The sequence below is a fragment of the Streptomyces sp. NPDC002623 genome (assembly GCF_053592635.1).
In genome coordinates this window covers 1-92,798 of record NZ_JBSFWB010000033.1, presented here as the reverse complement: position 1 = coordinate 92,798, position 92,798 = coordinate 1, and the positions used below count along the sequence as shown (strand labels likewise).

At 68.7% G+C, this 92,798-nt stretch carries 126 protein-coding genes and 1 pseudogene; 35 read left to right on the top strand and 92 right to left on the bottom strand.

What is annotated here, in order from left to right:
• Window positions 1-164: 164 nt before the first annotated feature.
• The 7 genes from ACWD4O_RS39170 to ACWD4O_RS39140 form a co-directional block, all read right to left on the bottom strand.
• Window positions 165-467 carry a hypothetical protein gene (locus tag ACWD4O_RS39170; protein ID WP_451287659.1) on the bottom strand — a complete coding sequence of 101 codons (303 nt, stop codon included), beginning with the start codon at window positions 465-467 and terminating at the stop codon, window positions 165-167.
• Between the two features lie 6 nt (window positions 468-473).
• Window positions 474-1,526, bottom strand: coding sequence for a major capsid protein (locus ACWD4O_RS39165; protein WP_451287657.1), 1,053 nt, complete (start codon window positions 1,524-1,526; stop codon window positions 474-476).
• 21 nt (window positions 1,527-1,547) lie between these two features.
• Window positions 1,548-2,294 (bottom strand): hypothetical protein, encoded by a 747-nt coding sequence (locus ACWD4O_RS39160; protein ID WP_451287655.1) that lies wholly within the window; start codon window positions 2,292-2,294, stop codon window positions 1,548-1,550.
• 115 nt (window positions 2,295-2,409) lie between these two features.
• Window positions 2,410-3,135, bottom strand: coding sequence for a hypothetical protein (locus tag ACWD4O_RS39155; protein ID WP_451287653.1), 726 nt, complete (start codon window positions 3,133-3,135; stop codon window positions 2,410-2,412).
• 65 nt (window positions 3,136-3,200) lie between these two features.
• Window positions 3,201-5,096 (bottom strand): hypothetical protein, encoded by a 1,896-nt coding sequence (locus tag ACWD4O_RS39150; RefSeq protein WP_451287651.1) that lies wholly within the window; start codon window positions 5,094-5,096, stop codon window positions 3,201-3,203.
• 75 nt (window positions 5,097-5,171) lie between these two features.
• On the bottom strand, window positions 5,172-6,737 hold the full coding sequence (locus ACWD4O_RS39145; RefSeq protein WP_451287649.1) for a terminase large subunit domain-containing protein: 1,566 nt from the start codon (window positions 6,735-6,737) through the stop codon (window positions 5,172-5,174).
• Window positions 6,715-7,266, bottom strand: coding sequence for a hypothetical protein (locus tag ACWD4O_RS39140; protein ID WP_451287647.1), 552 nt, complete (start codon window positions 7,264-7,266; stop codon window positions 6,715-6,717). Before ACWD4O_RS39140 ends, ACWD4O_RS39145 begins: the two co-directional genes overlap by 23 nt.
• 145 nt (window positions 7,267-7,411) lie before the next feature.
• Here ACWD4O_RS39140 and ACWD4O_RS39135 point away from each other — a divergent pair, with 145 nt between their 5' ends.
• Window positions 7,412-7,639 (top strand): hypothetical protein, encoded by a 228-nt coding sequence (locus tag ACWD4O_RS39135; RefSeq protein ID WP_451287645.1) that lies wholly within the window; start codon window positions 7,412-7,414, stop codon window positions 7,637-7,639.
• Between the two features lie 292 nt (window positions 7,640-7,931).
• Here the strand turns inward: ACWD4O_RS39135 and ACWD4O_RS39130 are convergent, their stop codons facing one another.
• The 15 genes from ACWD4O_RS39130 to ACWD4O_RS39060 all read right to left on the bottom strand — a co-directional run bounded on the left by ACWD4O_RS39130 (window position 7,932) and on the right by ACWD4O_RS39060 (window position 17,765).
• Window positions 7,932-8,480, bottom strand: a complete 549-nt coding sequence (locus ACWD4O_RS39130; protein ID WP_451287643.1) for a hypothetical protein — start codon at window positions 8,478-8,480, stop codon at window positions 7,932-7,934.
• 205 nt (window positions 8,481-8,685) lie between these two features.
• On the bottom strand, window positions 8,686-10,869 hold the full coding sequence (locus tag ACWD4O_RS39125) for a hypothetical protein (protein WP_451287642.1): 2,184 nt from the start codon (window positions 10,867-10,869) through the stop codon (window positions 8,686-8,688).
• A 19-nt stretch (window positions 10,870-10,888) separates the two neighbouring features.
• Complete coding sequence (locus ACWD4O_RS39120) at window positions 10,889-12,820, bottom strand: hypothetical protein (RefSeq protein ID WP_451287640.1); 1,932 nt, start codon at window positions 12,818-12,820, stop codon at window positions 10,889-10,891.
• A gap of 236 nt (window positions 12,821-13,056) precedes the next feature.
• On the bottom strand, window positions 13,057-13,233 hold the full coding sequence (locus ACWD4O_RS39115) for a hypothetical protein (RefSeq protein WP_451287638.1): 177 nt from the start codon (window positions 13,231-13,233) through the stop codon (window positions 13,057-13,059).
• A gap of 34 nt (window positions 13,234-13,267) precedes the next feature.
• Entirely contained in the window at window positions 13,268-13,444 is a 177-nt protein-coding gene (locus ACWD4O_RS39110; protein WP_451287636.1) for a hypothetical protein, read from the bottom strand.
• Between the two features lie 16 nt (window positions 13,445-13,460).
• Window positions 13,461-14,957, bottom strand: coding sequence for a DUF2637 domain-containing protein (locus tag ACWD4O_RS39105; RefSeq protein ID WP_451287634.1), 1,497 nt, complete (start codon window positions 14,955-14,957; stop codon window positions 13,461-13,463).
• Between the two features lie 41 nt (window positions 14,958-14,998).
• Window positions 14,999-15,481 (bottom strand): hypothetical protein, encoded by a 483-nt coding sequence (locus ACWD4O_RS39100; protein ID WP_451287632.1) that lies wholly within the window; start codon window positions 15,479-15,481, stop codon window positions 14,999-15,001.
• A 37-nt stretch (window positions 15,482-15,518) separates the two neighbouring features.
• Window positions 15,519-15,731, bottom strand: coding sequence for a hypothetical protein (locus tag ACWD4O_RS39095; protein ID WP_451287630.1), 213 nt, complete (start codon window positions 15,729-15,731; stop codon window positions 15,519-15,521).
• A 22-nt stretch (window positions 15,732-15,753) separates the two neighbouring features.
• A complete protein-coding gene (locus ACWD4O_RS39090) occupies window positions 15,754-15,957 on the bottom strand; it encodes a hypothetical protein (protein ID WP_451287628.1) in 204 nt (67 codons plus the stop codon).
• The gene (locus ACWD4O_RS39085) at window positions 15,954-16,193 is read right to left on the bottom strand and encodes a hypothetical protein (protein ID WP_451287626.1); all 240 of its coding nucleotides are present in this window, start codon (window positions 16,191-16,193) and stop codon (window positions 15,954-15,956) included. The genes ACWD4O_RS39090 and ACWD4O_RS39085 overlap by 4 nt, the downstream gene beginning before the upstream one ends.
• A 140-nt stretch (window positions 16,194-16,333) precedes the next feature.
• A complete protein-coding gene (locus ACWD4O_RS39080) occupies window positions 16,334-16,513 on the bottom strand; it encodes a hypothetical protein (RefSeq protein ID WP_451287624.1) in 180 nt (59 codons plus the stop codon).
• 16 nt (window positions 16,514-16,529) lie between these two features.
• Window positions 16,530-16,688, bottom strand: coding sequence for a hypothetical protein (locus ACWD4O_RS39075; RefSeq protein ID WP_451287623.1), 159 nt, complete (start codon window positions 16,686-16,688; stop codon window positions 16,530-16,532).
• Window positions 16,689-16,708: 20 nt separating this feature from the next.
• The gene (locus ACWD4O_RS39070; protein WP_451287621.1) at window positions 16,709-17,071 is read right to left on the bottom strand and encodes a hypothetical protein; all 363 of its coding nucleotides are present in this window, start codon (window positions 17,069-17,071) and stop codon (window positions 16,709-16,711) included.
• Window positions 17,068-17,577 (bottom strand): hypothetical protein, encoded by a 510-nt coding sequence (locus ACWD4O_RS39065; protein WP_451287619.1) that lies wholly within the window; start codon window positions 17,575-17,577, stop codon window positions 17,068-17,070. Before ACWD4O_RS39065 ends, ACWD4O_RS39070 begins: the two co-directional genes overlap by 4 nt.
• Window positions 17,577-17,765 carry a hypothetical protein gene (locus ACWD4O_RS39060; RefSeq protein ID WP_451287617.1) on the bottom strand — a complete coding sequence of 63 codons (189 nt, stop codon included), beginning with the start codon at window positions 17,763-17,765 and terminating at the stop codon, window positions 17,577-17,579. The genes ACWD4O_RS39065 and ACWD4O_RS39060 overlap by 1 nt, the downstream gene beginning before the upstream one ends.
• A gap of 285 nt (window positions 17,766-18,050) precedes the next feature.
• On the opposite strand from ACWD4O_RS39060, the gene ACWD4O_RS39055 reads away from it, so the two are divergent.
• The 8 genes from ACWD4O_RS39055 (at window position 18,051) to ACWD4O_RS39020 (ending at window position 24,700) form a co-directional block, all read left to right on the top strand.
• On the top strand, window positions 18,051-18,326 hold the full coding sequence (locus ACWD4O_RS39055; RefSeq protein WP_451287615.1) for a hypothetical protein: 276 nt from the start codon (window positions 18,051-18,053) through the stop codon (window positions 18,324-18,326).
• 181 nt (window positions 18,327-18,507) lie between these two features.
• Window positions 18,508-19,713 carry a helix-turn-helix domain-containing protein gene (locus tag ACWD4O_RS39050; RefSeq protein WP_451287613.1) on the top strand — a complete coding sequence of 402 codons (1,206 nt, stop codon included), beginning with the start codon at window positions 18,508-18,510 and terminating at the stop codon, window positions 19,711-19,713.
• Window positions 19,714-19,917: 204 nt separating this feature from the next.
• Window positions 19,918-20,175 (top strand): hypothetical protein, encoded by a 258-nt coding sequence (locus ACWD4O_RS39045; protein ID WP_451287611.1) that lies wholly within the window; start codon window positions 19,918-19,920, stop codon window positions 20,173-20,175.
• 228 nt (window positions 20,176-20,403) lie between these two features.
• Complete coding sequence (locus tag ACWD4O_RS39040; protein ID WP_451287609.1) at window positions 20,404-21,432, top strand: helix-turn-helix domain-containing protein; 1,029 nt, start codon at window positions 20,404-20,406, stop codon at window positions 21,430-21,432.
• A complete protein-coding gene (locus ACWD4O_RS39035; RefSeq protein ID WP_451287607.1) occupies window positions 21,429-21,929 on the top strand; it encodes a hypothetical protein in 501 nt (166 codons plus the stop codon). The genes ACWD4O_RS39040 and ACWD4O_RS39035 overlap by 4 nt, the downstream gene beginning before the upstream one ends.
• A 182-nt stretch (window positions 21,930-22,111) precedes the next feature.
• The gene (locus ACWD4O_RS39030; RefSeq protein ID WP_451287605.1) at window positions 22,112-22,273 is read left to right on the top strand and encodes a hypothetical protein; all 162 of its coding nucleotides are present in this window, start codon (window positions 22,112-22,114) and stop codon (window positions 22,271-22,273) included.
• A 133-nt stretch (window positions 22,274-22,406) separates the two neighbouring features.
• The gene (locus tag ACWD4O_RS39025; RefSeq protein WP_451287603.1) at window positions 22,407-23,126 is read left to right on the top strand and encodes a hypothetical protein; all 720 of its coding nucleotides are present in this window, start codon (window positions 22,407-22,409) and stop codon (window positions 23,124-23,126) included.
• A gap of 305 nt (window positions 23,127-23,431) precedes the next feature.
• Window positions 23,432-24,700, top strand: a complete 1,269-nt coding sequence (locus tag ACWD4O_RS39020) for an exonuclease domain-containing protein (RefSeq protein ID WP_451287601.1) — start codon at window positions 23,432-23,434, stop codon at window positions 24,698-24,700.
• Between the two features lie 147 nt (window positions 24,701-24,847).
• Here the strand turns inward: ACWD4O_RS39020 and ACWD4O_RS39015 are convergent, their stop codons facing one another.
• A complete protein-coding gene (locus ACWD4O_RS39015) occupies window positions 24,848-25,408 on the bottom strand; it encodes a hypothetical protein (RefSeq protein WP_451287599.1) in 561 nt (186 codons plus the stop codon).
• A gap of 97 nt (window positions 25,409-25,505) precedes the next feature.
• Here ACWD4O_RS39015 and ACWD4O_RS39010 point away from each other — a divergent pair, with 97 nt between their 5' ends.
• The 13 genes from ACWD4O_RS39010 to ACWD4O_RS38950 all read left to right on the top strand — a co-directional run bounded on the left by ACWD4O_RS39010 (window position 25,506) and on the right by ACWD4O_RS38950 (window position 32,388).
• Entirely contained in the window at window positions 25,506-26,123 is a 618-nt protein-coding gene (locus tag ACWD4O_RS39010) for a hypothetical protein (protein ID WP_451287597.1), read from the top strand.
• 150 nt (window positions 26,124-26,273) lie between these two features.
• Window positions 26,274-26,810: a hypothetical protein gene (locus ACWD4O_RS39005; protein WP_451287595.1), complete on the top strand. Its 537-nt coding sequence runs from the start codon at window positions 26,274-26,276 to the stop codon at window positions 26,808-26,810.
• 87 nt (window positions 26,811-26,897) lie between these two features.
• A complete protein-coding gene (locus ACWD4O_RS39000) occupies window positions 26,898-28,019 on the top strand; it encodes a hypothetical protein (protein WP_451287593.1) in 1,122 nt (373 codons plus the stop codon).
• The gene (locus ACWD4O_RS38995) at window positions 28,016-28,150 is read left to right on the top strand and encodes a hypothetical protein (RefSeq protein WP_451287592.1); all 135 of its coding nucleotides are present in this window, start codon (window positions 28,016-28,018) and stop codon (window positions 28,148-28,150) included. The genes ACWD4O_RS39000 and ACWD4O_RS38995 overlap by 4 nt, the downstream gene beginning before the upstream one ends.
• A 1-nt stretch (window position 28,151) precedes the next feature.
• The gene (locus ACWD4O_RS38990) at window positions 28,152-28,316 is read left to right on the top strand and encodes a hypothetical protein (protein WP_451287590.1); all 165 of its coding nucleotides are present in this window, start codon (window positions 28,152-28,154) and stop codon (window positions 28,314-28,316) included.
• A gap of 1 nt (window position 28,317) precedes the next feature.
• Window positions 28,318-28,707 carry a DUF4326 domain-containing protein gene (locus tag ACWD4O_RS38985; RefSeq protein ID WP_451287588.1) on the top strand — a complete coding sequence of 130 codons (390 nt, stop codon included), beginning with the start codon at window positions 28,318-28,320 and terminating at the stop codon, window positions 28,705-28,707.
• Window positions 28,708-28,927: 220 nt separating this feature from the next.
• Window positions 28,928-29,356, top strand: a complete 429-nt coding sequence (locus ACWD4O_RS38980) for a hypothetical protein (RefSeq protein WP_451287587.1) — start codon at window positions 28,928-28,930, stop codon at window positions 29,354-29,356.
• Window positions 29,353-29,934: a hypothetical protein gene (locus tag ACWD4O_RS38975; RefSeq protein ID WP_451287585.1), complete on the top strand. Its 582-nt coding sequence runs from the start codon at window positions 29,353-29,355 to the stop codon at window positions 29,932-29,934. The genes ACWD4O_RS38980 and ACWD4O_RS38975 overlap by 4 nt, the downstream gene beginning before the upstream one ends.
• Window positions 29,931-30,194, top strand: a complete 264-nt coding sequence (locus ACWD4O_RS38970) for a hypothetical protein (RefSeq protein ID WP_451287583.1) — start codon at window positions 29,931-29,933, stop codon at window positions 30,192-30,194. Before ACWD4O_RS38975 ends, ACWD4O_RS38970 begins: the two co-directional genes overlap by 4 nt.
• Window positions 30,194-30,625, top strand: coding sequence for a hypothetical protein (locus ACWD4O_RS38965; RefSeq protein ID WP_451287581.1), 432 nt, complete (start codon window positions 30,194-30,196; stop codon window positions 30,623-30,625). Before ACWD4O_RS38970 ends, ACWD4O_RS38965 begins: the two co-directional genes overlap by 1 nt.
• Window positions 30,622-31,107, top strand: a complete 486-nt coding sequence (locus tag ACWD4O_RS38960; RefSeq protein ID WP_451287579.1) for an HIT family protein — start codon at window positions 30,622-30,624, stop codon at window positions 31,105-31,107. Before ACWD4O_RS38965 ends, ACWD4O_RS38960 begins: the two co-directional genes overlap by 4 nt.
• Before the next feature lies 1 nt (window position 31,108).
• A complete protein-coding gene (locus tag ACWD4O_RS38955) occupies window positions 31,109-31,933 on the top strand; it encodes a hypothetical protein (protein ID WP_451287577.1) in 825 nt (274 codons plus the stop codon).
• Window positions 31,930-32,388: a hypothetical protein gene (locus ACWD4O_RS38950; RefSeq protein WP_451287575.1), complete on the top strand. Its 459-nt coding sequence runs from the start codon at window positions 31,930-31,932 to the stop codon at window positions 32,386-32,388. The genes ACWD4O_RS38955 and ACWD4O_RS38950 overlap by 4 nt, the downstream gene beginning before the upstream one ends.
• 237 nt (window positions 32,389-32,625) lie before the next feature.
• Here the strand turns inward: ACWD4O_RS38950 and ACWD4O_RS38945 are convergent, their stop codons facing one another.
• On the bottom strand, window positions 32,626-33,654 hold the full coding sequence (locus tag ACWD4O_RS38945; RefSeq protein ID WP_451287573.1) for a helix-turn-helix transcriptional regulator: 1,029 nt from the start codon (window positions 33,652-33,654) through the stop codon (window positions 32,626-32,628).
• A 316-nt stretch (window positions 33,655-33,970) separates the two neighbouring features.
• On the opposite strand from ACWD4O_RS38945, the gene ACWD4O_RS38940 reads away from it, so the two are divergent.
• The 10 genes from ACWD4O_RS38940 (at window position 33,971) to ACWD4O_RS38895 (ending at window position 39,679) form a co-directional block, all read left to right on the top strand.
• Window positions 33,971-34,162 carry a hypothetical protein gene (locus tag ACWD4O_RS38940; RefSeq protein WP_451287571.1) on the top strand — a complete coding sequence of 64 codons (192 nt, stop codon included), beginning with the start codon at window positions 33,971-33,973 and terminating at the stop codon, window positions 34,160-34,162.
• A gap of 102 nt (window positions 34,163-34,264) precedes the next feature.
• Window positions 34,265-34,645 carry a hypothetical protein gene (locus ACWD4O_RS38935; protein ID WP_451287569.1) on the top strand — a complete coding sequence of 127 codons (381 nt, stop codon included), beginning with the start codon at window positions 34,265-34,267 and terminating at the stop codon, window positions 34,643-34,645.
• Window positions 34,645-35,070, top strand: a complete 426-nt coding sequence (locus ACWD4O_RS38930; RefSeq protein WP_451287568.1) for a hypothetical protein — start codon at window positions 34,645-34,647, stop codon at window positions 35,068-35,070. Before ACWD4O_RS38935 ends, ACWD4O_RS38930 begins: the two co-directional genes overlap by 1 nt.
• Window positions 35,070-35,552 (top strand): hypothetical protein, encoded by a 483-nt coding sequence (locus ACWD4O_RS38925; protein ID WP_451287567.1) that lies wholly within the window; start codon window positions 35,070-35,072, stop codon window positions 35,550-35,552. Before ACWD4O_RS38930 ends, ACWD4O_RS38925 begins: the two co-directional genes overlap by 1 nt.
• Window positions 35,549-35,839 carry a hypothetical protein gene (locus tag ACWD4O_RS38920; protein ID WP_451287565.1) on the top strand — a complete coding sequence of 97 codons (291 nt, stop codon included), beginning with the start codon at window positions 35,549-35,551 and terminating at the stop codon, window positions 35,837-35,839. The genes ACWD4O_RS38925 and ACWD4O_RS38920 overlap by 4 nt, the downstream gene beginning before the upstream one ends.
• Window positions 35,840-36,277: 438 nt before the next feature.
• Complete coding sequence (locus ACWD4O_RS38915; protein ID WP_451287563.1) at window positions 36,278-36,562, top strand: hypothetical protein; 285 nt, start codon at window positions 36,278-36,280, stop codon at window positions 36,560-36,562.
• A 116-nt stretch (window positions 36,563-36,678) separates the two neighbouring features.
• Window positions 36,679-37,443 carry a M12 family metallo-peptidase gene (locus tag ACWD4O_RS38910; protein ID WP_451287561.1) on the top strand — a complete coding sequence of 255 codons (765 nt, stop codon included), beginning with the start codon at window positions 36,679-36,681 and terminating at the stop codon, window positions 37,441-37,443.
• A 234-nt stretch (window positions 37,444-37,677) separates the two neighbouring features.
• Window positions 37,678-38,226: a hypothetical protein gene (locus ACWD4O_RS38905; protein WP_451287559.1), complete on the top strand. Its 549-nt coding sequence runs from the start codon at window positions 37,678-37,680 to the stop codon at window positions 38,224-38,226.
• 23 nt (window positions 38,227-38,249) lie between these two features.
• Complete coding sequence (locus ACWD4O_RS38900; protein WP_451287558.1) at window positions 38,250-38,942, top strand: hypothetical protein; 693 nt, start codon at window positions 38,250-38,252, stop codon at window positions 38,940-38,942.
• A 74-nt stretch (window positions 38,943-39,016) separates the two neighbouring features.
• Window positions 39,017-39,679 (top strand): hypothetical protein, encoded by a 663-nt coding sequence (locus tag ACWD4O_RS38895; RefSeq protein ID WP_451287556.1) that lies wholly within the window; start codon window positions 39,017-39,019, stop codon window positions 39,677-39,679.
• Between the two features lie 157 nt (window positions 39,680-39,836).
• Here ACWD4O_RS38895 and ACWD4O_RS38890 read toward each other — a convergent pair whose 3' ends face one another.
• The 41 genes from ACWD4O_RS38890 to ACWD4O_RS38690 form a co-directional block, all read right to left on the bottom strand.
• Complete coding sequence (locus ACWD4O_RS38890) at window positions 39,837-40,490, bottom strand: nuclease-related domain-containing protein (protein WP_451287554.1); 654 nt, start codon at window positions 40,488-40,490, stop codon at window positions 39,837-39,839.
• A complete protein-coding gene (locus tag ACWD4O_RS38885) occupies window positions 40,487-40,978 on the bottom strand; it encodes a helix-turn-helix transcriptional regulator (protein WP_451287552.1) in 492 nt (163 codons plus the stop codon). The genes ACWD4O_RS38890 and ACWD4O_RS38885 overlap by 4 nt, the downstream gene beginning before the upstream one ends.
• Window positions 40,975-41,838: a hypothetical protein gene (locus tag ACWD4O_RS38880; RefSeq protein ID WP_451287550.1), complete on the bottom strand. Its 864-nt coding sequence runs from the start codon at window positions 41,836-41,838 to the stop codon at window positions 40,975-40,977. Before ACWD4O_RS38880 ends, ACWD4O_RS38885 begins: the two co-directional genes overlap by 4 nt.
• A 199-nt stretch (window positions 41,839-42,037) precedes the next feature.
• Window positions 42,038-42,340 carry a hypothetical protein gene (locus ACWD4O_RS38875; protein WP_451287548.1) on the bottom strand — a complete coding sequence of 101 codons (303 nt, stop codon included), beginning with the start codon at window positions 42,338-42,340 and terminating at the stop codon, window positions 42,038-42,040.
• A complete protein-coding gene (locus ACWD4O_RS38870; protein ID WP_451287546.1) occupies window positions 42,340-42,549 on the bottom strand; it encodes a hypothetical protein in 210 nt (69 codons plus the stop codon). Before ACWD4O_RS38870 ends, ACWD4O_RS38875 begins: the two co-directional genes overlap by 1 nt.
• Window positions 42,550-42,616: 67 nt before the next feature.
• On the bottom strand, window positions 42,617-43,123 hold the full coding sequence (locus tag ACWD4O_RS38865) for a helix-turn-helix domain-containing protein (protein WP_451287544.1): 507 nt from the start codon (window positions 43,121-43,123) through the stop codon (window positions 42,617-42,619).
• Complete coding sequence (locus ACWD4O_RS38860; RefSeq protein WP_451287542.1) at window positions 43,120-44,283, bottom strand: hypothetical protein; 1,164 nt, start codon at window positions 44,281-44,283, stop codon at window positions 43,120-43,122. The genes ACWD4O_RS38865 and ACWD4O_RS38860 overlap by 4 nt, the downstream gene beginning before the upstream one ends.
• A 175-nt stretch (window positions 44,284-44,458) precedes the next feature.
• Entirely contained in the window at window positions 44,459-44,731 is a 273-nt protein-coding gene (locus ACWD4O_RS38855) for a hypothetical protein (protein ID WP_451287540.1), read from the bottom strand.
• 126 nt (window positions 44,732-44,857) lie between these two features.
• Window positions 44,858-45,271 (bottom strand): hypothetical protein, encoded by a 414-nt coding sequence (locus ACWD4O_RS38850; RefSeq protein ID WP_451287538.1) that lies wholly within the window; start codon window positions 45,269-45,271, stop codon window positions 44,858-44,860.
• A 133-nt stretch (window positions 45,272-45,404) separates the two neighbouring features.
• A complete protein-coding gene (locus ACWD4O_RS38845) occupies window positions 45,405-45,911 on the bottom strand; it encodes a single-stranded DNA-binding protein (RefSeq protein WP_451287536.1) in 507 nt (168 codons plus the stop codon).
• Between the two features lie 14 nt (window positions 45,912-45,925).
• On the bottom strand, window positions 45,926-46,849 hold the full coding sequence (locus ACWD4O_RS38840; RefSeq protein WP_451287534.1) for a hypothetical protein: 924 nt from the start codon (window positions 46,847-46,849) through the stop codon (window positions 45,926-45,928).
• Complete coding sequence (locus ACWD4O_RS38835; RefSeq protein WP_451287533.1) at window positions 46,846-47,346, bottom strand: WhiB family transcriptional regulator; 501 nt, start codon at window positions 47,344-47,346, stop codon at window positions 46,846-46,848. Before ACWD4O_RS38835 ends, ACWD4O_RS38840 begins: the two co-directional genes overlap by 4 nt.
• Window positions 47,343-47,912 (bottom strand): hypothetical protein, encoded by a 570-nt coding sequence (locus tag ACWD4O_RS38830; protein WP_451287531.1) that lies wholly within the window; start codon window positions 47,910-47,912, stop codon window positions 47,343-47,345. The genes ACWD4O_RS38835 and ACWD4O_RS38830 overlap by 4 nt, the downstream gene beginning before the upstream one ends.
• Window positions 47,909-48,133 carry a hypothetical protein gene (locus tag ACWD4O_RS38825; RefSeq protein ID WP_451287529.1) on the bottom strand — a complete coding sequence of 75 codons (225 nt, stop codon included), beginning with the start codon at window positions 48,131-48,133 and terminating at the stop codon, window positions 47,909-47,911. The genes ACWD4O_RS38830 and ACWD4O_RS38825 overlap by 4 nt, the downstream gene beginning before the upstream one ends.
• Complete coding sequence (locus ACWD4O_RS38820; protein ID WP_451287527.1) at window positions 48,126-48,713, bottom strand: hypothetical protein; 588 nt, start codon at window positions 48,711-48,713, stop codon at window positions 48,126-48,128. The genes ACWD4O_RS38825 and ACWD4O_RS38820 overlap by 8 nt, the downstream gene beginning before the upstream one ends.
• Window positions 48,710-49,366: a hypothetical protein gene (locus ACWD4O_RS38815; protein ID WP_451287525.1), complete on the bottom strand. Its 657-nt coding sequence runs from the start codon at window positions 49,364-49,366 to the stop codon at window positions 48,710-48,712. The genes ACWD4O_RS38820 and ACWD4O_RS38815 overlap by 4 nt, the downstream gene beginning before the upstream one ends.
• Before the next feature lie 77 nt (window positions 49,367-49,443).
• The gene (locus ACWD4O_RS38810) at window positions 49,444-50,154 is read right to left on the bottom strand and encodes a phosphoadenosine phosphosulfate reductase (RefSeq protein WP_451287523.1); all 711 of its coding nucleotides are present in this window, start codon (window positions 50,152-50,154) and stop codon (window positions 49,444-49,446) included.
• Window positions 50,155-50,262: 108 nt separating this feature from the next.
• Window positions 50,263-50,499, bottom strand: coding sequence for a hypothetical protein (locus tag ACWD4O_RS38805; protein WP_451287521.1), 237 nt, complete (start codon window positions 50,497-50,499; stop codon window positions 50,263-50,265).
• Window positions 50,499-50,735 carry a hypothetical protein gene (locus ACWD4O_RS38800; RefSeq protein WP_451287519.1) on the bottom strand — a complete coding sequence of 79 codons (237 nt, stop codon included), beginning with the start codon at window positions 50,733-50,735 and terminating at the stop codon, window positions 50,499-50,501. Before ACWD4O_RS38800 ends, ACWD4O_RS38805 begins: the two co-directional genes overlap by 1 nt.
• Before the next feature lie 15 nt (window positions 50,736-50,750).
• Window positions 50,751-51,077 (bottom strand): hypothetical protein, encoded by a 327-nt coding sequence (locus tag ACWD4O_RS38795; protein ID WP_451287518.1) that lies wholly within the window; start codon window positions 51,075-51,077, stop codon window positions 50,751-50,753.
• A gap of 88 nt (window positions 51,078-51,165) precedes the next feature.
• On the bottom strand, window positions 51,166-51,498 hold the full coding sequence (locus ACWD4O_RS38790; protein WP_451287517.1) for a hypothetical protein: 333 nt from the start codon (window positions 51,496-51,498) through the stop codon (window positions 51,166-51,168).
• A gap of 176 nt (window positions 51,499-51,674) precedes the next feature.
• Window positions 51,675-51,923: a hypothetical protein gene (locus ACWD4O_RS38785; protein WP_451287515.1), complete on the bottom strand. Its 249-nt coding sequence runs from the start codon at window positions 51,921-51,923 to the stop codon at window positions 51,675-51,677.
• 132 nt (window positions 51,924-52,055) lie between these two features.
• Window positions 52,056-52,595, bottom strand: a complete 540-nt coding sequence (locus tag ACWD4O_RS38780; RefSeq protein ID WP_451287514.1) for a hypothetical protein — start codon at window positions 52,593-52,595, stop codon at window positions 52,056-52,058.
• A gap of 232 nt (window positions 52,596-52,827) precedes the next feature.
• Complete coding sequence (locus ACWD4O_RS38775) at window positions 52,828-53,091, bottom strand: hypothetical protein (protein ID WP_451287512.1); 264 nt, start codon at window positions 53,089-53,091, stop codon at window positions 52,828-52,830.
• A gap of 840 nt (window positions 53,092-53,931) precedes the next feature.
• Window positions 53,932-55,050, bottom strand: a complete 1,119-nt coding sequence (locus ACWD4O_RS38770; RefSeq protein WP_451287510.1) for a ParB/RepB/Spo0J family partition protein — start codon at window positions 55,048-55,050, stop codon at window positions 53,932-53,934.
• Window positions 55,050-55,709 carry a ParA family protein gene (locus ACWD4O_RS38765; RefSeq protein WP_451287508.1) on the bottom strand — a complete coding sequence of 220 codons (660 nt, stop codon included), beginning with the start codon at window positions 55,707-55,709 and terminating at the stop codon, window positions 55,050-55,052. Before ACWD4O_RS38765 ends, ACWD4O_RS38770 begins: the two co-directional genes overlap by 1 nt.
• Window positions 55,710-55,921: 212 nt before the next feature.
• A complete protein-coding gene (locus ACWD4O_RS38760; RefSeq protein ID WP_451287506.1) occupies window positions 55,922-56,062 on the bottom strand; it encodes a hypothetical protein in 141 nt (46 codons plus the stop codon).
• A 10-nt stretch (window positions 56,063-56,072) separates the two neighbouring features.
• A complete protein-coding gene (locus ACWD4O_RS38755) occupies window positions 56,073-56,309 on the bottom strand; it encodes a hypothetical protein (RefSeq protein ID WP_451287504.1) in 237 nt (78 codons plus the stop codon).
• Window positions 56,310-56,321: 12 nt separating this feature from the next.
• Window positions 56,322-57,359: a hypothetical protein gene (locus tag ACWD4O_RS38750; protein ID WP_451287502.1), complete on the bottom strand. Its 1,038-nt coding sequence runs from the start codon at window positions 57,357-57,359 to the stop codon at window positions 56,322-56,324.
• Window positions 57,360-57,431: 72 nt separating this feature from the next.
• Complete coding sequence (locus tag ACWD4O_RS38745; protein ID WP_451287500.1) at window positions 57,432-57,866, bottom strand: SLOG family protein; 435 nt, start codon at window positions 57,864-57,866, stop codon at window positions 57,432-57,434.
• Window positions 57,867-57,876: 10 nt separating this feature from the next.
• Entirely contained in the window at window positions 57,877-58,677 is an 801-nt protein-coding gene (locus ACWD4O_RS38740; protein ID WP_451287498.1) for a DciA family protein, read from the bottom strand.
• Complete coding sequence (locus ACWD4O_RS38735; RefSeq protein WP_451287497.1) at window positions 58,674-59,807, bottom strand: cell wall protein; 1,134 nt, start codon at window positions 59,805-59,807, stop codon at window positions 58,674-58,676. The genes ACWD4O_RS38740 and ACWD4O_RS38735 overlap by 4 nt, the downstream gene beginning before the upstream one ends.
• Window positions 59,808-60,218: 411 nt before the next feature.
• Window positions 60,219-60,737, bottom strand: coding sequence for a hypothetical protein (locus ACWD4O_RS38730; RefSeq protein ID WP_451287495.1), 519 nt, complete (start codon window positions 60,735-60,737; stop codon window positions 60,219-60,221).
• A 990-nt stretch (window positions 60,738-61,727) separates the two neighbouring features.
• Complete coding sequence (locus ACWD4O_RS38725) at window positions 61,728-62,165, bottom strand: hypothetical protein (protein ID WP_451287494.1); 438 nt, start codon at window positions 62,163-62,165, stop codon at window positions 61,728-61,730.
• On the bottom strand, window positions 62,162-62,599 hold the full coding sequence (locus ACWD4O_RS38720; protein ID WP_451287492.1) for a hypothetical protein: 438 nt from the start codon (window positions 62,597-62,599) through the stop codon (window positions 62,162-62,164). Before ACWD4O_RS38720 ends, ACWD4O_RS38725 begins: the two co-directional genes overlap by 4 nt.
• Window positions 62,596-63,480, bottom strand: a complete 885-nt coding sequence (locus tag ACWD4O_RS38715) for a hypothetical protein (protein ID WP_451287490.1) — start codon at window positions 63,478-63,480, stop codon at window positions 62,596-62,598. The genes ACWD4O_RS38720 and ACWD4O_RS38715 overlap by 4 nt, the downstream gene beginning before the upstream one ends.
• Window positions 63,477-63,749, bottom strand: coding sequence for a hypothetical protein (locus ACWD4O_RS38710; RefSeq protein WP_451287488.1), 273 nt, complete (start codon window positions 63,747-63,749; stop codon window positions 63,477-63,479). Before ACWD4O_RS38710 ends, ACWD4O_RS38715 begins: the two co-directional genes overlap by 4 nt.
• A 53-nt stretch (window positions 63,750-63,802) precedes the next feature.
• Window positions 63,803-64,132: a hypothetical protein gene (locus tag ACWD4O_RS38705; RefSeq protein WP_451287486.1), complete on the bottom strand. Its 330-nt coding sequence runs from the start codon at window positions 64,130-64,132 to the stop codon at window positions 63,803-63,805.
• 100 nt (window positions 64,133-64,232) lie between these two features.
• Window positions 64,233-65,654: a DNA cytosine methyltransferase gene (locus ACWD4O_RS38700; protein WP_451287484.1), complete on the bottom strand. Its 1,422-nt coding sequence runs from the start codon at window positions 65,652-65,654 to the stop codon at window positions 64,233-64,235.
• Entirely contained in the window at window positions 65,651-66,547 is an 897-nt protein-coding gene (locus ACWD4O_RS38695) for a hypothetical protein (protein WP_451287482.1), read from the bottom strand. Before ACWD4O_RS38695 ends, ACWD4O_RS38700 begins: the two co-directional genes overlap by 4 nt.
• Before the next feature lie 81 nt (window positions 66,548-66,628).
• Complete coding sequence (locus ACWD4O_RS38690) at window positions 66,629-67,168, bottom strand: hypothetical protein (protein ID WP_451287480.1); 540 nt, start codon at window positions 67,166-67,168, stop codon at window positions 66,629-66,631.
• 209 nt (window positions 67,169-67,377) lie between these two features.
• Here ACWD4O_RS38690 and ACWD4O_RS38685 point away from each other — a divergent pair, with 209 nt between their 5' ends.
• Both ACWD4O_RS38685 and ACWD4O_RS38680 read left to right on the top strand, forming a co-directional pair.
• Window positions 67,378-67,776 carry a WYL domain-containing protein gene (locus ACWD4O_RS38685; protein ID WP_451287478.1) on the top strand — a complete coding sequence of 133 codons (399 nt, stop codon included), beginning with the start codon at window positions 67,378-67,380 and terminating at the stop codon, window positions 67,774-67,776.
• 333 nt (window positions 67,777-68,109) lie between these two features.
• A complete protein-coding gene (locus tag ACWD4O_RS38680; RefSeq protein WP_451287477.1) occupies window positions 68,110-68,424 on the top strand; it encodes a hypothetical protein in 315 nt (104 codons plus the stop codon).
• Between the two features lie 104 nt (window positions 68,425-68,528).
• Here ACWD4O_RS38680 and ACWD4O_RS38675 read toward each other — a convergent pair whose 3' ends face one another.
• The 6 genes from ACWD4O_RS38675 to ACWD4O_RS38650 form a co-directional block, all read right to left on the bottom strand.
• Entirely contained in the window at window positions 68,529-69,674 is a 1,146-nt protein-coding gene (locus ACWD4O_RS38675) for a hypothetical protein (protein ID WP_451287475.1), read from the bottom strand.
• 2 nt (window positions 69,675-69,676) lie between these two features.
• The gene (locus ACWD4O_RS38670) at window positions 69,677-70,762 is read right to left on the bottom strand and encodes a tyrosine-type recombinase/integrase (RefSeq protein ID WP_451287473.1); all 1,086 of its coding nucleotides are present in this window, start codon (window positions 70,760-70,762) and stop codon (window positions 69,677-69,679) included.
• Window positions 70,759-70,887, bottom strand: a complete 129-nt coding sequence (locus tag ACWD4O_RS38665; protein ID WP_451287471.1) for a hypothetical protein — start codon at window positions 70,885-70,887, stop codon at window positions 70,759-70,761. The genes ACWD4O_RS38670 and ACWD4O_RS38665 overlap by 4 nt, the downstream gene beginning before the upstream one ends.
• The gene (locus ACWD4O_RS38660) at window positions 70,884-71,204 is read right to left on the bottom strand and encodes a hypothetical protein (RefSeq protein WP_451287469.1); all 321 of its coding nucleotides are present in this window, start codon (window positions 71,202-71,204) and stop codon (window positions 70,884-70,886) included. The genes ACWD4O_RS38665 and ACWD4O_RS38660 overlap by 4 nt, the downstream gene beginning before the upstream one ends.
• Before the next feature lie 121 nt (window positions 71,205-71,325).
• Window positions 71,326-71,496, bottom strand: a complete 171-nt coding sequence (locus ACWD4O_RS38655; RefSeq protein WP_451287467.1) for a hypothetical protein — start codon at window positions 71,494-71,496, stop codon at window positions 71,326-71,328.
• Between the two features lie 352 nt (window positions 71,497-71,848).
• A complete protein-coding gene (locus ACWD4O_RS38650; protein WP_451287465.1) occupies window positions 71,849-72,109 on the bottom strand; it encodes a hypothetical protein in 261 nt (86 codons plus the stop codon).
• Between the two features lie 207 nt (window positions 72,110-72,316).
• Between ACWD4O_RS38650 and thyX the strand changes: the two genes are divergently transcribed.
• Entirely contained in the window at window positions 72,317-73,042 is a 726-nt protein-coding gene (thyX, locus tag ACWD4O_RS38645) for an FAD-dependent thymidylate synthase (RefSeq protein WP_451287463.1), read from the top strand.
• Between the two features lie 370 nt (window positions 73,043-73,412).
• Here the strand turns inward: thyX and ACWD4O_RS38640 are convergent, their stop codons facing one another.
• From ACWD4O_RS38640 to ACWD4O_RS38540, 21 genes and pseudogenes are all read right to left on the bottom strand, one after another.
• On the bottom strand, window positions 73,413-74,993 hold the full coding sequence (locus ACWD4O_RS38640; RefSeq protein WP_451287461.1) for a hypothetical protein: 1,581 nt from the start codon (window positions 74,991-74,993) through the stop codon (window positions 73,413-73,415).
• A 14-nt stretch (window positions 74,994-75,007) separates the two neighbouring features.
• Window positions 75,008-75,358 carry a putative phage holin gene (locus tag ACWD4O_RS38635; RefSeq protein ID WP_451287459.1) on the bottom strand — a complete coding sequence of 117 codons (351 nt, stop codon included), beginning with the start codon at window positions 75,356-75,358 and terminating at the stop codon, window positions 75,008-75,010.
• A complete protein-coding gene (locus ACWD4O_RS38630) occupies window positions 75,358-75,591 on the bottom strand; it encodes a DUF7620 family protein (RefSeq protein WP_451287458.1) in 234 nt (77 codons plus the stop codon). The genes ACWD4O_RS38635 and ACWD4O_RS38630 overlap by 1 nt, the downstream gene beginning before the upstream one ends.
• The gene (locus ACWD4O_RS38625) at window positions 75,554-75,889 is read right to left on the bottom strand and encodes a hypothetical protein (RefSeq protein WP_451287456.1); all 336 of its coding nucleotides are present in this window, start codon (window positions 75,887-75,889) and stop codon (window positions 75,554-75,556) included. The genes ACWD4O_RS38630 and ACWD4O_RS38625 overlap by 38 nt, the downstream gene beginning before the upstream one ends.
• 77 nt (window positions 75,890-75,966) lie before the next feature.
• Window positions 75,967-76,284 (bottom strand): hypothetical protein, encoded by a 318-nt coding sequence (locus tag ACWD4O_RS38620; RefSeq protein ID WP_451287454.1) that lies wholly within the window; start codon window positions 76,282-76,284, stop codon window positions 75,967-75,969.
• Between the two features lie 36 nt (window positions 76,285-76,320).
• Window positions 76,321-76,575 (bottom strand): annotated as a pseudogene (locus ACWD4O_RS38615) (peptidoglycan-binding protein); the annotation flags it as partial.
• Between the two features lie 1,145 nt (window positions 76,576-77,720).
• On the bottom strand, window positions 77,721-78,545 hold the full coding sequence (locus ACWD4O_RS38610) for a hypothetical protein (RefSeq protein WP_451287452.1): 825 nt from the start codon (window positions 78,543-78,545) through the stop codon (window positions 77,721-77,723).
• A 159-nt stretch (window positions 78,546-78,704) separates the two neighbouring features.
• Window positions 78,705-80,516, bottom strand: a complete 1,812-nt coding sequence (locus ACWD4O_RS38605; protein ID WP_451287450.1) for a hypothetical protein — start codon at window positions 80,514-80,516, stop codon at window positions 78,705-78,707.
• A complete protein-coding gene (locus ACWD4O_RS38600) occupies window positions 80,516-81,625 on the bottom strand; it encodes a hypothetical protein (RefSeq protein WP_451287448.1) in 1,110 nt (369 codons plus the stop codon). The genes ACWD4O_RS38605 and ACWD4O_RS38600 overlap by 1 nt, the downstream gene beginning before the upstream one ends.
• Window positions 81,622-82,560, bottom strand: coding sequence for a hypothetical protein (locus tag ACWD4O_RS38595; RefSeq protein WP_451287446.1), 939 nt, complete (start codon window positions 82,558-82,560; stop codon window positions 81,622-81,624). Before ACWD4O_RS38595 ends, ACWD4O_RS38600 begins: the two co-directional genes overlap by 4 nt.
• Before the next feature lie 7 nt (window positions 82,561-82,567).
• On the bottom strand, window positions 82,568-83,470 hold the full coding sequence (locus ACWD4O_RS38590; protein ID WP_451287445.1) for a phage distal tail protein: 903 nt from the start codon (window positions 83,468-83,470) through the stop codon (window positions 82,568-82,570).
• The gene (locus ACWD4O_RS38585; RefSeq protein WP_451287443.1) at window positions 83,457-87,974 is read right to left on the bottom strand and encodes a hypothetical protein; all 4,518 of its coding nucleotides are present in this window, start codon (window positions 87,972-87,974) and stop codon (window positions 83,457-83,459) included. The genes ACWD4O_RS38590 and ACWD4O_RS38585 overlap by 14 nt, the downstream gene beginning before the upstream one ends.
• 19 nt (window positions 87,975-87,993) lie before the next feature.
• Window positions 87,994-88,332 carry a hypothetical protein gene (locus ACWD4O_RS38580; protein ID WP_451287441.1) on the bottom strand — a complete coding sequence of 113 codons (339 nt, stop codon included), beginning with the start codon at window positions 88,330-88,332 and terminating at the stop codon, window positions 87,994-87,996.
• A 26-nt stretch (window positions 88,333-88,358) separates the two neighbouring features.
• Window positions 88,359-88,886 (bottom strand): hypothetical protein, encoded by a 528-nt coding sequence (locus ACWD4O_RS38575; protein WP_451287439.1) that lies wholly within the window; start codon window positions 88,884-88,886, stop codon window positions 88,359-88,361.
• 97 nt (window positions 88,887-88,983) lie between these two features.
• Entirely contained in the window at window positions 88,984-89,772 is a 789-nt protein-coding gene (locus ACWD4O_RS38570) for a phage tail tube protein (RefSeq protein ID WP_451287437.1), read from the bottom strand.
• 128 nt (window positions 89,773-89,900) lie between these two features.
• Window positions 89,901-90,371: a hypothetical protein gene (locus ACWD4O_RS38565; RefSeq protein ID WP_451287435.1), complete on the bottom strand. Its 471-nt coding sequence runs from the start codon at window positions 90,369-90,371 to the stop codon at window positions 89,901-89,903.
• On the bottom strand, window positions 90,371-90,784 hold the full coding sequence (locus ACWD4O_RS38560; protein WP_451287434.1) for a hypothetical protein: 414 nt from the start codon (window positions 90,782-90,784) through the stop codon (window positions 90,371-90,373). Before ACWD4O_RS38560 ends, ACWD4O_RS38565 begins: the two co-directional genes overlap by 1 nt.
• Complete coding sequence (locus tag ACWD4O_RS38555; RefSeq protein WP_451287432.1) at window positions 90,781-91,224, bottom strand: DUF6093 family protein; 444 nt, start codon at window positions 91,222-91,224, stop codon at window positions 90,781-90,783. The genes ACWD4O_RS38560 and ACWD4O_RS38555 overlap by 4 nt, the downstream gene beginning before the upstream one ends.
• A gap of 1 nt (window position 91,225) precedes the next feature.
• Entirely contained in the window at window positions 91,226-91,612 is a 387-nt protein-coding gene (locus tag ACWD4O_RS38550) for a hypothetical protein (RefSeq protein ID WP_451287430.1), read from the bottom strand.
• Entirely contained in the window at window positions 91,609-92,448 is an 840-nt protein-coding gene (locus ACWD4O_RS38545; protein WP_451287428.1) for a hypothetical protein, read from the bottom strand. The genes ACWD4O_RS38550 and ACWD4O_RS38545 overlap by 4 nt, the downstream gene beginning before the upstream one ends.
• The coding region (locus ACWD4O_RS38540) for a hypothetical protein (protein ID WP_451287426.1) at window positions 92,445-92,798 on the bottom strand (354 nt) is incomplete at its 5' end. The genes ACWD4O_RS38540 and ACWD4O_RS38545, both read right to left, overlap by 4 nt.

Here is a 92,798-nt window from a genome sequence, read left to right as displayed (position 1 = left end):
GCGTAGCGGGTGGCGAGGTCGGTCAGGTCGGTGGCGGTGCCGAGCTGGGAAATGAGCCAGGCTTGGGTGGCTGTGTCCACGGGGCCCTCCTGGGGGCGGTAGAGGGGGTGCGGGTGCGGGCCCGCCGGTTGGCGCCCCCACCACAGGGGCGGGCCCGCACGCCGCTAGTCGCCGCTGGTGCCCTCCGCAGCGGCGTCCCGGCCCCGGGCCGGCTTGGCGGCCGCACTGGTCTTGCGTGCGGCGGTCTTCTTGGCCGGAGGGTCGGCCTTGGTGGTGGCGTCGCCGGGTTCGCCGTGGCCGTCCTTGGCTTCCGGGGCGTTTGCGTCGGGCGCGTGGCCGTCTTCCCATGCGCTGGGCATGGTGATGAGGGCGGCCAGGTGCTCGGCGGGTTCCTCGCCCGGCTGGAGGACCAGGTGGTGTCCGCTGTGCGGGTCGGTCACGTGGACCGCGCGTGCCAGCTTGGCCATGGCCGATCAGTCCTCCAGGACGGTCGCGGTGATGTGGATGTCCGGCACGTACAGAACTGGCATGCCGACCGCCGCGCCGCGGGTGTAGACCTGCACCGGGTTGTCTTCGACCTTGGTGACGATGACGATTCCGGGGGCCTGCTCGGCGGTCAGCGCCGGGTTCGATCCGGAGGACAGCTGGATGCCTTCGGCGGTCAGCCCGTACTGGGTTTCGGCCCACTGGCTGGCGGCGATCCCCGGCGTCATGATCCACAGGTTGTCGGGGATGACGCGGACGTAGTTGCCCTCGTCGTCGTAGACCTGGACGTCGTACTCGACGATCGGCGGCAGGCTGTAGCGGGCCCGGACGACGTTGACCTGGTCGGGGGCCAGCATTGCCGTCGGGGTCGTGGCGCCGATCGGCGTGTTGTAGTACGCGGCCCGGTACTCCTGGTTCCCGGCCAGGAAGGAGCGTGCCCGGCGGGAGGTGATGACCTGCCCCGGGGTCGGTGCGCCGATGCTGCGCAGGTAGTCCAGCCAGGCCAGCTCGTCGGTGAGCGGGGTGGCGTTGGCGTCGTTCCACGGCACGGTCGCGGTCGGCATGTTCGCCGTGGGCACGTTCCAGTCGACGTCCAGGCCGTTGCCGGGGAGGTCGACGACGCCGGTAGCGAGGAGCTTTCCGGCGGCGATCTCCTGGGCGGTCTTGATGGACTCGAAGTGCCGCTCCACGTCGTCGTAGAGCTTCTCGATGAACTGGGCCGCGTCCTGGCCGTGCGAGATGTTGAAGAGGATGGTCTCCATCTCGCTGATGGGCAGGGTCTGTCCGAGCGGGGGCAGCAGGCCCTCGTTGACGACCCGCTCGGCGTGCCGGGTGGCCAGCGCGGTCGGGGCGTCGTAGACGCGGAACTTGGCGGCGTTGACGCGCCGCTTGCTGCTGCTGGTGCGGAACTTGATGTTGTTGATGTTCCGTTCGGGCAGCACGCTGCGGGTCAGGAGGTAGTCCGCGGGGGTGGGCAGTTCGCGGACGAACGCGTTGATCTCTGCGGCGTCGAGCTCCCGCAGGAGCAGGTCGAGGTCCATGGTGACGGTCTCCTGGGGTGCTTAGTCGCGCCAGTGGATGAACGCGGTGGTGGAGGCCACGTCGTCGGCGTCGAAGGGGATGGGGAGCTTCTCGGCGTACACCTCGGCCTGCCACAGCAGGACGCCGCCGCACTTGGTGGATCCGGGGCTGAAGAAGGTCTCTTCGAGCAGGAATCCGGCCAGGACCTGGGTGCCGTCGGATGCGCCTGCCGCGCCGCCGGCGGTGCCGGTGGCGACCGTGACGGCGGGGCTGCTGCCGCCCGTCAGGGACGCGGCGGAGGCGGTCATTTGGGCGACGTCCTCGCCCAGGTAGGCGCCCGCGAAGGTGACGGATACGACGGTGCCGGGGTGCGGGCCGCCGGACACGGTGACGTCGCCGGGCGCGATGTTGGACAGCGCCTCGAGAGCGGCCTTCACCTGCGCGGCGGTGGCGTTGTACGGGATGCCAGCGGTGGTCTGGCCGGAGAACGTGAGCGTGTACGTTCCGCCGGTCGGGCTGCCGGTGATGGTGACCGTCTGGACCTCGGCGGTCGGGCCGGAGTACGGGCCGTACAGCCCGGACGCGGTGATCTTGCCGAGGGGGAGACCGGACTTCAGGACGTTGCGTCCCTGAAGAAGGGTCCCCTTGTCGTAGTGGACCCCTTCGACGAACTTCGTCAGATCCAGGACAATTCCGTTCCCGTCGTTGACTCCGACCAGCGAGGCGAGCCAGGGTCGGCCTGCGTTCGCGGTCTCGTTCAGGACGGTCACAGGCTGGAAGTCGTTCACGACCTGTGCTCCTTGTGGTGGCAAAGCGTGTAGGTGCCTGCAACACCACCGGGGTGGTGCGTCCACGAGGAGCGGGCGTGGTCCCAGCCGTCCACCCCTTTGGGTGGCCGGACGTCTATGCGGTGGCGGTCTTGTGGCCGCGCGATGCGGCCATGGCGCGGCCTCGGTCGCCGGGTTTGCCGGCGGGGGCCTGCCGGGCGGGCGGCCCGCCGGCCGGGGCTCCGCCGGGGGCCGGAGGGATCTGGGCGGGGGAAGGGTCGGCGGGCTTGACGCCGAACAGTTCGGGCCGGCGTTCCTTCAGCTTGGCGGCTGCCTGAGCCACCGTCTGGTCGTCGGCTTCGTCGTCCACCCGGAGCAGGGCGGCTGCGTCCTCCAGGTCGTCGCCGGTAGCGCCCAAACCGACGAGAACGGACCGCCGGTTTGCGTTCCGCTCGCGGGCCACGGAGGCCTTCTCCCGGGCTTCGACCTGGGATTCGCGGGCTGCGATGGCCTTCTCCCGCTTCTCCTGCTCGGAGAGGGCGTCTTCCTGGGACTGGCGGGCGGTGGCGATGAACTGCTCGGCGTCCTCGATGCTGGAGAAGCCGTGCTTCTCGGCGAACTCCTTGGCCGCGGACCTCTTGCCCTGGGCCTTCTCCTTGGCGGCGAGGGCTTCGACTTCGGCCTGGGTGAAGGTGCGCTGGGCGGGCGGGCCGGGCTTGGGAGGATCGGCGGCCGGGTCGGCGGCCGGCGGCGTGGGGTTGCCGCCGTCGTTGTAGAAGACGGCGAGTCCGCGGATGCCGCGGTAGGGGTGGGCCCAGCCGTTGCGGGCGAGCGGGCCGTACTGCTGCGCGGGGCGACGCATGAGTGCAAGTCCTCCCAAGACTTGTCCAGGCCCCGCGCCTAGATCCAAGTTGAGCACAGATCTCGTCACGTGTTGCCCCCGCTCCCCTGTCGCCCCTCGTCGTCCTCTTCGCCGTCGAGGTCGTCGCCGGCCGGCGGAAGCTGAACGGCCGGTGTTTCGGGCTGGTCGGGGGCCTTGCGCCCGAGGAATCCGGCCACCTCGTCGGGGTTGTTGAGGGCGTCGGCCAGGTCGCGGGCCTCGGCGAAGGAGCGGGACTGGATGCGTTCGATCTCTTCCTGCGCGTCCTCGATGGGGAACCCGGCTTCCATCAGCATCTGGATGCAGGTCTCCAGCGACAGGACGCCCTTCTCCTTGCCGAGGGTAACCTGCTCGAGGACGGCCTGCTTGTCGGTCGGCGTGTAGGGGCCGAACGTCAGGTGCGCGGGCTGGACCGTGACTCCCGTCCAGTCGGGGTGCTGGCCGGCGATGTACAGGCGCTGGACCATCTTCAGTAGCAGCATGTACTTGTGGTGCCGGGCCAGGCGCATGGAGGACACGAGGGCGTCCAGCGGACCCAGGGAGATCTGGAGGGCGTATCCGGAGGGGACCTTGGAGGGGTCGATGGTGCCGAGGGTGACGGCGGGCAGGCGGGCGTTGTTGGCGGCCCGGTCTTGCAGGTCGTGGACGTGGTTGCGGAGCTCTGCCAGGTTGGCGCTGGTGTCGACGGCGTCGATGCGGCCGCCTTCTCCCAGGGTCATGGCCAGGCCGGGGACGACTTCGTAGCGCTGCTGGGCGTTGACGGCCTTGCCGGAGATGCCCAGGATCGGGGCGCCGGTGGTGGCGGAGGCTTTGCTGGAGTCGGTGTCGCTTCCTGCCAGCTCGTCGAAGATCTGCAACACCTTGCCGAGGCTGGACTGTCCCCAGTGCTCTTCGGCCGGCGGGACGGTGTTGGGGAGATGGACGACCGGAACGAAGTCCAGGAGGAGGTCGAGGTGGTCGAGGACTTCGCCGTCGCCGCGCGTGGCGAAGGTGGCCTTCGACAGGGGAAGGGAGTCGACGTCGACGGGTCCCTTGATGTCCTCCAGGAGCCAGGTCGCGTCGGTCAGGTAGCAGGTGACGTACGAGGGTTCGTCGTTCCACGCGTACTGGCGGGCGATGGCGCCGGTGGCCGGGTTGTACAGGTCGCCCGGGGTGAGCGGGGGCGGCGGCGTGTCGGCTTCGGCGGCCCCCGCGGGATCGTCGGGGACGGGGGCGGGGGCGGGGAGCGGGGCGCGGACCGCGCGGCCGTTCTCGTCGACTCCTGATCCGGTGGCGGGACGGATCCAGTCCAGTTCGTAGGTGATCCGGCGGATGCGGCTCTTCAGTCCGCGCTGGGGGTTGTCGGGGAGTTCCCACGCGAAGTGGACCCGGGTGGGGTACTCGCCGCCGTCGTCGTCCTCGCCGATGACGGGGAAGTAGAAGCCGGGGTCGTGGACGCGGACGGTGGGCCGCAGCCGGCCGGGGTCCCAGGCCATGCGGTAGACGCCGTCACCAAGGGAGACGGCCTTGCGTTCGCACTGCTGGAGGCGCATGCCGAACTGTTCGGAGTCGGCCCAGTCGCGCAGCATCTCCTGGACGCGCGCGGCAATCTGTTCCTCGCCGGTGGGCTGCTCGCCGTCGTGTTCGGCACCGGGCACGGTGATGGTCTGTTCGCGTCCCAGGACGTGCGCCATGGCGGTGTCGACGAAGACGGACGGGTCGCCGAACTCGCGGCGCTCGCGGGCTCCGATGTCGCCGGAGATTTCAGCGAGTTCGGCGGCCTGGTTGTTGTCGTAGGCGGCAAGGACCTTGTACGCGGCGAGCCGGTTGCGGTCCTCGTCGGGTACCCACATGGCAGCGGCTTCGGGGAAGGCGCGCCGGTTGGGCATGCCGAGGTCGTCGGCGTAGACCGGCTTGTATCGCAGCCAGCCCCAGGCGTGGATCGCCACTTCGCGCAGGCCCACAGCTTTCCTTCCGCTGTTCGAGGCCCCGCGCCTGATCATCAGGGTACGGGCGTGGGGCCGGGGTGTTGCCCTGGCTTATCGGCGGCCGCGCAGCCGCTGGTCGCTGTAGTGCTGGGTGCCGATGCCTTCCTGCGCCGGGTCGGCGAGCTCGGTCAGGGCGTGCACGGCGGCGTCCATGCGGTCGGGGCTGTCCATCCCGGGCAGCCAGGTGACCATCTGGCCTTCCAGCTCGGTGAACTCGCCTACGTGGTGCACCAGGCCCTGCGCATACAGCTGCGCGATCGGCTCCGCGCGCAGCCGTTTTCCCTGCTTGGCGTGCACCTCGATGATCGCGGGCATCAGCATGTTCTTGGTCGCGCCTTCACGGCGCAGCTCGTTCCATGCCTGGATGACGATCTGCTTGGCCATGTCGCCGCCAAAGTTCTTCTCCAGCACGATCGCGTCGGCCTGCCGCTCGATGGCCAGGAGGCAGGCTTCGGCTCCCCAGGCGTCGGCGCCCATGGAGCGGGACCGGTCGTCGGTGACGTACAGGTGGCTGTCGGCGTCGCGTGATGCGCAGACGAGGCCGACTTCGTCGTTGCGCAGGGTGTCGCCGCCGGCGTGGTCGACGGCGACGACGACGCGGGTGGGGGTGATGCCGGGCCACGCCTCGGTCTTGATGCGGTTGCCTGTGATCCACGCCCACTTCCACACGCCGCCTTCCAGGGGTCGGGGCTTTTGCTGGTAGAGGGCGTACCAGACGCGTTCCCCGACGCTCTCGCGGATGTCGGCGAGCTCGGCGGCGTCGTACTGGTCTGGCCAGAGGGGTTCGCCGATGGCGCGGTGGAGGGGGTCGTCTTCGCGGTCTGCGAGGGCGGGAAGGTCGATCTGTAGCCAGCGGTGCGGTTCGTGCTGGAGGAGACGTCCGGAGAGGTCGTCTTCGTGCCAGCGTGTGTTGATCAGGATGAGCGATGCGCGCGGGGCCCGGCGGGTGAAGAACACCGACCGGTACCACTCCCACACGCGTTCGCGTTGTGCGGGGCTGGCGGCGTCGTCGTGTCCTTTGAAGGGGTCGTCGATGATGCCCAGGTTGAAGCCTTTGCCGGTGAGGCCGCCGCCGACGCCGGCGGTCACCATGCCGCCGCGTACGGATGACCCGCGGGCCTGCTCGAGGTCGAATCGGTTGGCGGCGTGGGAGGCGGGGTGCAGGCGGACTCCGAGGACGCTGGAGTACTCGCGGAGTTGGTCTCGTACCCAGCGGCCGTGGTCGTCGGCCAGGTCTGCCCCGTATGAGGCGATCATGACGCGGTGTTCGGGGTGACGGCGTAGATACCAGAGCGGTCCCCAGCGGGAAGCACGCTGCGATTTCCCGTGCCGAGGAGGGCAGGTCAGCATCACCTGCAACCGCTCCCCCGCAGCGATCCGCCGGAACGCGCTGTCGATCATGTCCAGGTGGGGGGCCTGCTTCTCCCGACCCTCGGTGAGGACCGCGGCCAGGGAACCCGGGGAGCGGTCCATGGCGATGGACCGCTCGATCCGGGCCAGCTTGATGCGTGTCTCCGGCCGGGCGCGCTGGGCGACGCGACGACGCTGGTCGGCGGGAAGGGAGCGGTAGCGGTTCAGCAGCTCCGCTTCGCGGTCACGCGTCTTCGTCGTCGTCAACGTCGTCCTCTTCGACGTCCCCGTCCCCGTCCTCGTCGTCCTCGTGCGCGTCCGGGTCGATGGCCGGTGCTTCGGCTTCTTCCTGGCCGGAGATGTCGATGAGGGCCTCCAGCTCTGACAGTTCGCCGTTGCTGAAGGGGATGGCGCCGCCGTCGGGTCCGGAGATCTCGGTGCGGACGGGCATGTCGAGGCCGTTCAGCTTGGCGCGGCGGTCCATGAGGCGCAGCACGGTGTCGACGGCCCGCATGTCGATGGCTTTGCCGACGACGATGCCTTCCTTGTCGAAGATGGGCTGCGGTTCGGTGGCGCGCGGCCAGGCTGCCTCGAGGAGTTCGTCGAGGCGTTCGTTCTCCTGTTGCCGGTAGGTGGCAACCTCGAGGGCTTCCGCTTCGCGGTTTCGGGTGAGGGCCCGGTTCATGTCGCGGCGGGCGGCGTTGGCGCTGGCGTATCCCAGGTCAAGGATGCGGTCGTCGTCGAAGCGGACTCCCTGCCGGCGCAGGCGGGCCAGCTTCCGCCGGCGTTCGGACACTTCGGTTCGTTGGGCTCTTGAGGCGCTCATGGCGGTGGGGCTCCCGCTCGTGTGTGTTTGTCAGGCCCCGCGCCTTGTCACAGATGATCGCCGATTTGGGCCGAAGCGTTCCCCCTGCCTGGGGTGTGGGGGGATGCTGCGCGGCATGAGCGAGTCGGAGAAGCGGGGTTGGCGTCCTACCCGTACGCAGAAGATCGTGGCCGTGCTGGTGCTGCTGGTGGCGTGGACGGCGATGGCGGGGCAGTGGGCGGACAAGGGATGCAACTTGCCGCAGGGGTACGGGCTGGTGGTTCAGCATGGGACGCCGGATCGGTATGAGGGGTGTGAGGACGAGCCGTCAGGTCCGGCGTATACGGACGACTACGGGGGCTGACAGGGGTGGGCCCCCGCAGCGCCTGCCCAAGGGGGGTGGGGGCGTTGCGGGGGCCGGATCGCTCGGAGGCCGGGGGGAGGGTCCCCGAGCGTCGGGGGTCTGCTGCCCGCGGGGAGTGCATATATGCAGGGTGTGCACGGCCCGGTACGAAACCTTTATGGCGGGCGCGGGGACGCTTACCTGAAGGAACAGGCCGGGCCGTGCAGTTCTGATGCTGCCGCACATTCCGGGCTGTGTCTGAGGGGGTATCCCCCGCGCACGCGAAGGCCCCGCTTGACGAATCCTGCGGTGCTCAGCGCGGCAGCCGGTTGTTGGTCTTGGCCCAGACGCCGCGGGTCTCGGTGTGAGTGCTGCGGTGGTCTTGGTGGACGTGGGCGCCGTTGTAGTGGTGGTGGTGGTGTTCCGCGGGAGCTGATTGGACGACCTGTTTGGCGCGCTTGAGGACGCTGGCGATGGCCACGATGGGAATCGCGCAGACAGGAGGGATGGCGACGATGAGGCCGACCACGGTGGGGTCGGCGTGCCCGGAGGCCCACAGGACCAGACTGACGCCTCCGCTGACGAGGACGGAGGTGACGCCGGCGGACAGCATGGTGGTGTTGATGTCGACGGCGCGCTGGCTCATCGGGGGTCGTCCGGGCTGCGGTACGGGCGGCGCGGTGCCGATTGCGGGCACGGGGGTTGGGTCCTTGTAGGCGGTGGGGGCGGACGTGGCCTGATCGATGGCCTGATTGAAGGCGTCGGCGATGCGGTCGATCTGACTCTGGTCGGCAGGGTTGAGGAGGGGCTGCCCGGCCTGGGTGGCGGTGGGCGGCGGGAGGTGGCCGGGCTGGATGGTCACGGTGCGGAGGCCTCTTTCGGTGTCGGGTTGCTGGTGGGTGGATACAGAAAGCCCCCGGGTACGACCCGGGGGCTTTCTGGTCGCGTGGTGTTCTCAGTCGGTGTTCGTGTCGTCGATGGAGCTCGACTGTTCGTTGAAGTAGATGGCTGCGAAGCGCACTGCGGAGTTTTCGCTGAGACCGGCCTTCTTCAGGGCGGCGATCAGCTCACTCATGTGGAGCATCGCTTCTTCCATCGGGGTCATCTTCAGGTCCTGGAACTCGTCCGACATGGGGAACCTCACCGCTCTCGACTGCCGCGTAGGTTCCATCATGGCCCCTGGCCAGCTTGTCCTGTAGGCCGAGTTTTGCGCACAGGTCGCGGAAGGTGCGCTCGGACTTGTCGTATCCGGCCTTGACCATGAGCGGGTACACCTCGGACGGCTTCACGGGCCTGCCCTGTGCACGGAACAGTTCGGTGGCCAGGGCGTCGTTCGACTTCGGCTTCGGCGAGGTCTTCGCGAGTTCGATGGCCGCCTCCTGTGCGGCGAGACGGTCGAGCTCGGCATCGTCGAGCATGTCCTCGGTGAGGCGCGGGATGTCGGCTGCGGAGCCGGATGACGGCGGGGCGATGGGGTCGCCGTCGTCGTCGGTGAGCCTGCCAAGGAGCAGGTCGTACGACGCCGGCGTGTCCCAGGACTGGTAGAGCTCCCACACCGACTCGTGCATGCGGGTGGAGTCGACGTTGCCGTAGGAGTCGCCGCGGAGGTTGGGGATGATGCGGGCCCATCGCTGGGACCAGGCAAGTCCCATGGCCTTGGCGGTGATCGGGTCCATGGCGGGGCGGATGTCGGAGAGTTGCCGGGCGGCGTCCAGGAACAGGGTGGACATGCGGTTGAAGTCGTCGCTGCCCTCGGTGAAGGCTTCGGCCATGGTGGCGTAGGCCTTGGCGGGCACGGGCTGGAAGGGCCCCTTGGTGGCGGACATGTACACCACGGTTCCGGGGTCGGTGAAGATGGCCATGTCGGGTGCGCCGTGTCCGGGGTAGAGCATGTCGAGTTCGCTGGAGTTGTTGGTGCGCAGGCCGATTCGGCCGGGGGTGAGTTCGTCCATGGCGGCGGTGATGTAGTCGCGGGTCGCGCGCAGGCCGGTGTTGGAAACGCGAACGTTGACGGACCTGCCTTCCTCGATGATGAAGTCGATGCCCTGGAGGACTTCGTCGGACATGGACTTGGTCTCGTCGACGCGAATGTGGATGGCGGGGATGTCCGGGCGGGCGGGCAGGTTGTCGAGGTCTTCGTCTTCGAGGAGGTCGGCGTACTCGGTCTTGCGGGCGGCGATCGCGTCCCGTGCTGCTCGGACCGCGAGGAGGCATTCGTCGTCGGTGGTGCATGGCCAGTCGATGAGCGGGACGCCGATGCCGTGTCGGAGCCACGGGTTGACGAACACGGCGGACATCTTGGCGGAGGTGTCGAGGTCGATGACGACGGCGTCGACGCAGCGAATCAAGCCGAGGCCGAGAGTCTTCATCAGGGCGGTCTTGCCGGATCCCTGCGCGCCGATGGCGATGAAGCCTTCGTCTTTCAGGTTCAGGCCTGCTTCGTCGCCGTTGCCGACGACGCCGAAGGCGACCGGTTTGTTGATCGTGGTGGGGGTGAGCTTCGGGTAGGGGATGGCCCCCGACATCATGTTTTTCTCAGTGACGGCGATGAAGACGACGTTGCGGGGGGTGGTGGGGCCGCCGGCGTTGAAGCTGACGCCGCCGCCCTTGGGCAGGTGCAGGGCTCCGGCGAGGGCGGCTTCGTAGCCGCGGAGCGCGTCGACGTTCATGTGCGACGGAAGGGTCATCTTGACGGTGTAGCCGGCTCCGCTGCGCCATCGGTCGATGACCGGGTCGGCGACTGCGCCTTCGATGCCGCAGATGTCCTCGAGGAGGCGCGCCCATCCGTCCTGGGCCTGCTTGATGTTCTCGCCCTGCTCCAGGCGGCGGTCGAGTTCCTTTTCGGCGGCGCGGGTTTCCTCGCCCCACTTGTCCATGCCGATGTTGACGGCGGCGCCGGCGGCCCAGATGGCTCCGCCGAACGCCATGGTGAGCAGGGTCGGCTTCGTGGCGAGGGCGTAGGACAGCCAGCCGGTGGTGGCCAGCCACGATGTGGTGCGGGCGACCATGACGCGCCGCCACGATCCGCGGGCCTTCTCGTAGAGCACTGCCGCGCCCGTGCACAGCACTCCGGCGCCCGCGCCCGCCTGCCACGGGATGTCGGCGAGGGGGGCAATCAGTGCGCTGGCGCAGGCGAGTTCGGCACCCCAGGCGGTGAGGCGTCCGTGGGTGACGGCGTCGCGGCTGAAGTCCCATCGCTTGGGCTTGTCGGTCGGCGTCTGGAAGCCCGCCGGAATGTCTGTGGTGGTCACGTCTTGATCTCCTCTCGGTCTAGTTGCTGGCGCCGCGGCCGGTGGCGACGTCCCACTTGGATTCGGCGCGCGCTCCCTTGCGCGGCTTCGCGTTCAGCTTCAGTTCGCGCTGGTGGGCCCGCTGCGCCGCCCTGATGGCCTTCTTCAGTTCGTCGGAGACGGTGCGGACCTTGGAGGCGGTCGCGCGGACGGTGTCGTCGACGACTCCCTCGGTGGGCCAGGTCTTGACCATGCGCCGGTACAGCTTGGTGACTGATTCGGCGACTGCCTCCACTCCGGCAGCGGATCCGGCGACTTCGGAGAGGACGTTGACCATGTGGCCGCGGGTGAAGCCCTTCATCAGGTTGATCAGCTTCTTGGTGCTGCCGTCGGATGCCGGGACCAGCTTGCTGCCGCCGCCGGCCGGGGCCGCACCGGCCGGTAGGGCGAGGCGTGCCGTGTGTGCGGAGGCGATAGCGGCGCGCAGTTTCGCGGCGTCGAGGGTGCCGGGGGCGTTGCGCAGGTTCCAGCGTTCCTCGCCGATGCGGGGGTCGAGGACGCGGATGATGTCCTCGCGATGCGCCTGCACGAACACGATCATGATGTTGTCGGCCATCAGGCCGGCGCTGCGGGCTGCGACTGCCGCGTTGTTCAGGTGCTTGATGACCGAGGGGTGCAGAGGTGCCGTACGGGCGAGCGCGCGGGCGGCTTCCTGAACGGCGACCGACAGGTTCTTGCACATGTTCGGGATGCCGGTGAGCTCGACGATGTGGTCCGCCATGTCGGCGTCGGCATCGTGGTGCAGGCCGTGCGCGATCTGGTCGGCCATCGCGCGCAGAATGGCGTAGGCGGTGGATCCTCGGAAGTCGACCTGGCGGGCGATGGCGACGTCGGCGGTACGGGTACCGGCCGGCGCGGCCTGGATCGCGGGATAGTTCACGGGGGTGCTCCTCGGTGTTTCTGCTGCCGCGGTCAGGGCCAGGCGTTCCTTCTGGTGGTGCAGCTCGCGATCAATGCGGTAGTTGGCCTGGCGGGTGACCTCGAGCTTGACCCGGTGAGGGTCGCCGAGATTGCCGTCACGGGCGGCCTTCTCGGCCGCCTTCTTGCCTTCGGAGATGGCGCGGCGCCGCATGTCGCGTTCACGCTTGGCGCGTACCAGCGCGATGCGGTCCTCATCGACTACGTCGGCGTCGATGACCTGCCCGGGATCCCGGCCAGGCTTGGATGGCATGTCGTCGTCCACGAGCTCGGCGTCGACGTACTCGTCCGGGTCGTAATCCGGCTTCGGCGGAAGGTCATCGCCGCCGCCCTTCGGGCCCTTCGGGGCGAGGCCATCGCGCGCGGTCCAGCTTGAGGCGTCGTCGTCCTTTTCCTTCCGGGCATTGCGCCTGCGGTCCTTCTTGTCCTTCGGCTTCTTCGGGTCGAGGCCGTCAGGCGAGCTGGTCCACGGGGCGGCGGTCTTGTCCTTCTTCGCCTTGTCGGTCTTGCTCTTCGGGTCGGTTCCGCCAACCTCCTTGCCGTTCTTCCGGGCCTTGTCCTTTTCGGCCTTGTTCGGCTTCAACTTGCCGGCCAGGTCCTTGCCGAGCTTCCCCAGCTTGTCGGCGATCGGGTCTTTGGTCTTCGGCTTCTTCTGGGTGCCGCCGCTTGCACCGTTGCGGGGACTCTTGGGCGCCTTGTGCCGGCCGCCGCCCGAACCGCTTCCGTTGCCGTTGTTCCGTCCCCCGCCACCGCCGTTGCCGCGGCCGTTTCCACGCCCCCGGTCTCCCGGGCCGCCAGCGCGGTCGCGTGATCCGGACGAATCCGAGGAGCCGTTCCCGGTGTTGGTGTCGTTGCTGTTCTCGTCATGCTCGGCGTTCCTGCTGCGCCACATCAGGGCGGCGAGCGCGGCAGGGGCGACAGTGCCGCCGATGATGGCTCCGATCGGGCCGCCGAGGATGAATCCGAGGCCGATTGCAGCCGTTTCGCCGCTCACGCTGTGTGAGATTGCCGCGTATCCGTTTCGCAGGGAATTGTCCGTGATACTGCGAGATCGGTCCGGGGCGGGGCGGGGCGGGGAAGCGCCGCGACCCTGCTGAACCACGACCAGAGGGCTTCCTGAGCCGTTCTGGCTTCCGCCCCGCCCCGCCCCGCCGCCACTACTGTCACTCAACGTAGCGTCCGCCGGTGTCCCTGAAGGGTCCAGCGTGAACGTGGGAATGGTGTCTGCACTCACCTCACGCACTTCCTTTCGAGGACAGTCGGGATCTGGGCCAGGTGGCTGGAGGGGATGAGCTTGATCGGATGGGAGGCCGGCGCGGGCCTGCGGTACGGCGGGGTGGGGGCGGGGCGCACCGGTACGGCGTCCGGGGACGCCGCACGCTGCTGGACCTGGTGGTTCAGGGCCACTACTGGCCTCCTTCCTGTCGGGTGTTTGTCCTGATCAGGGTCGGGTTTTGATGCGCTTCTTGAGGGCGTTCCGTGCGGCGAGGAGGATGCGGCGCTTGGTCTGCCGGTTCTCCGGTCGGCGCGGCGTGCAGGGGGTGGGGACGATCAGTGCTTCGGGCGGGCGGTTCTCGGGCGGGGTGCTGTAGTACGGGCCGAACACGCGCTGGTCCACTTCGGGTTCCTTCGGGCTAGGCGGTCTTGGTCTGGTTCGGGTTCTGGGCTTCGGCGTACAGCCGCTGGGCGGTCACGAGGCGGTCGTAGGCGGTGGTCTGCTTCAGTCCGAAGTGCTCTTCGATCCACTTCAGGGAGACCACTTCGGGGTCGTTGGCTTCGACCATGCGGGCGAGGACGGCTTCGACTTCGGCCTGCTTCTTCGCCCGGGGCCCGGTGATGCCGGAGACCGAAGTCGAAGCCGAACCCGAAGTGGTGGTCCGCTTGACGGCCGAAGTCGAAGCGCTGTCCGAAGCTGAAGTCGAAGTCGCGGTGACACGGGCGGCGATGCGCTGGGCGCGCTCGCGGGCTTCCTGCTCGCGGCGCTGCCTGGCTTCCGCGTCCTGCTGCTCCCGGGTGCGACGTGCCGCTTCGGCCAGGAGGGCGGCCTGCTCGTTGATGTTGCGCTGCCGCTTCAGTTCGGCTTCGGCTTCGGCCTGCTGCTCGGCTCGGGCGATCTGGGCGAGCTTCGCTTCGGTTTCGGCTACAAGGATCCGGGCCGCTTCCGCTTCGGCTCGCTGCTTCGCTTCGACTTCGAGTCGAAGCGTTTCGGCTGCGGCTTCGGCTTCGGCCCGGGCGCGCGCTTCGGCTGCTTCGGCTTCGGCTACTTCGGCCCGCCGCTTCGCTTCGACTTCGGCCTGACGCAGTTCGGCTTCGTGCTTCGCTTCGGCTTCGGCTTCGGCCTTCACGCGGAGTTCGGTCTGGCGCTTCGCTTCGGCTTCGGCCTGCTTCTGCTCTTCGCGGTGGGGCCGGTCAATGGCCTCCTGGATGGACATGCCGTCCGCGGACAGGCGCAGGACGAGGAGCTGTTCGGCGCGGGCCTTGCGGCGCCACATCCGGCCGTGTTCCTTGCGGAGCTGGGCGCGGTAGATGCGCCGCTCGCGCTCGAGGTCGACCACGGTGTCCCAGAGGCGGATTCCCCACATGCGCTGGCGGCGCCAGAGGACGAACGTGCCGGGCGGGTTGAGGACCCAGCGGGAGACGGGCGGGGACTCGATGTGCTTGTCGGCGGTGATGTCGGCGATGCGGCCGATGGCGTGGCGGGCGGCTTCGACGGCGACGACGAAGAGGATGGGGATGACGGCGTGCATGCCGGTGCCGAGCTTGTCGGGCCAGGCGGCTGCGGCGTTGAAGGCGATGGTGGCGGCGGTGAGGAGCCAGGCTCCGTGGCGGAGCATGGGGTAGGGCATGCGCAGCCAGGTGAGGAGGAGGTCGAGGGCGAGGAAGGCGACGATGCCGGCGTCGATGGCGATGGGGAAGGCGTGGGCGAATCGTCCGAAGCCTTTGGCGGTGGCGAGGGTGGTGACGGCGTTGTAGGAGCCGATGAATCCGAGGGTGGCGATGGTGAGGACGCCGATGACGACGATGCCGATGAGGATCTTCTGGGTTCGGGTGAGGGGGGTGCTCCCCGGCGCGGTGGGCGCGAGGGTGCCGTCCTGGGGGCGGTTCGGCTCGGTTCCCGGGGTGGTGGTCATCGGGCTCGGGTCCTTCCTTGCGGTGAGGCTGGATGGAGTGGTCAGAGAACGGGTTCGGGGGTGGGCGTCTTCTGGTCGGCGGTCTTGAAGTCCAGGACGATGGCGAGGAGATCGAAGGGGCGGCGTGGGAGCAGTCCCCCGTTCCATGCGTCTGCGTACAGATCGCGGAGGATCCGGTAGGCGACGGCGGCACGAACGGTCTCGCCGGTCTCGGGGTCGGCAGCCGCGTCGCGGAGCTTGGCGAGGTCCTCACGGAGCTCGGCGAGCTGCTGCTGGGTGTCGGCCTTCTGCTGGTTGCGCTCGGATCGCGCGGCTTCCCGGTCGCGTTCGGCCTGGAAGCGGTCGGCGTGGGCCTGCGCAAGGTCCCTCAGCTGTCGCTTGGCGACTGTCTCTGCGCGGGTCGCGGTGTCGGTGGCGCGGGCGGCCGCGGCCTTGGCCTGCTCGGCTTCGGCGCGGGCTGCCTCCAGGGCGGCACGGTCGGCGTGCAGGGCGGCGAGGGTATCGGTGCGGATGATGCGCAGCATGGGCGGGTCCTTCCTGGCGTGTAGGACGGGGCGAGGGTCAGAGGGAGTTGGGCTGAAGGTCGAAGAACAGGACCGTGAGCGGGGTGCCGTAGTCCTTTGCGAACTGGTTGCAAACGAACTGGAAGATCTGCTGGCGGGTGAAGCCGGCCGGAACGTCGACGACCGCGTCGCGGGTGTTGAGGATTCCGTTGCGGGTCTGGATGGACATGACCCAGTGGTAGGCGGTGGTGGTCTCCTGGGCAGTTGCCATGGCGTTCGGTGTCCTTCCGGGGTCAGGCGGCGAGGTGGAGGGCGTTGCGGATGCGGCGTGCGAGGCGCTGCCTGCGGGTGGGGGCCCAGCGTCGGGCGGTGTCCTTGAGGGCCTGGTGCCAGTCGCCGGTGTAGGCGGAGGTGCCGGGCGGGATGTCGGAGCCGATGATCTGGAAGACCCGGTCGCGGGCTTCGGCGTCGGTGATGGGCTGCTGGGGGCCGGTCATCGGACGGTCTCCTTGTCCTGCTGGTCGGTGGCGGTGGACGTGATGAACATGGCGGTGAGGGCCGGGCTGGCGACGCGGTCGGCGGCGACGCCGGTGGCTATGGCGAGGACGGCCGCGGCCCACTGGCTCCAGTCGAGGAGCAGGTAGAAGCCGGCCAGCCCGGCGAGGAGGCAGACTCCGATGAGGAGGGCCTCGCCGGTGAGGGTGAGGGCGGTCTTCTTGGTCTTGGGGTTCACGGTTGTCCTCGGCTGGGTGGTGGTCGGGTGGGGGCTGGTCGTACTCGACGCGCGGCCGGTGGCAGCGTCTCGGGCAGGGCCAGACGGGGGGGGTGGGTCCGGCCGGGCGGGGGCTTCCCGACCGGACCCGGTCTCGGGGGTTAGGAGGCGGTTCCGGTGACGACGAACCCGGTGCCGTCCGGGTGGGTGTATCCGCGTACTTCCTCGTTCTGGTTGCCGGGGGCTTCGTCCGGTCCGGTGAGGGAGATGACCCGTCGTCCGTCGGCGAGGGTGACGCGGTGGGCGATCTCTTCTGCGGTGGTCTGGTCGATTCGAGGCACGGGAGTTCCTTCCGGATCAGGCCTGGTTGGCGTTGGCGATGTCCTGGAGGCTGACGCCCTGGTTCTGGGCCTGCTGGACCTTGTCCTGCATGTCACGGAGAGTCACGGTGTCGGGCGCGGTCTGGTGGGCGCGGACCGCGGTGGCGGCGGCCTTGATGGCGTCGTCGGTGCTCATGGCGGGGTCCTCCGTCGGGGTCAGATGCCGCTGATGAGAGCGGCGGCTTCGATGGTGTGATCGCGGATGGCGTAGTCGGCGTCGTCGCGTGCGTGCTGCTCACCGAGGAGCTGGACGGCCTTGGCGGTGTCGTCGTCGAGGGTGTGGAGGGCGGGGTTGGTGGTCGGGTTGGTGACGGTGGCGGCCAGGACGGCCAGGGCCTCGGTGAGGTCCGGCCCGTCCGGGTTGCCAAGCAGTGCGAGGAGCGTCTGCGTTGCTTCCAGGGACAGTCCGCCTTCGGCGGCCGCGTCCTGGATGGTGCGGATCCCGTCGAGGATCTGGGTGATGCCGGGGATCCAGTCGAAGCCGTTCAGGTCGTCCAAGACGTCGTTGAGGGCGTTCATGCCGTGTCGTCCTCGTCGGCGTACGGGTCTGCGATCTCACCGAATGCTTCGTCCAGGGCTCGGACCACGGTGTGGAAGTCGACCTGCCGGTGGTCCAGGACGGTGCGGGTGATCTCGCGGGGGTCGAGGAGGAGGAACACGTCGGTGACGTCGGCGTAGAGGGCCGGGTTGCACTGGGCTACGGCTGCTGCGGAGAAGTCTCCGGGCGGGGTCTCGTGTTGGGCGGTCGGGAGGGTCGCGGCCGTCGGCTCCTCTGCGGCTGCCTCGGCTTCGGCCAGCCGGTTTTCTGCGTTGGCCAGCAGGGCCATGCCGATCGTGCTGTCGATGAGGTTCTGCACGTACTGGGCGGACAGCCACACGTCGCCGATGCGGCGGCCGTCCGGCATCCGCAGCGTGATCATCAGGGCGCGGTCGCCGTTGTCCGGGGACAGGTTGACGAGGTGGTTGTAGAGCGCCAGGGCGCGCAGCTCGTCGTCGGTCGGCATCGGCTCGTCGAAGTCGGACATCACGCAACCGCCTTAAGGACGCGGTCAGATCCGGTCCAGGTGGCTCCGGTGTAGTGCTCGGTGCCGGTGTGCAGGTCGCGGACGAGGACGGCGAACGTGGCGGCCTTACGCCGCAGGATCCGGCGGGCCTCGGTGCGGTCGGTGACCACGGCGCGGACCTGGAACAGGCCGGCGGCGTTGTCGTACACGGTGCCCGGCGTACGCGGACCGATCTGAGTGACCGTTGAATCCGGCGTGTCCTGGTGGACGTTGTTGGCAGGGTGCGGTGCCCTGGAAAGGGTTGTTGTGCGATCCTTCATGACGGGATCAGCCTCCTGATAGCGCAGGTAGGGCGGTTCCAAGTCCTTCGCGGTGCAGCAACACCGCTCCGGACACGCGACCCCGGTCCGGCGAAAGCTGGGTCGGGGTCGCGCTGTATCTCCAGTAGACCACTGATATAGACTTGGGTCAACATCATGGGGCAAGATGAAGACGTGCCGAAGAAGACCGAGGAAGGGAGGCCGCCAGAAATGGTGACGCTCGCGGAGATCGCCAGACGCGTTGATCTCAGCAAGCAGCGGGTTCAGCAGCTCGCTCACGGTGACCCGGACTTCCCAGTCCCCAAGGAGAACTGGCAGAAGATCGGCCGCTACTACTTCCTTCCTTGGGAGCCGGTGAAGGCCTACTTCGACGCCCGCCGCCCGCAGCACGGCGTCCACTTCGCAAAGCGCGAGGAGCGGCGCCGGGACAAGGAAGGCGGGGAGGCGTGAGCCCACGGTGGTCTCTCCTGAGGACTTGGATCAGTGCTGACTCCATGCCAGCACCGGACAGGACCCGCAGAGTTGAGGCTGCTGTTGGCAATCAGCCCGTCTCCGGATTGCCAACAGACAAAGACGGCGAACAGGGCGCGAAGCCCTGCCAACGAGATGCGAGAGGAGGAAGACTCACGGCATGACGACCTTCCCGGAACTGCTCCGTGAGTGGCGGCTGGCTGCTCACATGTCCCTGGCTGATCTGGCGCAGCGTGTGCGCTACGACCGGACGTCGCTGCACAACTTCGAGACCGGCCGCCGGCCGACTCCGCTGTGTGTGGCTGAGGCCGCGGACGAGGCGACCCGTGCGAACGGCGCGCTGGTGGAGCAGTGGCATCGGGAGGACAGAGAGCGTAGGGAGGCTGCGGTCTCTCACCGCACGCGCGCTGCTGCGCTGGCGATGTCCCGGGATCTGACCGCGCTGGCGGATCTGGACATCGGCGAACTCCAGGACGGTGTGTCCGCCACGGCGGTCGACTACCTGGCGTCTCCCCCGGCGCCGATGATGGACCGGGCGCACGCCCTGCGCGGTGAGGCGTTCGAGCGGATCCGGTCGGGCCACCACCGTCCACAGGACCGGTCCGATCTGTACGTGACGGCAGGGCGTCTGTCTGGGGTTCTGTCGTACGCGCTGCTCGACATGGGCGACGCGGACGAAGCCCTCGAGCACGCCACGGCCGCCGGCCGGTGTGCGGAGTTCGCCGGAGACGCCGAGCTGGCTGCCTGGGTGGCTGGAACGAAATCGCTGATCGCCCGGTTCCAGGGCGACTACGGGCGGGCGCTGGAGTACATCCAGGACGGCTACCAGTGGGTCGGCCACGGTCAGGGGACCGGTGAGGCCCGACTGCGGTGCGGTGAAGCGCAGTGCCTGGCGAACCTCGGTGACTCGAGGGCGTCGAACGCCGCGCTGAACGGTGCCGAGCAGGCCCGGGAACGGATGCGCAGGCCGGACAGCCTGGAAGGTCTGTTCGGGTTCTCGCGGGCGAAGCAGTCGTACTACGCGGGCTCGAGCCTGATCTGGCTGCAAGGCGGCCACGACGCGGAACGCGCACAGCGGGAAGCCCTCGAGGCCATCGCCTTGTGGGAGTCCGGGCCGGCCGCGGAACGGTCGCTGGACGACGAGCGCCTGGCGCACATCTACCTGGCCACGGCCCGAGTGCAGCTCGACGACGTGGAGGGCGCGGCCGATGCCCTCGCAGCGGTGCTGTCGTTGCCAGTGGAAGAGCAGATTTCGTGGATCGTGAAGCGGATGGACCGGGTGGCGGGGATGCTCAGCGCACCCCGGTACGCGGGGAACCAGACGGCGATCGAGACCGTGGATGCGATCAACGCCCTCGCGGCGTGACAGGAGAGGATGGGTTCATGCGTTCACCGCCCTGATCAGCAGAAACGGCCGAACGGTGGGTAAGACCGTCGACCGTTTCCACGCCGGCGTACTGCGAATACGTACCGGCTGCACAGAACTCCCCAGGTGAAGGAAGGAACCGTACGTGCCAACCCTAGCGAGAACTTCGGGAACATCGAAGTTCGTCTCGACCGGTGATGCTCGGTGACCGAAGCACAGCCACCATTCGTCACCTTTACCACCGGAGCGCTCCTCCTCATCGAACAAGGCCTCGTGGACAGCATCACGCCCGATGGCCTCCGGTACATCGCCCGAACAGACACTGGATGGCCGTTCGGAGAGAAACCCGGAAGGCTCCCGTACGTGCAGGTGGGGAACGCCCGGACCATGGAAACCGGTGCCTTCCTGGCGTACTTCAAGGAAGGGCCGCCTCGAGGCGGCCGCGGGCCGAACAAGTCATAGGTCGCGTTCCCGACCAGCTCAGATCGCAGCCTGAGCCCGGAAACGCCGAACGGCCGGGAGTCGCAGCGCTCGCCGGCCGTCAAGCACACCCTGCGGACGCCAATCCGCCGGACCAGAAGATCCACTGAGTTCGAAGTGAGGTTCTCCTATGCAGGAGAATACCCACCATCACGAGACTCGTGATAGGTGCCCCCGTCGTGATCACTCTCATGGCTTGGGGGCGACACGGTGAGTGTCGAGCACATGGCCATGGTGTTTGCAGCCGACGGCCTGGATGGCGGCGAGAAGCTTCTGCTTCTGGCGTACACGAACTACACCGACCCGCACGGCTACTGCTGGCCCGGCGAGGACCGTCTGGCCGAAGACACGGGGACGTCGGTCAGCACCGTGCGCCGTACGAAGAAGAAGCTGATCGGCAAGAACCTGGTGAGGTCCATCCGTCGGCCCGAAACGAGCAATCTGGCCCGCGTGAACCTTCCGTTGCTGGCATCCATGGGGCGTCCTCGGAAGGCGTACGACGACAACGAGGTGGAACGTCTGTCGTTCGACACCCCGATGCCCCCACAGCAGCCCTCTGACCTGCTGACAGGTCAATCTGACCTGTACCCCTCGGAGCGTCCTGACCTGCGAACAGTTCAATCTGACCTGGCCCACAGGTCAGATCGCTCTGACAGACAGGTCAATCTGACCTGTAAGAGAGGTCAATCTGACCTGCAATCCATTAGTGATCCACCAGGTAGAACCATTAGCCGTCCTTCCGTCCCGGAGGAGTCGGCAGCGGCAGGGGATGGAGGGACGGACGGGTCGCAGATTCCTCGTCAGATTGTCAGGAACCCGGGCGTCGACCTGCTGTTGGCGATCGGAGCTGAGCAGCCGGAGTTCTTGCTGACGGGAAAGACGCTCCAGGATCAGGGGTTGGCTGTGGCTGGCATGCTGCTGGAAGGCTGGACGCACAATCAGCTGCGCCAGGTAGTTGCTGGACGTCCGTTGCCGGATCAGATCAAGACCACGGTGGGCGCGGTTGTGTCCGGTCGGCTGAAGCAGGCCCTGGCCGGTCCGCCGCCGCAAAGCGCGCAGTCTGCGTGGAAGCCGTTCTCGAAGAGCGCCGCGACGCCCACCCCTGCTCCGTATACGGTCGATACGGTTCTTTCTGGTGCCTTGCCTGGTGAGTGCGAGGGCAAGGGCGGTTTCTGCGGCCGGCCTCTGGAGCCCGGATCGGATCTGTGCCGACACTGCCGAAAGGACGTGAGGGTATGAGCAGCACCGAGAGGCAGGCTGCCGAGCATGCCGGCCTGTGGAAGGCGGACCGCGGCCAGGCGCCGCACTACACCGCCAAGGGATTCCTCAGCACTGGCTGGACGTGTATCGCGTGCCCGCTGGACAACTGCGACTGGCACCACGACGACCCTGTATCCCAGCCTGCCCCGCCAGGGGTGGTGGAGGAGAAGGTGCGGGCGCACTTGGAGTCCCACGACCTGGTGGACTTCCTGAAGTCTCTTCAGCGCGCCCGGGACGGTGCTGTGGCGGTACGGGAGTCGAACAACCGGGCTTGGGACGTGGTCAGCTTGCTGCGGCTGCGTTCGGTGAAGCGGGGCGAGCACCCGACGGCGGATCCGATTGCACAGATGCTGTCCGCAGCGTTGGTGGGAACCGCGGAGCACGCTGAGGTACGCCAGGAGTTGACCGAACTCAGCGAGGGCGTGGCTGGCGCTGAGGGCATTGCTTCAGCGCCGGTGGTAGACCGATTGGGGTAGCCAACCCCGAACCCATTGCGGCGTAATGGACTATGGGTTAGTGTTTTCGTGTGGGCGCCGGACCCCCAAGCCCAGCAAGAGCAGGGGTCCGGCTCACCCTCCAACTACCCACCAAGCGAGCGTTTTCGGGCTGCCAGCATTCTGTCCGCCCACCCGACGAACCGCCCAGGCAAGGGACGCTCGTGACTACATACGTTCGCTACAACGGCCAGTTTCCGACCAACATCATCCTGGCCTTCATGTTCTGCACTGCCGTCGTCAAGACACTGACGCCTGAGGAGGTATCCGGTCTGGCCACCTTGCTTTCACTGCTGATCACCGCCGTTTCGTACGTCAGGAGGTAGCCAGACCATCATCCCGGGCCCCGCCGTCGCCCCCGGCCGGCGGGGCCCACGCACATCCGGCCGGGGGAACACCGCCAGACACGACGCGCACGATGGATCCCATCACCGCCCAACACCGGCTTGGAGGCCAGTAGTGGACGCACCCGCCCCTTCCACCCTCAGCGATACCGAGTACGAGACCCTCCTCATCGCCAACCTGTCCCTCCGACACCGCGACCCGGCCGTATGGGAGCAGGTGATGTCCGAGGCCCTGATCGGCAGGACCCGGAAGGCGCTCGGGGAGATCCACCAGCGGACCGCGAACAGCCTGCGGAAGAAGAAGTCCGAACGCGAGGAGTTCCACCAGGACTGCTGGCGCCGCGGGGAGGCCGGCAAGCGCGAGTGGTTCCAGACCCTGCCCGAGTACGAGACGTCGCGCAGGAAGGCGGCCTCCTTCCACCAGCGCGTGCAGGCCACGATCGCACAAGTCACGAAGATCCAGAGGGATCGGAACCGGGCCGGAAACCACCTGAACCTGAACGAGTCCCGCGAGACGCTCCGCAAGCTGGCGGTCGCCGTGCAACGCCACCAGGCCATGCACGCCAAGTCCGGTGAGATCGCCGGGCAGGAGGACTACGAACTCTGGCAGCTCCTGGACCGTCTCACCGTTCCCCTCGGTCCGAACCAGGATCCGACGACGCTGCGGACCATGCTGGACTTCTACTGGACGGACGTCGACGTGGTGACCGTCGGCGAGGCGGACCAGGAGGCAGCGGAGCGGACGATGCGCCAGGCCCCGGCCGGCCGGTCCGCCCAGTTCTCCGGGGTCCCGCGGGCCCGGCACGTAGGCAACCACAAGGACCTGGCCAGCTAGACTCCGTGTAGGCGTTTGCGCCGCAGAACTCCCACATAAAAAAAACAGGGGCGTCCAGGGATGGGATGCCGGTCCGACCCTACGGGGCGCATCGGCGAGGCTGCCGCGATACGGCCTGAACGCGGACCCTGTCGCCCCGACCGCAGGAAACCGAGGCCCCGCCACCGTGCGGGGCCTCGGCACGTACCTGGGAACGCCAGTGGTGCGGCCGCGTGCCCCTGCCCGGCGGGTCCCCTTTCGTTTCGCCCCGCGTTGTCAGTGCGATGCGCTGTGATAGTCCTGTGCCCGCCCCGTTGGAGGTTTCCGTGCCCGAGTCCGCCACCGCAGCCACGGAACAGCTGCCCGTCTACAAGTCGACCGAGGTGCCTGCCCATCTGCGGACGATGACCCAGATGAAGGCGGACCGGTTGAAGGTTGCGGAGGGTCAGCAGCCGGTCGGGTTCCTGAGCATGTACCGGCGCGGGCACGGCTGGGGGAAGTTCCCGCTCTACGATCCTGCCGACGCGGCGCCGATGCGGCCGCTGTCGCCGAAGCAGCAGCAGGCGATGCAGGGGCGGCGTACCTGCCCGAGGTGCGGCGAGGTCCGCAAGCAAGTTGTGTACCGCCAGTGTGGAGCTTGCGATGTGAAGGACCACGAGGAGCGCCTGGCGTTGCAGGCCCGCACCTGCTGGAAGTGCCGGCGTGTCTCCGCGGCCGCGCTCCCGAAGGAGCAGGAGTCACGGTGTGCTCCGTGCTGGGTGCGCTGGAGGCTTCAGAAGCAGTTCGAGGCGGAACGCGCGGCTGCGTGGGCGCGGACCTGCCCCGGATATCCGGGGGGACCGGACTGCACTGTTCAGACTGCGGACGACGAGCAGATCGCCGCAGGGCGGGCGGATCGAACGTGGACGGGCCCGCGGCGCTGCCCTCCGTGCGATGAAGGGTGGGACCGGTGGCACGAGGAGACGCGGTGTCAGGCCGCCGCGGATGAACGCCGTGCCGAGGATCGTCGGAAGCAGGAAGTACGCGATCTCCAGGAGTGGGCCAGGGAGGTGCTGGCCGACCCAGACACGGTCATCTTGGACACGGAGACCACCGGCCTCGAGGACGATGCGCGCATCGTCGACATCGCGGCGACCGACGTGGCCGGCCAGATCCTCCTGGACACGCTGGTGAACCCGGGGGAGCCGATTCCGGGCGAGGCCACCGACATTCACGGGATCACCGACGCCGCGGTCTCCGAAGCGCCGTCCTTCGGCGAAGTGCTGGTACGCCTGTCTTCCGCGCTGGACGGCCGGCGCTGCCTGATCTACAACCGCCCGTACGACGTCGCCCGGATCAGGCACGAATTGACCTTGTACTACCGGCAGCAGGGCCACGCCGAGCCGGAATCGTCTGCTTCTGCCTGGATGGATGGCATGCGGTTTGAGGACGCGATGATTCCCTACAGCAACTGGTACGGGGACTGGTCGGACTACTGGGGAAACTACAGCTGGCAGCCGCTGTACGGCGGGAGCCATCGGGCGCTTGGGGATTGCCGGGCTGTGGTGGAACGGCTGCGGGAGATGGCGGCTTCTGCTGAAGAGCCGGCCGCCTGAACCGGGCAACGTCTGTCGGTTCCGGGTGTCATGCTCGGCGTGTGCCTGTGAGAGCGGGCGCCACTTCCGGAAGCGCCCCCATGATCCGTATCCGTTCGGTAGGGGAAGAGCTGGTTCGGCCCCCGGCAGCCATGTCCGGGGGCCGCTTCACGTCCGGAAGGGCCAGCGGAGTCGTCGGCCCGGGCGCGGCGTGTCCAGCAGAGCCAACTTCGCCGCAGCCATGAAGTCCCGGCGCGCCCGATGCGCCTGCGTCAGCAAGCCCGTCCACGCCATTCGCTCGGTGTCGTCTGGGCCGTCCTGGCCGGCCTGATGCTTCAGGTATGTGGCCGCGTCGTCGTAGGCGGCGTCCATCGCAGCAACCGCCTCGTCCACCCCCTCCGGTCCCAGCAGCGCTGCACGGTCCAACGGCTTCATCAGGATGCCGCCGGCCGCGTCTACGTCGTCGCAGATTGCCTTCTGCACCTCCCATCCCTCAACGCCCTGGTCCAGGGACTCCTGCCGATCCGGCCAGACCGCGACAACGTCTTCGAGGGCTTGGACCGTCGCGTCCCAGGCATCAAGGAGGCCCACGTAGGCCTCTTGGCGTTGCCCGCGGAGCCATTGGTCATGTTCGACGGCGGCTCCGTCGGTGACTTGGCGGCGGCCGATGAGCATTCCGGTGAAGCCGGCGAGGAGTCCGGCGGCTAGGGCGGTGAGGAGTTCGGTCATGGCGGGCAGTGTCCCGCACCTCGCTTCAACCTCCGGCGGATTGTCGGTGGCCGCTGGCATGCTGGACGCCTGCCGACAACCCACGGAAGGACCCCCAGTGCCTGCATGGGATGCCCACACCCTCGTCGCCATCGACGGCCAATACGACCGGGACAACGCCTCCGACGGGAAGTCCCGGTACGGCTCCTACCTTCGGCAGAACGCCGGCCTGTTCCGTGACGCCTGGACCGACACCCCCCGGCCTGTACAGGACCCGATCGAGTTCGCCGTGCACGCCTGGGCCGTGGCCACCGGTCCCATCATGGCCCCCGGGTACGTACGGATCCGCCCCGACCTCCACCGGGTCACCCTGCACCGGGACGACTACGACGGATCCCTGTACGCCCAGATCGTCGTTCCGCTGCGTCACGGCCACATCAGCGACATCGGACGAAAGTTCCCATACTCATGGCGGGACTGGCAGAAGGAGCACTCCTGGGGGGACAGCGGCGGCTACTTCGGACTGATCGAACCTGATCCCGGCAAGAGCCCGTCGGTTCTGGCCGCCGCCACTGTCCGGGTGCCCGGTCACGACTGGCCCGGCCTGATCACCCCTACCGCCTATGAGGGAGCGGCCTTGGTGCAGGAGGCACAGGAGGCTGTCGCCGGAGTGGTCGCGGCCATCAACGCGGATGCGGCCCCCATTGTGGCGAAGGTTGTCGGGGATCTTCGGTGAGTTGTTAGCCAGCTTCAGGCTGGTTCAGGGCGGGTGCCGGTTGGTGCCCGCCTTTTCGTGTGTCCCGGTGTCGCTGAACCCATGGCGACGTAATGGAATATGGGTTAGAGTGGCAGTACCGGAAGGGACAGCAGGACAGGGGAGGCCGACATGGCGCAGCAGTGGTGGACCGACGGCAAGCAGTACATGAACGAGACCGCCGAAGCCAACGGCCACACCCTCACCTGGAACCGCCTCCCCCGCGAAAGCCGCGACCACGCCCTCATCTTCGAGGGCACTTGCACCGACTGCGGGGCCACCGTCCGCATCGACCGCTACTCGTCCAGCACCACCGGCGTGCGCGACGCCCGAAACGACACCTGCTCCGGAGCCGGCACCGCCGTGCTCACCGAGATCGAGCAGGAGCGCGCCGACGACCTGGCCGACGAGGCCATCAGAGAGTACCTGGAAGCCCTCGCGGACGCCGGCATCACCTTCGAGCGCCCGCAGGTCCCGTTCCGTAACCCGCTCATCCCCGCGGACCGGTGCGGGCTGATGAGCCGCGACGGCCACACCTGCACCCGCCGCCTGAACAAGCGCGGCACTCACAACCGCAACGAGTGGGGCGGCCCCGACGGACACGTCGGCACCCGACCCGACGACAACCACACCTGGCCGTTCAGCGACGACGACCTGCTTCTGGTCTGACCTCTGTCCCCGTCCGTCCGGCGGGGGGGGGCAATCCCCGCCCCCGAACCGCGAGAGCCTGACCACACCCCTGCCACCGGAGGACCCATGCCGGACAGCACCCACCCCACCCGCACCCCCTACTGCCACAAGGTCCGCTACGGCGTGACCAGCGCCCCGGTCATCGACGAATCCCACATGGACGGCAGCTACGCCCCCGGCATCGGCGTCAGCCCAGTTCTGGTCGAACTCGTCTACAGCGCGGCCCGGGATGGCAAGCCCGCCAGTGTCAACGCGACCGTGAACGGCTGGTGGATGCGCCACGGCGAGCGCGTCCAGCCCGAGGGGAAGGTCGACGTGTACTTCGCGGACGGCCCGGACGGCTGGCCCGCGTGGATGGCTGAGGAGGCGCGGCTGCACGATCCCGCCGTCGTGCCTGTCCCGCCGTCCGCAGACCGGGCCACGCTGCTCCGGGAAGCGGCCCTCGCGGACGACCTGCGCTACATGTTTGGCTACAAGGGCCCCCGCCACGCCCACGAGAAGCCCGGCGTCTGGGACACCTCCGGCAAGCCGTGCGTGCACTGCGCCCGTCTGGCCGTCGCACACGAGAACCTGGCCGCCTACGACGCCGGCCGTGCCCCCAGGCAGCCCACAGACGAGGAGGTGGCCGAGGCGCACCGGCTCGCCCTGTCGTTCGCCCTGGGCCTCGGGACGGGAGCGCCCTGGGACGCCATCCGGGAACGGGCGGCCGAACTGGCCGAGGCACCCCAGCCCGAGACGGAGGCGCACCCGTCCGAGCACACGTGGGCCGCAGAGCTGCACGACCCGCTCGCCGACGAATGGGTGCCCGGCACCCGGTACATCGCCCGCGACCGCGCCGTGAACGCCCTGGCCCACGCCAAGCGGATCGGCCCCACGTGGAAGGACGGCACGCCGACCCAGCGCCGGCTCGTCCGGGCTACCACGACCTACTCCGTCGAGCAGCCCGACGCCGCGCCCGCTGTCGTCGCCCAGACCGGCAAGGAGGCGCAACAGGTCGGCTGCGACTGCCCGAACGAGGACGCCGTGGAGCACCAGTTCGGCGGCAAAAACTGCGACTGCATTCCGTTCACCCGCCAGTTCGTCACCCCCCGCTACTGCGGGCCCAACGACACCGTGGACCAGATCAGCGGATGGGAAATCGGCCGTACTTGCCCGCACCACCGCTACGCCATCGAGCCGAAGCCGTGAACGACTGGCCGGGCTGGCTGGTCGTCCAGGCCCTGGTTCTCGCGGAGCTGGCTGCGGCCGGCGCCATCGCCCTGGCCGTGAAAGCCGGCCGGACCGCCGTACGCCACATCCAAACCCGCAAGGAGGCCTGACATGACGATCAGCGGAGGCTCCACCGGAATCAGCCTGGCAGGACGGTGGGAGTGCGGCGGATGCGGTGCAAGCGGTGACGGCTGGTACGACGAGGACGACGGCCTGGTCCTGCACGACGAGGACGGTCAGCCCTTCAGCGCCGACGACCACGTCTGCGAGGCCTGACATGCCGAAGCGAATCCAGCGCAAGCGGACCCCCGGCTGGACGCTCGCCGCCGCCACGGACAACCCGAACGGTGCCGTCATCGTCAGCCGGCCCTCCCGCTTCGGGAACCCGTTCACGATCAAAGACGCCATCGAAGCCGAGATGGACAACCCGCGCAGCGCCTGCGCCTCCAACTACGCCGAGTGGCTGCGCGTCGGCACCGAAGGCGGCTGGTACGAGGAGACCTACCAAATCGGCCGGCAGGTCTTCGACCGCCGCCGCGTCCTTGCCGACCTCCACACGCTGCGCGGCAAGGACCTCGCCTGCACCTGCCCCCTGCCCGAGCCCGGACAGCCGGACCTGTGCCACGCCGCCGTGCTGCTGGGGTTGGCGGCCAAGGCGGCCCGGTGACGCCGCGGTGCAGGGGGTGCGGCCGCCGGCTGAAGACGGCATCCCCGACCGGCTACGGGCCCGTCTGCGAGCGGAAACGCAACCCCCCGACCCCACGCCGCCACCGCACCCCCACACGGCCCTCCAGCCCCCGCCCAGCAGCTGTACGACCCACCCCCGACGAACTCCCCGGCCAGGAAGCCCTCCCGATGTTCTACGTGCAAGTCACCCTGGAGTCCCTATGACCGACCAACCCATGATCGATGTCAAGGGACGATGCCCCGCCTGCCTCGGCGAGCACCTGTTCATCGGCGACGGCGGATACCTCACCTGCTCCAACGTCGACTGCGTCCGCCCGGACGCCGCCCACGAACTGATCGGTGAGGTAGCGGACGCCCGAAGGCACGGCGCTCTCACCTTCTGCCCGCAGCTGGTCGGGCACGCCTCCATGCGCGAGTTCGCAATCAAGATCTCGCAGAAGCAGTCCGCGTACGCCGACGCCGTGAAGGCGATCAAGGCCCGCGACGACATGGCCGCGCTGGCCGCCGAGGTCCTGGACGCGTTCGAGAAGTACTGGGCGCACGCCTCCTACGACGGCCCCGGCGACCACAACGTCGGCCCGTCCGAGTTCCAGGCCTGGCGCGCCCGGACAACGGAGGCATCTCAGTGACCAACCACATCGAGCAGATGAAGGCCTTCAACGCCGAACGCGACGCCCTACCTAAAGAGGAGCGCGCCAAGAAGGACGCAGCCGACGCCCCCTACCTACGCATCCAACTGGCCTACGCCCTCGACCGAGCCGACAAGGCCGAAGCCAAGACCGGCCCCACCGACGCCCTCCAGCAGCGCCTGGCCGCCATGACGAAGCTGGCCGAAGCCTGGCAGAAGGAAGCCGAACGCGCCCGCCGCGACCTCGCCGACCAGGCCTACACCGATGACGCCATCGAGTTCGTCGCCTGGTCCGCGCTGGCCGGCCCTCTGCTTGAAGTCGACGTCGTCGCCATCCTCCGAACGATCCGCCAGTGCCGGTACCTGGCCGGCGAATCCATCCACGTGTTCGCCGACGACCTGAACGCCGCGAAGAAGCGCGTCAGGGACATCCACGCGCCCGTCCAGCACATGGGGCAGACCTGGTGCCAGGAGTGCTCTGTACGCCGCCGGACAGGACCGCGCAGCGACGAATGGGTCGCGTACATCCCCCACCCGTGCCCGACCATCGACGCCCTGGACAACAAGGAGTCAGGATGATCCAGCCAGGCCAGATTTACCGCAGCGTCGGGGATCCGTACCCGTACACCGAGCCACGCCGCATCAAAGTCGTCGGCAAGCCGATCACCACACCTGGCCTGTACGGATTCGGCAAGGTCGACGTGGTCACCCTCACCGAGAACGGACGCGAGATCCGCCGCCGGGCCATCGAGGTCACACAGCTGCATGCCAGCGACACCACCGGAACCGGATCCAAGCGGTGCAACGGTTACGTTCTCGAGGGCAAGGAGCGCGCCTGATGCGAGCCCTGACCGTACGTCAACCGTGGGGAGCGGCGATCGCTCACGGCCCGAAACGCATCGAGAACCGGCCCCGACCTATTCCGGCTGCCCAGCTCGGCACCACGATCCTCATCCACGCCGGCCTCGCCGAAGACGCCAACGCTCTCCCCACCGACACGATCCGCAACTGGCCCCGCCACTTCGGCGCCCTCATCGCCGTCGCCGACCTCATCTCGTGCCACCAGGCCGCCCGCCCGCGCTGCTGTGCACCGTGGGGCTTCCCCCAGACCGACGACGGAAAGCTGTGGCACTGGCGGCTCGACAACGTCCGACCGATCCTCCACCCCGTCCTCGGAGTCCGCGGCCAGCTCGGGCTGTGGACCGTCCAGGACGACGACCTGGCCGCCGTACGACGCCGCATTTATCTCCCGGAAGGAGCAGCAGCATGACCATCTCTGCCACCTCACACTCCTGCTGGCACTGCGCTCCCACCGGCCAGCCCGAGAACTGTCTGGCCAACCCCGACCACCCCAGCTACAACAAAGGCCTGATCCCACTGTCCGACCGCGTCACCAAGCCGGGATGCCCCTTCTGTGACATCGTCGCGGGACAGGCCCCGGCCACGATCGTGCGGGAGTGGGACGACGTCATCGCCATTGTGCCGCTGCACCCCGTCGTTGAAGGCCACACGCTGGTCATTCCGAAGACGCACGTGGAGGACTTCGCGGACGCCGAGTACGTGGCATCCCGAACCATGTCCAAGGCGTCGATGCTGGCTCACCGGATGCGCGGCCCGATGAACCTGATCACTAGCAAAGGCAGGGAGGCCACCCAGTCCGTGTTCCACCTCCACCTGCACCTGGTGCCGAGGGCGGAGAACGACGGGCTGGCCCTGCCCTGGTACAGCGGGCGAAGCCGGAAGGGGGACTGACGTGGGAGCCCTCAACTTGGTCCCCGACCAGTCCGTGCCAGCGGACCCGAAGACGAAGACCGGAGGCCGCGGCGGCGGACAGAGCTTCGCCGACATGGCCAGCCAGATCTACCATGACGACCGGGCAGACGGGCCCGCTCGAGAGCTCCTCCTGGCGTTCGCGTACGTCATCACCATGCAGCGCACCGACGATCCGAAAGAGCAGTGGCGCAACCTGCGGAAGGCCCTCGGAGCACCGGCCCCGCGCTCCCGCTACACCGACCGGGTCCGCCATCTGATCCAGCACGACACGCCCCGGTACATCGCCCCCGATCAGATGCCCGGCGGCTACGACCCGTCCAATCGGACGTGCGTCGGACCGCGAGTTCGCGCCTACAAGGAGAAGCCCTGGAAAGGCCACCAGTGGACCCTGCCCGAGCGGGTTGCGCGCGAGAAGCGGGATGCCGACGACTACCGGAACAAGGAGAACGTCTGCGGTGCCGCCGGCAAGCATCGAGTTCTGGAGAAGCAGCTCGGAACCGGCTGGTATCACTGGCACTGGTTCTGCCCGCGGCACCACGACCACGCTGTCCGTGTGCAGCAGCAGGTGAAGGCGCAGAACGACGCTGCACCCGATCCGGTGCCCAACGCGGGCGGTCTGATGGCGTGCTACTTCGAGGCTGACTGGGTTCGCCTGTACCGGCACTACCAGGAATGGCCGGAGTGGGAACCGCCCGTGTACGGCGTGCGCGCGGACGACTGGCCGATCCCCGGGAAGCAGCCCGTTCCGCAGCGGGCCCGCCTTCGGCTGGTCCTGGGTGGGGCCGACCTGGAAGGCAGCCAGTGAGCACCGCCGAAGAGGAACCGATCGGCTCCAGGCAGTTCGCCGGCGCGCAGCGCGATGTGGAACGCCTCCTCCAGGAGAACGTCACGTCCTGGAGCATCGTGAACGCCGTATGGCAGCGGTTCAGGGCAGCCCAGGGCAGGGACGCGGTGCGGCAGGCATTCCGCAGGGGATACGAACGCGGCCGCGAGAACGCCACCAAGTCCACCGCAGAGCAGATGCAGCAGTTGCAGGCGACGGTTGCCGAGCTCCGGCAAGACCGCGACCCCGAAGGGCTGCGCGCCCGGATCGCCGACCTTCAGTACGTGGCGCATGGCTACGGGCGCATGCACACGGGCGGATCCGACCTGCGGGCCGACCTAGCGGACGCCCTGAAGCGTCTCCAGGCCGCGCAGCGGGAGCTGGCGGAACTCAAGGGGTGGCAGCCGTCCAACGCGACCGGGGAACGGCCGTCCTGACCGGCTACGAGGCCTCGAGGACGGACGGGCAGTCCGGGCAGGAGAACACCCACACGTCCGGAACGAACTTCTTGCTCCCCCGGCATTCGCCCCGCCACCGCCACCCCGCATCCCACAACGGCGCCCACTGCAACTCTTCCGGCGTCGGCACGGTGGAAGCGCAGGTACGGCAGGTCAGATGCGACGGCTTGGCCGCGGCGGGCATGGGCAGGGTCCTTTCACACGGGCGTAGGCAGCCTATGCTGCCGCATCGTCCGATAAGCCCTCGCTGTCGTCGACGTGCCGGTCCGGCGACGACGCCCACTTGTACGTCAGCTCCGCCACCGTCGCCGCCCCGAACAAGTCCCGGAGCTCTGCGATCTCCCCGTTGAACGTGCGCAGTGAGATCCCCAGTCGGCGTGCGGCGCCCTTCTGGTTCCGTCCGGCCGACAGTTCCCGGAGGATCTCCCGCTGTCGTTTCGTCGTCCGTACCCCGCCGGCCCCGGACACCGTGTCCACCGTCTGGCTGGCCCCGCCGCGCGCCCGGAGTTCGCCGTGCCAGGGGTCGGCACGCCGCCAACGCGCCTCGAACTCCGCCACGATGTACGCCACGAACGCTCCGTCGGTGATCTGCCAGGCGGCGTTCTCGTGCCCGCCCTGGACCACGGTGTTGGAGATGAACGCGGTCCGGCGGTCGATGACGATGGCCCGCTCGAACGGCTCGAGCAGCGTACGGAACTCCGCAGGCCGGCCGTCGGGCCGGTTGGCCATCATCCTGGCGTGCTCTGCCGTCACGTGGTTGTCGCGGACGGTGTCCAGGTACAGGGTCCGCAAGGCGACGCCGCGGTCCAGGGCCCCGTTGTCGCGGCCGCGGGCCCCCTCGAGGTGCTCTACCGTGCGCGGCCCTGACGGCTGCGCGGCGAGGATCTCGAACTGCGCTGCGCCCACCACATCCTGAAGACGGGCATTCACCACCACAGGGTTCGGTATGAACTCCGACCTGCCCCCGGAGTGCAGCTGAGACCGCTCGAAAGCGTCCTCCAACGCCAACGCCGTGCCCGGCAGCGCCCGCATTCGGGTAAGGCAATCCTCAGCATTCTGGAATTCGACCTGGATACGCCTGCGGAGAATGTCCCGCGGGTTCAGCGCGACCGGACGACCACCCGAACGAAGATCACGAACGACGACGCCCAAACTTTCAAGTTCCTCCACCGCCTCCGGCACCCGCTCGGTCGGATCCTCACCCGCCGCGATCAGCGCATACGCCGACACCGCATCGGTCGACAAGCACCCAGAGTCACCCTTATCGAAATGTGTGGCCAACGATCCAAATCCCCCGCTTCGAAAACACCACCACTGCACCAACATGCAATGCACACACACGCAGACACCGAACAGTTGATCGCCCGGCCAGACTAAGGCAGATTAACCGCGGGGCGTCCCCCGGCGCTCGTACTCGTATCCTCCCCACAACCCCACCGCGCGTCCACTGCCAGAACGCGCCCACGGACCGTAGGGATCGCAGCGGACACAAGTACGACACACCGGGCCAGACGCCCCATCAGCATTCAATCCGCCCTGCGACCAGAGAAAGGCCCACCGGATGAAGAACCGCCTGCGTACCGCCCTGGCCGGCTTCACCCTCGCCGCCGCCACCGTCACCGGAACCGCCCTCACCACCACCACAGCCCAAGCAGACGACACCACCACCGCGGTGACCGTCGACGACACCACCCTCCCGGCCGTCCGCACCACCGAACCGGCCGTCACCCCCCTGGACACCTGGTGGGGCTGACACCCTGAAAGCCGGCCCGGCAGGCGTACCCCCAGTACCCTGCCGGGCCACCCCTCCGAACCGGGGCAACACGGCACGCGGATGAGCGGGACGGTAGAGCCCATGAGCTCCCACCCCAAAACCCTCGCCATAGACTTCGATGGCGTCATCCACCAGTACTCCCGCGGCTGGCAGGACGGCACCATCTACGACCCGCCCCTCCCCGGCGCCCTCCAAGCCCTCGAGCAGCTCACCCGGACGTACGCCGTCTTCATCCACACCACCCGCGACGCCACCAACGTCGCCGCCTGGCTCGCACAACGCGGATTCGACACCGTCGTAGACGTCGACGGCCCCACCCACCCCAAGCGCGAGTTCTGGAACGAGGTCGGCCCCCTCCTCGTCACCGACCGGAAGCTGCCTGCCGTCGCCTACATCGACGACCGCGGCATCCGCTTCACCGACTGGGACCAGGCCCTGTCCGACCTGGCCCAGGTGGTGTGATGGCCAAGCACCTGGTGTCCGAACGGCAGCAAGCCATCCGCGCCTGGCTCATCGCCAACGGGATCGTCCCCAACCACATCCCGGTGAACGCCGACATCACCATCGAGGCCGGCCCCGACCAGACCCGCGTCATCGTGTACGAGGCCTTCGACCTGGACGCCGACGGCTACAAGCAGCTCGATGAGCTCGGCACAGGCGCAGCGCTGAACGTGCTGAGAACGCCTCTGCTGGTCGAGCCGCCTGAGTGGTGGAAGCCGTACGTCAAGCCCTCTCGGGACACCCTGCTGGCTGCTACCGACCGAGTGCGTGCCCTGCACGTGCGGAACGTCGAAACGGGGGCCTGCGAGCACTGCTCAGCGGGCGACTACCCGAACTACGACGTCCACCACCCGTGCGCCACCATCAAGGCCCTGGACGGTCCCTGATGGCGTCGAAGGACTGGCCCGAAGCAGGCTGCGCACGTGCCTGCCGGGACCAGCACACGTACACGTGGGGAATCTGCGCTCTCGCTCCCGAGTCGGCCAAGCCAGCCCCAACGATCAGCATCGGTCGCATCGAGATGCAGGACGACGGATACCCCAGCATCGTCCTACGCGGCATCCCCCTGACCGCCTGGGACGCCCTGATCACCGTGGCCAAGTGGGTCAGCCGCGGGCGCAGCTTCGCCTTCGACGCCGACCCGGACATCGCGCCCGCCTACCCCGACGCATCCGCCAGACGAGCGCTCGGCGCCCTCCACGATGCAGGCCTGCTGAACCCGACCGCGCCCACAGCAGCCGTGCCGGAAGAAACCGAATGCCCGCGCTGCGCCCACGACGAACGTGCCCGGGGCGTTATCCAGCTGTCCACCTTCGAGCTCTACCCGCCCGACCACGATGCCGGATGCCCGAAAAGGAGGACCCGGTGAGCGAGTCCGAGGAAGCCCAGTACGAGATGGTCATGCCGATCGTCCTGGCCAAGAGCAACGGCGGCCCGTTCGACGACGCCGCGGTGGTCGCCGGCATGACATGCGGCGCCCTCGAGCAGGAACTCACCATCGCGGCCGCCATCCACACCCTGCCACACCCCCGGTACATCGACCTGCCCCTGATCAAGCAGGCCGATCTGATCGCGATGAAGCACGGCTACAAGCTGGCCCTGGGCGAGGTCGACGAACCGTCCGGATACCAGTACGTCGGCTTCGAGTGGGCCTGAACGCCTGCCTGCTGTCAGTGGGGCGTGGCAGACTCCGTGTTGGAGCTGGCGCCGCCCATCCCCCGTGGCGACGCCAGCCAAAGCTCCCGCCGCAATCCGCGTTGCCGGTGGGGTCCAGTGTGGTCCGGTCCTCCGGTGAGGCCGGGCCACACGCACGTCCAGAGCATTACCGTGAACACCACGCCCTCGTCACTGACCGGAGGAACTCGCATGCCAACTCAGCCAACCGGAGTGGATGTTTTACGAGAGGCCACCCGTCTCGGCCGCGCCGTCGCGGCAGGCCGAGCCACTCGCGAAGACGCCGAACAACTCGTCGCCCTCGGGGGCAAGCTGGCCCGTCGAACGAGCGCCACATGGTCTGCCCGCCAGAGGTACCGCCCAGACAGGAATGCTCCCGCAGCCATCAACCTGATGAACGCTGTGGGAAACGCGGCCGTTGTGTCTACCGCAGGGGAAATCCGGGCCGCACTCGCAGAGCGGTCCGGGATGCCCCCGCTCGACTACCTCACGAGCCTCAGCCTCTCCACACTCCCGGCCTGGCCACTACCCGACCACGATGCCACCCAGGTTGTCGTATACCGCCGCAACGGCACGGGATTCAGCGCACTCTGGAACGCGATCGGAAGCGGCGACGACACCGAGATCGACCGCGCCATCGCCAAGCTGACCGACGCCGCCGTCCATGGTCCCAGCCAGTTTTGGGCCAGGGGTCTCGGCGACTAGCGGGGCCAGACCCAAGGCGCGTCCTCCTTTCCGCTGACGTTCGAACGCCAGCTGGAACCACCAACGCCTGCCGTACCGGGGCAACGCGGGCCGGATTCGTGTCCATGCTGAAGGGCATGCCCTCCTCCCCTTCGCGCCCCAGCCTGCGCCGCATCCTCACGTCCCTGACCGCGGCCCTGGTGGCCGTCCTCGCGCTGCTTGCCGCGTCCACGACACCCGCCCATGCCGCCACCGCGCCCGTCTACTCGGGGAAGGGGTGGAAGGCCGGTACGACCGCGTTCGGGATCTACAGCATCAGCCCCGACCCGTACACCATCGTCTTCGCCAACGCGGCCGCCCGCACCCGGCTGACCCCGTACCTGAAAGGCCCGGTCTCCCAGTTCACCGCGATTACCGGCATCAAGGTCACCATCAGCACCACGCTCGACACCACCAAGCCGACCGCATGCCCGACCCGGCACCGCATCGTCGTCCACTACACCTACCGGCCCACCGGCCAGAGCGGCATGAGCCAGGCCCGCCCCTGCTACGAGATACCCGACCGGTCCGCGTGGGGCGGCCACGTGCTGATCGACACCGAGTACTGGACCGTGGCCAGTTGGTTTTCCACGAACGCCACGGTGAACGACGGCTACCGCAAGGACACCGTCACCCACGAGATCGGGCACATCTTCGGCCTGGACCACGCCAACACGGACGTCAACAAGAACGGCAAGGTCGAGAACAAGGAGTGCGTGAAGAACGCCAGCGGCGTCAAGCCGATCATGTGCTCGACCAACCGCGGGGCCGTCCCCGCCACGGCGGCCGGGAAGTACACGACCGAGTTCGACGCCGTCGGTCTCAAGCAGATGGCCGCCAACTGGATCCTGCGCAAGGTCTGACCGTCGGGGGTTCGGCAGCCCCAGATTGCGCGGACACCGGCCGGTCGAGGAAGGCGCAGCGGGCGCGGGAGAAACGAGCCTGGAGGCGGGAGGTCGGTCGAGAAACCTTGCGCGCGTCCGCAAAGTAGGGGCCTGACCTCCATCTTCATGCGGCTGTTCACTCGTTGGAGGTAACCCCCTTCCATAAAGCCTCACAGTGAGGCATTATGGAGTCATCGAACCGAGGGGGACCCGATGAACACCACCGCCGCCGCCATTCAGGCCAACGTAACCGCCGACACCATCCGCACCTGGTGCCGCCGCGGAGCCGTCGCCGCCCTCAAGCAGGCAGGCCGCTGGATCATCGACACCGCCTCCCTCGCCCACCGCATCGCCATCGGCCAGCGCCGCATCAGGAAGGCAGCCGTGACCTCCCACGAGCCCGTAGAAATCCGCATCGACGACACGACCACCATCCGCGCCCACCACCAGATCTCCCCCGCCTACGGCACCGGCACCTGGTACGCCTACGAGTACACCAACGGCTACCGGACCGGCTGCGACTCGGACGGCTCCACCGCCCAAGAAGCCATCGACAAAGCCACCCGCGCCCACCACGACAAGCGAGCCGCATCCGACGACCTCGCAACCCTGGAGAGCCTCGGCGTCTACAGCGACCTGACCGCCGGCTACACCGGCGGCATCTACGGACAGCTGGACTCCCTCACCTGCGAGCCCCGACGCCTCGGCCCCGGCGAGTGCCCCACCTGTGGGCTTGACGCCCGCACCTGCGACTGCCGCTAACCCGACCCGCGACGGAGCCCGCCATGCACACGCTTCCTCCGATGCCCGAGCAGGACATCCCGGTCATCGTCCAGACGTCCGCCAGCTACGACACCGACGACTTCGGCGACCTCGAACGCCACGGCATCGACCCGGCCACCGACTGGTGGTGCGAGACCGTCCGCCGCGTCCGCCGAGGCGACGCGATCGCCTGCCTGTACCCGCCCGGCGCAGACCGCTACAGCCCGCTGATCGAACTGTCCCTGGGCGCGGAGGACTTGTACGAGGCGGAAGCGGTCGGCCACCGGATGATCCGCCTCGGCCGCATCCTGGTCCGCCTCCTCGCCGACGTGGACGATCAGGACGCCTGGCAGGCGCTGAAGGGGAAGGGTCTGCCGAACGGCTACCCGAGGCTGGTTCGGGAGTGGGTGGCCGGCTACGGCCAGCTCGGCTTGCAGTGCCCGGCGCTGACGCTGGACTGTGCGGGGCGCGGCGGCGAGCTGTGGACGATCTCGATGGTGGCGGAGCGTCTCGGCTACAGCGGGCCGTCCGCTACCGGGTCTGCGCGCAAGCAGTTGTCGCGGTGGGGCATCGTCTCGCAGGGGCGTGAGCCGGGACGCCGTGGCCAGTCGCAGTATCTGGCGAGTGAGGTGCAGGCTGCTTGCGAGGCGGGGCCGGGCAAGGGGCGGCACGGCGCGACGCGCGGGACGGGCGGCAGGTTCACGCCCAAGGACTGACGCGCGGGCATGAGCGGGCAGCCCGCGCGAAGGATCTGCCGCGGGTTCATTTCGTAGGTATATGGAGGGGTGTCGTGAGCCAGTACATGGAACGGCTGCAGAGTCTGCAGGAAACCTCGGAGCGCCTGACGCGTCAGCTCGTCGAGATCAAGAAGGAAGCCGAGGCCGTCAAGGAGGAAATGATCCGCGAGCATCTCGCGGAGTACCAGGCGCGCGAGGGGAACGCCGGGGTCATCCGCTACTGGCTGGAGTGGGGCAGGGAGGGCGGGGGCCCGGAGCTCTGCGATGCGTCCCACGAAATCCGCAATCTGGGCGAGAGCGGGGCGGACGCCCTGAACCGAGAGATGCACGCCTGGGCCCGCACGCTCCACCCCCCGAACCTGGTGTGGGAGAACAGCGACTACCCGCTGGAGGGAAGGGTCTGGATGAACCTGCGCCTCGCTGCTGATGACGCCGCGGGCGCTGCGGGCGGCGTCGCACACGTGCTGGACGCCTTGGCCGACGAGACGCGCCCGGCACGGATGGACGGCAACCCGTTTCCTGGGTTCGCCTTCCGGGTCGTCCCGTCCTTGCCGCACCCGCCCCTGGCGCTGCTCAGGTCCACGGCATCGGGCTGGGAGCTGGTAACGATGGACAAGATCAGCCTCGGGGCTGTTGAAGGATCATGCCTGCCCCTCATCGAGAGGGCGCGCGAGATCTCCATCGCGCGCACCGCCCCTAAATGCGGGATGGCCTGACCGCCCCCACCTTGAAGCCCCGCCAGCGTGCGGGGCTGCGTCACGCCGCGACGGACGCTGCTGAACGCGAAAAAGAGCCCGTCACCTGCGTAAACAGGTGACGGGCTCTCTTGCGGTGCCCCCCAGGTGGTGCAGCCACCGTACGCCTGGGAACGGATCACTGGTAGGGGCGCAGCACCTCATCCACCCGCCGAGCGACACCAGCCGCCCGGGCCGGGTCCCGAACGCCCTTCGGCGCAGCCGCCAGACGGGGCACCAGCCGGTCCGCGAACAGGACGTACACCGGGCCCTGCCAGCCATTCACAGCCACGTGCGGCGCCAACTCCCCGCCGGCCACCGTGGAACCGTGCACGACCAGCAGCGGAAACACCGACACGGCCGGCAGTTGAAGCACCCGCCCGACACGGGCCGCGTACCGGGCCACCGCCTCCACCTGCCCGTGCCGATCCTCGGTATCGCAGTACACGCGGCCGCGGACCAGCCACGTCGGTTTCCCCGCATGCCACCGCTTCGTGTCCAACACGACCACTGCGGTGCCGCACGGTGAGATCAGGACGTGGTCGAGGTTCGCCCTCGAGCCGGGTAACGCCCGGTCGTGGCGGACATGCCAGCCCTGCCGGTGCAGCGCCTCAAGCATCCGCGCGGTGGCGGCCTCGGCTGCGGCGCCCTTCTCCCAGCGGGCCGCCACGGCGTCCGCACGACGGGCGGTACGGCTCCAGCCCAGCAGGGCCAGGACACGCCGGCACACACCCCGCCGGGCCCGCGCACGGATCGCACGGGCCTGCGCAGACGCCGACCTCCCCGCCGTCACCGGCGCACCCCCGGCTTCGGACGCACGCTGACGACCAACTCCATCCCGCACAGATTCAGAATCTGCTGCGCCCAATACACGGTCATCACCATCCGACCCGTCAGGAGCTGGCTGAGATGCTTCTCGCTGACACCCAGCCGGCCCGCCATCCACGTCTGCTTCAGCCCCGACGCCTTCACCGCCTCCCGAACCTGCTCGTTCAGCTCCGTCTGCGGCATCGGCTCCCGCTTTGCCACCTCCCTCTCCAGGGCGGCCTCATACGTCGGCCGGTACGCCAGGCAGGACGGGCAGGTGACCTCCGTGTCCTCGGGCAGCGCGCCCTGCTCAGCGGAAGCCCCGCAGAGCGCGAAGGTGGTGGCCCACTCCTCCCACTTGGCCAGCCACTGGTAGATGGAGAGGTGGACCAGGTCTGGCTCGTTGGGGAGTTGGATCCGCGCAACGGGGCGCAGGTAGCGGCGCGCCTTGTCCAGCTCGGTCGTCTCGCTCACGCCTGTCCTCCCTTGGTCTCCAGCGCCTTGCGAAGCCGCTTCGCTTCCTCTGCCGCGCGTACCGCGATCCGCTCCAACTCCTGCACGTGCTGCTGGCCCCGCTCGCGTGCCTTCATCTGCGCAGCGTGGCCACGCATGAACTCCGCCAATCCCTCCGCAGCGTTCTCCGGCTCGAGCTGGTCCTCCCACGCGTACTCGCCCAGCCGCACGCCCATCGCCTTCTCCATTCGCTCCATCAGATCCAGGCGGCGCACCTGCTCCGGGGAGACCACACCGCGCTCCCGGCGAGCCTTCTCCAACTGAACGTAGAACTGTTCGCGCATCTGCTGCTCCTGCAACCGCAGGTCGTTGACGCGGCTGGTCTCAGTGTTCTTGAGCAGCGTCATCAGCAGACCGATCGTCAGCTTCGGGTCCCGTTCCTCCGGTTTCACCACCGTCTTGAAGCGGCGGCCGCCTCGAGGGTTCGGCACCATCAGCCCCCACCCGGTTGGGAGTTCATCGGGCGGGGTGACGTCGATGCCTGGGGAGACGATGGAGAAGGTGGTTGAGTACGGCCACCAGGCTTCCGCCTTGGCGGGCTGCTCAAGCTCGCGGCGGAAGTCGGCGCGGGACGTCTTCAGCTCGCACACGTCGATCCGTCCAGCGCCGCGGGACTGCCAGAGCCCGATGTGTACGGCGTCCGCGCGGCGTCCGGAGGTCCCGGGCGCGGTCACCTCGGTCAGGTACACCGCCCCAGCACCAGCGTGGCTGAGCCGGTCCTCGGGCCGTATGAAATGCGCGTGGAGGAGCCCGTTCAGCTGCGGCGTGGTCAGCTTGCTCTGCCCGCTGGGGGTGGTCTCGATGGCGGTCTGGCTGGTCATGCTGCTCCTTGGGTGGGGTTCCAGATGTCGGGTCCCGGGACGGCTTGGACGCGGCGCCCGAAGTGCTTGGTAGGCCAGATACGGCCCAGGTACCTGCGTGACCGCACGCAGTCGGGGTGGCCGTGCTTGGACAGGCGGCCGGCCGCGGACAGGGTGACCCTGCGGCCGCAGGACGGGCAGTTGATACGGATCCCGGCCATCACGCCCCCTGAGGGGCGGTACGGCGCACGCCTTGGAAGCGGCCGGCCCAGGACCGCAGACGGCGCCGGGTGCCGTCACCGCCGCCGCTGTGCCACCACAGCCACGCGAACAGGGCCGTCGCGGCCGCCATGATGTAGACGTTGCTGGTCCATCCGCTGACAGCGGACAGCACGCCGGCCAGCGCGTTCAGGATGGCCATGGTGGCCGCGTACTGCCTGACCGGTATCCGTTGGGTCAGCCCGAGCAGGGTGGTCACGGCCATGAGCACTCCGTAGGCGGCTACGAGGAGGTTGGTCAGCATCAGGTGGCCTTCCTGGCGTGGGCGCGGCGGTGGGTTCGGGTGCGGCGCATGCGGAGGTGGTGGATGGCGCGTTCCGCGGCCGTGGCGAGGACGGCGGCTATCAGGGCGGGCCCGATGACGGCCAGCCACGGCATCGCGGATGCGTTGGTGAGGGCAGCCCAGCCGATGCCTATGGCGGCGGCGAGGGCTGCGGTGAGGAGCAGGTACACGGAGCCCTCCCGGGCGGTGATCGGTCTTGCCCGTCGGTGGCGGTGTCTAAGATGTCCCGTTTTACGGTTAGGCGGCGTCGATCAGGCCGTGCTCTACCGCCACCCGGACAGCGGCCGAACGGCGCTCCCCGAACGGCAGATCAGCAACCCCCAGCCGCCGGTAGATCTCCGACATGCGGGCGGCCAACGCGGTACGCCGCATCCCCAACTCCGCAGCAGCCGCAGTCAGGGGAAGCCCGGTCGACACGGCACGCAGCACGCGTGCCTGACCCGGGGCCAACCGCGGCACCGGCTTCGGAATCCGCCACTCCCGGGACAGCAGGAAACCCATGTCCACACCCAAGGCGTTGCAGACCAAGGCAAAGCACCGAAGCGTGGACTCGCCGTCCTCAAGACGCCTGACGGTGTTCCGCGCCAGGCCGGCACGGCGTCCCAGTTCGGTCTGAGACCAGCGTTGGGCCTGGCGTTCGGCTCGGATCCGGTCCCCGATGTCGGCCAGGACGTCTTCCCACTCCGGAGATGGGCCAAGCCCGCCACCCGAAGGCGACGGGCCCGCCACGGTCGGCGCGCTCACGCGACGGGGGCCGACGGCGGCTCGGGCAGGAAGTGCAGGGACACGGCCTGCTCGTCGGTCTCGACACCCCAGGTCAGGTTCCAGGTCAGCACGGTGGTGCCCTCGGGCCACTCGAACAGCGCCCACCGCTGCTCGAGGGTGTCCCAGTCCACGGTGGACGGGTCGAATCCCATGTCGGGCAGGTAGGCCGTGGCGGCCGCGACCGCGTCCTCCGGGTCGGTGGTGAGGAGGATCAGGTCGTTGGCGTTCACGACCGTCAGCGGGACGCCGGCGCGGATGGCGTGCATCTCCTCCGGGATCGGCTGGAACCGTCCCACCGGAACCGGGACGGGCAGGGTGGCGGTCTCCGGCAGGTATGCGACACGGTCCGACGTGTCCGTGATCGTCATCGTCAGACGGTGCCCGTCCAACCGTGCACGAAGCAGATTCCCCTCGTCGATGGAGGCGATCGTCCCGGGCAGCACCTGGCCGGTCACGGGGTGGGTGTAGGTGATACGCCGGCCGGGGACGGCCTGCGGGACAGCGGTGGCGTTCATGCGGATGTGGGCCTTTCTGCGGGTTGGCCAGAGGTTCAGGTAGTGGACGGGTATGGCGTGGTGGTTGCCCTGCTGTCCGAGGCGCATGGTCCAGGGCGTGTCGGCGTCTTCGGGCTCCCACTCGAACAGCCCGACTCCGTAGCGCAGACCGGGCGTCGCGCCGATGATGGGGGTGTCGTGAATGCCGAGGACCAGGACGAAGTAGGCGGTCATAGCGGAGGCCGCCGTACGCCTGTCCGCGGTCAGAGCAACCACAGTGTCCTCTTCGATCTCGAACACGGGCACGTCGTCCCATTCGAAGCCGCCGACGTCGGCCAGCGTGGGCGTGAACCGCCGCTTGTCGCCGGTCAAGGCGACGGCCTCCTCCCCTTCACCCAGGGACGAGACCAGGACGCCGTCGTAGCAGGCCTCCATGTCGCCCGGGGCCGGGGCGAACACGGTCCCCGGAAGCCGGGTCGGCTGGGGTTCGGGGGTGGGGTTGGCGCGCTGGCAGAAGTGGCAGGTGTCGTAGCTGCCGGGATTCCGCTCGCCGCACGGGCACTTCCAAAACGTGCCAGCCTGCTGGTCCTGGGCGAGTTGGTGCCAGTACGTTCCGGGGGCGTTCGGGTCTTCGTCCAGGGCCATGTCGGGTGTCTCCCGGGAGGGTTGGAGGGTGGGCCGCCCGCCCGGCTGCGATCGTGGCGGGCGGCCCGTACGTGGGTGGGGGGACCGCGCAGCCCCCCGGACGGGGTGTTGGGGATGGGGGCTGCGCGGCCCTCGGAGGGCCTCCCAGAGGGGGCGTGGGAGGCCGTGGCGCGGGCTACTCCGGGGCGGTCACCACGGGCCCGGCCGGCTGCGGCGGGAACACCTCGTCGAGGATGGCGCGGATCTTGTCGGCGTCCCTCTGGGAAAGCTGAACGGTGCGGATGTTCCGGCTGCCGCCGACATACTTGGGACCCATCAGGCGATAGCCGTGCCCGCTCGTCTCGCTGGTCTGCACGTTGATGCTCAGCTGGTAGGCGGGGTACTGGCGGTCGCTGTTCGCGGCGTCCAGGGTGATGGTGGCCTTCTTCTCGACGGTTTCGTCCGCCATGCCAGGTCTCCAGTCAGTGGTTGTAGTGGTCGGACGGGTCGTCCGGGGTTCCGTCGTTGGTGGTGCAGCCGGGGTAGTGGATGCCGGCGGCGACCTCTCGGGGGCTGGCTCCGCAGTCGCAGCCCATCAGGCGGCGATGAGCGTGGCGTTGGGGATGGCCTGCATCAGCGGCAGGTCACGGCCGCCGGACTCCTCGTCCCAGTCGGTGGAAACCCGGACCGGGCCGATGCCGGGCACGTCGACGGTGAGGGTGATCTCGGTGGCGTTCCACGTGGAGTCCCCGCCGTCCGTGGACCGCTGGACGGTGCCGCCGGTCCGCTCGTACACGGCGTTCAGCTCGTACTGGGTCCACGCGGTCACGTTGGTGAGGGTCTCGCCCAGGTGCCGGTTGGGCGTCCACCCCTTCCGGAAGCCCAGGGTCGCGGCGACCTTGGCGGTCAGCTCACGCTGGTGGGCGGCGAGGGCGTACTCGATGCGTGCCATGGCGTGGAGGGCGGCGGCCGGGAGGGGCGCGGTCGGGTAGGTGAGGCTGCGCGGCATGGGGTCCCCCGGTGGTTGGGTGGGGTGGTGGAATAAGACGACTCTAACCCATATTCCATTACGTCGCAATGGGTTGGGGACCTCAGACACGCCAAAGGGGCCCGACCGAAGCCAGACCCCTCATCCCACCTGCTCAGAACGGAGGCTGGTCATCCCCCCACGCGCCCGCCTGCGCCGCCTCAGCAGCCAAACCCGACGACGCCCACGGATCCTGCCGCCCCTCCTCCGATGACCGCGCACGCGCCGCCTGATACGCCTCCTTCCCCTTCCCCGAACCGCTCGCCTTCGTCACCTTCGCCGTCGCGCTCCGCAGACTCGGGCCCAACTCCTCGACATCCAGCTCATAAACCGTCCGCTTCACCCCCTCCCGATCCTCATACGACCGCTGCTTCAACCGGCCCTGCACGATGACGCGCATGCCGCGCTGGAGGGATTCCGCGACGTTCTCCGCAGCCTGACGCCACACCGAGCACGTCAGGAACAGGGACTCGCCGTCCTTCCACTCGTTCGTCTGCTTGTCGAACGTGCGGGGCGTCGAAGCGATCCGGAACTTGGCCACCGCCGCACCACCCGGAGTGAAACGGAGCTCCGGGTCGTCGACAAGATTGCCGATGATCGTGATTACGGTCTCGCCGCTCATGCTGCACTCCAGTCTCAAGCCGCGTAGCGGCGGATCGTGTTCGTGTGGACCTTGTACTCGCCGGCCAGCTCCCGGACGCCCTCACCCTCGTTCGTGCGCTCCCGGACGTCGTCGCGCTCGGCCGGCGTCAGCACGGCGTTCGCCGGCTGGAACCCAGCCGCCTGCGACTTCTCCGAATGCCCGCACATGTACTCACGGGACGCAGGCCTGTCCGCGATGCCCCGTCGCCCGCGCCGCGGTCCCCCATACTGTGCGTAGCTCTTCCCGCGGCAGATGTCGGCCACGATCTTGTAGTGGATGTCGAACGCCATCGCCACCTCCAGATCCGTGGCACCCGCAGCGGACCGCTCCCTGATCGCCACCACCTCCGCCTCCGTCAACACCCGAGTACCCGGCTTCGCCAGCGACGGGAACTCCCGACCGCTGCGCTGATACCGCTTCCGCAGCCGGTTCACCCAGTTCTCCGCCGTCCGCGGCCGCCACCCGCGCAGCCCGTCCACATCCGGCAACGTCATCTCCAACGCCACGCAGCGCTGCACGCCGGCCAGGAACTCCGCGTCCGACACCTCCACCGGGAATCCGCGGACGAACCGGTTCACCGCGACCTGATCCACGTAGTCGTCATCGTCGACTCCCTCGCAGCCCTCCGGGGCCAGGTCGCGTACCGAACGCTCCTCGGACCACGACGCCGGAACCGTCAGCGCACCGTGCTCGGTGAACTCGATCCAGCCCAACGCTTTTCCCACCGGCTGATCCGGGTCGACCATGCCGGCCAAGACCACGACCAGAGCCCGCATCTGCGTCTCCGACAGACCGTCCATGACCTCACGGACGTCCTCCGGGCCACCGTCGCCATGCACCAGAACGGACAGGTGCGCGGCCACCGGCAGCAACTCCTCAGCGAGGTCGCCCCGCTCCTCAGGGGTCAGAGAACTCATGCCGCCTGCACCTCCTTCGCCCACTCCAGGAGCGCCAGGCGCTTCCCCACCGAGTTCACCGTCTGCACGTTCGTCCCCAGCCTCTTCGCAACCTCCAGCACCGGCAGGTTCTGACCCATTAGCTCCCGGTACTCGCCCAACCGGTGGGTCATGATGTAGGCGGCGGCGCTCCGCCGGAACGCGTACCTGGGCCGCCGGCCGTGCATGCCGCGACGCTCATCCGCGGTCGTGCCACCCCAGACGCCTTCGTCCTCACGGTTCTCCAGCGCCCAGCTCAGGCACGCGGCCCGGACCGGGCAGCTGCCGCAGATCTGCTTGGCCTGCTCTTCCTGCTCGCGGACTTCGCGTTTGCCGCCCATGGGGAAGAACAGGTCGCCGTCGGCGGTGGTGCAGGCGGCTTCCGGGGTGTGGGCGGGCGCGGTGCTTGGCGCGGCGCGAAGACCGCCCTGCGCGGCGGGTTTCCTATCGCGGCCCGTCGGGGGCGTGACGGTGGTCATCGGGCTTCTCCGGTCGGGGTCGGCCAGGTCGCCTTGTCGATGGCGGCCCGGTGGGTCTTGGGGAGGTTGGTGATGGGGTGTCCGAGCCAGTCGCGGCCGGCGGCCATGAGGATGACGGCGTCGGCGGCGTTGTCGTCGCCTGCGGTGGGCCAGGTGGGGAAGCGGCGGGCGACGGCGTCGACGATGAGGTTCTTGGTGGCGTTTCCCTTGCCGGTGGCGTACAGGCAGCGGTGGTTGGGGGTCATCAGGCCGACGGGGATGTTGTTGGAGGCGAGGTGGTTGTAGACCTGCCACCAGAGCCATCCGCGTTCGTGGGCTCCGCCTCCGCTGCGGGAGGGTGCGGGGAGTTCGAGGACGGCGAGGTCGGGGCATCCGATGGTGTCGGTGATGGCGTGGAGGAGTTCGTGGAGGGCTTCGCGTCGGGCGGGGTGTGGGAGTTGGGTGATGCCGGGGTCTTTGGCGCGGGCTTTCTGGTAGCCGATGACCTTGCACCATCCGTTGCTGTGGGCGATGCCTGTGGCGGTGAGGCTGGTGTCGAGGCCTACGACGTTGGGGGCGGTGGTCATGGGGTGGGCTTCTCCTGGGCAGGGGTGGGGAGTCCGAGGTCGTGGGCGAGGGCTTCGCGTGCGGCCCGGTCGTGGGCGGGGTTGTGGATGAAGGTGGCGACGATGGCGAGGCGCGCACGGAGGAGGGCGAGGTCGTCTTCGGCGGTGGCCAGAAGGTTCGGGTGTCGGGTGCCGAGCTGCGCGGCCAGGGTGGTCTCGTAGGCGGCGGGCTGCTCAGGCATCGGCGGCCTCCTGGGCAACGGCGCGGATCCGGCGTACGGCCTCGCGCTTGCCGTCGTCGTCCTCGTCGTGCTGGCCGTGCACTTCGTTCTCGATGGCCTGGCATTCTGCGAGGACCGCGGCGATTCGGGCTTCGGCGCGCTGACGGAACTCGTGGGGTGTGGGGCGTTCGCGGCGTTGGATGGTGACGGTGTACGAGTCGTACGGGGTGTCACCGTCGCGCAGGTCGAGTGAGACCGATGGGGCCTGCATCTCGGTTTCGACGTAGTTCTCGGCTCCGTAGCCGTGGAGGATGCCGCGCATGGTGGCCACGAACAGCTTCAGCATCTCGGTAGCGGGAGCCAGATCGAGGCAGACTTCGCCGTCCTTGACGGTGAGGGCTTTCATCATGGTGCCGTCGGAGAGGATCTCGGCTGCGAGGTCTGCCAGGCCGTCCATGGCGTAGTCGGCGCCCTTGGTGAAGTCGGGCTTGCGGCCGGTGCGTCGCCAGTCGGTCCAGGAGGCCGCGAGGGCGTTGGTGATGGCGGTGTGGGCCTGCTTCCAGCGGCGGTCTCGCTGTTCCTGGGTCAGGGTGTCGGTCACGGCTGGGGGTGCTCCTTGGGTGCTTCGGTGTCGGCGGTGGTTCGGGCGGCGAGGCCTTCGGCGATGTCGTGGAGGTTGAGGGGTTCGGTGTCGGCGGTGCTGGTGGTGGCGTGGGTGAGGGTGTCGGCGAGGGCGCGGGGGTTGCCGGATATCTCGGGGCGGGCCCAGGTAGGGACGGGCCGGGTGGCGGGTTCCGTGGCGGGCTGACTGCGTGCCGCCCAGGCCGCGAATTCGGCCTGCTCGTCGGCGGTCAGGGCTTCGACGTAGGCCAGGTCGTGGTGGATTTGGGTGCAGCGGGCGGCGAGCATGCGGGCCATGTGGGCGAGGCCGGGGTTGGTGATGAGGTAGGTGTGGGTGGCGCCCATGCGGCAGGTGGCTTGCCAGGTGAGGGTTCGGGTTTTGTGGTGGTAGTGGAGAGTGCCGTCGTCCAGGGGGCGGGTGGCGGTTCCGTCGTGGTGGTCGATCCAGGCGTTGATGTGGGGGGTGGTGATGCCGGAGATGCGGGCGGCGAGGACGGCGTAGCCCTGGACGTCGGTCATGAAGGGGCGTGGGCGGACGGGGAGCGCCTTGCGCGGGGTGGTCTTCTTGGCGGGCCGCTTGGATGCCGGCTTGGGGGTGGCGGGCTTGCCGGTTCGGGTTCGGGTGCGGGGCATGGTCGTTCTCCGTCCTGCGGGTTCTGGTGGTGCGTGTGGTGGTGCTCCGGTAGGGGTGGGGGGTGGATGAGGGATGGTCAGGTGAAGCAGTAGCCGGAGTCGCAGTCCCCGTCGGCCTCGTCGAACATCGGCAGCAGGTCCACGCCGTCCGGGATCGCCTGCCGGAGCGGCCGGTTGAAGCGGGTCAGGTAGACGTGGTCCTTGCCCAGCTCGTCGCGGCGTTCGTTGAGGAGTTCTTCGAGCTGGCACGACTTCTCGAACAGCTCGGGCTCGTCGCGGCGCTGGTCGTGCCAGGTCTCTGGGCGGTGGAACGGGCAGAAGAAGCAGCTGCTCTTGGGCGGCACCGGGAGGCCCGCGTCGCGGATGACGCGGGCGCAGTCGGTACGTCGGAGTCCGAGGTCGAGGAGCGGGTACGTGATGACCTCGTGCGGCTCGACCTTCCGGTTGTTCGCCCGGTGGATCTCGTCGACGCTGATGCCGATCCCGATCACCGCCGGGCTACCCTCGGTTGCGCCGCGCCGCTTGAGTTCTTTCCCGATCACCTTGATCTTGAAGTCGGCGGTGCAGCTCCGGTTGCCGGGAGCCCCGTTGGCCATACGGACGGGGATGTCGATGGACCGGATGTCGGGCCGGTTCAGCCGCTGCATGAGCGTCTCGGTGGACCCGTCGCGCTTCCTGCGGTCCAGCAGGGCCAGCTCTATGCCGTGCTCGACGGCGAACGGGCGGGCGTACTCCTCGACGTACCGGAGGGTGCCCGGGTTCTCGGAGTCGTCGCCCACGTTGGCCATAAGGAACAGCGGGAAGTCGATGCGGCCCTGAGCGGCGAGGACGAGGAGCGCGGTCGACTGAACGCCCCCCCCCGTAGCTGATTGAGCGGATCCCGGGCGCTATGGCGCTCATACAGTGCCTCCACCGAGTTGGGCCAGGTTGTTCTTGACGGCCGTGAGTTCGGCCTGCACTTCGGCGAGGGGTGCCCAGCCGGCGGCGCGAAGGACGGCGATGTAGCGGCGTCGGCAGGTCTCGCAGTCCGGGCATCGGCGGTCGCCGGGTTCGTCGCCGCAGACTCCGCACATCGCGCCGGCGTTGCTGAGGGCTTGGACGGCGAGTTCGTCCTGTGCGCCGGTGTTCTGCATCAGGCGGTCCCCTGTTCTTGTGCGAGGGCGTAGGTGGCCTGGATTTCGTTGAGATAGCCGTCGGCGTAGCCCTGGGCCCAGAGGGGGTCGTAGGGGTCGGCCATGGAGGCGCGGGCGGTGGCTTCGGCGGCGGGAAGTTTGCTGATGGCGTCGAGTTCGCCGTCCAGGTAGCCGGCGTCGTAGGAGTCGCCGTTGCTGGCGTTGGCGGCGGCGGGCTCGGGGATGGTGATGCTCATGGGGGGCTCCGGGTGTCAGGCGGTGGCGTCGGCGAGGGTGGGGTGGATCGGCTCGTCGGTGAGGCGGAGGCAGTGGACGAGGATCGGGGTGCGGGTGCCGTCGGTGCGGGGTTCGGTGTGGGTGCGCAGCGTCCAGAGGGTGACGCCGAGGCCGGCGCGTTGGCGGGTCACGTCGCCTCCGAGGGCGTCGCGCCAGGCGAGGAGGTGGGTGATGTCGTCGGCGAAGATGTGCGCGGTGTCGTTGTGGGTGGTGAGGCGGCCGGTGGGGAGACCGAGGTAGTCGGCTGCTGCCTGGGCGGCCGCGTGCGGGATGATGGGGGTGGGGCGGGCGGTGGCGTGCATGCGGGTCTCCCCTGGCCGTGGGTGGGGTGGTTGTGCGGCCCGGGCGCGCAGAGGCGGTGTCGTGCGCGGCCGGGCCTGTCCGGGGTGCCTAGTCGGCGGTTTCGCGGTGTCGGTCGGCGCAGGTGTCGCACTGGACGCGTCCGAGGTTGTAGCCCTGCCCGTATTCAATGACGTGGGTGTCGGGGCTGGTGGGGAAGATGGTGGGGCAGTAGCAGGAGCAGCCGCAGCGGCGGATGTGGCCGCCGTACGGGATGCGCAGTCCGGCGACCATGGCGGCGGCGAGCATGAGGGCCAGGTATTCGCCGTTGTCGGCCTGGTCGTCGGCCAACTCCATGTAGTGGTCGAAGCGGTCCTGGTCGTCCAGGGTGAGGGCCGTGTAGTCGGCTTGGGCCTGGTTGTGGGCGTGCGTCATCACGGCCATGGGTGCTCCGGGGTGGTGTGGGTGTACTGCGCCTGCCCTGTGGTGGGGTGGCGTTTCCAACACACCCAACGTAACCCATATTCCATTACGTCGCAATGGGTTGGGTGTTCCGGGCATGAGAAAGCCCCGACCCCACAAGCTGGATCGGGGTCAGGGCTTCGTCAGCAGCGCAACAGTCAGGGCCAGTTCGAGGACGCCCTCAACTTGACCGCGGTCCGGTCCCGGTGGACCTCCAGAATGTCCGACCAGGACACGTACACCCGGCGGCCGCACTTCACGGTCTTCAGGTCGGCTTCCTGCACCCACCGGCGGAGCGTGTTCACGGGTGCCTTGTGGTCGGTCTGGGCCAGGAGGGCGGACGCCTCTTCGTAGGTCACCGGGTCGTCGATCTCAACGGGCAGCGGACTGTAGTGCGTTGCGGCCATGGTCGGCCTCCCATGACGGCGGCTACAGTTCGCAGCTCCAGCAGCCGATACGGGTGGACGCTCGGGGCGCCCGGGGTGCGGGGACGTTCGTGTGCTGTTGTGATGTTGCCATGTAGACCGCCGGGCGGGCGGTCAGGTTGCATTGCGGCGCCAGATTTCTGTGCGGTGGGCCTTCTGTGCGGCGAGCCGGGCGAGTGTCCAGCGTGAAGCCATGCCGTCTGGGGTCCGGCAACGCTTCTGGCTGCACACGGCGCGCTTTGATCCGGTTTCCCAGAACAGGCCGAGGCATCCGCACCTGGGGCAGAACTCTTTGCGGATGGCGTTGTAGTCGCCGAGGCGGATGGCGTGTTCGAGGCGGTGCTGTTCGATGCGCTGGTCTCTGAGGCGCTGTTGGTCTTCGTCGGCGGTGGTGGTGTTTTCGACGTACCAGTCGTAGATGCCCTCGCGCTGTCGTGGCAGGGGTGTGGGGTCGTCGGCGAGGGCGCGGGTGTGGGTGATGACGTCGTGGACGTGCTGGTCGAGGTAGTCGATGAGGTCGAGGTCGAGGGGTGCGCCGGCGACGGCGGATGTGGTGCGGCGTTCGGCGGGGGCGGTTTGGGGGCGCTGGCGGAGGTCTTCGCTGTTGAGGAGGCGGAATGCCCGGGAGGCGGCTCCGGTTGCGTCTTGGCCCATCGTGTCCCCGTCCCTGAGTGGCCTGCCCGGGGGGCGCGGGACGTCCGTAGTGGGGTGCGGGGCGCGCGCCGGGTGGCCGGAAGTGTGTCCTCCGGGTGTGTCCGGACGCCCCATCGTGCCACGGTTGGGGCGGGGGTTGAACAGACTGTCGCAAACGATCTACAGCGGGTGTCCACTGTTACCGTTTCACAACCTTTGTGAAGGTGGACGGTTACCAGGAGTACTGGGACATTCAGGCCAGCAGTCGGGGTGCTTCGAGCATGCCGGTCATCAGACCGTTCAGCCGCTTGAACTCCTCGGGGGTCAGTTTGCCCTGCGCCAGGGCGGCCTTGAGGGCGTTGATAACGATGCCGAGGGTGATGGTGAAGTCCAGGGCGGTCTCGGAGTCGGTCAGGCTGCGGCGGTGGCTGGCGAAGACCGCTTCCACGGTCGCGGCCAGCTTCTGCTCCGGCGTCAGGTCGGGGCCGCTGTGTTCGGGGCCTGTTTGGTCGGGCACGCGCGTCTCCCTGCCTTGGCGGGGGCGGCGAAAGGCGATGACACGTCCCGGGCCGGCGTCGGCGTGCGGCTCGGGACGTGCGGGCTCTGCGGACATCGGGGCGTCTCCGCTCCTCCGGCAGATCGGGAAGGGTGCTCGTTCAGCCGGGTATTCGCAGTACCTGGCCCTCGTGGTCCCGCAGTCTCTGGCTGCCAGGCCCAGTGGTGCGGGATGCCACTGTGGCATCGATGGTGGGTGGGTTGGAACGATTCCATCCCTACTGACAGGGATTCGATCCGCAAGTGGCCAAAGCCTGACGGAGTGTGGCCTAGATGTGCGCTGTCGGTGACGGGGTGGGGGCGTTCCGTCGGGGTGTGAGGAAGCCCCTCCCCTGTCCTGGAGGGTGGGTGGTTGCCGACAACCGCGCTCCGGCCCGGGAGGGGCTTTGAGACCTCACGGGCACAGGCCCGCTCGATGACGGGAGTCTAGTCCGGGAAGTCACCACGCGGGGAGGCCTCATCCCCTGTGAGTTTCCCGGCCGCGGGCGAGGGGCCGGCCGGGTCGGGAGGTGGGGGGTGTGCGCGTGGGCCGGGAAGGCCCGGGTGGGCTGCGATCCACGCACGCGCCGCTCCCGACCGTGCGTCCGCCGGCTCCCCAGAGCCGGCGGAGACACCATCCCTTCACGCAGGTATATGCACTGTGAAGGGGCAGGATGTGAAGATCACCCGGTCGGGGGATACGAAACCCCGGCAACCCACCCAAACTGACCATGGTTCAACTTGGCTTGCCGGGCATCGCAGCCCGTCCGCTGTGCTTGCCGCCGTGCAGCGCAGGAAAGACGGCGAGCACAGCACGAACCCGTCAGGCCGAAGCAGCCGGAGACGCGTCCAGTCCCTTGTCGGAGGCGTGCGCGTTCAGGATCCGCAGGGCACGTTGCAGTTCAACGTCCGGCATCTTCACGATCAGATGATGGGCGATGAAGTAGCCGTCGTCGTACGGCAGCTTGCGGCCTTCGACGCTCTGGTGCGTCTCATCCTGATCGTGGCTCTGCTGCTCTGGCAGGTGAGGCTTCGGATCGGGCACATCTGCCTGCGGCGGAGTGCTCTGGTTTACCGCGGTAAACCGCTCCGGTGTCTTCGTGCGAGCGGGGGACGGCTGCTCGGGTTCCTCCGGCGGCACCGGGGGCGGCACGGGAGACAGTTCGGCGGTCTGGTTTACCGCGGTAAACCGGGGCGTCTCAGGGACCGCCTGAACCGACGCCCGGGTCTCCTGCGATGACGACCAGCCGTCGTGGGCTTCCTTGGCGGCCTTCCGTCGCTCCTTCTCTTCGTCCCACGCAGTCGCCTGAACCTCCTGCGGCAGGCCCGCGATGTCCCGGGCCACGCGGATCGGCAGCTCGCCCACGCTGACCAGATCCTGAAGATCCGGTGTCAGCTTGAGGAGCTTGCGCTGCTGGCTGACCCATCCTTTGGTCTTGCCGTAGTAGACGGCGACCTGGTCGGCTCCTCCGAGCTGGGTGACCATGATGTCGATGCCGAGGGCGCGTTCGATCGGGTCCAGGTCGGCGCGGTCGTTGTTCTCCGACTGCACGGCGTCCAGGAACGCGGCCCTCGATGAGGCGACGTCTTCCTTGTGGACGACCTCGATCGTCGGCCGGCCGACGATACGGGAGGCCCGGTAGCGGCGCTCCCCGTTGGCAATCACGTAGGAGGCGTCGCCGACGTGTTCGGCCTCCTCGGGCCACAGCTTCAGGTAGGCGGCGCGGGAGACGACGACCGCGGGCTGAAGTTGCTCGCGGGCCAGCTTCTCGCCGAACTCCCGGAGCTCTTCTTCGGTGCCGAAGCGGCGCCGCGGGTTGAACCGTGTGGGCACCAGCTTGCTCAGGGGCAGGGACAGCAGGAGCGGGTCGGACTTGCCGGGGACGTCGTCGACTTTCTCGCCGGCGAGCGAGGCCAGGCTGGTGCGGCGGCCGGCTGCCATCACTTCCCTCCCCCGTAGCCGAGCTCCAGGGCAAGGCGGAAGAAGTCCTCGCGGGCTTCCATGGCCACGCGGTTCTTCGGGTACTGGGTGACGACGCGTCCTTCCACGGAGGCGCGGGTGTGGACCTTGTAGCGGCGGATGACAGTCCGGGTGCGGGGCCAACCCTGGGCGTCGATGTATGCCTCGGTTTCCACAAGGTCTGCGGTGCCGTCGCGGGGGTCCCAGTTGTTGACGACGACGTGGAATGGCAGCCCGGTGGGTTCGATGACCTTGGTGATGGTGCGTGCGGTGGGGTCGAAGGCGAGGCCCTCGGGCGGCATCGGCACGATCACGTCGGTGGCGTACTTGAGGGCTTCGAGGAGGAGGGCTTCGTCCTGGAGGCTGCCGGGGGTGTCGATGAAAACGTGCCTGCGCGTGGTGGAGTTCTTGAGGACTTCCGCGACCACGGCCCCGAGGTTCAGGGTGGTGGTGGTCTTGCCGACGCCGCCCTTCTGGTTGGCGATGACGTGGACGTCGGCGCCGGTGTCCTTCAGGACTGCGAGGTTCTCGGGGGTTTCGTGTTCCTGGGAGAAGTCGAAGGGCAGGTCGGTGATCCGGTTGGCCCACCAGACGGTTGAGGCCTGGGGGTCGATGGATACGACGTATACGGCAGCTGGCATTGCGTGCTCCGTGTGCTTCCCGTGGGTTCCGGTACTTCGGGCACGGGGCATCATTCCAGACTGCTGTCCGCCGGCTGGCGGGGACACCGGCATTTCACCCGTGCGGGGCGTCCCGGGGGCCGGGGCGGTTTACCGCGGTAAACCGACGGGCGGCATCCTGCGGCGGGCCGGGTCGGGTGGCAGCGGTTTACCGCGGTAAACCAGGCCTCCCGTCAGTCCTCGTCGTCCTGGTCTTCGTGGCTCGTCCACGGTGCGCCGCTCTCGTACTCGGGCTGGCGAAAGATCTGGTCGGTCTCCCAGGCGGTGGGCGGCCGTTGGCCCGGTATGAACGGGCGAGGCGTCGGTGTGGGCATGGCGGGTCCTTCAGGGGGTGGGGCCGGCCAAGTGGCGGCGGATGTGCTGGTTCAGCATCGCGAGTTCCACGGCGGCCTGGTAGCAGTCGCGGGCCTCCGCCTCAGGCAGGTGGCTGTGGGCGAAGAAGAAGTCGGCGGTGGTCTTCCAGCAGTCCCCGGTCATGGAGTGGTAGTCGGCGTGCTCGAGGCACATGCCGTGGACTCTGGTCGGTGCGGCGGGTGGCGCGGCGGCGAGGGGTGTGGGCAAGGCGGTCTCCGTTCAGGCGGCGGTCTCGGGGGCGCGGTAGCCGTAGCGGGCTCGGTCGCGGCAAAGGTGATCCACCGCCATGCCGCACACGACCTGAGGCCAGCGTGGGTTGTCTGGGGTGATGCCTTCGATAACGAAGGAGCTGCTGAAGTACTCGTCGCCCTTCCAGGAGTGGTTACGGACGGGGATGCCCGGCTTGCAGTTCCACTCCGCACGCCAGAACGTCCTTACCGGTCCGCGTCGGCGGCGGGTCTGCCACTGCTCGAGGTGGACGGTGACGTCGTGGCTGTCGCCTTCCGGCATTCGGATGACCGCGGGTACGTCGTCGGTGGAGCTGACCTTCTCGTTCTTCCGCGGTCCCAGCAGGTAGTCACGCGGGTCGATGGCCACGCTGCCGCTCATCCATATCGGGTCGCTGGCGCGGTGCTCGTCGCGGCGGGCCCACACCTGCCAGGACAGTCGGCCGGCGTACAAGGACAGGCCGGTCTCGCGGGACTGGTAGCCGGTGGGGTTCAGGCGGCGTTGCAGCCACCTTCCGTGGTCTTCGGTGTGCAGGTAGAGGGATCCGATTGGTCCGAGCCGGATGCTGGCGGCGAGTACCTGTTCGCTGCCGCAGTTGCCGACCTTGACGTCGATGCCGACGGTCCGCCACTTCGACTTGCCGATGTGGACCTCTCCGCCGACCGTTCCGACCGGCTGCGCGGGGAAGGGCCCGGGATGGCCGGAGACGGTGGGCTTGATTCCCTTGCGTGCCAGCTGCTTACGAACTGTCGGGGAGAGCGGCTGGGTCGGGGTGAGGGGGCCGGTGTACGGCTGGCCGATGTTCCACTGGTTCGGGTCGAGGTTGCCTTGGGGTTCGGCGCGCATGCCGCATCGGGCGCATGCCACCCACCGGCAGGGGGTGTCGGTTCCGTCCACGACGGGCTTGTGTCCGAGCAGGCGGCATAGGGGGATGAGGCGGGGGACGTCGCTGGCCCAGAAGGTGCGGCTGACGAGGAGGCCGGGCTGGTGGTCCTCGCCCGTGTTGCGGTCGATGCTGCGGAAGCGCATGCGGTTCTCCCGGGGGCGTTGTGGTTTACCGCGGTAAACGCTCCCGCAGATCCCGGATCGTGTTGCCCCTGCTCAGTCCGCGGTGATGGTCCAGTCCGGGATGCCAGCCGCCCGGGCGCGGCGCAGGCAGTCCGCTGTACCGCTGGAGTTCCGGTAGGACGCGGCCACGAACAGTACGGGGCGCTCGTCGACCATCCGCTGGTTGCGGCGGTGGCCGGCCAGAGGGCAGTACTCGGATCCGCGGCGGTTGCGGCGCCGGTGACCGGGTGGGCACTCGGGTGCGCAGGGGCCGTTCCAGTCGGCGGGAAACTCTCGGATCAGTAGGCCCGTTCGCCAGGCCCATTCGTGGCCGATGGTGTCGACCCCTTCGGCACAACCGTGCATCAGCTGAGCGTTGTTGTAGCCGATCTCAAGGGCCTCGTGCAGCACGGTCAGGAGGGTGTCCTCCAGCAGTTGCGGGTAGGGCCAGAGGCGGCTCCCGGTCAATCCGATCAGGGCGACGGGCATATCGGCTCCTTCAGGCAGCGCCGGACGGGCGTTGGGGTTCTGTGGTTGCGGATCGGTCCTGCCGCATACGGGCGATGGCTGCTTGCCTGGATGCCTCAGTGCTGGCGCGTGCACGACGCGCGGTCTGCTCGGTTTCGACCCGGGCCCAATACGCTTCGCGGTCCTGGCTGTCGGGCAGCCGGTTGGCGCGGAGGGCAGCTTCCTGGCGACAACGTGCTTCTTCCTCGTAGGAGGTCTCTGGCGGCAGGACGAGTCGGTTCTCGAGGGCCAGGGCGAGCGTCTCGCGGTATCCCGGTTGGGCCGCTTCCCGGGTCTTTACCGGAGCCTCCAGGGAGGGCACGACATGCCCGGTCGGAACCGCGGTCTCCGGTGTTTGGGCGTGTCCGCCGGGCGGGAGGATGCGCAGTTCCCGAACGCTTCGGTTGCCGGTCTTCTCGTGGATGCGGGTGAGGATCTGCTGCTGGTGGAGGCGTAGCTGGGTGGCGTAGGCGTGGGACACGGGCTGGAGGTGGAGGACGGCGGCGTCGTGCTCGAAGCGGACCGCATCCGCTTTGCCGACGAGTTCGGGGGCGATGCCGGGCCACTGGTCGAGGATGCTGCCGCCGGTCTCCGGGGGTTCCCAGCCGCGGTCGGTCATCATCTGGGTGATCGCTCCGCCCAGTCCCATGGGGTCGCTCAGGCGGCGGCGGGATGAGCTGGTGGCGGTGCGGCGCTTCTTCCGGTCTGGCTGCACGGGCCGGGTCTTGGCGTCGGCGCGGGCTGCGGCGAGCGCGGCGCGGGCGAGGTCGATTCCGGAGGGATGCTGGGTCATGCGGGGCTCCCGTTGAGGAAGGCGAGGATGTCGGCTTCGGCGTTCCATTCGGTGGTGCCGGACAGGTCGTCGAGGCCGCGGGTACGGCAGGTCTGCCGGTAGCGGTCGATGCCCTGCTGGACGGCGGCCATGAGGTCGATGCGGGTTTCGGCCCGGGCCTGGAATGCGCCTTCGGCCGGGTTCTCCATCTCGAAGCGGGCTGCTGCCTCGGCCTGTCGGGCGGTGGTTCGGGCGCGGTCGGCGAGGACGGTGGAGATGTAGGCGGCCGGGGCCTTGGGCCGCCATCCGGTGCCGGGGCACAGGCCGTGCAGGTATTCGGCGATGGAGTACGAGTTCATGCCGTGGTCGATGAGGGGCCGCAGGCTGAACGCGAGACGGCGCAATCCTTCGCGCTGGGTCCAGTTGACGAGGGGGCGGACCTGGCGGGCGATGAGGATGTCCTTGGCGACCTGGAGGGCGTGCCGACCGGTCCCCGTCTGGCTGCTGCGCTTTTCGATCTGAGGGATGGGGGACGCGGCGTCGTCTCGCGGAGCTTGCGAGGTGTAGTTACTACCCCCCACCATCTTCAGCTTTCCCTCTTCCTCTCCTGAGGTAAGGGAAGGGGGCTCACAGGCCTCGAGACCGGAGTTATCCACAGGCGGGTTATCCACAGGGGTTCCCGGCCAGGCGTTGTGGTTCTGGGTGGGGATCTGGTTGGGCTTCTGGCGGCCGCGGTAGTCGACGATGATCCGGGCGTTGTAGCCGGTGCCGACGATGCGGTGGCCCATGGCGTGGTCGTAGGCCGGGGGGATCACCCCGGCGTACACGGTGGCGGTGGCGGCGTAGCCCTTGAGCCCCATCGCCTGGCGGATGTTGGTCCGGGTGCCGTGCTGCACCCAGGCCAGTGCCCCCAGCTCACGGAGGTAGGAGATGTGGCGCTTCACGGTGGCGCGGGACATCCCGAGACGGACAGTCATCTCGTCCAGGCAGTAGCGGGCGTGCCCGAGGTCGTAGTCCATGCGGGCGGCGAGGTCTTCGGCGACTGTGAGCGTGGTGGCGTTCGCGCGGCCGTGTAGGCCGGCTGCGATCAGCCACTCGACTGCGCGAAGCCACCGACGCGGGCCCGACCGCCTCGAGGGAGTGTTCGCCACTTCTTGGGCAGCTCCTCGGACGGGGACCTGACCTTGACTGTAGTCGAACGGGGGTTCGATTTCGACTGTGGTGGCGTGTGCGTCACTCGGGCACTGGGTGTCTCCCGATCGGGGGGAAATAAGCCGCGAATCGGGTACGCGTGGGGAGGGAAGCTGACAAGTAAGGGTGCGCTGAGGCACTATGGGTCCCGTCTTCTTGACGAGGGCACAAAAGAGCCCCCGCTTCGGTGGGTGTTCTTGGTTCTGGCGAACCTTTGAAAGTCGCTCACCGGGTTGGCGCCCGGAGGGCCTTAGATCGGATTGGCGTCCGATCCGTGGTGTGAGGGCCGCAGAGGCCCGGAAGGTGTTGGCGCACCAAACCGGGAAAGCGGCCCGGGCGGTTGAGGAGTCTCCCGCCCGGTATGAGCTACGTCATCGGCTACCTCTTCCGATCTCCGGTGGGAGTCCCTGCGCGCTTGCTGCACGGGGATGCTGTGGTGGCTCCAAGGCCTGCGCGATGCGGATCATTTGCGATCCCAGGCGAAGGGCTTCAGCGGCGGCAACCTGGACTTCGACCTCGCGTCCCGTCGCGTACTTCTTATTGCCATCAGTGATCTGGATCGTGAAGCACACGTGGTGATGCGATCTGGCTTCGGCCATCAGGCTGTCTTGGCCGAGGATGGGCTGATCCCGACGACGACGCGTGCCCGTGAAGAACGTCCTCGGGAAGGCGAAGCTGGTGACCCGGCCAACCCAGGAAGCTTTACGTCCCGCCCCGTTGGGACGGCGACTTCCCAGAAAGCTCAGCCGGCTCAGGGCCAGCTCGGCAGTCTCACGGATCTCCGCCACGGAAGCGTTCGGGTTCGTGGCTAGGTCTTGGATGGACCGGAGAGCTTCCGTAGCGAGCAGCATCGGAGGCATGGCGAGGAAATCCCCGCCCTGGGTGGTCATGCGACGGTGAGAGTAGTGGTGACAGGACCCCGCTTGTTCGCCGGTGTGATCTTCACGGCGCTGGCTGGGGTTCCACTGTCTGATAGCCCCGGACTCCGGGTACGCTTCGTCACGTCGACACCTTCGTAGGAGTTGTGTGTCGGCCCGGCCCCGCAGAATCCCAGCGTTCGCTGCGCTGGGTGCGGGGCCGTTCCTTTGTCTGTGTGCGCCTGTCAGCCGGTTCTGAATCTGACTGGATGTCTGACGCCAGGATCAGCCTACCCGTTGGGCTCACCGTCTGTCTCCATTCCTGTGTGCGCGTTTTTGATCAGACTTGTCGTCAGATATCCAGGTCATCGGCCCGGGCTGAGTGCCTGCGGTTCTGTCCTACAACTTTGGGAAACAAATAACCTGATCATGCTCCACGGTCCGCCCTGGTCAGGACGGCGCAGGGCCGTGGTCAACCTGGCCCAGGGACTCCTGACAAAGACAGCCGTCCACGGGGGACCAGGACGGGCACACGCTCGTCACCCCCGCGGCCTGGTGTTCGCACGGCTCGTTCCAGCAGGGTTCGGTGCAGCCGCACTTGTCGTTGTTGTGCCATCCGGTGACGGGCTGGCGACACGTTTGGCAGATCAGGTAGGGGTTGGCGAATTCGACGTGGACGTGGGTTCGGGTGTGGGTGCGGACGAGGGTCACGGCTGGGGGTCTCCTTCCTGGCCGGTGAAGCCGCCGGTGTCGAGCAGGTGGTGGACCCGGGCCATGAGGCGTTCGCCGAAGGCGGGCCCCATACGGTGGGCCAGGGCGAGGAGTTCGGTAATGAGCGCGGCGGCCTGTCACGGTTTCGACTTCGGTGACGGTGGTGGCGTCCAGGATGACGGCGTTGGTGGTGTCGACGATGACGCTGTTGCGGTCGTGGGGTCCGCCGGGTCCGGCGATGTCGCCTCCGGTCTTGCGGGGGTCTCCGCTGATGCGGCGTCCGGTCTTCTTGCGGGGCACGGGATGTCTCCTTCAGGCGGTGAGGGTGGCGGGGGCGTCGTGTGCGGGTCTGGCCGGGAGGTGGAGGACGACGGGCCGGGTCTCCTCCACGGTGTCCGGGGCGGGTTCGGGAGCTGCGCGTCGTCCGGCGCGGGCTTGGCGGTGGGCGGCCGTGCAGTCGTCGCACCGGCACTTCAGGTGGTTGTACCGGTACTCGTCGTGCGGCTTGTCGTCCCAACGCGCCGCCCGGCCTGCCGTCTTGGCGGTGTCGCGGGCTTCGCGGAAGGCGGGGTCGTTGGTGGCGTGGTGGTTGACGGTGCGTCGGTCGACGCCGACGGCGGCCGCGGCCTGGTTGAGGTTCAGCCCGGCGGTGACGTGCTTCAGGTAGGCGGTCTTCTGGCCGTCGGTGAAGACGGTGGGGCGTCCGCGGCCGCGCCCGGGCGGGCGGGCACCGCGGGTCGGCCGGGTCACCAGTGCCCGCCACGCGTGTCGTCGCCGCCGGTGGGGGTGCGTTCGTGGTCCGGTTCCGGCTCGGCAGCCGCGGCGCGGGCGGTGTGGCCGGCGGTGCGGGCCATGGCCGTGTACCCGGCGTCCGAGAGGGCGTCCCGGAGCCGGGCCAGGGTGTCGCGGTGGAATCGGGGCGCGACAGCCAGACGGCCGGCGCGGTAGCCGACAGCGAGCGCGGTGTCCCATACGCGCTGCACGGCCTCCGGCGGCAGGTCGGGGAAGAGTAGGTCGGGCAGCTTGGCCGGACGGCCGACGGTGTCCAGCATGGCGGCGGCAATCAGGCCGGCGAGGAAGGCGGCGCTGGTGTGCGCGGTGCCGTCCAGGGCCCGGTCCACGGTGGGGTCGGTGCCGAACAGCGTCGGGGCCGCAGAAGCGGGCGTTGGGGCGGTGGTGGTCATGCTGCGGCCTCCAGGACCCGGGCGCGCACGGGCAGTTCGGTCACCAGGGCGTTCGGTCCGTCCCCCTGGTCCAGGTCGTCGATGGTGAGCTGGCCTTCGATGCGGGTGAAGCGTTCGCGGCGCAGGGCGGGGACGCGGGCCGGCTCGTACGGTCCCGGCTCCGGCAACCTGACCACCGACAGCAGGGTCTTCGGATTCGGGGTGGTCTGGCGTGGGCGCCGGGGGCGGGCCGGCGGCTTCGGCACGGCAGGAACGGTGCCGTCGTCGTCCACGACGTCCACCCCGTCCAGCAGGCCCCGTTCTGCGGCCGCGTGCAGGAGTTGCATCCGGGTTGCGGGCTTGGCCAGGCCGAGCTTGGTGACGAGGATGGACCGCTGCCAGTTCGCCGTCCGCACGTCCGTCCCCGCGGCCTCCGCAACCGCCTCCGGTGTGGTGTGGCAGGCCAGGGCGCGCAGGACGTCCGTCTTCTGCTCGGTGTGCAGCTGGCGGTCCGGCGCGGGAACGACAGGCTGCGCAATGGCCTTCTTGTAGGCGACGAACGCCCGGTGCCGCTCCAACATGGTTCGGCCCCCGAGGACCGCGTACGGCTCCGCCAGCTTGCCGTCCGGGGTGACGCTCGCGCCGTAGGCGTCGCACTGCACCATCACCGGGCAGCCCATGCACACGTCCACCGCCGCCTGCTCCCGGGCCTTCCGCGCTTCCGGGTCCTCGCCGCCGTCCAGGTCCGGGGCCTGCCAGGCCGTCACCGGGACAGTCAGGTCGCCGGCGGCGAGGTGCGGCTGGTCCACGTCGGGGGCGCAGCCGCGGTATCGGAAACGGCGGTGCTCGGTGAACTCTCTGCTGGCGGTGGCGGCGTCCAGGCGGGTGGTGGTCTGGGTCATCGGGGTCCCCCTTCCGGGTGGTGGCTGTGGGTGGCGAGTGCTTCGGTCAGCACCAGGTCGGCTTCGGATACGGCGTGATGGGCGTGCACGGCGGCGGCCAGGCGGACGCTGAACGCTTGAAGGTCGCGGTGCTGGAGTTGGCCGGTGATACGGCGCGCGGCGCGCTCCGCATCGAGAGCGCGCCGCAGACGGTGCAGTCTGTACAGGCTGGCCGCCACGGTGGTGCAGGCGGCGAGCGCGGCCAGGAAACGGATGGGGGGTGCTGGCACGACGCTCACCTCCAGACGGGGTGTGCCAGACGAGCGGGCAGAGGTTGTGCGGATCAGGGGTGATAGAGGCTGTGCGTACGGGCGGTGTCCTTCAGTAGGCCCTCACCCCACGCGTCCACCGGCGGGCCGCCGAGGTCGGTGGGGTCGTAGAAGTCGGCCACCCGATCCAGCTCGGCGGCCAGGACCTGGTCGACCGCCCACGTCAGGCGCTCCTTGCGGACCTGGCGTTCCCGGGCTTCGACGGCCAGCTGCGCGTACACGGTGGGCCGGCCCGACGCCGGGATCCTGCAGCGGCGCCGCCAGCGGCCGACCAGCGCGAAGAACGCGACGTAGAAGCCGGACACGCCCAGGACGGCGCCCAGCGCGATAAGGGAAGAGGGCATGGCGGAACTCCGTTCGGCGACAGCCGGGTGTGTGAGAGATGCGCCCGAATGGGCGGAAGCCGTGGCCCGCATCGCAATCGGATGCGGGCCACGGCAACGGTCAGGCAGCCAGGTGCACTTCGGTGACCGTGTCGACGGCCACCCCGAGGACCGACTCCCGGAGCATCGCGAACAGATCACGTGCCGACGGCGGGGTCACAGCGTTTCCGGTCAGGCGGACACGCTCGCGCTTGTTGCCCAGCCAGATGTACGAGCCGGGGAACTCCATGGCTGCCGCGTATTCCGCCGGCTCCAGCATGCGAAAGCCCAGGTCTTCGACAGAGACAGCGACGCCTCCCTTCAGCAGGGCGTGTCGGTCGACCGTGGTCACCGTCGGCAGGGGCTCGCCCACGGGCCGGGCGTTGCCGTTGCCGTAGTACGGCACGACCAGGTCCGGTACAGCCAGACCGTGGTGGTTGCCGGACGCGCACACCGTGGCGAGCGGGTCGGACACGGGCCGATGCTTCGAGCCGCCGCCGCGAAGCTCCACAATGTACGGAGGGATGGCGACACCAGTCTCGTTGCGGGCGGTGCAGGTACGCATCGGCTGATCGACGGGCCGGGCAACCTTGCCCTCACGGCCCTCAACCGGCACCAGAAGCGGCACCCCGTACGTCGTGTAGCCGTCGGAAACCCGCGCCATCGTCTTCTCAGCGAGCGGCCTCTCCCGATCCCCGATACGCACTGCGGGCAGCTTCCAGTCGATCGCATCGGCGGCCGGCCGGACTGCGGGGAACACCTCAGCGTGGCAGCGGGCCGTCGGGCACCGCCACACGTACTGCTGCTTGTACTTGCCGTAGCGGCGCTGCGGGTTCTTCCACGCCTGCACGCCCCGCACCTGCTTGTCACAGTTTTGGCAGTACGCCGACGGCCGAGTCCACTTGTCGAAGTCCGGGTCTCGCTCGCCTTCCAACCAGAACACCACGTACAGGCGGTCGCGGGACTGGGGCGCTCCGGGGCCCAGCGCTTGGGCGTGCATCGAGTTCAGGCACACCAGGCGGGAGCGGTACTTCATGGCGTGCATTGCGGCGATCCAGGCAGGCCACAGGATCCAGTCGCGGGCGTCGACGACGTTCTCGACGATGATGGCCCGGTAGCGGTGGTACTCGGCGAAGCGGACGACGTCCCACATGGTGGCCCGGGAGCGTTCGGCGGCCTCGTCGGGGAGGACCTCGCCGAACAGGTCCGGTGTGGCGTCCCGGTGCCGGCGGGCACCCTTGGCGATGGAGTGGTTGGTGCAGCTGGGGCTGAACCAGGCGAACGTGGTGGTGGGGTAGCGGCGCGGGTCGACCTGGGAGATGTCGGCGCAGTCGTGGTCGGTGTCGGGGTGGTTGGCTTCGTGGACCTTGACGGCCAGGCCCCAGTGGTTCAGCGCGGTACGGACGATGCCGCCCGCCTGCCGTATGCCGGTGGAAGAGCCTTCCGCACCGGCGAAACCGTCGGTCGAGTCAGCAGCAAGGGTGCGTCGGTTGACCAGCATCATGCGGCCCTCCTCTCCGTGTCGCCGCCCTGCGCGGCCTTCAGTTGGTTGATCCGGGTCTCCAGCAGCGCGTCAAACGTCGTCCACGCCGCCTCCGGAGGCGGCCCCTGAACCCGGTCCTGCGACAGACCCATCTGCTTGCCCTCGATACGGATCTGCGTCAGCGCCAGGGCGTTCCCCCAGCAGTTCCGGTACTGCTCCGTGAGTCGGGCGAACGCGGCTTCCCGGGACTCCTTGGACTGCTCCGGGGAGTCCTGCTTAGTCTGGCGTTGGCCAGCCGGCGTGGACTGACATGCGTCTGGGGTGTCCTGCTCGGATTCGGCGATCTCCAGGTCCGACGACGTCCACAGATCCAGCGCCATCCCAAACCGCATGCCCGCGTTACGGATCGCGTCGCCAATGATTTCCTTCACGGCGTCGCCACCCGACTTACCCTCCGCATTGCCGTAGCCCAGCCGTTCCATCCCGCACACGATCAGACGGATCCACAGACCCCGGTTCTGGTCGTACTGCGGCAGCCCCGCCTGATCGATCGACAGCGGCTTCCAATCCCAGAACGGGTCCACGTTCAGCAGCCGGTTGGTGGCCTCTGCGTGGCCTACGAACTTCAGGTCGATGTGCGCGGTCGTCATGTTCTGCCCGCAGCGGCGGCACTGCCTGCGCTCGTGGTCCGTCCGGTTGCACGTTCCCTTCGCATCCCGGCACGCTTTGCACCAGACGCGGGGCAGGTAGCGGATCTCTGAATCGGGGAACGGCTCGCGCAGCTTGCGCAGGGCCTCGATCTGCTCTTCTCGGGTGTACCCGAAGGTGTTGGCGGGGCGGGTGTCCTGGTTTTGGGTGTGCGAGGTGGGGCCCTCCGCCTGTGTGGTGGCGGGGGCCTCGATGGCGGCTGCCACGTGAGGTCTCCTATGAGGGTTGTACGTGAGGGGGCGGGGCCGGTCTGGTAGTCGGCGTTCCAGCCGGCCCCCGCGCCCGGGCTACTCGGCTGCGGTGCCGTCTGCCGGGGTGGTCACACCGCGCTGGTCGTCATCTGTGATGCCGTACTCCTCATACAGCCACGCCGCAGCCACCAGACCCGGCGTCACCGTCCAGCCCAGCTCCTGCGACCGGGCAGGGCACAGCGCCTGGACCCCGTCGCGCAGCTGGTCGGAGGGGCGGATGTTGAGGTTCTCCTTCACCGTCTGCGAATTGCGCACAGAGCGCAGCGGCTTCGCCGGAACGAACGCGCCGGCGATGAACTGGCGGAAGCCCTCATCCACCACCCGGGCCAGGTTCTCCCCGGCCTCCTCCGCCATCCGGTAGATCGCAGCCTTGACCGTCTTGTTCATGGCGATGGCCATGTTCCGGTCGGCTGCGGTGACCTTCTCCGGCTTCCGCAGGAGTTCCCAGCCGCGGGGGGCCAGGACGGCGTCGACGGCTTCGGCCAGGTCGTTGTCACCGCCTGTGTGAAGGCGGTCGGCGAGCACGGTCAGTCGGGCGCGGACGACGTCGGGGGCGAGTCGGCGGCTGCGCGGCATGCGCGGTCCTTTCGGCGGGCGCCCGCCGCCTGTGGGCCGGTTCGGCGGGTGCGTGGGGGCAGTTGCCAACCCAGTGTCCTCCATATCTGATTGCGCCCGCCATGGTGGTGGCGTGCGGGGGGTGTGACCACCACAGTACGCGTAAACCCCTTGCGTGCGCAATGGAGTATGGATACTGTTCTCTCATCACCACAGCGAGGGGACATCACATGCGGATCACCAAGAACCAGACCACGACCCGCACGCTCACCGACCTGTGCCGCGCTGCCGATCACAAGCACGCCGTCACGATCACCTACCTAGACGAGAACGGCGACGAGACCATCCGCACGATCGAGCCGTACGACGTACGCACCACCAAGTCCGGCAGCATCCGCGTCCACGCCATGTGCCGGCTCCGGGGCGACGCCCGATCCTTCGACGTACGCCGGATCGTCTCCTACACCTGCCACCGGATCGCCTTCGTGATCGACCGTCCCCTGGCAACGTCCCCGGCAGGAAACGTCATCGTGGTCCGCAGCGCCAACCAGCTCATCGCCCGTGAACTCGGACGCGACTACCTTCCTACCCGCCGCCTCACCCGAGACCAGACCGCGCTTGCTGCCTAGGAGGAATTCCGTGCAGATCGCCGAACTGATTCTGGAAGCCGCTTCGCGAGCGGAACGCCTTGGATGGCGAACCATCACCCTGAAGCGCCTACGGCGGCTTGCTGCGGGAGATGACAGGGCGCTTCCGCCCGATCCAGCGACCGCTCCTAGGTCGGCATTCGGTCAGTCCGCATACGGTGGTGATTGCTACCAACGGGAGCAGAGCCGACGCCAGTCATAACGAAGGCCACCGTCCCGCACTGGGTGGTGGCCTCGAAAGTCAGTGATCGCGCACGCGTAGCGTAGCAAAATCCCACGGCAACACACCAGACCCGCGCTCCAGAGGAACATCACGTGACAGCCACCACAATGATCTGCCAGACCAGCACCCACTCCGTGCGCCTGCGACTGGACGAGAAGGTCACCATCGACCTCGGCAGCCACCCGGACTACCCGCGCATCGTTCCGGTCACCGAACTTGCCGTGATCTACGAGACGACCAAGAAGCTCGACAGCGACTCCGTGACCATCGTGACCGGCATCAGCTACGTCCTCGACGACGAAGAGGACAAGGCCGCCTTCGTACACCCCGACTACCTGGACCTGCCCGAAGAGTGGCCCGCCTGGGTACGCGAGCAGGTGAACGCGAACCGCCCCACGGGTGTCTGACCCTGGGCATGACGAAGGCCACCGCCCTGAACGGGTGGTGGCCACTTCCGGCAGGCACACGCCCGCTCGATGACGGGAGTCTAGTTCCGGAACTCACCACCGGTCTACCCCCGTTCGCCACCAGCCACTTCATCCTCCAGCGGAACCGGGTCCACGGCCCGGCGCAGCTGCTCCAGGCGAACCGGCAGTGGTTCCCACCCCGGCCGTCCCGCCATCAGCCAGTTCAGGACGTTGACCCCGCGGGCGTACGACTGCCCCAGGCCCTGCGCTCGGATCCGAATCCCAGCTGGGCCGGCCTTCGACGGGAACACCGTCACCCACAGCGCGGACTTCCCGCCCTCGATCTCCTCCACCAGATCGGCCCGTACGTCCAGCCACCGCGCCAGCGCCACCAGCGACCCGTGCGACAGCGCGTACCGCTCCACCCGCGGCCCCTCGCTCTGCACCGCCTCCACCTCCTGCCGGATCTCCCCCGCCAGCTGGTACGACGCACGCGCATCCTGGCCCGCCATCACCTTGGACACCGTCGACAGCGACACCCCCAGCCGGAACGCCGCCTCCTCGTACCCCTTCCCCGCCCGCTGCGGCCGCCGCGTCACCCGCACCTCCGACAAGTCCGGCACCAGGTTGTCGACGTTCAGCCGCTCCAACTCGCCCACCCGAGCCCCGGTGTCGAGGACCACCGACACCATCGCCAGCAGGCGCGCCCGCTCCTGCGCCCGGATCCCCGCACCATCCCGGTCCAACGGTCCGTCCCCCGCCAGAGACACCAGCTCCCGGTACACGGCCGTCAACTGCCCCGGATCCACCGTCGGCTTCGGCTCCACCTCATCCACCCGCGGCAACTTCACCCGCCGGCCCGGCACCGCCACCGCAGCCAGGATCTTCAGACAGTCCCGAACCGACCGCTGCGACGCCACCGACAACGGCTTCCCCACATCCTTGGCGAAGTGCCGCAACTCCCCGGCCACCGCCAGCCCCCAGAACGCGCGCAACGCCGGCGGCGTGAACAACTGGGCGGGCTCCCGCGAGGACCGTTTCGGCATCTTCTCACGGCCCACCGCACGCCCGTACATGCCGACGACCATCCACAGCTGCTTCGCCCGCTGCTCCGACACCTGCACCAGGACACCGCCCGCACCCGGCGCTTTCTCCCGCCCATCCCAGCCAGCCGGGTCCCGCGGCGCCACCTTCTCCACCACCGCCGCCAACTGCCGCACCGACGGCGCGCTGTACGTCTGACTGGGCACGACTACCCCTCTTCGTCGTCGGCTGCGCTCGGAAGACGCTCTGCGATTCTCGCAGCGATCCGATAGCCGGGGCTGTTGTCCAACCGTCCCCGTCTGCGGTCGTAGCGGCGGGTGGTGCGCGGGTCCTTGTGGTCGGCGAAGTCCTGGACGTGGTGCAGCTTGGCGTCGGGGGCGTCCAGAGCGTGAGTCACGGCGTCGTGCTTGAGGACGTGCGGGTGGAACGTGGCCGCGTTCGCGATCCCAGCCTTCGTGGCGAGACGGCGTACGAGCCGCCACACGTACCCGGGATCAAGAGGCCGGCCAGTCCGGGTCTGGAACAGCGGCCCCGTCGTACGCCCTGCCAGGTAGACGTCGATGGCGTGTCCGGTCGCGGGCGGGACCACCTTCGGTTTCCGGCGGCCGCCCTTCAGCCGAACGTTGAGGATGCGGTGCCCCTTGTCGTAGCCCAAGTCCTCCACTTGCGCGCCGAGGGCGGAGTCGAGACGCAGCGCGATGGAGTAGATGGCCATGAGGAGGGCGTAGGAGCGGGGTCCGTCTTCGTAGGCGACGGTGAGGAGGCGGGCGGACTCGTCTTCGGTGCTGCCTTGGGTGTCGGAGCCGTCCTGGTCCAGTTCGGGGCGGGCGACGAGGTCGAAGGGGTCGAACTCGGCGTGGCGGGAGCGGACGGCGTACGTGTAGAAGGAGGAGCACGCCGACAGCAGGTTCGCCCGGGCGGCGTCGGAGCGCGGCGGACCGGTGGGCGCCTTCTGCCCGCGGTGCCCGCCCTTGACCGGTTGCAGGGTGGGGGCAACTTCCAGGTGCCGGGAGAAAGCTTCGGCCAGCGGGAAGCGGACCTGGAGGGGGTGGGTTCCGGTCTCGCGAGCGTAGGCGTCCCACACCCGGTACTGACGGACGTACGTGGTGCGGGTGTTGCGGGTCTTCTGCCGTGCGATCCACGCACCGACCAGACCGGGGTAGGGGTGGCCTGCCGGGTAGTGCTGGGCGAGCTCGTTGGCGAAGTCGATGGCCTCGGGCGGCCAGTCGTCGACGGCGCTGCGCGTGCGCGCGGCGAGCTGGCCCGGGCGCGCAGCGGGAACGAGCTCGGTCACAGCACGGCCAGGACGGTGAAGTACGTGACCGGTCCGCACAGCAGGAACCACGTAACCATCGCGATAGCCCAGGGATCACGGCGCTTCAACTGGCCCCACAGACCCGGGAAGAGGTTCAGCTTCACCGCGCGGCGTCCTTCTCTTCCTGCGTGGCGTAGGTACGCGGCGCGAAGACGAGGTCGGCATGCCACATGTCGTTCGGGTCCATCACGTGGTCGATCTTCTCCACCTGGTAGCGCGTGCAGCGCTTCCCCCCGGCGGCCGACAGTAGGAGGTAGTCGCCTTCTTTGATGAGGACACCGTCGTGGCCCCACCCGGAGGCGCGCAGCCGCTGGCCGCTGTCGAGGTTCTTGGTGATGGTGTAGTCGTGCCCCCAGCCCCGGCGGCTAGGGCCGAAGTCGTGGGTCATGGGTTCGCTCTTGGTCTTCTTGGGAGTCGTCATGGGAGCCGGTTCCTCCTGTCGGTGAGCCCTCCGCGGCCGGAGATCCACATAACAGTGATTATCTAGTAGTGGAGGCTCCGGGGTTGCCCCGACACCTGATCAGGTGCAGAGGAGAGGTTGGCTACAACTGCCCGCGATACATGATGTCCAGCTCGTCGTCCAGCTCCACCAACTCCGGGTTCCAGCCGAACAGGATGTTGGCACGCACCATCCACAGGGCGTCGATGAAGCCCGATGTGTCCACGGAGAACGTGAACATCTTCTCGGGAATCGGTTCATCTGGCTGGGCCACGGGACCTCCCGAGATCGGCTCGGATATGAGGAGAGTATCCCGGGTGTTGGCCGTGTATCCCCTGGAAACGGGTGCGGCCCCCTCCGTCCAAAAGGGGGCCGCTGCATAGCCCGATCGCTTCGTCCCGTACCAGGGCGAACCATCAGTCACATGTGAGCTTATCGTGGGCCAGCGCGCGTGATCCCCGGCCGAACTACTAGTCCGGGACGAACTGGTAGAACCAGTAGTAGTTGTGGGAGTTTCGGGACCTGTTCGAAATTTGCCCAGGATCGATCCTAAGGATTCGCCCCCACACCGAACACGCCCGCCGGTGGCCCCGTCTGGAGAGTAGGCGGGGCCACCGGGACGCACGCTACTTCAGGCGGACCACCACGCGGCCGCCGGACTGGATCTGCTCAGCGAACTCCGTCAGCTCGGGATCCGTGATCTTCCCGCCGCGGCCCGAGTGCTTTGCCCACACCCGCTGGATCTCCGGCTTGATCTCGTCGACCGGCCTGCCCTGGTACTGCGCGGTCAGGGCGTTCAGGTCTCGGGTCAGTGCGGCCGCCATCTTCCGGACGCCGTCGTTGACAGCCTTCTTCAGAGCGCGGTTATCGAAATTGAACTTGGCCATTCGAGGCCTCCATCGTGCTGGGACCACCCCGGCGCAGGCTACGGGCACTCCATGGCCCGTCGGTGATCCGAACTCCCGGCAACGGTACTCCGACCCACCGACAATCCGGTGAACAGGACGACTCCACGCACCAGGACACCGGGGCAACCCGGACGGAACGACCGGTCCAGACTGAGTGCACCCCACCACCACGGCGATCGGAGCCCTGTGCCCTCCACCGAACCCACCTTCCGTAGCGACGTGACCGTCGAACTGGTCAAGCACACCGCGTCCGACGCCGACGTGCTGTTCGCGGCCCGAGTCTCCACCGTTGGCGAGCAGCCCCTGGACGAGCTGGGCAAGGACCCAGAGCGCTCCAAGGGCCTGATCAACTACCTGATGCGCGACCGCCACGGCAGCCCGTTCGAGCACAACTCGATGACCTTCTTCGTGCAGGCTCCGATCTTCGTCTTCCGCGAGTTCATGCGCCACAGGGTCGGATTCAGCTACAACGAGGAGAGCGGAAGGTATCGCGAACTCCAGCCGGTCTTCTACGTGCCGGGCCCGGACCGCAAGCTGGTCCAGGAGGGGAAGCCTGGGCACTACACCTTCATCGAGGGCACCAGGGAGCAGAAGACCGAGGTCGGAGATCTGCTCAGGGAGAACTCCGGCGAGTGCTACTGGATGTACAGGACACTCCTGGACGCCGGAGTGGCCAAGGAGGTCGCGCGGATGGCGCTCCCGGTCAACGTCTTCTCCTCGATGTACGTCACCTGCAACGCCCGCTCGCTGATGCACTTCCTCGGCCTGCGCACCCAGCACGAGCTGGCGAAGGTCCCCTCGTTCCCGCAGCGGGAGATCGAGATGGTGGGCGAGAAGATGGAGGCCGAGTGGGCCCGGCTGATGCCGCTCACGTACGCCGCCTTCAACGCTAACGGCCGCGTCGCCCCTTAGACCGCTGCTGGCTTGGCCCGGGCCGCCTCCACACGCTCCAGGCACACCACGCACAGCGGGCACCCACCGAACCCGTACCGATGCGTCGGCTCATGGCACGACACGCACGGACCCACCTGCGACGGAGCACACACGGGGGCTGGGGGCTTGGGAGAAGGAGCGTTCATCCAGCCATCGTACGGACAGTCCAAACAGCCGGCCAGACAGGACGCCGCCCGTCAAGTCTGTAGATCTTTTTCCAGGTGCGAAAGGTCTACGGAGGGACGGTCCGGGGGCGTCGAATCGCATCAGCCAGGGACGTTTGACCAGGTCAGAACGGGTAGCAAGATCACGTTATTTGTTTCCCAAAGGTGTAGGACAAGTACCCCGGTCAGCTGGCCGCGGACCATACGTTGTTCGCGTCCGGCGTGTACCCGGACAAGGTGACCGACGTGGGCAGCGACGTCTGCCCCGACGCAGACCGGCAGAACCGGTACGAGCCCGCGGACAGTCCCGCGTTGCCGGGCGTGAACGTGTTGCCATGCGTACTGCCGCAGGCGAAGCTCGGGGACGTCGTGCCCACGAACAGCAGCGCCGCGTAGTACCTGCCGGCGGCCGCGGCATACGAGCCGGTGAAGCTCATGGCCTTGTTGCCGACGCTGTTCCACACGGTGGACTGGTCGGCGGTGACCGCAACCCGGTTTCCGGAGCTGTCGTACAGGCCCGCCAAACACTGGCCGAAGGTGAGACCCGATCCGGCCGTGCCGATCACGGCGTGCACCTTGGACAGGGTGGCTGCCTGCCGCAGGACGAGTTCGAGCAGGTAGATGAAGCCGCTGCTGAGGGTGGTCCCGGAGGCGGAGCAGGTTGCCGGATCGAACGTCCAGGCGGTCAGGCCGTGGTCGGACGGTACCCACACGTTCCCGTAGGAGGCGAGGCTGAGGGCCCCGATGGCCGCCGGGGCCAGGGCGTCGCTGCCGCCGCTGGCGTGCGAAGCGGCGTGCGCGGTCGGCGTCCGCGAGTTGCTCAGCCGGGAGTCGTCGCCCGCGGCCACCGTACCCGTGGCGGTGCCGACGCTCAGGGTGGCCGCGTTGCCCAGGCCCAGGTTGGTGCGGGCCGTGCCAGCGTTGTTCAGGTCCCCAAGGTTCTGTGTCTTGTCGAGGCGGCTGGTCTCGAGCGCGGTGGTGCGGTTCTCCAGGGTGGTGCCGTCCGCGGCCGGGTAGGCACCGATAGATGCGGGGCTGATGGGGTCGCTGCCGGCGCTGCCGTGGCTGGTGGCGTGTGCGGTCGGTGTGCGGGAGTTCGTGGTGGTGGGGTCGTCGCTCTTCAGGGCGACGGTGGGTCCGGCGCCGGCGGCCCCGAGGGCGGGCTGCGGGCCGGTTGGTCCCTGCGGGCCTTGTTCGCCCTGTTCTCCCTGTGGTCCGTCAGGTCCTTCCGGTCCTGTGGCGCCGGTGGCCCCTGTCAGGCCGGTGAGTCCTTGGGGCCCGGTGTCGCCGGTGTCCCCCTTGGGTCCTTGCGCGCCGGTGGATCCCGTGGAGCCAGCCGGGCCTTCCTCCCCTTGTGGTCCGGTGTCCCCGGCAGGTCCCTCGGGTCCTTGCGGTCCGGGCAGGTAGACGACGGTGCTCTCCCCGGTGACCGTGTCGGAGAGGTCGGCACGGATACTGCCCGCCCAGTAGCTGCCGGAGGCGGGGACGACGACGTACGTGACGATCGGGGTGCCGTCCTTGGCACGGCCCTCCTGGATCGCCCACAGCGTGTCGCCGGCGTCGGACTGGATGGAGGCGTTCGGGGTCAGTTCGACCGTCCACGCCCCCGCGGTCCCGACCGTAATGGCGACCGGGCGTACGAGCTCGCCGGGGACGCTTTCCACGTAGCCGACGGCGGCCGTCCCGGTCGCGTCCACGAGGGTGGCCTTCATCTCCGTGCGCTGCCCGGCCTGCCAGCCGATCAGCTTCCCCGTCACCGTGGTCATCGTGGAGCTCCAGTTCAGGTCGCAGAGTCGTCGTGCGCGGGAGTGTCGTCGGTCAGTTGGTCGCGGTGCTGGGCGCTGAGCACCATGCGGGTGCGCTGGATGATCAGGCCTGCGATCCCGAGGGCCAGGAGGACGCGGGCTATCCGCATGACGGTGGCGACCAGGCCGTCGGGCCAGATCGACACGACCACCGTGTAGGAGAAGACGGCCCCGACCGTGAGCGTGAAGATCATGACGTGTCGGCCGAACGCCGAGTCCCGCCATGGGGCGTGCAGTTGGTAGACGATGGCGAAGATGACGGCACACAGGGCGACCAGCCCGGATGCGTAGAAGTTCGCGAGTTGCGCGGAGTCCATTTCGATCATCAGCTGGGCCTCCCTCCAAGAGCGTCGCGGAACAGTTCCGCGAAGTGATTTCGATGCCGCTCACGTGCCAGTCGTGATGCGACCTGCGATACGGCGGACCGCTGTGCCTCGACTTCCCGACGGGCCATCTGGGCCCGTGCGAGGGCCTTCTCTGCGGCTTTCTGTCCAGGCGTGTCCGGGCGCTGGGGGGCGGGCTCAGGACGGCGGTGCAGCAACCGGCGAATCCATCGCATCCCCTGGCACCTCCCCCCGTATCGCGCGCAGGACGGTGTAGGCGGTGCGGGAGAGTTCCAGCAGTTCGCCTGCCTGTCCTTGCGCATCCAGTCGTGCGGCTTCGCTCTCCCTGTGGGCCTGGCGCCAGGTGTCCCGCTCGGCGAGAGCTTCGGCGACGCGGGCGTCACGGTCCTTGCGGACGTCCTCGAGGACTGCGCGGGAGACGAGATTGCCCCGGAGGATGAGGAGCACGACCAGGGTGACGATGGTCCAGGCCCCGCCCTGCATGAGCAGGGTGACGCCGGAGATCTCGTTCACCGGTGCCGCTCCTTACAGGTGGTGGGGCACGCCTGTGCCGCTGCCAGACGGTGCCAGGCGTGCCGGACTGTCATGGGTCAGGCCGCGCTTCTGACGCTGCTGGCTCCGACGTCCTGCGCCTTGCCGCTCACGCCGGAGGGCTTCCACAGGCCGAAGTGCGACGCCACGGAGATCACGAAGGACACGGCGGACAGGATCACGGCGGACCCGATGCTGTAGTCGTCGCCCGCATTCCCGAGCTCCACGAGGAACCCGTTGAGGGCGGTGAGGAACAGCAAGATCACGGCCTTCGCGCCCGCGTGGGTGACGCGGGTGGTGACGAGGCCGACCAGGACCGGCAGGACGAAGCTGACGGCCAGGCCGAGCCAGTAGGCGGAGTCGAGGTTGGGCTGCATGGCGGGGTTTCCTTCTGGTGGGGTGGAGGGGGGTGGTCAAACCTTGGGGACGCGCAGCTTGTCCCAGGACGTCTTGCCGGGGATCCCGTCGGCCGCGGCGCCGGTGTAGCCGAGCTTCTGCTGCCAGGCCTTGTAGGAGGCCTTGTCGGCGTTGGTCCAGTTGGGGCCTGGGCCGGACTGGTACTTTCCGCAGCCGACGGCGACCAGGCGGCGGCCCATCGCGGTGATGACGGCGGAGTGGCGGCCGGCGTGGAAGAAGGCGCTGCCCGGAAACGGCTCGTAGGCCGGGGTGGCCGGGGCCTTGGCTGGTACCTTCAGCTTCTGGCCGACGGCCAGCTTGTCGGCGTCCTTCAGCCCGTTCAGGGCCACCAGCTTGGCGACGGTCGTGCCGTACGCCTTGGCGATCGACGTCAGGGTGTCGCCCGCCTTCACGGTGTACGTGCCCGTGGTGGACGGGGCCGGGGTGTCGCTGCCGCCGGTCTCGGTGACCGGCGGCTTGCCCGGGACGATACTGGTGTCGATTGCTCCCGGGTCCCAGTGATCGTTTCCGGGGACTTGGCCGTGGGAGAAGTGGCCTCCCTTGCCCTGCCAGACGGAGCGGCTGCGGGTGGCCTTGGCGACCTCCGCCGCGGTGGCCTTCGGTTTCCCGGCCGGCCAGACGTTCGGGATGCCGTGGGCCCGGCCGGCGGCGAGCAGCCTGCCGAAGTTCGGCTTCTTCGCCGGGTCGAATCCCTTGGTCCACGGGGAGGATGCCCTCCCGAGGACCTCCACCTGGATGTTGACCTTGCCTTCGCGGTTCGTGCGCCGGCTGCCGTCGTTCCTGAGGGCGCGGCCGCTCGATGTGAGGGGGCCGAACTGGCCGATCTTGTCGGAGAGCGGGTCGTAGATGACCTGCGGTTCGGACGCGACCCGGATCAGGTAGGCGGCGATGGAGGAGAAGTAGTCGGCGCCGGCCGGGGACTCGGTGGTGTGCCAGGTGAAGCGGGGCGGGTTGCTCGGGTAGTCCATGGCTCCGCCGATGGACTGGCTGCCGAAGCGGACGGCTCCCGTGATGTAGGCCGGGCCGGACACGCCGCGCGGCGTCAGCTCGTCAGCCGTGTAGTCGGAGGTCGGCTTGGTCTGAACGAACGTGGCGTCGGAGAGGTCGCCGCCCTTGTTGCGGGACTTCGGCAACGGGTCCGGGTCGTACACCCGGTACTCGAGGGCGCCGACGGGCACGTACACGTCCAGGTCGCCGTCGTCGCGCAGCACCATGAAGCCGCCGTCGACGTGCGGGTGCTCCTTGACGAACCGTGGGGAGTCCTCGAGCGCGGCGATGGCCCGGACCTGGTCGACGTGGTCCTGGCCGACGGTGCCCAGGTAAGTGGTTTCCACCTGCCGTTCCGGGGTGTCCGGGTCGGGGGATGCGAGGTGGTCTATCGCGACGTGGAAGTCGGTCATCGGAGGGTCTCCAAACGGGGCTGCACCAGGTCGATGTAGGAGCGTTCGGCCTGGTAGAGGGCGAGAGAGAAGCGGAACTCGCCGTGGTCTCCCCATGCGGAGGACCAGGAATTCCGGGCGCGGAGAATCGTGTGGCGGTAGTCCAGGCCGCCATCCGGGGCGTAGGTGAGGCGCTCGATGGCGGTCAGGCACACTTCGTGGCCGCCGACGACAGGCGAGTTCTGCCAGCCGGGCGCGTCGTCGAGCAGCGCGGTGCGTCCAGGCGGTTCGAACCATCCGTCGTACCAAGGCAGGCCGGCCAGAACGGGGCCGGTCTGGAGGAGGGAGCAAAGTTCCTCTGCCGTGGTGGCGTGCCGGTAGGAGCCGATGAGGCCGCGGTCCTTGAGTGCCTTGGCGACTCCGAGGCCGGAGGATCCGCAGTCCACGGCCGGCCAGGTCTGGTCGTGCCACTCGTCTCGGGCGGTGGCTTCGGCGTACAGGTCGATCGCCCACAGTTCGGCGGCCGCCGGGTCGGTGGTGATGAGGTCTGCGGCCTCCAGCGTGGCGGTGTCGTGGAGGATCGACACGGCGGCGGTGGCCGCGTTGCCGGTGCAGGATCCGAGGGCGTCCACGTCGCCGACGCCGGGGTGCCGTCGGCTGGTGTGGATGCCCTGGGACAGCAGGTTCTGCTGGTTCAGGACCGGGACTTTCGGCGCCCACTCGGTGGGGTGCAGGCGGCGGCCGGTGGTGTGCGGCCGGTAGTCCAGGCTGCGCGGGTCCAGCACGAGATGCCGGCCCAGGTCGGGCCGGACGTCATAGCGTGTGATGTCGAGTTCGGGCACCCGCCCGTGCTCCTGCACTCCCCGCGCCCAGAGCCGTCTGATGCGTTGCGGGCCGCTGTGGTGCGGCCGTCCCTCGGGGGCGGTGCAGGGGCGGAGGGTCGCCCTCGTGATCAGGGTACGGGTGTGCGAGTGGCGTGTTGCCCCGGGCCGGGGCTGCGGTCAGGCGTCCAGGGGGAAGGCGCAGTTGTTCAGGGAGAGGAAGCCGGATCCGGTGCTGAGGTAGGTGATGGCTGCGGAGTTCATGCCGGTGAGGGTAATGGCTCCGGTCGTGGCGACGTTGACGGAGACGACGCCGCCGGCGTCGCCGGCCAGCTGCTTCCACTGGATGGTGGTGACGGGCCGGTATCCGACGGGCAGGGTCGCGACGGTTTCCCCGTTGGCGATGGTGGTGGCCGCGGTGCGGCGGATCAGGTCGCGCAGGTCGACGCCGCCGCGGGTGTTCAGGCGGTAGCGGCCGGATCCGTAGGGGCTGCCGTATCCGGCCCATCCGGTGGCGTAGGAGAGGCTGCTCCATGCCGTCTCGCGCAGCACGGTGCCAGCGGTGACGACGTTGCCGTCCTTGTCGACGACGAGCTTGTCGCCGCTGCGGTACAGGCGGAACAGGTTTCCGGTGTGGCCGCTGGCGGCTTCGACGTACAGGCCGGAGTTGGCGGAGGCGGGCGGGAAGACCTGGATGCGGGCGTTGTCGAAGTGGCCGAGGGCCGGCTCCATGGTCAAGGCGCTGGCCAGGGTGGTGTCGTCGGTGTTGTTCAGGGCCAGCTTGGCGTAGGCGGGGTAGAGGTAGAGGGCTCCGCCGATGTAGGTGGTGAAGGCCCCGTCGTCGCGCATGCGTTCGATGACGGCCTGGTCTTTGCCCATGAGTTGGTGCCAGATCAGGTCTGTGTAGGGGCCGCCGTCCGCAAATCTGCTGGTCACGCTCTCCAGGGAGAGGTTTCCGCTGCCGTCCTCTTTGGCCTGGATGGTGGTGGATTTGGTGAGGGCGGAGTTCCGCCAGGTCATGTTGGGCAGGGCCGCGGTGGCCAGGATGCTGAGGGTGGCGCCGCTGGTGCCTTTCCAGCCGATGCCGTCCTTGTTGAAGACGCCGACCACCGTGTTGGAGGCGTCGAAGATGCGGATGTCGTGGAAGCCGCCGACGTTGATGGCGACGCGTTCGCCGCTGGCGTCGGTCTGGATGAGGCCGCCAGTGACGGTCGTTCCTGTGATGGTGGAGCCGGTGATGTCGGATCCGGTGATGTCGCCGGTGAAGACAGCGGATCCGTCCGCCGCGTTGAACTGGATAACCAGGACGTCGGCGGCGTCGTAGACGCGTAGCCCGTCCTCGTTCAGCTCGACTCGGGCTCCGGCCGGGTTGCCGGCGACGATGCGCGTGGCGAGTTGGAGGATGGCCTCCAGCTTGTCGGCTGTGATGGCGCCGGCGGCGATGGCGGCCGCGGTGACGGATCCTGCGGTGATGTCGGGCCCCGCGACCTGGAGCGGGGTGGCCGCGGTCTCCGCTGAGGCGGCGCCGGGGATGCCGGAGGTGTTGACGGCTATGAGGACGACGTAGTGGGCCACGTAGGGCAGTGGGGTGACGGGGAGCATGCCGCCGTCGCCGGAGCGGGTGATGGTGCCGACGAACGTGGCTGTGGACGGGGTGAAGCCGCTGCTGGTGGAGACGTGGACGGCAACGTGGTCGAAGTCCGCAGGCAGCGAGCTGCCGTCGGCGAGTACGCCGTCCCAGACGACGCGCAGGCCTCCGATGGAAGGGGTGACGACCGGGGCGGTGGGAGCGCCGGGCGGCGGGCCGTCGACGGCGATGAGGCCGATGGTGCCGTCGGACTGCATGCCGATCGCGCCCCGGACCGTCCCGGTGTCGTCCTTCACGGTGATGGACGTGTTGTCGAGGGCGGCGTGGGAGAGGCGGGAGGACCGTTCGACGCGGGCCAGCCGGGCATCGAGGTCGTGCAGTTTGCGGCCGATGTCGAAGTCCATTAGGACACGCCTCCGTACTGGTACATGGCTGATGGCTTCAGGTCGACGACGGCCTGCGGTCCGCCGGTTGCGGTGGGTTTGATGGTCCAGCCGGTGATGCGGCACCAGCCGGTGTACTCGGTCCATGCGTTGTAGATGCGGGTGTAGACGTCGTCTCCGACCTGCCAGGACCCGAATGGGGCCGCGCTGGTGTTGCGGAGGGTGACCTGGCCGACGGATCCCATGGACTGCCGCCAGGCCCGTTCCCAGTCGGTGCGCTGGGCGACGGTATCGTTGCCGTTGAGCTCGGGGAAGGATGCGGCGGCCTCGAGGCGGAGGCGTCCGTTGCGGACGGCGGAGATCTGCCGGATTTTCGCGCTGCCGTCTCCGGCTCCGGTGCCGATGACGACCTGGGCGTAGTCGTCGCCTGCGATGGCCTTCTCAGGGTCTTCGATGACGTTCACGCCGGACGCGAACTGGATGTCTTGGCGCCGGCGTCCGAGGCGCGGCCAGCCGAGCCGGATCCGCTTGACGACGTCGGTCTTGTCGGCGTTCCAGGCGGTGGTGCAGGTGTACTCGGGTGTGGCCTGGTCGGTGACCATCTCGTCAACCTGGTCCCCGAGGCATTTCACGTCGTACCAGAAGCTGTTGTACGGCTCGGCCGGGGTGCCGATGAGGGAGGTGGACACGGTGTCGTCGACGACTACGCCCAGGTCGCCGTCGGGGATGGACTGGGCGTACTCCCAGGCGTTGCGGATGACGTCGCAACGGTCGGCGTTCACGTAGGGGCCGCGGCCGCCGTGCTGGCCGTCCAGGTCGAACCGCTTCTGCAAGTACGACGACCAGGACGCGGCCTCGAAGGAGTAGTCGCCGCCTTGGGCCCGGACGTCCCAGATGAGGCCGCCCCACTGGAGCTCGCCGTCGGAGGACTCCACGTAGATGCAGGTGGTGCCCGGGTCGGCGAGGGAGGGGTTGGAGGACACCAGCCTTGGCGACAGCTTGCCGGTGAGGCTGCCGGGTCCGGACAGTTCGGGCCCGTACTCGAGGTCCACGACCGGGAGAGCGGTGGACAGCCACTCTCCCGTGAGGGCGTGCTGGGTGAGGACCCGGACGGGCGGGGTCACGGTCACCGGGGGGCCTCTTGGAACTCGACGTCGTAGCGGAACGTGGTGGACACGTCCACGGTGACGGTGCCGACGTTGCCCGAGGTGCCGGTCGCCTGCGCCCGCAGGAGTTGGCTGGTGCCGCGGTAGGCGTCGGGCAGCGTCAGGGTGTCGCTGACGAACATCGCGGCCCGGCGGACACCTGTCTGATTGTCGTCCAAGATGACCTGCTGGAGGCTGAGGGAGGCGCCGAAGTTGGCCCGCAGGTAGCCGGTGAACGCGTTGGACGAGTAGCGGAGCTGGGCGATGTCGATGCTGATGATGGCCTTGGACGCCCAAGCCGGGACGGCCACGTTCCAGCCGGCCTCGGTGGAGAAGTAGCTGAAGGATCCGTTGGTGTTGCTGATGGCGGTGGAGGATCCGGTGGGCGAGTGGATGAACTGGGTGCGTTCCCGGCGAGGGTTCGCGATCTGCCGCAGGTCCACGATCATCGCGTTGGTGATGGTCGACGTGGACGCGGGGATGTCGATGCGGGCCAGGGGGATGCCGGTCAGGCCGCCGGGGATGGTGGTGGCCGAGGAGGAGACGTTGGAGAGGACCTCGAAGTAGTTGATCTGGTCCGTCTCCGGGTCCAGCGTTCCTTCGTACTCAGGGTCCTCCACGCGCAGGATGACCATGTCGGAGCGTCCGGACCCGGCGCCCTGGGGGGCGATGCTGACGGTGGCGGATCCCTGGTTGCGGGCGGAGTAGGTGCCTTGGAAGGCGCTCACGCGGCCGCGGACGACGGCGGACCCTTCGGCGATCTGCACGCCGCCGCCTGGGGTGCCGAGCTGGGTCACCTTCAGGTCGGTGCCCGCGGTGATGCCCTCGCTGCCGCGGGCGAGGTCCTGGACCATGGCGCGGAACTGCTCGGCTGAGTGCGTCGCCCCGTTGGTGAGGATCGGCACGGGGTACAGGGTCACGGTGTCCTCACAGGGCGATGTAGGCGTCGCGCCAGGTCAGGCGGAGGCGGGCGGTGTTGGTGGCGTCGAACGCGGTCCAGCGCATCTCGGACTGGCCGGGTGGCAGAGAGAAAAGGTCGAGGCGGGACCCCGGGGACAGGTAGGTGGAGGCGTTGCCGCCGTTGTCCCAGGTGACGGTGCGGTAGCCGGGCCGGGTGTCGATCTCCACCCACCGGTCCTCGTCCAGACTCAGGGTGGGCAGCGCGAGGGTGCGGCCGGACGCAACGTGGCGGATGGTGACGTTGGCGCAGGGTCCGGTGATGCGGATGACGGGCCAGGCGTCGGCGTCCCCCAGGTTGGTGACCCAGCCGGGACGGTCGGCCGCCACTGTGCCGTCCTGCACGAAGATCGGGGCGACGATCGGCGCCGAGAATCCGCCGCCGGTGAGCCAGCCGAGGGGCAGCTCCGCGGTGGTCTCCAGGTCGGCGTAGAACGTCGGGTCGTGGGCCAGGAACTCAATGTCCAAAGGGACGTAGCCGTGGATGACCCGTGCGAACTCGGGGTCCAGCTTCCGTAGCCGGCCGGTGAGCCGCTTGACCGGGCGGCCGGGGCGCTTCAGCCGGAAGGTCATGCCCTGCCCGCCGACCAGGCGTACGGCGGCCGTGTCGGAGGCCGCCTGGAGGGCGGCGATCACGTCGTGGCAGGCGTCCGGCTGTCCGGGGACGTTGATGGCGGCGTCGATCTGAACTTGGCGGCCCGCCCAGTAGTCCGGGCCGGCGAACATGCCGTCCATGGACGGCTGGTCGACGTCGTTGTCCCGGACCGGGGGGCGTCCCAGGCCGGTGGTCTCGAGGACGTTTACGGTGGTTCCCGTCCCGATGACGACGCCTCCGAGGTCGTACTGCCAGTCGGTGAGCTCAGGATCCGGCACGGGCTGCCACCCCTCCCCTGCGGGCGCGGCGGACGGACCGTCCGACCTGCGATCCGATGTCTGCTGCGGTGGCGCCGGTGCGGACCGCGGTCACGTTGACGTGTGTGTTGCCGCCGTCGCGGACGACGATGATGGGGCGGGACGCGGCGGCGTCGGTCAGGCCCACGCCGAATCGGTGGGCGACGTCCGCGAGGACGGGCATCGCGGCGCGGCGCTTGTTCGGTCCGAGGGGGATGAGTGCCTCGCCGTGGGTCTCTGGTTCGGCGAAGCGGATGATGCCGCCCTGGGTGGCGTACATGCCGGCGCGGACGCCGCCGTTGGCGTAGGAGAGTCCCTGGCCGGCCCGTCCCAGGTCGGTCAGGAACTTCGCGGCCCTCGAGCCGAGGGACTTGGTGATCTGGGTCTTGGCCTTGACGGCGACGGCGATGATCTGGTCTTCGCCCAGTCCGGTCTTTCCGGCAACGTCGTGGATTCCGGTGGTGCTGGTGCTGATCGCGGCGATGATCTGGACGAGTTCGGTGACCTGCTCGGAGGTGAGCGCGGTGTTCGCGGTCTTGGCCTGCGCGTTCGCTGCGGTGGCCTTGCCCTTGTCCTTGACGGCGGCCGCGGCCAGCTGCTGGGCGGCTTCGTCGTTCTGGCTGGCGAGCTGGCTGGCGAGGTCTCCGAATCCCTGCGCGGCGAGCGCGGCAAGGTTGTCGGAGAAGGCCTTGTTCAGGGTGTTGGCCTTGGTCAGCTGGCGGGTGTAGTCCGTCAGGGAGGCCTTGGCGGTGGCCTTCAGGTTGCGCAGGGCGCTCGCCATGTCGTTGATGTACTTGGTGGAGCCGTTGGCCATCTTGTCTGCGAGCTGGCGGCCTTCCTCGCCCATGGAGGCGAGGGCCTCGGCGACGTCCCCGCCGACCCGGTCGGCTACCTTCTCAAGGTCCTTGTTCCAGGCGTTGGTGGCCATCGACGCGGACTTGATGCTCTTCTCGACCGCTCCGACGTCGAAGTAGGAGACGTCCTTGCCCTTGACCTTCTTCGTCTTGTTCCCGGCTTGGCCGGAGTCGGACGGGCTGTAGAGACTGCCGGTCTGCGGGTCGTAGCGCCAGTCGGTGACACTGCCGTTGGCGTTCCACTGGATGGCGGCCGGGTCTCCTCCGAGGCGGCGGACGACTTCCTCGGTGATGGCGCGGGAGCGGACGCGCTTGGAGGGCGCGAACGGGACGTAGGCCTCGCCGCCGGTCTCGGGTTCGGCCCACATGCGGTAGGTGGGCTGGGCGATCTGTGCGACGTGGTTCTCGCGCATGCCGCCGTTGGCGAACCGCTGCGCCCCGGCGTAGATGTTGCCGTCGGCGGATCGTCCGGCGGTGGAGCCGAAGTAGGTGCCGTCGGGGACGTTGGGGTTGCCCTTGATGACGTAGCTGGTGGTGATGGTGATGGACCGGTCGCGCAGTCCTGCGATGACGGCGGCGAGGGAGGCGACGTTGGCGCGCTGCGTGCCGGTCGGAACTGTGATTTGGACGTTCTTGCCCTTGGTGTCCTTGATCTTGAAGCCGAGCAGGGTCAGCTGCTCGCGGGCCGCCGCGGTCGGCGCCTTCATGGTGATGGTCTTGCCGTTGGTGCCCTTGACCTTGTCCTGGACTGCCTGAAGGTCGGTGATCGCGTCGGTGGTCTGCGTGTCCAGTTTGATCGTCTTGTCTTGCAGGCCGTCCCGGACGGCTTGAAGAGATGTCAGGCTCTCCTGTGCGGTGGCCGTGTTCGCGGTGACCTTGAAGGTGCCGTCCTTCAGGGTGGTGACCGTGAAGCCGAGGTCGCTGAGCTGGAGGATGGCGTCGTCGGTGAGGGCCTTGACCGTGACGGACTTGGCGTTCGGGGTCTTCTGGATCGCTTCGATGACCGAGGTGAGGCCGGAGATGGCGTCCTCGGTGCGCATCTCCACCAGCGTGGTTTTGCTGTCCGGGATGGCGATGTAGGACTGGGCCAGCGCGTCCGCCTGCGCCTTGGTGAGACCCATCTTCTGCGCGGTGTCGGAGAACGTCTTCTGGCCGCGGGTCATGATGCCCTGAACGTAGGACCAGCCCTTGCCCTGCTCCCGGGCTGCGGCTGCGGCGGCATCGGTGTCGGCAGCCAGGTCGGAGAGGGCCTTCTCCGACTCGCGGGCTTTCTCCGACCCCAGGTCCAGCTCGCCGTTCTGCATCTTCAGCGTGCCGGCGTGGTCCTTGGCCGCTTCGACGGCGGCGTCGATGGACTGCTCGAACGCGGACATCGCGCTGCCGGCCGCCCGGTTGACGTCGTTCAGCGCCTGGATGCTCTGGCGCAGTCCGTCGGCGCTGGCCTTCTGAGCATCCAGCTTGGACTGCGTGGCCTGCGCCGCGTTGCCGAACACGCCCATCGACTCGGCTGCCAGCTCCTGCTCGAACGCGGCGTCCGCGAGCGCCGACTTGTAGTCGTCGAGCTGGCTGTTGATTTCCTTCCTGGTGTGCCCGTCCTTCTTCATCTTCTGGACGATCTTGTCCAGGGCGGCCGCGGCCAGGTCCGCCTGGCCGTTCTTCACCAGGTTGGCGAGGCTCTTGTCGAGGGCGTCGATGTCCTTCTTGGCGTCCTTGACCGGTGTGGAGTCGGTGCCGAAGAAGGAGACGATGGACTGCTGGACCTGGTCCAGTCCCTTCGGGTCTTTGATCTTCTGGAGGCTGTCCGCCAGACCCGACAGGTCCTTCCCGAAAACGCGGGCCGCTTCGCCGCTCGCCTCGCCGGTCGACGCCAGTTGACGCATCGACGTGGTCAGCTTGTCGACGTCCGGAGGGGCCTTCCGGCTCATCTCCGACAGCTGCGAGAGAACCACCAGCAGGATCCCGATGCCGGATCCGATGAGCATGGTCCGCGCGGCGATGCCCAGGGACATGAACGCCGCGCGCAGCCCGGCCAGGCCGCCGCCGGCCGCCGTCGACACCGCCGTCAGAGCGGTGATCCGGGCGGACACCGCTGCAATGCCCGCCGACAGGGCCGCCATCCCGGCACCGGACAGCTGGAGCAGCTTCAGGGCGGTCGCGACCTGGATGATGATGCCGACCAGTTCCGGGGGCAGAGCCGCCACCAGGCGGGCCGCCGCGGTGACCACGGTGAGCATGCCGGGGCCGGCTTCCGCAGCACCGCGCAACAGGGTGACCAGGGCACCGGAGATCTCGCTGATGGCCTCGCGGGCTGCGGGGCCGTTCTGCCGGGCGTAGGCCATGAACTCCTGGATCGGCCCGCTGTTGCCGGGGCCTCCCTCAGACAGCACCCGCATGAAGTGGATGACCTTGTCGGTCATCTCGTCCAGCTGCTGGTCGCTGAACGTGGCGAACTTCTTGGCCATCAGGTCGAAGCCCGGCGTTTCGATGGCTCCGCCGGCCACGGTGAGGAGACGGTCCAGCTGGCTGCTGGTCGACTTCACGTGCGGGGTCAGGCGCGGGAGCAGAGCGTCCAGGATGGTGAAGCCCTTGGTGACCGGAGCCATCGTGAACCCGGCCAGCTCGTCCGACCATTCCCCGAAGTCCTGCTTCAGCCCCGACAAGGCGATCGCGGCGCTCTGCGTCGCGGGCGGCAGGGTAGCGAGCATCTGCTGGTAGGCCAGCTGCGCCTGCATCGCCTCTTTGGATGAGCGGCCGTGGTCGCGGACGGCGTCCTGGTACTTCTTCTCCGCATCGGCGACCTGGGACAGCGGTTCGATCTGCCCGGCGATCGCGATGCCGAACGCGACGGCTTCGGCGCCGCCGGCGGCGAACGCTCCGGGTAGCGGTGCCAGGCTGGTCGACAGGCCGGCGGCAAGGGGGATGGCAGCGGCGGCCAGGCCCAGGAGTCCCTTGATGCCGAAGTCGGCCTTGTTGCCGTTCCCGCCTCCTCCGCCCAGGGTCCGGGCCAGCCCGGTGAGGGCGCTGGTGTCGGCGGTGACGCGTAGGCGGATGGTCTGATTGCGCTGCGCCCTGCGGACCGCGGCGGTGACGTCGCGGCGCAGCTGGTTGGGGTCGCGCAGGCCGATGGGGATTTCGATGCGGTGGCCCCACGCCGCCCAGCGGACCGCGGCTTCGACTTCGCGGCGCAACTGCATGCTGTTGCCGAGGCGCAGATTGACGGACAGGCCCTGGCCGGTGTCGGCGGTGGTGAGCGCGGTGCGGACTTCGTCGCGCAGGTGGTCAGCGTCCAAGCCGATGCGGACGCGGAGGTCTTGGCCGGCGCCTGCGGTCGTGAGGGCTGCGCGGACGTCGTCGCGGAGGTGCCCGGAGTCGACGTCCAGGCGGACCCGCAGGCCTTGCCCGCTTCCAGCGGACGTGAGGGCGGCTCTGACGTCGGCGCGCAGGTGGGCGGAGTCGACGTCGATCCGGACACGAATGGGGTTCCGGGTGTCGGCGCGCAGTCGGTCGACGTCGCGTCGTAGCGCGTTGACGGACCGGTCGGCTCGGTCGGCGTCTCGGGCCAGGGTGCGCAGCGTCTGGGAAAGGCCGGAGCCCTGGCCGGTCAGCCGTACGGACAGATTCCACTCGGACACCGGTGGGCTCCCTTCTCTGCTAGTGGCGGATGCTGCGCTGGAGTTCCAGGGCGGCGTGGACGCTGGTCGGGATCAGAGCGACCTTCACGCCGTGCCCTTCGTCGCCTTCGGGGACGGTCTTCTGCTTGTCGGCGATGAGCTGGCAGCCGATGCACCGGTGGGTGACAGCCCGGTAGGCGTCCTCGTCTCCGCCGCCGTCCTCGTCCCACTCCTCGGGTCGGGTGCCGCAGCCGGGGCAGACCTGCGTGACGTAGTCCTCGTAGGCGAGGGCCTTGCGCCGGTCGAGGTCGGTCCAACTGCCGTCTCCGTGGCCTCGGAAAAGGGAGTGCGGGATGCGGTACTCCCGACACAGGGCCATTTCGGCACGGAAACGGACATCGTCGATCAGTCTTTTCCCAGGTCGGTCCTGCGGGTGTGCTGGATGGTCCAGGCGGCGTTCCACAGGTCGCGGGCGTCGCCGGGGGCCCACTTGTCGAGGGCTCGGGCTGCGTAGTCGACGGGCATGCCGTCCAGGGACGCGGCGGAGATCAGGGCCGGGGCGAAGGTGTCGAAGGCGTAGTTGTCGCCGCGGGCTTCGTCTTCCTCGCTGGCGGGGTGCGTGTTCTGAAGCTTCTCCAGGACGCTCCGCTCGAGCGCGGTGAATTTCAGAACGATGGTGATGGCGTCGTACGCCTTCTTCGCTGCACCGAGTTCCGCGGCCGCGTCCCTGGCCTCCTTCTGCACCAGGATCTTGGCCTGCGGGTCGACGTCCTTGGCCAGCTGCTTCAGGTAGCCGTCGGCCTGCTCGTGGGCGCGCTTGGCTTCCAGATAGCGGTCGCGGACGGCCGGGTCGGGACACAGACGCAACTCCTGGACGGGCTTGGGGATGTCGTCCAGTCGCTTGGCGAGTGCGTCCCAGGGGGTGCTGGTCATTCGGGTCTCCGTGTGGGAAGGCCCGGCCGGGCGCGCGCGGCGCCCTTCCCAAGTACACCGGGGCCCGGCCGGGGGATTGAGGGGGTGGGGGTTTCGGTCAGCCGCCGGGCGTGGTGGTGGTGACGGTGACGGCGGGGCTGCTGCCGCCCGTCAGGGACGCGGCGGATGCGGTCATCTGCGGGACGTCGGTCCCGTCGTAGGCTCCGCCGAACGTGACCGTGACCGCGGTTCCCGGGTGGGGGCCGCCGGCGCAGACCACGTCGCCGGGTGCGATGTTGGAGAGGGCCTCGAGGGCCGACTGCACCTGGCTGAAGGTCGCGTTGTAGACGATGCCGGCGGTGGTCTGCCCATTGAAAGTCAGCGTGTAGGTGCCGCCGGTCGGCGTGCCGGTGATCGTGACGGTCTGGACCTCGTCCGTGCCCGCGGCCGGCACGGTCTGGTTGAACGCAGGCCGGTCGGTGATGACGAACTGAACGTTGATCTTGGCGGCCTCGTTGTCCGTCGAGTACGCCTTCGAGTTGGAGGCGACCTTGACGGGAAAGACATCCAGGCCCTTCCCGGCGGGGACGTCGCCCTTGGAGAAGATGCACATGAACCCGGTGGTGCCCTTGGCCAGGTCGGTCTCGATGTCGTCGAGGGTGTTGTCCTCGTAGAAGCCCAGGCTGGAGTCGGCCGCGCTGTCGTCGCCGTCGATCTTCGGGACGAAGGTGGACCCCATGTCGGGGGTCTCGATCGGCTGGTTCTCGAGGTTCCAGCCGTCGATGGAATGGATGCCGTCGGTCAGGTCGTTGCCTGCGCTGATCTCGGCGCGCGTCGGGAGCAGCGCATCCGATGCGATCGTCGGCACGAACTTGATCTTCGTGATGCCCTTGCGGTTGAACCTCATGATGGCCCCTCGCGGATAGGGGCCGATGGGGACCCCTGCTACACGTCGTGTCGGTGTGGCGGCCACCTGTGGTGGTGGCGTCCGCGTGGGGTCCCGCCGCGGTGCGGTGATGCCTCACCCGGTAGGGGTCAGGCTCCGGTCTCCTGGAGGAAGAACCGGAAACGGATCACACTGGTGATGATGGCATCCTCAGCGTTCTGTGTTCCCCCTGCTTCCCGGGCCTCGCGCCGGTAACAGCCCACGCCGGGGATGGTCAGGGGGTGGGCGTAGCCGGGGCTTCCGTCGGCCGGCCGGGCGATGACTTTGCGGCCGCGGTCGGCGAGCCACTGCGCCTGCTCGTCTCCTCCGAGGCTGTTGGGGATGCCGGGGGTGGTGCCGGAGACGAAGGTGGCCTGGTAGTCGGAGACGGCGGTGGTGTGGCGGTCGGCCAGGGTCGCGTCGTCGGCGATGTGGTCCTGGGGGTAGAGCAGCGTGTACGGCGGGGGGAACGGCTGTCCGGTGTCCGGGTCGATGGGCACGGTGCGCAATCCGACGGGGAAGCCGGTCAGGGACTCCAGGAGGGTCTTGACGGCTGCGGTGACTGGTTTCCGCGAGATCATCAGGGGCCCCCGAAGATGCGGTCGCAGGCTGCTTTGAAGGGGGCCGGCCAGTCGTCCTGGAGTTCGTTGACGGCTGGCCCTACGTGCGGGAACGGGGGCTGAAAGTAGTGCCGGCCGATGCTGTCGGTCATGTCGTAGAAGCCGTACTCCAGCCGCCTGCCCTGCGGTTCGCTGGTGCCGACGTCCATTCCCCCGCCGTCGGGGACCGGGAACGGTACGGGCTTCCAGGATCCGCGGTAGTCGCCGGAGATGACGTTCGGGCCGGGCCGGCCGGAGGCCCGTTCCATGATGAGGGCGCGCAGCAGGCGGCCCTGCTGCCGCACGGTGCGGTCGATCTCCGGGCCTACGCGGTCGGCGGACTGGTCCAGACGGCGGGCGAGGTCTGCGAGGTCCGTCAGGTTCACGGTGATCATCCGGTCTCCCGGGTCTGCTGGACCTGGTCCATGCCGGTGACGCGCAGTGCCCCCACGGTTCCGGCGGCGGAAGGGTCCTGCACGACCCACTGCCGGTTGAGGAGTTGCAGGTCCCCGCCCGCGTGGACCTGGACCACGGTGACGATCATTCCGCGTTCGGCGACCGGTGCAGCGAGCGGCGTGAAGGCCCGGTAGCGGGAGCGGGTCTCGTCCACCCACGGCATGCTCGCCACCGGCAGCGCGGTCATACCCTCTGTACTGGTGGAGGCGAACACCGCACCGATGCCTTCCCAGACCGGGTCCAAGTCCGGGTACTCGTACAGGCCGCTGTCGTCATTGAAGACGGGCTGCCCGGCACCGGGCTGGGAGAAGCGCAGGGTGTCGAGGAGGATGAATCCCTCGAGGAAGGCGGATACTCCGGAGAGGTCCAGTCCGGCCATGTCAGCCCTCCGTCGCCTTGGCGTAGTCGGTGAGGGTGGCGAGCATGGCGCGGGCGGTGGCGCCGGGGCCGCCGCCGTAGTCGGACCGGTTCAGCGCCTCCTGGTCGAGAAGGACCGGGTCGACTTCGGCAAGGAAAGCGGCGACGATCTGGCCGGGTGTGCGCTGCACTCCGACGGCGACGCGGGCGAGGCCTTCGAAGGCGACGCCGTCGGGCTGCCGGGTGTGCAGGACGAGGACCGGGAGCTGGCCGGCGATGTCGTGCTGGAGGGTGTAGCCGGAGACCGTTCCCGCGGGGAGCGGGGTGCCGTCGACGGTGACGGTGGCGTGCCCGGGCTGGGCTGTGATGCGGACGGCGTGCGCTTCCGGCTCGGCTGGCTGATCGGTCACAGCAGGGCTCCAGACAGGATGTCGTCGCGGCCGCGCAGGTCCAGGCGGGGAAGCAGCTCTCGTACGCAGTGCGGATGGCTGGTGGGGTGGGCGAGGGCGTCCTGGACGGTGCGCAGGGTTCGGTTGGCGCGGTCGGGGTCGTCGTGGGACGTCCATCCGCAGTCCGCCCCGTCACGGATCTCCACGTAGGCCACGTCGAGTTCGTCCAGGCTGGTGCGTGCTGCGGCGGTGTTGGCGGTGGTGACGGCCTGCCAGGTGATGGCGGATCGGGCCCAGGAGTCGACGGGGTGGCGGGCGTTGTTGGCGTACACCACGGTCTCGAGGGGATGCGCGGTGCGCAGGTCGGTCAGGCTGAGCCGCTCGGCGGTGCCGCGGGCAGCGTCCTGAACGGCGCGCAGGAAGGCGCGGCCGCGGCGGACGGATTCCTGAATGCGGCTGGTGATGTCGGCGAAGTACTGCGCGGACAGCGTGGTGACAGCGGCCTGGTGGCGGGCGGTCCAGGTGAAGGTGGCTTGCCGGCGGTCGGCGTTGTCCAGGAGGGTCCAGGCCCCTTCGCGGTAGACGACCGGGAGGTCGGTGGCCGCCCACGTTTCGGCGAAGGCCATGGCGGCCCGGTTGAACGCGGCCAGGGATGTGTTGAAGGCGGCGATGGCGGCGCGCAGACGGGCTCCGGTGGCGGCGCTTCGGCCGGGCCGGATGGTGGCCAGGGCGTTGAGGAGCCGGGTCTGGGCGGTGGTGAGGATCCTCCAGGCCGCGGTGAGGCGGTCGACGCCGGAGGTGATGTAGGCGAGGAGGCGGGATCGGAGGGTGCGGCCGCGGCGTGTAGGGGTGGTCATCGGCGTCGCCGTTCGACCAGCCGGAACGTGCCGAGGAGCACGGAGCCGTCGTCTTCGGTGCCGGTGTCGGGTTCGTCGGGTGCCGCAGGCGTGCCGGTCTCGAGGAGGGCGATCTGCCGCTCGTACGACTTGATGTTCTCGGTGAAGGACACGGAGACGGCGCCGGACAGGTTGACGGTGGACGCCTGGGCGCGGAGGTCGGCGAGGCGCTGGTTGAGTACTTCGAGGGCGACGGCGCGGGCTTTGCCGAGGCGGGCGTAGCGGGTGGCGAGGTCGGTCAGGTCGGTGGCGGTGCCGAGCTGGGAAATGAGCCAGGCTTGGGTGGCTGTGTCCACGGGGCCCTCCTGGGG

Coding starts and splice junctions, on each gene's coding strand:
- ACWD4O_RS39170 (WP_451287659.1), bottom strand. CDS start 467: ATGGCCAAGCTGGCACGCGCGGTCCACGTGACCGACCCGCACAGCGGA.
- ACWD4O_RS39165 (WP_451287657.1), bottom strand. CDS start 1,526: ATGGACCTCGACCTGCTCCTGCGGGAGCTCGACGCCGCAGAGATCAAC.
- ACWD4O_RS39155 (WP_451287653.1), bottom strand. CDS start 3,135: ATGCGTCGCCCCGCGCAGCAGTACGGCCCGCTCGCCCGCAACGGCTGG.
- ACWD4O_RS39135 (WP_451287645.1), top strand. CDS start 7,412: ATGAGCGAGTCGGAGAAGCGGGGTTGGCGTCCTACCCGTACGCAGAAG.
- ACWD4O_RS39105 (WP_451287634.1), bottom strand. CDS start 14,957: ATGACCACCACCCCGGGAACCGAGCCGAACCGCCCCCAGGACGGCACC.
- ACWD4O_RS39100 (WP_451287632.1), bottom strand. CDS start 15,481: ATGCTGCGCATCATCCGCACCGATACCCTCGCCGCCCTGCACGCCGAC.
- ACWD4O_RS39095 (WP_451287630.1), bottom strand. CDS start 15,731: ATGGCAACTGCCCAGGAGACCACCACCGCCTACCACTGGGTCATGTCC.
- ACWD4O_RS39090 (WP_451287628.1), bottom strand. CDS start 15,957: ATGACCGGCCCCCAGCAGCCCATCACCGACGCCGAAGCCCGCGACCGG.
- ACWD4O_RS39075 (WP_451287623.1), bottom strand. CDS start 16,688: ATGAGCACCGACGACGCCATCAAGGCCGCCGCCACCGCGGTCCGCGCC.
- ACWD4O_RS39070 (WP_451287621.1), bottom strand. CDS start 17,071: ATGAACGCCCTCAACGACGTCTTGGACGACCTGAACGGCTTCGACTGG.
- ACWD4O_RS39065 (WP_451287619.1), bottom strand. CDS start 17,577: ATGTCCGACTTCGACGAGCCGATGCCGACCGACGACGAGCTGCGCGCC.
- ACWD4O_RS39050 (WP_451287613.1), top strand. CDS start 18,508: ATGACGACCTTCCCGGAACTGCTCCGTGAGTGGCGGCTGGCTGCTCAC.
- ACWD4O_RS39035 (WP_451287607.1), top strand. CDS start 21,429: ATGAGCAGCACCGAGAGGCAGGCTGCCGAGCATGCCGGCCTGTGGAAG.
- ACWD4O_RS39015 (WP_451287599.1), bottom strand. CDS start 25,408: ATGACCGAACTCCTCACCGCCCTAGCCGCCGGACTCCTCGCCGGCTTC.
- ACWD4O_RS39005 (WP_451287595.1), top strand. CDS start 26,274: ATGGCGCAGCAGTGGTGGACCGACGGCAAGCAGTACATGAACGAGACC.
- ACWD4O_RS39000 (WP_451287593.1), top strand. CDS start 26,898: ATGCCGGACAGCACCCACCCCACCCGCACCCCCTACTGCCACAAGGTC.
- ACWD4O_RS38990 (WP_451287590.1), top strand. CDS start 28,152: ATGACGATCAGCGGAGGCTCCACCGGAATCAGCCTGGCAGGACGGTGG.
- ACWD4O_RS38985 (WP_451287588.1), top strand. CDS start 28,318: ATGCCGAAGCGAATCCAGCGCAAGCGGACCCCCGGCTGGACGCTCGCC.
- ACWD4O_RS38980 (WP_451287587.1), top strand. CDS start 28,928: ATGACCGACCAACCCATGATCGATGTCAAGGGACGATGCCCCGCCTGC.
- ACWD4O_RS38970 (WP_451287583.1), top strand. CDS start 29,931: ATGATCCAGCCAGGCCAGATTTACCGCAGCGTCGGGGATCCGTACCCG.
- ACWD4O_RS38965 (WP_451287581.1), top strand. CDS start 30,194: ATGCGAGCCCTGACCGTACGTCAACCGTGGGGAGCGGCGATCGCTCAC.
- ACWD4O_RS38960 (WP_451287579.1), top strand. CDS start 30,622: ATGACCATCTCTGCCACCTCACACTCCTGCTGGCACTGCGCTCCCACC.
- ACWD4O_RS38940 (WP_451287571.1), top strand. CDS start 33,971: ATGAAGAACCGCCTGCGTACCGCCCTGGCCGGCTTCACCCTCGCCGCC.
- ACWD4O_RS38935 (WP_451287569.1), top strand. CDS start 34,265: ATGAGCTCCCACCCCAAAACCCTCGCCATAGACTTCGATGGCGTCATC.
- ACWD4O_RS38930 (WP_451287568.1), top strand. CDS start 34,645: ATGGCCAAGCACCTGGTGTCCGAACGGCAGCAAGCCATCCGCGCCTGG.
- ACWD4O_RS38925 (WP_451287567.1), top strand. CDS start 35,070: ATGGCGTCGAAGGACTGGCCCGAAGCAGGCTGCGCACGTGCCTGCCGG.
- ACWD4O_RS38910 (WP_451287561.1), top strand. CDS start 36,679: ATGCCCTCCTCCCCTTCGCGCCCCAGCCTGCGCCGCATCCTCACGTCC.
- ACWD4O_RS38905 (WP_451287559.1), top strand. CDS start 37,678: ATGAACACCACCGCCGCCGCCATTCAGGCCAACGTAACCGCCGACACC.
- ACWD4O_RS38900 (WP_451287558.1), top strand. CDS start 38,250: ATGCACACGCTTCCTCCGATGCCCGAGCAGGACATCCCGGTCATCGTC.
- ACWD4O_RS38880 (WP_451287550.1), bottom strand. CDS start 41,838: ATGACCAGCCAGACCGCCATCGAGACCACCCCCAGCGGGCAGAGCAAG.
- ACWD4O_RS38875 (WP_451287548.1), bottom strand. CDS start 42,340: ATGCTGACCAACCTCCTCGTAGCCGCCTACGGAGTGCTCATGGCCGTG.
- ACWD4O_RS38860 (WP_451287542.1), bottom strand. CDS start 44,283: ATGGCCCTGGACGAAGACCCGAACGCCCCCGGAACGTACTGGCACCAA.
- ACWD4O_RS38855 (WP_451287540.1), bottom strand. CDS start 44,731: ATGGCGGACGAAACCGTCGAGAAGAAGGCCACCATCACCCTGGACGCC.
- ACWD4O_RS38850 (WP_451287538.1), bottom strand. CDS start 45,271: ATGCCGCGCAGCCTCACCTACCCGACCGCGCCCCTCCCGGCCGCCGCC.
- ACWD4O_RS38845 (WP_451287536.1), bottom strand. CDS start 45,911: ATGAGCGGCGAGACCGTAATCACGATCATCGGCAATCTTGTCGACGAC.
- ACWD4O_RS38840 (WP_451287534.1), bottom strand. CDS start 46,849: ATGAGTTCTCTGACCCCTGAGGAGCGGGGCGACCTCGCTGAGGAGTTG.
- ACWD4O_RS38835 (WP_451287533.1), bottom strand. CDS start 47,346: ATGACCACCGTCACGCCCCCGACGGGCCGCGATAGGAAACCCGCCGCG.
- ACWD4O_RS38830 (WP_451287531.1), bottom strand. CDS start 47,912: ATGACCACCGCCCCCAACGTCGTAGGCCTCGACACCAGCCTCACCGCC.
- ACWD4O_RS38825 (WP_451287529.1), bottom strand. CDS start 48,133: ATGCCTGAGCAGCCCGCCGCCTACGAGACCACCCTGGCCGCGCAGCTC.
- ACWD4O_RS38815 (WP_451287525.1), bottom strand. CDS start 49,366: ATGCCCCGCACCCGAACCCGAACCGGCAAGCCCGCCACCCCCAAGCCG.
- ACWD4O_RS38810 (WP_451287523.1), bottom strand. CDS start 50,154: ATGGCCAACGTGGGCGACGACTCCGAGAACCCGGGCACCCTCCGGTAC.
- ACWD4O_RS38805 (WP_451287521.1), bottom strand. CDS start 50,499: ATGCAGAACACCGGCGCACAGGACGAACTCGCCGTCCAAGCCCTCAGC.
- ACWD4O_RS38800 (WP_451287519.1), bottom strand. CDS start 50,735: ATGAGCATCACCATCCCCGAGCCCGCCGCCGCCAACGCCAGCAACGGC.
- ACWD4O_RS38795 (WP_451287518.1), bottom strand. CDS start 51,077: ATGCACGCCACCGCCCGCCCCACCCCCATCATCCCGCACGCGGCCGCC.
- ACWD4O_RS38790 (WP_451287517.1), bottom strand. CDS start 51,498: ATGGCCGTGATGACGCACGCCCACAACCAGGCCCAAGCCGACTACACG.
- ACWD4O_RS38785 (WP_451287515.1), bottom strand. CDS start 51,923: ATGGCCGCAACGCACTACAGTCCGCTGCCCGTTGAGATCGACGACCCG.
- ACWD4O_RS38780 (WP_451287514.1), bottom strand. CDS start 52,595: ATGGGCCAAGACGCAACCGGAGCCGCCTCCCGGGCATTCCGCCTCCTC.
- ACWD4O_RS38770 (WP_451287510.1), bottom strand. CDS start 55,050: ATGGCAGCCGGCCGCCGCACCAGCCTGGCCTCGCTCGCCGGCGAGAAA.
- ACWD4O_RS38765 (WP_451287508.1), bottom strand. CDS start 55,709: ATGCCAGCTGCCGTATACGTCGTATCCATCGACCCCCAGGCCTCAACC.
- ACWD4O_RS38760 (WP_451287506.1), bottom strand. CDS start 56,062: ATGCCCACACCGACGCCTCGCCCGTTCATACCGGGCCAACGGCCGCCC.
- ACWD4O_RS38750 (WP_451287502.1), bottom strand. CDS start 57,359: ATGCGCTTCCGCAGCATCGACCGCAACACGGGCGAGGACCACCAGCCC.
- ACWD4O_RS38745 (WP_451287500.1), bottom strand. CDS start 57,866: ATGCCCGTCGCCCTGATCGGATTGACCGGGAGCCGCCTCTGGCCCTAC.
- ACWD4O_RS38740 (WP_451287498.1), bottom strand. CDS start 58,677: ATGACCCAGCATCCCTCCGGAATCGACCTCGCCCGCGCCGCGCTCGCC.
- ACWD4O_RS38730 (WP_451287495.1), bottom strand. CDS start 60,737: ATGACCACCCAGGGCGGGGATTTCCTCGCCATGCCTCCGATGCTGCTC.
- ACWD4O_RS38720 (WP_451287492.1), bottom strand. CDS start 62,599: ATGACCACCACCGCCCCAACGCCCGCTTCTGCGGCCCCGACGCTGTTC.
- ACWD4O_RS38715 (WP_451287490.1), bottom strand. CDS start 63,480: ATGACCCAGACCACCACCCGCCTGGACGCCGCCACCGCCAGCAGAGAG.
- ACWD4O_RS38705 (WP_451287486.1), bottom strand. CDS start 64,132: ATGCCCTCTTCCCTTATCGCGCTGGGCGCCGTCCTGGGCGTGTCCGGC.
- ACWD4O_RS38700 (WP_451287484.1), bottom strand. CDS start 65,654: ATGATGCTGGTCAACCGACGCACCCTTGCTGCTGACTCGACCGACGGT.
- ACWD4O_RS38690 (WP_451287480.1), bottom strand. CDS start 67,168: ATGCCGCGCAGCCGCCGACTCGCCCCCGACGTCGTCCGCGCCCGACTG.
- ACWD4O_RS38685 (WP_451287478.1), top strand. CDS start 67,378: ATGCGGATCACCAAGAACCAGACCACGACCCGCACGCTCACCGACCTG.
- ACWD4O_RS38660 (WP_451287469.1), bottom strand. CDS start 71,204: ATGACGACTCCCAAGAAGACCAAGAGCGAACCCATGACCCACGACTTC.
- ACWD4O_RS38650 (WP_451287465.1), bottom strand. CDS start 72,109: ATGGCCAAGTTCAATTTCGATAACCGCGCTCTGAAGAAGGCTGTCAAC.
- ACWD4O_RS38640 (WP_451287461.1), bottom strand. CDS start 74,993: ATGACCACGGTGACGGGGAAGCTGATCGGCTGGCAGGCCGGGCAGCGC.
- ACWD4O_RS38635 (WP_451287459.1), bottom strand. CDS start 75,358: ATGATCGAAATGGACTCCGCGCAACTCGCGAACTTCTACGCATCCGGG.
- ACWD4O_RS38630 (WP_451287458.1), bottom strand. CDS start 75,591: ATGCGATGGATTCGCCGGTTGCTGCACCGCCGTCCTGAGCCCGCCCCC.
- ACWD4O_RS38620 (WP_451287454.1), bottom strand. CDS start 76,284: ATGCAGCCCAACCTCGACTCCGCCTACTGGCTCGGCCTGGCCGTCAGC.
- ACWD4O_RS38605 (WP_451287450.1), bottom strand. CDS start 80,516: ATGGACTTCGACATCGGCCGCAAACTGCACGACCTCGATGCCCGGCTG.
- ACWD4O_RS38580 (WP_451287441.1), bottom strand. CDS start 88,332: ATGGCCCTGTGTCGGGAGTACCGCATCCCGCACTCCCTTTTCCGAGGC.
- ACWD4O_RS38575 (WP_451287439.1), bottom strand. CDS start 88,886: ATGACCAGCACCCCCTGGGACGCACTCGCCAAGCGACTGGACGACATC.
- ACWD4O_RS38570 (WP_451287437.1), bottom strand. CDS start 89,772: ATGAGGTTCAACCGCAAGGGCATCACGAAGATCAAGTTCGTGCCGACG.
- ACWD4O_RS38565 (WP_451287435.1), bottom strand. CDS start 90,371: ATGATCTCGCGGAAACCAGTCACCGCAGCCGTCAAGACCCTCCTGGAG.
- ACWD4O_RS38560 (WP_451287434.1), bottom strand. CDS start 90,784: ATGATCACCGTGAACCTGACGGACCTCGCAGACCTCGCCCGCCGTCTG.
- ACWD4O_RS38555 (WP_451287432.1), bottom strand. CDS start 91,224: ATGGCCGGACTGGACCTCTCCGGAGTATCCGCCTTCCTCGAGGGATTC.
- ACWD4O_RS38545 (WP_451287428.1), bottom strand. CDS start 92,448: ATGACCACCCCTACACGCCGCGGCCGCACCCTCCGATCCCGCCTCCTC.